This is a genomic window from Rhodoferax sp. WC2427 (assembly GCF_040822085.1).
In the GTDB taxonomy this organism is placed as follows: Bacteria; Pseudomonadota; Gammaproteobacteria; order Burkholderiales; family Burkholderiaceae_C; genus Rhodoferax_B.
The window spans coordinates 2,930,795-3,043,913 of record NZ_CP162006.1; the positions used below are offsets into that span (position 1 = coordinate 2,930,795).

Sequence of the window (113,119 nt, forward strand, 5' to 3'; positions counted from 1 at the left end):
CACACCGCCAAGCAACTGCGCGAAATCGGTATCCAGGCCGACGTGCTGCTGTGCCGCGCCGACCGCCCGATTCCGCAGGAAGAGCGCTCCAAGATCTCGCTGTTTTCCAACGTGCCCGAGTGGGGCGTGATCTCCATGTGGGACGTGGACACCATCTACAAAGTGCCACGCATGCTGCACGAGCAAGGGCTGGACGGCCTGATCTGCGACAAGCTGCGCCTGAACACCCCGCCCGCCAACTTGAAGCGCTGGGACGACCTGGTCTATGAAACCGCCAACCCGCGCGGCGATGTCAACATCGCCATGGTCGGCAAGTACGTGGACCTGAGCGACAGCTACAAATCGCTGAACGAAGCCCTGCGCCACGCCGGCATGAAGAACCATGTGCGGGTGAAGATCAGCTACGTCGATTCCGAAACCATCGTCCCTGACACCGTGGACTCCCTGGCCGCATTCGATGCCATCCTGGTGCCCGGCGGCTTTGGCAAACGCGGCATCGAAGGCAAGATCTGCGCCGCCCAGTTTGCCCGCGAGCACAAGGTCCCCTACCTGGGCATCTGCCTGGGCATGCAGGTGGCCACCATCGAATTTGCGCGCCACGTGGCGGGCCTGGCAGATGCCAACAGCACCGAATTCGAGCCCCTCACCCCGCACCCGGTGATCGCGCTGATCACCGAGTGGAAAGACACCGACGGCACCATCAAGACCCGCAACGAAAACTCCGACCTGGGCGGCACCATGCGCCTGGGCGCGCAGAGCTCCGACGTGGCCCCCGGCACGCTGGCGCACAGCATCTACGGCGACGTGGTCACCGAACGCCACCGCCACCGCTATGAAGCCAACGTGCACTACCTGGACCGCCTGCGCAACGCCGGGCTGGTGATCTCGGCCCTGACGCAGCGCGAGCAACTCACCGAAATGGTCGAGCTGCCGCAAAGCGTCCATCCCTGGTTTGTGGGCGTGCAGTTCCACCCCGAGTTCAAGTCCACACCCTGGGACGGCCACCCGCTGTTCAATGCTTTTGTGAAGGCGGCGGTAGAGCACACCCCCGCGTCCAAAAAAACCAAGTCTGCCAAGTAAGGACCGGGGAGCACCGCCTTGGGACCCGGAAAAAAGCATTCCTGACACCGGGTCTGAAAACGGCTGCTGCCCCACCCCAACCACGAGATACACCATGCAACTCTGTAACTTCACCATTGGCCTGGACCAGCCCTTCTTCCTCATCGCAGGCCCCTGCGTCATCGAGTCCGAGCAGTTGCAGATGGACACCGCGGGCACCTTGAAGGAAATCACCACCGCTTTAGGCATTCCGTTCATCTTCAAGAGCAGCTTCGACAAGGCTAACCGCAGCAGCGGCAGCACCTTCCGCGGCCCCGGCATTGACAAGGGGCTGGAGATTCTGGCCAAGGTCAAGCGCGAGCTGGGCGTGCCGGTGCTGACCGACATCCACGACGAATCGCAGATCGCCCAGGTCTGTAGCGTGGTCGACGTGCTGCAAACGCCCGCCTTCCTGTGCCGCCAGACCGATTTCATCCGCGCCGTGGCCCAAAGCGGCAAGCCGGTGAACATCAAGAAGGGCCAGTTCCTGGCGCCGGGCGACATGAAGAACGTGATCGACAAGGCCCGCGCCGCCGCCAAAGAGGCCGGCCTGGAAACCGATAACTTCATGGCCTGCGAACGCGGTGCCAGCTTTGGCTACAACAACCTGGTCAGCGACATGCGCAGCCTGGCCATCATGCGTGAGACCCTGGCGCCGGTGGTGTTCGATGCCACCCACTCGGTGCAGCTGCCCGGCGGCAACGGCACCAGCAGCGGCGGCATGCGCGAGATGGTGCCGGTGCTGGCACGTGCGGCGGTAGCCGTGGGCGTGGCCGGTGTGTTCATGGAAACCCACCCCGACCCCAGCAAAGCCATGAGCGACGGCCCCAATGCCGTGCCCTTGAAGCACATGCGCGCCCTGCTGGAAACCCTGGTGGCTTTGGACCGCGTGACCAAGAAAAACGGTTATCTGGAAAACAGCTTCTCCGCGTAACTGCGGTTCTGCAACAGTTACAACCCGCGAACAATCGGCGCATTGACGCGTGCGCGACACCAAAGCCATGCAAGAATTCAGGGCTGCGTCAATGGCTTGCCGCCGGCCCAATTTTTAACCATCCAAGGAAGACAAAAAATGAGTGCAATTGTTGATATCGTCGCCCGCGAAATTCTGGATTCGCGCGGCAACCCCACCGTCGAATGCGATGTGCTGCTGGAATCCGGCACCATGGGCCGTGCGGCCGTGCCGTCGGGTGCTTCCACCGGTTCGCGCGAAGCCATTGAACTGCGCGATGGCGACAAAAAGCGCTACCTGGGCAAGGGCGTGCTCAAGGCCGTCGAGCACATCAACACCGAAATTTCCGAGGCCATCCTGGGCCTGGACGCTTCCGAGCAAGCCTTCCTGGACCAGACCCTGATCGACCTGGACGGCACCGAAAACAAATCCCGCCTGGGCGCCAACGCCATGCTGGCCGTGTCGATGGCCGTGGCCCGCGCTGCCGCCGAGGAATCCGGACTGCCTCTGTACCGCTATTTCGGCGGCATGGGCGGCATGCAAATGCCCGTGCCCATGATGAACGTGGTCAACGGCGGCGCGCACGCCAACAACAACCTCGACCTGCAAGAGCTGATGATCATCCCCGTGGGGGCCCCATCGTTTCGCGAAGCTCTGCGCTACGGCGCCGAAGTGTTCCACGCGCTGAAGAAAATCCTGCACGACAAGGGCATGAGCATTGCGGTCGGCGACGAAGGCGGCTTTGCCCCCAACGTGCCCAGCCACGAAGCCGCCATCCAGATGATTCTGGAAGCCATCACCAACGCCGGCTATGTGCCCGGCGAGCAGATCGCCCTGGGCCTGGACTGCGCCGCGTCCGAGTTCTACAAGAACGGCAAGTACGAGCTGGCCGGTGAAGGCTGGTCGCTGACCAGCCAGGAATGGACCGACATCATGGCTTCGTGGGTCGACAAATACCCCATCATCAGCATCGAAGACGGCATGGCCGAAGGCGACTGGGATGGCTGGAAGATCCTGACCGACCGCCTGGGCAAGAACGTGCAGATCGTGGGCGACGACCTGTTCGTCACCAACACCAAGATCCTGCAAGAAGGCATCGACAAGGGCATCGCCAACTCGATCCTGATCAAGATCAACCAGATCGGCACCCTGACCGAGACCTTCGCCGCCATCGAGATGGCCAAGCGCGCCGGTTACACCGCCGTGATCAGCCACCGCTCGGGCGAAACCGAAGACTCCACCATCGCCGACATCGCCGTGGGCACCAATGCGGGCCAGATCAAGACCGGCTCGCTGAGCCGTTCGGACCGCATGGCCAAGTACAACCAGCTCTTGCGCATCGAAGAAGACCTGGGCGACGTGGCCACCTACCCCGGCCGTAAAGCCTTTTACAACCTGAAGTAAGGTCACCCTGCCATGGCTTCCCGTGTAGTCCCCATCGTCTTGCTGGCCTTGCTGGCAGTACTGCACGGGCAGCTGTGGTTTGGGCGGGGCAGTATTTCCGAGGTCACGCGTCTGCAGCAAAAGCTGGAGACGCTCAAAGAGCACAACGCCCAGGCGCAGCGGGTCAACGACCAGCTCAGCGCCGAGGTGCGGGACCTGAAAGAAGGCCTGGAAATGGTCGAAGAGCGTGCCCGCTTTGAGCTGGGCATGGTCAAGTCCAACGAAATCTTCGTGCACATTTCGCCAAAGTAAGTTGATCAAAATAGCTTTGCTGGGTGCCGAGAGCACCGGCAAGACCCAGCTGGCCACGGCCATCACCGCCACCCTGCGCAGCCAGGGCCACAGCGTTTCCCCTGTTTCAGAAACTTTGCGCCAGTGGTGCGACCAGGCAGGCCGTACGCCGCGGGCCGACGAGCAACAGGCCATTGCCCAGGCGCACACCGAGCGCATCGCCCAAGCCCCCGACGCCACCTATTTGCTAGCTGACACCACGGCACTGATGACGGCCGTTTACAGCGATGTGCTGTTTGGCGACCATAGCCTGTACGCCGCCGCCCTGGAGCAGCAACGGCATTTCGACCTGACCCTGGTGATGGGCCTGGACCTGCCCTGGGCCGCCGACCCGCAACGCGATGGTCCGCACAGCCGCGCCCCGGTCGACGCCGCCCTGCGCGCTGCCTTGGCGTGCGCCAACCTGCCCTACCAGGTGGTCTACGGCAAAGACTCAGCCCGCACCCGCAATGCGCTGCATGCTATTGAAAAAGTAGCTTCTCATGCTTATGGAATAAGCGCTGGAGGCCGATTTTCTTCAAAAAATGCTGCCTGGACCTGGAACTGCGAAAAGTGCAGCGACCCGGAATGCGAGCACCGGCTGTTTACCGCCCTACTGCACCACTGACGGCCCGGGCAAGCTGGCATCCGGCGTGGTGAACAGCTGGGCCGCGTCCACCGCGTCAAAGCGGTACTGCTTGCCGCAGAACTCGCAGGCCACCTCCACCTCGTCGCGCTCGGCCAAGATGCCCTCTACCTCGTCGGTGCCCAGGCTGCGGATCATGGCGCCCACGCGGTCGCGGCTGCAGGTGCAGGCAAATTTGGGCGCGGTGGGGCCGATGTGCGGGCTGAACATCAGCACCTGCTCTTCCCAGAACAGGCGGCGCAGGATGGTGTCCACGTCCAGCGTCAGCAGCTCTTCGCGCTTCAGCGTACCGGCCAGGGTGGCGAGGCGGTTGTAGTGCTCATTGAGGCCAATCTCGTTCTCGTTGGCTTCACTGGTCACGCTGCCCGCCAGGTTCTTCTCGCCCTGGATGGGCAGACGCTGGATCAGCAACCCGGCGGCCACGTTCTCGTCGGCGGCCAGCACCAGCAGGGTGTCGAGCTGTTCGCTTTGCAGCATGTAGTGCTGCAGCACGTCGCTGAACTTCTCCAGCTTTTCCTTGTTGTCGCCAAACAGCGGCACCACACCCTGGTAGGGCTGCTGGCCGGGGAAACGGTCCTTCGGGTCCAGCGTGATGGCGCAGCGGCCCTGGTTGTCCAGGTTGACCATCTGGCTCAGGCTGGCATCTACCGGCACCTCGCCCATCACACTGGCGGTGGTGCGCAGGCTGAGGTCGGGCTGCACCTCCACCACGGCCAGCTTGACCGGGCCGTCGCCAAAAATCTGCAGCACCACCGCGCCATTGAACTTGATGTTGGACTGCATCAGCACGCCCGCAGCGGTCATCTCGCCCAACAGCTCGGCTACCGGCGCGGGGTAAGCCCCGGTGGTGGAGTTGGAAGCACGGCGGCGCAGAATTTCTTGCCAGGCGTCGGTCAGGCGCACGATGCAGCCACGCACAGGCAGGCCATCGAAAATAAATTTATGGAGTTCAGACACAGTGGATTCCTAATGGGGTACGGGCGGGGGTAGAAGCCGATATGGGGTTCAGGCCAGCTTTTGCAAGCCGCTCTTGAAGCGCCGGGCATTGGCCACATAGCCCTGGGCGCTGCGCTGCAGGCCTTCAATTTGCACCGGCGTGAGGGCGCGCGCCACCTTGGCCGGGCTGCCGATGATGAGGCTGCCATCGGGGAACTCCTTGCCCTCGGTGACCAGCGCGCCCGCGCCGACCAGGCAGTTCTTGCCGATGCGGGCCCCGTTGAGCACCACCGCGCCAATGCCGATCAGCGAGCCGTCGCCCACAGTACAACCGTGCAGCGTTACCTGGTGGCCGATGGTGACATTCTCGCCAATCGCCAGCGGCACGCCATGGTCGGTGTGCAGCACGCTCAGGTCTTGCACGTTGGAGCCCCGGCCGATGGTGATGCGGTGGTTGTCGCCGCGCACCACCACGCCAAACCAGACGCTGCTGTCTTCGCCCAGCACCACATCGCCCACCACCTCGGCGCTATCCGCCACCCAGGCCGTGGCCGCCACCTGCGGTGCCACCCCGTCCAATGCATACAGAGCCATACCGGTTCTCCTAATTTTTTACAATTGTAGGTATGGAACTCCGTACCCGCGCCTTACACACCCTGTGCCTGACCGATCCGGCACAAAAAGTGGCCTCTGCGCTGATGCTTCAAGCGCAGGCAGCTACGCTTTCAATAGCAAAGACCGATTTTGAGCCTTTCGGTGACCCACCCGGCCGCCCGACCCGGCCGGTGCTGGTGGAGCGCGTGGTCAAGCCGCAGCGCTCGCCCTTCACCCCCGACGGCCTGGCCACGCTGCTGCACACCGTGGCGCACATCGAATTCAACGCCATCAACCTGGCGCTGGACGCCGCCTGGCGCTTTGACGGCATGCCCGATGCCTACTACCGCGACTGGGTGCGCGTGGCCGCCGAGGAGGCCCAGCATTTCAGCCTGCTGCGCGCCCATTTGCAATGCCTGGTGGGAGACCAGGGCCAGCGCTGGGATTACGGCGACTTCCCCGCCCATGACGGCCTGTGGACCGTGTGCGCCGCCACCGCGGGCGACGTGGTGGCCCGCATGGCCCTGGTGCCGCGCACCCTGGAAGCCCGCGGCCTGGACGCCACGCCCCTGATCCAGGCCAAGCTGCGCCGGGTGGCCACACCGCAGACGCTGCGGGCGGTGGAGATTCTGGACATTATTTTGCATGACGAGGTCGGCCACGTGGCCATTGGCAACCGCTGGTACCGCTGGCTGTGCCAACGCGACGGGCTGGACCCGATAGCACACTACCGCGTGCTGGCCCAGCGCTACGATGCGCCCACACCCAAGCCGCCGTTCAACACCCAGGCGCGTTTGCAGGCCGGCTTCACCGACGAAGAACTGGCCATTTTGCTGGCATAGTCGGCTATCCGAGCACCTGCTTCCAAGTTACGATACGTAACAAATCCATACGTCCCCATGCCTTCCTCCGATCCCTCTGCCGTCCCCGCCACGCCGGTTGATACCGGCACCGTCATCATCGCCCGCCAGCCCATCATGGACGCCCAGCGGGAAGTGGTGGCCTACGAGCTGTTTGACCGCTCCACCGTATCGCACAACGCAGCCAGCGATGTAGCCTTGGTGTTCAATGCCATGACCCACACTGGCAACGAGTCGCTGGTGGGCAAAAAGACCATCTTCGTGAACTGCACGCACGAGAGCCTGTCCGGTGGCCACCTGGACCTGATCCAGCCCGAAAAGGTGGTGCTGGAAGTCGGCCCCGTGCCCGGCCATGCGCCCGCCGACATCGCGGCGCGCCAACAAACCCTGCAGGAACTGCACCAGCGTGGTTTTCGGCTGGCGTTCAACCACACCGTGCTGGCCCCGGTGTACGCCCCGTGGCAACCGCTGGCCGCGTTTGTAAAGCTGGACCTGATGGCGCTGCGACCCGAGCAACTGCAGGTGATTGTGGCGGCCGTGAAGGCCCGCACACCGGCCGCGGTGGTGGCTGAAAAAGTGGAAACCATGGAGCAGTTCAGCGCCCTGCTGTCCTACGGGGCCACGCTGTTCCAGGGCTACTGGTTTGCCCGTCCCGACGTGATCAAGACCAAGGTCGTCAGCCCCGGCCAGGCCCACGTGCTGCAGTTGATCAACCTGGTGCGCAACCAGGCCAGCACCGACGAGATCGAGAGCGTGCTGAAAAAAGACGCGGTACTGGGCTTCAACCTGCTGCGGCTGATCAACTCGGCAGGCTTTGGCGTGGACCGCGAGATCACCTCGTTCCGCCAGGCGGTGATGCTGATGGGCCTGAAAAAGCTGTTCCGCTGGGCCGCCCTGCTGCTCACCTCCAAGGCCAACGGCTCGCCCGCGGCCGTGGGCACCACGGCGGTGGTGCGCGGGCGCATGATGGAGCTGCTGGCTACCGGCACCTTGAGCCCCGAAGAATGCGACGGCGCCTTCGTAGTGGGCATCTTTTCGTTGCTGGACGTGATGCTGGGCATGCCGCTGGACCAGGCGCTGGCCCTGCTGTCGCTGCCCCCGGCGGTGGCCGAGGCGCTGCAGCACGGCACCGGCCTGTACGGCCCCATGCTGGCCCTGACCAAGGCCTGCGAGAACGACGACGACACCGCCTTCGGTGCCGCCGCCCAAGCCTTGCAGTTCAGCAGCCACCGCATCAACATGGCCCACATGGAGGCACTGGTCTGGGCCGACACCATGGGTATGTAGGCGGGAATGTGTCCATGGGCCATCTGGGGCTGCAGATAACCCACGGACAAACCCTTCAAGCGGCAACATCTGGTAAATACCCTGACATCGCCGCTCCTTTGCCGGTAGTTCTTCTCTAGAATGGAAAAAAGGCCTCCGTGGCCCTCAGAACTGCCCATGCCATGTCCACCATACCCGACCAACTTCACAGCCTAAGGCACCCTCTGGAACCCGATGCTTCCCCCGATAGCCAGGTATTGATTGCCCGCCAAGCCATCGTGGACGAAAACCGTGCGGTATTCGGCTATGAGCTGTTTGACCGCTCCACCCCCGGCCAAACCTACACCGCCGACAGCGATGCCGCCCTGCTGGTCAACGCCCTGTCCTTCACCGACATCGAAACCCTGGTCGGCAAGAAGCTGGTCTTCATCAACTGCACGCTGGAGAGCCTGGCCGGCGGCCACCTGGAACTGGTCCACCCCGACAAAGTGGTGCTTGAAGTACCGCCCGTACCCGGCAGCACCCCCGAAGACATCGCCAGCCACGCCCTGGTACTGGAAGACCTGCGCAAACGCGGCTTCCGGTTTGCCTTCAACCACACGGTGCTGACACGCGGCTACGCCTCCTGGCGCGCACTGGCCTCGTTTGTGAAGCTGGACCTGATGGCCCTCAAGCCCGAGCTGGTGCTGCCCTTCGTCAAGTTCGCCACCGCCAATACCACCGCCCAGATCATTGCCGAAAAGGTAGAAAGCGCCGAACAGCACCAACTGCTCACCAGCTACGGCATCAAGCTTTTCCAGGGCTACTGGTTTGCCAAGCCCGCACTGGTCAAGGCGCAAACCGTACGCCCCTCGCAGGCCACCATCCTGCAGCTGATCAACCTGGTGCGCAAACAGGCCACCACCACCGAAATCGAAGAACTGCTCAAGCGCGATCCCACGCTGTCGTTCAACCTGCTGCGCTTCATCAACTCCTCCGGCTTCGGGCTGAACTGCGAAATCACCTCGTTTCGCCACGCGGTGATGATCCTGGGGCTGCAAAAGCTGTTCCGCTGGGCCGCCCTGCTGATGACCACCTCGCGTGGCGACAAAGACGGCCCCGGCCCGGTGGTCGGCCAGACCGCCGTGGTGCGCGGCAAGCTGATGGAGCTGCTGGCCGCCGAAATGCTGGCCCCCGAAGACTGCGACAACGCCTTTGTGGTGGGCGTGTTTTCCATGCTGGATGTGATGCTGGGCGTGCCGCTGGCCAAGGCCCTGGAATCCGTCGCCCTGCCCCAGCCGGTACTGGATGCCCTGCTGCACCGCACCGGCGTGCTGGCGCCTTTCCTGGCGCTCACCGAAGCCTGCGAAAGCGGTAACGACGAGGTCTTCGCCCGCACCGCCGAAGCCCTGCACCTGTCCAACAAGCAGGTCAACTGGGCGCACCTGCAGGCCCTGGCCTGGGCCGAAACGCTGGGCGCGTAAACAGGTTTCAAGCGCTCCTGTTTTTAAGTTCAATATCCATAGCTGCCCATGCTGGTACCACCAGCATGGGCAGCTTTTTTTTACCTGTAATTTAGCCCCCCAAAACCTAAACATTGCAGGCCACGGGACCCGTGCGCCCCGCGCCAGCAGGGTTGGCAGCCAATTTGCTTTTTTCCGCTTGCATTTTGTAACTTTTAAACACACCATACGGATTTTCTGCCCGCTGCAATTGCAACCCGGAAGCCCCCATGAACCTGGCCACGCCCACTTTGTCCCAAGCCCCGTCCCGTCTCGGGTTCCACCTATCCCTCAACGCCAAGATCTGCGCCGCCGCCAGCCTGCTGGTGGTGCTGTCTTTGGGGATCACCTCGGCCGCGATCGGGATCAAAAGCAGCACCAGCGCCGAGGTCGCCACCATGAATCTGGCGCGCACCTCGGCCCGCGAGGCTGCAGGCACCTTGCACACCCGCATCGCCGCCAATATGGCCACGGTCGCCAGCCTGGCGGCATCCATGCGCGCCACCCGGCAAGCCAACCTGCCCATCGCGCGCGAACAAATCGACGAGATGGCGCAGGCGGCGCTGTTCAGCTCCAGCGACTTCATCGGCTCGGCCGTGACCTGGGAGCCCAACGCGCTGGACGGTAAAGATGCCGAGTACGCAGGCAAAAAGCCTGGCTACGACGACACCGGCCGCTACATGCCCTACTGGACCCGGGCTCCGGGCGGCGGCGTGCACGTGGAACCCATCGTGTTTGGCACGGGAGCCGGTGCCAACGACTGGTACGACATCCCCAAGGCCAGCGGCAAGCCCTTCTTCACCGAGCCCTATGTCTACCCGATCGACGGCAAGGACGTGCTCATGGCCTCGCTGGTCGCGCCCATCCTGGTGGATGGCAAGTTCCAGGGTGTTGCCAGTGCCGACTTCACGCTGACCCGCTTTGGCCAGATCCTGGCCGAACTCAAACCCCTGGAGGGCAGCAAGCTGGCCCTGGTATCCAACGGCGGCCTGTATGCCAGCAACCCGGATGTGCAGCGCATCGGCAAAAAAGCCGACGACATCCCCGCCGAGGGGCTGGAACGCATCCGCCAGGGCCAGCCCTTTGAGTACCGGGACGCGCAAAACATAGTGCACCTGCTGCAGCCGCTGGCCGTGACCGCCGACACCGCACCCTGGAGCGTGCGGGTGAGCTTTCCGCACAGCGTGGCCACGGCCACCGCCCGCGACCTGCTGGGCTACACCCTGATGGTGGCGCTCATCTGCGCCGTGGCCACCGCGCTGATCCTGGTGGCCGTGGTGTACCGGCTGACCCGGCCACTGCGCTCGCTGAGCCAGGCCATGGCCGGCCTGGCCAGCGCCGATGCCGACCTGGGCATCAAGCTGGAGGTGCAGGGCCACGACGAGCTGGCCACCATCGGTACCGGCTTCAACCAGTTCGTGGCCAAGATCCACACCGTGCTGCGGCGGGTGCACCTCAGCGCCGACAGCGTTGCGGACTCGAGTGCCGAAATCGCCCAGGGCAACCACGACCTGTCGGCCCGCACCGAGCAACAGGCCAGCGCCCTGGAACAGACCGCCGCCTCGATGGAAGAACTCAGCGCCACCGTGCGCCAAAACGCCAGCAGCGCCCAGCAGGCCAACCAGCTGGCGCTGACCGCCTCCACCGTCGCCGCACAGGGCGGCGCGGTGGTCGGCCAGGTGGTGGAGACCATGAAGGGCATCAACGACGCCTCGCGCAAGATCGCCGACATCATTGGCGTGATCGACGGCATTGCCTTCCAGACCAACATCCTGGCGCTCAATGCCGCGGTGGAAGCCGCCCGCGCTGGCGAGCAAGGCCGCGGTTTTGCGGTGGTGGCCAGCGAGGTGCGCAGCCTGGCCGGTCGCTCGGCCGAGGCCGCCAAAGAGATCAAGACCCTGATCAGCGCCAGCGTGGCGCGGGTCGAACAAGGCACGGCCCTGGTAGACCGGGCGGGCACCACCATGACCGAAGTGGCCGACAGCATCCGCCGCGTGACCCACATCATGGGCGAGATCAGCGCCGCCAGCCAGGACCAGGCCCTGGGCGTCACCCAGGTGGGCGAGGCCATTCGGCAAATGGACCAGACCACCCAGCAAAACGCCGCCTTGGTAGAGGAAATGGCCGCTGCCGCCAGCGGCCTGAAAAGCCAGGCGCAAGACCTGGTGCAGACGGTCGCCGTGTTCAAGCTTGGCGGCGACCAAACCCCCGTCCCACGGGTTGCCGCCCGCCCACTTGCCGTCCCCAAGCCCACTGCCCAGCCCCTGCCGGCCCCACCCATCCGCCCTGCCAGCGCCCCGCGCAAAGCAGCGCCCGCCCCGCCCCGCATCGCCGCCGCGCCCGCCAAGGCCCCCACCCGCCAGGCCACGGACGAGAGCGACTGGGAAACCTTTTAATACATTTGCGCAGGCACAGGCAAGCTGAAATCGGGCCGTTTTTTGCTACCATAAAAATAGCTGCTACCGCTTATTGAATCAGCGGTAGCAGCACTTTTTATCGATACTGCCGCCCCGGAGGCCACGGCCATGCATTCCGCTTCAACGCACACCCGCCGCAGCCTGCTGCGCAACCGCCAGGACGGCGGCAAGGTCGAAAACATCGAACTGTTTTTTGACCTGGTTTTCGCATTCGCCATCACCCAGCTCTCGCACGGCCTGCTGGCCGATCTGGGCTGGGACAACAGCCTGCGCATCGGCCTGCTGCTGCTGGCCGTGTGGTGGGTGTGGATCTACACCTCCTGGGTAACCAACTGGCTGGACCCGAACCGCCCGCCGGTGCGCATCGCCCTGTTCGCGCTGATGCTGGCCGGGCTGGTGCTGTCGGCCTCCATCCCGCAGGCGTTTGGCGACAAGGGCTGGGCCTTTGCGCTGGCCTACGTGGTGATGCAGGTGGGCCGCACGCTGTTCTTTTTGTGGGCTGTGCGGGGCGAGCGCGTGGCCATGGTGCGCAACTTCCAGCGCATTGTGGTGTGGATGATGTTGGCCGGCGTGTGCTGGCTGGCGGGTGGCTGGAGCGAAGGGTCGGTCCGCCTGGCCTGGTGGGTGCTGGCCCTGGCGCTGGACACCGGCGGGCCCTGGATGTACTTCTGGGTGCCCGGCCTGGGCCGCTCCAGCCTGCAGGACTGGGACGTGGACGGCAGCCACATGGCCGAGCGCTGCGCCCTGTTTGTGATCATCGCGCTGGGCGAGTCGCTGCTGGTCAGCGGTGCCACCTTTGCCACCCATGCCTGGGACGGCACCAGCCTGGCGGCCTTCATCACCACCTTTGCGGGTACGGTGGCCATGTGGTGGCTGTACTTTGCCATCGGTGCCGAGCAGGGCCACCACAGCATCGTGCATTCCGCGCACACCGGCCGCCAGGCCCGCGTGGCCTATACCTACATGCACATCCTGATCGTGGCCGGCATCATCGTCTGCGCCGTGGCCGACGAGCTGGTGCTGGCCCACCCCGCCCATGCCGACAACCCGGCCATGGTCGCCATCCTGGGCGGCCCGGTGCTGTACCTGCTGGGTACGGCGTTGTTCAAGTGGGTGACCGCTACGCGGGCTTACCCGCCGCTGTCGCACGCCGTGGGGCTGGTGCTGCTGGGCCTGCTGTGCATTCCGGCCAGCCAGCATGCGCTGGACGCGATGGCGCTGTCGGCGGCCACCGCGGGGGTGCTGTGGATCGTGGCCATCTGGGAATCGCGCTCGTTGCGCAAAAAATAAACTAAATAGCCTTCCCGCGCTTATTCCTTCAGCGTGGGAAGCTACTTAAATAATAGCAATCAAAGGGCCTGGCCCAGGCGGGCAATGCCCTCTTCGATCTTCTCTACCCCCACCGTGGCGAAGCTCAGGCGCAGGGTGGACAGGTCGGGGTCGTGGGCAAAAAACGGCGCGCCGGGCACAAAGGCCACCAGCTTCTCGATGGCGCGCTTGGCAAACGCGCCCGCGTCGCGCCCTTCGGTCAGGCGGGCCCAGAAGAACATGCCGCCCTGCGGCGCGTTGAAGGTGATGGCGCCGCCCAACTCGCGTTGCAGGCTGGCGGCCATGACCCGGGCGCGCTCGGCGTAGGTTTTGCGCACCACGGCCAGCGTGCTGTCCAGGCGGTTCAGCGTCAGGTAGTGGGCGGCGGTGGCCTGGGTCAGGTTGCTGGTGTGGGCATCGCTGAACTGCTTGCACATGGTGGCGGCGGCCAGCAGCGCGGGCGGGGCAATCATCCAGCCCACGCGCAGACCGGGGCTCAAAATCTTGCTCATCGAGCCGCAGTGCACCAGCCATTCGCGGCTGCCGGGCACGCCGTCGCTCAGGGCCAGCATGCTGGGCGGCGGCGGCTGGTCAAAGTACAGCTCGCCGTAGGGGTCGTCTTCGACCACCAGCGTCTGGGTGCGCACCGCAATTTCCAGAATGCGTTTGCGCCGCTCCAGGCTCAGCGTGGCACCGCTGGGGTTGCCGAAGGTGGGGATCAGGTAGACCAGCTTCGGCTGGTGTTCGTCGATAAGCTTTTCCAGCGCGTCCACGTCCACGCCGTTGGCGTCGATGGGTGCGCTGATGATGTGCGCGCCGTACAGGCGAAAGCACTGGATGGTGGCCAGAAAGGTGGGCCCTTCGACGATGACTTTGTCGCCGGGGTTGATCATGGTCTTGCCCACCAGGTCCAGCGCCTGCTGGCTACCGGTGGTGACGATCAGGCCGTCCGGGGCCACGGTGGCACCCTTGTTCGCCATGAAGCGGCTGAGCTGCTCGCGCAGCGGGTTGAAGCCCTCTGTGGCACCGTATTGCAGCACCGGGCCGGGGTTGGTGGCCAGCACGGCGGCGGTGGAGGCGGCAATGCCCTCCACATCGAACAGCGCCGGGTCGGGGAAGCCGCCCGCAAAACTGATGATGCCGGGCGTGCCCAGCAGCTTGAAGAGTTCGCGGATGGCGGAGGTTTCGACGTTTTGGAGGCGGTCGGCAAACGGCAGGGAAACAGGCAAGGACATAGGGATTTACTCGCTTTCGGGGGTGCATTGTCGCCAATCTGCGCGCCGCCGCTCCAGACGGTTGAAATGCGGGGTTTACATACCCAAAATCGCCCCATAAATCGTTCAGAATGGGGTTCGATGTAACCAATTAATTCAAACCCAAACCACAGGACGCTCCATGCCCGACATCGCCGTATTTTTCCAAACGGTCAAGTTGCCCGTCATGTCCGAGGTCGGCCATGCGCTGATCCGCACGCTGAACGACGAGGACGCCACCGGAGCGCAGGTGGCGGCCATCATCGCCAAGGACTCCACGCTCACCGCCAAGCTGCTGCGGCTGGCCAATAGCGCCAGTTTTGGCCTGAGCCGCAGCGTGAGCTCGGTGGGCGATGCCATCAGCCTGGTGGGCATGGGCCGGGTGCGCACGCTGGGCCTGGCCGCGTCCATGGACGGTGCGTTTCCGGTGGTCGATGGCTTGAGCCGTACCGACTTCTGGCACAGCTGCATGGTCAGCGCGGGCTATGCGCAGTGGCTGGCGGCCCACCTGGGGCTGGACGGCAGCGAAGCCTGGCTGGCCAGCATGATGGTGCGCCTGGGCGAGCTGATGATTGCCCAGGTGCAGCCCGCCAGCCTGGCCGAGATTGAAAAACTGCCGCACCAGCCCGGTGGCCGCTGGGAGCGCGAAACCAAGCTCACCGGCTTCAGCGAAGGCCAGATCACCGCCGAGCTGGCACGCCGCTGGAACTTCCCCGCCGAGATCGTGCGGGCACTTGACACCAGCTCCGAGCCCCTGGAAGCCAAGCCCTTCAACCGCCTGGGCGGCATCGTCCACCTGGCCATGCTGCTGGCCGACATGCCCCCCGGCGGCCCCGAAATGCTGGACGCACTGCCCGAAGAGGTGGTGAAGAAGCTGCAACTCAACCCCGAGTGGATGCGCGCCAAGTTCCCGCTTCCCGACTCATTCATCCAAGTCAATTGATCTGGGGCATCATCCCGGCATGAAACGCGACGCTATTGCCGGATTTTTTGCCACCCTCCAGGCCGCCAACCCGATGCCGGTGACCGAGCTGGAGTACACCAGTGTGTTCGAGCTTCTCACCGCCGTGCTGCTGTCGGCCCAGGCCACCGACGTGGGGGTCAACAAGGCCACCCGCCGTCTGTTCCCCGTGGCCCACACGCCCCAGGCCATTCTGGACCTGGGACTGGACGGGCTGGAGGGCTATATCAAGACCATCGGCCTGTACCACAGCAAGGCCAAACACCTGCTGCAAACCTGCCAGATGCTGGTGCAACTGCACGGCGGCCAGGTGCCACGCACCCGCGAGGCGCTGGAGGCCCTGCCCGGCGTGGGCCGCAAGACCGCCAACGTGGTGCTCAACGTGGCTTTTGGCGAGCCCACCATGGCGGTGGATACGCACATCTTTCGCCTGGGCAACCGCACCGGGCTGGCCCCGGGCAAGACCCCGGCGGAGGTGGAAAAAGGCTTGTTGAAGCGCATTCCACCTGAATACCTGGTGGACGCACACCATTGGCTGATCCTGCATGGCCGCTACATATGCCAGGCCCGCAAGCCGCTGTGTTGGCAGTGCGGCGTGGCCCAGTTCTGCGACTTTCAGCCCAAGACGGCGGCGGAGGCGGGTACGGCGGCGGGCTGAGTTTCAAACAGCAGCAGCATCAGCCAGCCGTCGCTGTACGAGGTTTCAAATACCTGGAACCAGCGGCCATCGCACATGTCCACCAAAAAATTGCGCTGCGGCTGGCTGCGCCGCTTGCCGTCTGCCGCCCGCAGCCAGGCTTCGATGTCGTCGGTGGCAATGCGCGGACCGACCCGGTGGGTATAGCTATGGCGGACTACGTCGGCAAAACTCATGGCATCGGGTGGCACGGCAAACATCTGTAGAAAAGCCTTGTTGGCCACTGCCAGCCGGTCCGACGGGTCAAACAAGGCAAACGGGGCTTCGGATATTTCCAGGCCGGCCAGCAGCTGCGTCACCCGCAGCGGGTCGCCCAAGGCCGCCGGGGTGCTATAGCTGGGACGGGTGGGTACCGGCAATAACGCACCGGGCTGGCTGGGGGTGTCTTCGCCCAACGCCACCACGCAGTCGCGCCCCCGGTGTTTGGCGCGGTACAGCATTTGGTCGGCCAGGCGCAGCCAGGCCTCCACGGTGGGCACGTCGGCGGTGAGCTCGGCCACGCCAAAGCTGGCAGTGACCAGCACGCCGTCCAGCAGCGGCTGGTCGTGCAGATTGCGGCGCAGGCGGTCCAGCACCTCGCGGGCGTCGCTGGCCGAGGTCATGGACAGCAGCAGACCAAACTCTTCTCCACCGTAGCGGCCACAGACATCGGTTTCCCGCAGCACGCGTTGCAGGGCGGCGGCAAAGCGGCTGATGGCCTGGTCGCCCGCAGCGTGGCCGTACAGGTCGTTGATGCGCTTGAAGTGGTCCAGGTCAGCCATCACCAGCACGGCCGGCTGGTTCTGGCGGCGAAACCGGGCAAACTCGGCGCGCACCAGCAGTTCCCAATGGCTGCGGTTGTACAGGCCCGACAAGCCGTCGTGCTGGCTCTGGTGTTCCAGTGCCCGGCTTTGTTGCTTCAGCCGGTGGATAGCCCTGCGCGCTATCAGGCTGATCAAAATCGGCTGGCACACCAGCAGCGGCAGGCAGGCCAGCAGGGTCCAGCGGGTGGCGTCCAGCTGCAGGTGCAGGCCCAAAAAGGCCACGCCCAGAGCCACCCCCAAGGCCTGCAAGACCAGGCCGCGCACCACCAGGCGCACCCCGCCCCCGGCCATGGAGTCCATGCTCAACAAGCTGACCGCCAGCACGCTGGGCAGCAGGTTGAACTGCATCAGCACCATCCACACGCCGCCCAGAAAGTGGTCGACCAACAGGTTGCAGCGCTCGGCCTCGCGCGGGTTGGGCGAACGCCGCGCCAGCCACCACGCCACATGCGGCCCCACAAAGCAGTGCAGGGCCGGGCCCAGCCACATCCACGCAGGCGCAGCGATCTGGACCAGGACCGCAGCGATCATCACAAACCCCAATGCCAGCCCGACCATGCGCGAGTAATAGCTGCGGCGTGCGAAACCCAGGTGGTTTTGCAATGCCTCCTGCGCCGGTTCACGGGTCACGGTGGGCATGGTCTGGGCTACCTCAGGGCCCGGTATCGGCACGCCGGCCGACCAACCATTGCTCCAGCCCATCGGCGGGCAGCGGGCGGGCGTACAAATATCCCTGCTGCACCCGGCAACCGCGGGCGGTCAGAAATTCGGCCTGCATGGCGGTTTCCACCCCTTCGGCCACCACCGTCAGGTCCAGGCCGTCGCCGATGCGCAGCACGGTGTTGGTCAGCGCGCGGGCGGCGGCGTTGTCGGCCAGGTCCTGCACAAAGCTCTTGTCCAGCTTGAGCTCATGGATCGGCAGGCGGTGCAGATAGCCCAGCGAAGAATAGCCGGTGCCAAAGTCGTCCAGCGACAGGTGCACGCCCAGGGCATGTACCGCGTCGATGGTGGCGGGCACACCGGCGGTGGTGTCCATGACCACGCTTTCGGTCATCTCCAGCGTCAAATCTTGCGGGCACAGGCCGTGCTGGCGCAGCAAGTCGGCCACCAGCGCGGGAAGACCGGGGTTTTGGAAGTTGCGGGCCGACAGGTTGACCGCCACCCGGGGCACGGCCACGCCACGGGCGCGCCAGTCGGCCATCTGGCGGCAGGCTTCCCCCAGGCCCCAGCGGCTGAGTTCGTCGATCAGCCCGCATTCTTCGGCCAGCGGGATGAACTGGTCGGGCGGCACCGCGCCGCGGCGCGGATGCTGCCAGCGCGCCAAAGCCTCCACCCCGTAGAGCACCGAGCCCGCCGGGCCGCTGACCTGCGGCTGGTAGTGCAGCTGCAACTGCCCCAGGCGCAATGCTTCGCGCAGATCGGCCTCCAGCGACAGGCGCTCCAGCGTGCGGCGGTTCATGGCGTCGTTGAAAAAGCGCAGGCAGCCGCGCCCATCGTGCTTGGCCTGGTGCATGGCCAGATCGGCCTGGCGCAGCAAGGTGTCGAAGTCGTGCCCGTCTTCGGGGAACATGGCCACGCCCACGCTGGCATTGGGGTGCACGGTGACACCCGAGGGCAGCACCAGCGGCGCGGCAATGGCGGCCAACAGGCGCTCGGCGGCCAGGGCGGCTTCCTCGGTGCTGCACCCGGTCAGTACCGCCACAAACTCGTCGCCCGCCTGGCGGCCCACCAGGTCGCGGCCCCGCACCTCCAGGCTGAGCCGGTTGGCAATTTCGCTCAACAGCACGTCGCCTGCGCCATGGCCCTGCTCTTCGTTGACGTGTTTGAAGCGGTCGATATTGATAAACAACAGGGCCAGCGGCTCTTGGGAGCGCAGGGCCTCGGCGACCGCCCGCTCGGCCTTGGTGCGCAGCATCTTGCGGTTGGGCAGACTGGTCAGCGCATCGAAAAAAGCCAGGTGGTGGATGTGCGCGCGTGCCTCTTCGCGCTCCATGGCCAACGCGCACAGGTGCAGGCTCACATCCACCAGCCGCTGGTGAAATGCGTCGGGGCCACGCCGGGTGCGGTAGTAAAACGCAAAGGTTCCCAGCACCCGGCCATCGTGGGCCTTGATGGGGCTGGACCAGCAGGCCAACAGGCCATACGGCAGGATCAAATGGGTGAACGGGGCCCACAGCGGATCGGTGGCAATGTCGGTCACCGTCACCGGATCGCCCCGCCAGGCGGCGGTCCCGCACGAGCCCACGGCAGGGCCGATGCAGAGACCGGCAATCGCATTGGATAGTTCGACCGGCAGGCTGGGGCCAGCCAAGGGCTGTAGCTGCCCCTGGGCGTCCACCGCCAGAATGGAGGCCACCACCTCGGGGGCGATGCGCTCCACCTCGCGGCAGACCAGGGCCATCAATTGCGCCAAGGGCAGCTCTTCGGCCATGGCGTGCAGCAGCTTGTACTGCAACACCTCGTGCATTTTGGTCAGGGTGATGTCGGCCAGCACGCCCACCACGCCGTTGAAGCGGCCCTCGGCATCGAACAGCGGATTGGCCACCACCGACACCCACAGCGGCCGCCCGGCCTTGGTGTAGAGCAGGATGTCGGCGCGCCCCCCGCCGGGCTGCTTCAATTCGCGCTTGATGCGCTCCACAACCTGCATATCGGTATGCGGCCCCGACAAGGAGGCGCTGACGGTGCGGCCCAGTACCTCGTCCAAGGTGTAGCCAAACATGCTGGTGAAGCCCGCATTGGCATAGGTGATGCGGGTGTCGGGTCCACCCACGATGAAAGCGTTGTGGCTTTGGCTGACCACCTCCAGCAACTGGCGCACGGAGTCTTGTGGCACCAGCCCATAGACACCGCCTGCCGGGTTGGCCTCTGGATCGATCAGCGCGAGCAGACGTGAAATGGGCATGGCCGCATTGTGAAAGTATTCAATCCAGTTTACCAACCAGCATGCGCGATAGCGGACAAGTTTGGGCGGCTACTCACCACGCAAACCCTTGGCATGCCGCGGGCCACCCGGCCACCACACACGCCAATAGTTAAGCATCAAATTAGCCTCTCACGACCATCCCATCAGCACAAGAAGCTATAAATTAAATAGCATCCACGCCGGCGGACGCAAAACTTGCCATCTCGGCCAGCACCAGGCAGGCCGACTGCAGCAGCGGCCAGGCCAGTGCCGCGCCCGAGCCCTCGCCCAGCCGCAGCCCGATGTCGAGCAGGGGTTGCGCACCCAGGTGGTGCAGCAGTTGGCTGTGGCCGCGCTCGCCCGAGCGGTGGGCAAACACGCAGCGTTGCAGCACCAGCGGCTGCAGGGCATGCGCCACCATCACTACGGCGGTGGTGATGAAGCCGTCCACCACCACCACCCGCCGCTCCTGGGCCGCCTGCAGCACCGCGCCCAGCATGGTGGCCATCTCGAAGCCGCCAAACACCTCCATCGCGTGCAACGGGTCTTTGACCGCCGCATGGCGCTCCAGCACCCGGGTCAGCACCGCCACTTTGCGCTCCAGGCCCGCCGTGTCCAGCCCGGTGCCCGCGCCGGTGCACTCGGCAACGGACAAGCCGGTCAGCCGCGCCATTAGCAGCGACGCGGCCGAGGTATTGCCAATGCCCATTTCGCCCAGCAACAGCACATTGCCGGGCAAACCCTTGACGATGGCACGGCCCTGGGCAACCGCGCGCTCGCAATCCAGCGCATCCATGGCCGGCCCGTCGAGGCTGTCGGCCGTGCCGTAGGCGATCTTGTAGTCCAACAGGCCCGGGCGTGGCGTGAAGTCGTGGCGCACGCCGCAGTCGACCACCGTCAGGGCCAAGCCGTGCTGGCGCGCCAGCACACTCACGCAGGCACCGCCCGCCAGAAAGTTCTCTACCATCTGCCAGGTCACATCGCTGGGATACGCCGAGACGCCGCGCGCCGCCAGGCCATGGTCGCCCGCAAACACCACCAGCTGCGGCTGCACCAATTGGGGGGCCTCTGTGCCCAAAATTTCACCCAACTGCAGGGCCAATGCCTCCAGGCCGCCAAGCGATCCGACGGGCTTGGTCTTTTGGTCCAACTTGGTTTGCAGGGCCTGGCGCAGGGCGGGATGGGACAGATCGGACAAGGTCATACAAGGGGCTCGTGGTTCGGCATAAAAGTCCCGGACGTTACATGAAAAAACAGGTATTACCCCGCCTAATAGTGCCGCTGGTATAAGAATTGCATCTGCTTCCAAAGCGCTATTAAGGGCAAACACCAGCAAGCATGCACCATTCTGGAACCTAGAATTTGTAGGTTATTGTGTACAGGCTCCGCCACTTTTCGTAACTGAATTACCAGGAAATATCGATGAAAAAAATTGTTCTGACCTTCGCACTGACCGCACTGGCTGCCGCCGCATTCGCCCAGGGCAAAGACCTGAAAGTGGCCATCGACCCGACCTACGAACCCTTCACCTTCAAGACCGCCGATGGCAAGCCCACCGGTTTTGACGTGGACATCGCCAACGCCCTGTGCGAGCAGATCAAACGCAAATGCGTGTTTGTCGAACAGGTGTGGGACAGCATGATCCCCGGCCTGCAGGCCAAAAAATACGACGCCATCATCAGCTCGATGTCCATCACCGAAGACCGCCTCAAAGTGGTGGACTTCACCAACAAGTACTACAACACCCCCAGCAAGATCGTCGTCAAGAACGACATCAAGTTCACCGATCTGGCTTCGCTCAAGGGCAAGAAAATCGGCGTGCTCAAAGGCAGCACCCAAGAAAAATACGCCAATGGCGAGCTGAAAAAGGTGGGCGTGGTCGTCACCCCTTACGAAGCCCAGGACCAGGTCTACCTGGACATCAAATCGGGCCGCCTGGACGGTACCGTGGCCGACATCGTGGAAGTCACCGGTGGCTTCTTGAGCAAGCCCGAAGGCAAGGACTACAAGTCGGTGGGCGAAGAGCTGTACATCCCCAAATACTTCGGCGGTGGTGCCGGTGTGGCGATCCGCAAGGGCGACAAGGCCCTGAAGGACGAGCTGAACACGGCAATCGCCGCCATCCGCGCCAACGGCACCTACAAAACCCTGAACGACAAGTACTTCAAATTTGACGTTTACGGTGCCAAGTAAGCCTTAGCCTCAGTACCAGGCTCAGCGCCGTGGTCAGGTTGTACCGCAACCGCCACGGCTTGTTTTTTTCTTCCCGGGATACTCCACTTGAACGATTACTACTGGTCCATTTTGAACGGCGCGGTGCTGACCGTCGGGGTGTCCCTGGCCGCCTTGGCGGTATCTGTTGTGCTGGGCCTGATCGGGGCTGCGGCCAAGTTGTCGGGCCGCCCGCTGCTGGTGATTCCCGCCACCGTCTACACCACCATCATCCGCGGCATTCCAGACCTGGTGCTGATGCTGCTGGTGTTCTACGGGGGCACGATCGGCGTGAATGCGCTGCTGGAGATGGCGGGCAGCGAAGCCACCCTCGACCTGAACCCATTTTTTGCCGGTGTCTTTACGCTCGGCTTCATCTACGGTGCCTACATGACCGAGACGTTTCGCGGCGCCATCATGGCCATTCCACGCGGCCAGTTTGAAGCCGCCGCCGCCTTTGGCATGGCCCCCCGGCAAACGTTCATGCGCATCACCGCACCGCAAATGGTGCGCTACGCCCTGCCCGGCTTCACCAACAACTGGCTGGTGCTGATCAAGTCCACCGCGCTGGTCAGCCTGATCGGCCTGCAGGAAATGACCTACCTGGCCAAGCAGGCCAGTGCCGCCACCCGGTCGCCCTTTGCCTACCTGCTGTTTGCGGGCGGGCTGTTTCTCATCTTCACCTGGGCCTCGCTGGCCGTGCTGCGCAAGCTCAACGCACGCTACAGCCTGGGCACCAAACGGATCGCGTTTTAACCATGAACTGGGAAGTCATATTCAGTGCCGACAGCCTGGCCATGTTTGGCGAGGGCATTGTCACCACGCTAACCCTGCTGTTTGCGTCCGTGGCCATCGGGGCCGTGCTGGCCGTGGCGTTTGCCCTGGCACTCACCAGCAACAACAAGGTTCTGGCTGGCATCGTGGGGGCCTACACCTTCGTGGTGCGCGGCACGCCGCTGCTGATCCAGGTGTACCTGATCTACTACGGCCTGGCCCAGCTCGAGTGGGTCCAGGCCCATTGGGACACCGTCTGGCCCTTGGTGTACTTCAAGAACGCCTTCTTCTGCGCCCTGCTGGCGTTTGCACTCAACACCGCAGGCTACACCGCCGAGATGCTGGCCGGGTCGATCCGCGAGACCAACGCAGGCGAGATCGAAGCCGCCCAGTCGCTGGGCATGAGCCGCTTCAAGATCCTGCTGCGCGTGGTGTTGCCCAGCGCCATGCGCCGCACCCTGCCCGCCTACAGCAACGAGGTGGTGATGATGCTGCAAAGCACCAGCCTGGCCAGCGCCGTGCCGGGCCTGCTGGACATCACCGCTGCCGCCAGCCGCATCTACTCCGACTTCTACCTGCCGTTTGAAGCCTATCTGTTTGCCGCCGCCCTGTACCTCATTGGCACCTTCGCCCTGATCGCCCTGTTCCGGCTGGCCGAAAAGCACTTTCTGGCCTACCTGGCTCCGCGCAAACACTGACCATCTATGTACCGTACCGACCACCTCCTGCGCAGCCAAAGCATTGGCAGCCAGAAGACCCTGAGCAGCTTCCATTTCGGCACCCCGGGTGCCCGCCCCAAGGTCTACATCCAGGCCAGCCTGCATGCCGAAGAGCTGCCCGGCATGCTGGCCGCCTACCACCTGCGCCGCCTGCTGGAGCAGGCCGAGGCACTCGGCCAGATCCAGGGCGAAATCATCCTGGTGCCGATGGCCAACCCCATCGGGCAGGCGCAGCGGGTGGACCACAAGCCCATGGGCCGCTTCGACCTGAACACCTCCGAAAACTTCAACCGCCACTTCCCCGACCTGTGCGCCGCTGTACTGCCACTGGTCGAAGGTAAGCTGGGTTCGGATGCTGCCGCCAACGTGGCCACCATCCGCGCGGCCATGGCCGCGCATCTGGATGCATGGCAGCCCGAGACCGAACTGGCCAGCCAGCGCAAGCATCTGGTCGGCATGGCTTTTGATGCGGACGTGGTACTCGACCTGCACTGCGACTGCGAAGCCGTGATGCACCTCTACACCGAAACACCCTGCTGGCCCGCCATGGAGCCGCTGGCCCGCCTGCTGGGCGCGCAGGCCGTGCTGCTGGCCAAAAACTCGGGCGGCCTGTCGTTTGACGAAAGCATGTCCGGCCCCTGGTGGCAACTGGCCGAAAAGCTGCCCTACCCCATTCCCCAGGCCTGTGCCAGCACCACGGTGGAACTGCGCGGCGAAGGCGATGTCAGCCACGCCCTGGGCCGCGCCGATGCCAATGCGATTTTTGGCTATCTGCAGCACCTGGGCGCAGTGGCTGGCGAGCCACCGGCCCTGCCCGAACTGGCCTGTGCCGCCACGCCCCTGGCCGGTGCGCAGTTTGTGAAATCGCCGGTGCCCGGCCTGCTGGTGTTTGCCGCGAAGCCGGGCGACCGCCTGGCCCTGGGCGAACTGGTGGCCGAAATCATCGACCCCGTCAGCGGCACGGTGCACGCCTTGCGCGCCGAAGTACCCGGCGTGGTGTACGCCCGTACCACCGAGCGCTACGCCACGCCTGGCGACGACCTGGCCAATATCGCGGGCAGCGTGCCCTTTCGCACCGGCAACCTGCTGGGCGCTTGAACTTTTTTGAATGCAGAACCTATGACCACCCAGCCCCTCAAACTCCAGGCCATCGACATCCACAAAAAGTTTGGCTCCAACGAAGTGCTCAAGGGTGTCTCGCTGGAAGCCCGTGCGGGCGATGTGATCAGCATCATCGGCAGCTCCGGCTCCGGCAAGAGCACGTTTTTGCGCTGCATGAACCTGCTGGAAAAGCCCAATGCGGGCCGCATCATCGTGGCCGGTGAAGAGCTCAAGCTGGTGGCCGACAAAAACGGCGAGCTGGTCGCTGCCGAGGCCAAGCAGCTGCAGCGCATGCGCACCAAGCTGGCCATGGTGTTCCAGCACTTCAACCTGTGGGCCCACATGACGGTGCTGCAAAACATCATCGAAGCCCCCATCCACGTGCTGGGCGTGCCCCGGGACGAGGCCATCGCCCGCGCCCGCAAGTACCTCAAGCTGGTCGATCTGGGCCAGAAAGAAGACGCCTACCCCGCCCACATGAGCGGCGGCCAGCAGCAGCGCGTGGCCATCGCCCGCTCGCTGGCCATCGAGCCCGAGGTCATGCTGTTCGATGAGCCCACCAGCGCCCTGGACCCCGAGCTGGTGTCCGAAGTGCTGCGCGTGATGCAGACCCTGGCCCAGGAAGGCCGCACCATGGTGGTGGTGACCCACGAAATGGGCTTCGCCCGCGAGGTGGCCAACCACCTGATCTTCCTGCACAAGGGCTGCATCGAAGAACAAGGCGTGCCCCGCGAGGTGCTGACCCAGCCCAAGAGCGAGCGCTTGCAGCAGTTTTTGTCGGGCAGTTTGAAGTAACCGCTATTCGGTGCCAAATCAGCCTCTAGCGCTTATGTATTGGGCATGAGAAGCTATCAATAATATAGCGATTTCGCAGACCATCCGGTCATGAAGCGCCGGGCCTGCGCCGCGTCCATGGGCTGGGCAATCCAGTAACCCTGGGCCTGGGCGCAGCCCATGCGGCGCAGCAGGTCAAACTGGGCGGCGGTTTCCACCCCTTCGGCGGTGGTTTCCAGGTGCAGCGCCTGGGCCAGCTGGACGATGGTTTGCACGATGGCCGCAGCACTGGTGTCGCCGCCAGCGCGGTCCAGAATGCTGACAAACGAGCGGTCGATCTTGAGCTTGTCCAGCGGAAAGCTGCGCAGGTAGGCCAGGCTGGAATAGCCAGTGCCGAAATCGTCCAGCGCCACCCGCACCCCCTTGCCGCGCAGCGCGTGCAACACCTCCAACACGGCCTGGCTGTCGTGCATCAGGGTGGATTCGGTGATCTCCAGCTCCAGCCGGGCGCTGGGCAGGCCGCTGTGCTGCAAGGCGCTGTCCACCACCGCCAGCACATCGGCATTGCCAAACTGCACGGCCGACAAGTTGACCGCCACCCGCAGATGGGTGGGCCAGCCCGCCGCGTCCATGCAGGCCTGGCGCAGCACCCACGCCCCCAGCGGCACGATCAGCCCGCTTTCTTCGGCCACGGCAATGAATTCCAGCGGCGACACCAGGCCGCGCAACGGGTGCTGCCAGCGCACCAGCGCCTCAAAGCCCAGCAGCGCACCGCTGGCCAGGTCCGCCTGCGGCTGGTAGTGCAGCACAAACTCGCCACGCTGCAAGGCCAGACCCAGGTCGCTCAGCAGCGCCAAATGCTGCTGGGCGTGCAGGGCCAGGGCGGGCTCGAAAAACCGCAGCCGGTGGCGACCGGCGGCCTTGGCGGCATACAAGGCCATGTCGCAGACCTTCAGCAACTGCTCGGCGGTGTCGGCATCGGTGGGCGCAAAACCTACGCCGATACTGGCCTGCACCGCAATGCGGTGGCCGTCGGCCACCCACGGCTGGGCCAGCGCGGCTTGAAGTTGACTCCCCAGACGCTCTGCCTGGGCGCGCTCCAGCAGGCCCGGCACCAGCACGGCAAATTCATCGCCGCCCAGCCGGGCCAGCAAGGCCAGCGGGTCCGCTACCGCCTGCAGGCGCAGGGCCACGGTTTGCAGCAACTGGTCGCCCACGGCATGGCCCAGCGAGTCGTTGACGGTCTTGAAGTTGTCCAGGTCCAGCAGCAGCAAGGTGCATGCCCCCCCGGTGAGGGCGGGTGCGAAATAGTCCGCCAGCCGTTTGCCGAACTGGTAGCGGTTGGCCAGCCCGGTCAGGGTGTCGATATGCGCCAGGCGGGCCATTTCCAGCTCGCGCTGGCGGGTGGCGGTGACATCGGAGCCCACGCCACGCCAGCCCTGCCAGCGGCCCGCACTGTCGTGCAAGGGTTTGGCGGTCAGCGACCACCACTGCAGCTGCCCGCCGACCCGCGCGGGCACCAATATGCCGCGAAACGGCTGCTGCTGCGCCAGGCATTTCTCCAGCGCCAGGAACATCGCTGCATGCGCGGGCACCATCTGCGGCGACAGGGACGCCATGCGTTGCACCAAATGCTGGCCTTGCAGCTCGCTGGGGGACACGCCCATGGCCTGCGCCAGGCGCTGGGACACATGGCGCAGACTGCCCTGGTGGTCGGTCTCCCACAGCCAGTCGCTGGCGTGCTCTTCGAAGTCGTTCAGCAGCAGGCCGACGAGCTGGTTCTGGCGCTCGATCTCGGCTTCGAACTTCAGGCCGTTGAGGAACATGCGCGAGGTCAGCAAAGTGGTGCTCCAGACCACCAGCGCGTAAAACGCCAGCAAGCCCGTGAGGTAGGTGTAGACCGCTTCCGCGCGGCTGGAAAACAGCACCGCCAGGCCCGCGCACAAAATACAGGACCACAAAATGGAAGCCTGTGGCAGGCAGCTGTACATCCAGCTCCCCATGCCGATGAAAGCCGCCAACACCGACGTGAGCAGCAAGCGGCCATCGCCATCGGCCGCGGTGTACAAATAGCCCGCCATCGACACAAACGCCAGCGCCGAAGCTGCAATGCCCGTCACCAGCAGCCGCACCGCGCGCAGGGACACGGGGGTCGACGGCAGCACCGCCCGGCGCGCCCACCACAGCCCGGCATTGCCCAGCGCGATGGCCGACACCAGCAGTGTCCAGCCCGCCACCACCCAGGAGTCCAACAGGCCCCAGAACACCGAGGCCAGCACCAGGGCACTGATGGTGTTGCCGATGCTGCTCAAGGGCAGTTGCCGCACCACGGCGTGGAACTGGCGGCCCCGATGGATAGCCGCCTGCTCGGCAGATGCAGCAGGGTCGCGCCAACAGCTCATCAGCCAGTCGGCGAACGGGAAACTAGGCATACACGTAAATCATGATGGCCCAGTGTAAACAGCTAAAGGCGAATTAATCCATCTAAAAAATGCGCTTGAAAATGTATACCAACATAGTCCGCCAAGCCGTCAAACACCGTGTCCAGCGTGGGCACCGTGGCCCCGAACAGGGCCTGCAGCGCGGCCGGGTCTTCCAGCAGGCCGTGCAGGTACAGGCCCAGCACATTGCCCGCCGCGTTCTGCCAGGCCAGGCCGTCGGGTAGCACCGCCCGCGCCACGTCCCCGCCCCGGGCCATGGCCGCGTGCTGCTGGGTCTGGCCATGGTGGATTTCATAGCCCGCCACCGCCACCCCGGCCAGCGCGGCCCACGGACCGGTCATCTCGGGGGCGAAGCGGGTGTGCCGGTGCTGCACGGTCTTTTGCACTTCAAACTGGGTGACCAGCGGCAGCAGGCCCAGGCCGGGCGCGTTGCCATCGATGCCGTGCAGGTCGATCAGCGCCTCACCCAGCATCTGCAGGCCGCCGCAGATGCCCAGCACTGTGCCGCCGCGCGCCGCGTGCGCGGTGATGGCGGCATCCAGCCCCTGCTGGCGCAGCCAGGCCAGGTCGCCACTGGTGTGCTTGGAGCCGGGCAGGATGACCCAGTCGGCCCCCGCCAGATCTGCCGGGCTGCGCGCCCAGACCAGGCGCACGCCGGGCACGTTTTTCAGTGGCTGGAACTCGTCCAGGTTGCTGATGCGCGGGTAGGCCACCACGGCGATAGTGCGGGTGACGGTGCCCGTCGCGCGGCTGCGGTCATCGAACACGCCGTCTTCCTCGGGCAGGCCATGCTGCCACCACATCGGCAGCGTGGCCACGGTGGGCACGCCGGTCAGGTCTTGCAGCATCTGCGGGCCGGGGGCCAGCAGGGCTGCATCGCCGCGGAACTTGTTCAGCACAAAGCCGTGCAGCAGCGCCCGGTCCTCGGGCGGCAGCAGCGCCCAGGTGCCATACAGATGGGCGAACGCGCCGCCCCGGTCGATATCGGTGACCAGCAGGCAGCGGGCATCGGCATGCCGGGCCACGCGCATGTTGACGATGTCGCTGCTGCTGAGGTTAATCTCGGCGGGCGAGCCCGCGCCCTCGATCACCACCACGTCGTATTCGGCGCGCAAATCATCCAGCGCCTGGGCCACCACCGGCCAGACCCGGGCGCTGCGGCTGCGCCAGTCCATGCCGGTCAGCTCTGCATTGACTTCGCCCAGCAGCACCACCTGGCTGTGCGTGTCGCGCTCGGGCTTGAGTAGCAGCGGATTCATGCGCACCTCGGGCACGGCGCGCGCCGCCAGCGCCTGGAAATACTGGGCGCTGCCGATCTCGCCACCGCCAAAAAAGGCCCCCACGCTTGTCACTTCGTGTACTGCGCTGCCCCCCGATGGGGGCGTGCCTTGCTTGGGGCGGCCCTGCGCGGCGGCAACCACCCTGGCGTTGTTGCTCATGTTCTGCGCCTTGAACGGCGCAACCTTCAGGCCCTGGCGGGCGTAGTAGCGGCACAGCGCGGTGGTCAGCCAGCTTTTGCCAGCGCCGCTGGTGGTGCCCAGCACCATGGTGCAAGCAGCGAGGGTCATGCCAAGGGGTGGTTCATACACGCATCCAAAAAATAAAAAGATTTATAAAAAATAGCGGCCTTGTGCTGTCTGGACAAGCACGAGAAGCTACTAATTCAATAGCAAAAAACCCGATGGTACCGGCAGGCATCTCCCGCTTTGCCCACTGACACAGGCTTGCCACATCAAAAGAACAGAATTTTCACCTACCCCACCCCTCCTCCAAGACAAGGACTCCCCATGACCGCCATCGACCGCCGCTCTCTTCTCCGTGGGGCCGCCGGAGTGGGGCTGACCGCCGTCTTCCCCGACAGCATCCAGAAGGCCCTGGCCATCCCTGCCAACGCGGTGACCGGCACCCTCCAGGACGTGCAGCACATTGTGGTGCTGATGCAGGAGAACCGCTCTTTTGACCACTACTTCGGCACGCTGCGCGGCGTGCGCGGTTTCAGCGACCCGCGCGCGGTGCGCCTGTACGGCTCGGGCAATTCGGTGTTCGAGCAGCCCAACCAGAACGGTGCGGGTGTGACGCAAACGCCCGCCACCGTGCTGCCCTTCCGCCCCGCCGGTGCCGACCTGGGCCTGGCGTTTCTGGCCGACCTGGCCCATTCCTGGAAAGACGCGCACGGGGCCTGGAACGGCGGCCGCTACGACAAATGGGTGCAGAACAAAACCAGCAAAACCATGGGCTACCTGCAGCGCAGCGACATCCCCTACTACTTTGCGCTGGCCGATGCCTTCACCGTGTGCGATGCCTACCACTGCTCCATCATGGCCTCCACCGACCCGAACCGCTACTACCTGTGGAGCGGCTGGTCGGGCCAGAACGGCACGCTGAGCGCCGATGGCGCGGCCACCGGCAGCACCCCCGGCAAGGTGGTGCTGGGCAGCAACGGCAACGGTGCTGCGCCCTACGGCCCGGTGGTCACCAATGCCGAGGCGGGCTACAACTGGCGCACCTACCCCGAACGGCTGCAAAGCGCCGGGGTGAGCTGGAAGATCTACCAGGACATCGGCGTGGGCCTGACCGCCGCGGGCTACTGGGGCTGGACCGGCCAGCCCTACATCGGCAACTACGGCGACAACTCGCTGCTGTACTTCCAGCAGTACCAGAACGCCCAGCCCGGCGAGCCGCTGTACGAGCGCGCCCGCACCGGCACCAACATCTACAACAACGGCGCATTCAACAACGGCGCGCTGTTCGACCAGCTGCGCAGCGACGTGCTGAACAACACCCTGCCCCAGGTGTCGTGGATTGCCGCGCCCGAGGCCTATACCGAGCACCCCAATTGGCCCACCAACTACGGCGCCTGGTACGTCAACAACGTGCTGGCTGCGCTGACCGCCAACCCCGCCGTCTGGGCCAGCACCGTGCTGATCATTTGCTACGACGAAAACGACGGCTTCTTCGACCACGTGGTGCCGCCCACCCCGCCGATGACGGCCGCACAGGGCCTGTCCACCGTCAGCACCGCCAATGAAATCTACCCCGGCAACGGCAGCGCCACCTACCCCGCCGGGCCTTACGGCCTGGGCGCGCGGGTGCCGATGCTGGTGGTGTCGCCCTGGAGCAAGGGCGGCTGGGTCAACTCCCAGGTGTTTGACCACACCTCCATCGTCCAATTCATCGAAAAGCGCTTTGGCGTGACCGAGCCCAACATCACCCCGTGGCGGCGTACCGTCTGCGGCGACCTGAGCTCGACCCTGGACTTCTCGATCGCCAGCGCCACCGCCTCGCGCCTGCCCAGCACCGCCGCCTATGTGCCACCCGCCGCCGACATCACCGGCAGCAAGACCTACCCCAACCTGCCGGTCGCCCCGCCTGCCAACCAGAGCATGCCGGTGCAGGAGCCCGGTGCCCGCCTGGCCCGCGCCCTGCCCTACCAGCTGCAAGCCACCAGCGTGGTGAACCCGGTGAACCAAAGCATCGGTATCAGCTTCGGCAACGCCGGAACGGTGGGCGCGTGGTTCCATGTGCGCACCGCCAACGGCACGCTGGCCGGTGGCTCGACCGGCCCCTGGGGCTACACGGTAGAGGCAGGCAAGTCGCTGTCCGATACCTGGGCCCCGCCCGCTGGCTCCAGCGCCTACGACCTGGCGGTGTACGGGCCGAATGGCTTTTTGCGCAAGTTTGCAGGCAACCTGGGTGCCACGGCAGCCAAGCTCAATGTCCAAAGCCTGTACGACACGGCCAGCGGCGGCATCTCGCTGGTGGTGACCAACGTGGGCACCACCGCCACTACCGTAACCGTGACCGACCAGTACCAGCACACCAGCTCGCACCAGACGGTGGCCCCCGGTGCCAGCTTCCGATCGGACTGGACGCTGCAAACCAGCGCCCGCTGGTACGACCTGCTGGTCACCGCCAGCAGCGATGCCAGCTTCGTCTGCCAGTGCGCAGGCCATGTGGAAACCGGCAAGCACGGCGTGAGCGATCCGCTGCTGTGAACGCCGCATCCCCTTTACTTCAAACAGGAACCCCCATGCTTTCCCAACTCCCCACCCTGCTGCGCAAAGCCAGCCTGTGCCTGGCTTTCACCACCCTGTTCGCCAGCGCCCATGCCGGGCTGGTCTACAACAACCTGGGCGCGGCCCCCAGCGGCTCCGACGCGGTCTATGGCTACGGCCCGCTGGCCAATTCCTTTACCACCGGGGCCGAAGGCGGCACGCTCAAAGGCGTGCAGGCTCTGCTGGTGAACCTGGGTCCGGATGTGGTGGGCAACGTCCAGGTGAACCTGTTGGCCAGCAACGGCGCGGCCCCGGGCAACACCCTGCTGTCGCTGGGCAGCCTGTCGAGTGCGGAGATTGCATCCAGCGGCTTCCAGGCCTACCGCTTCGCGCCCACCTCGGCCTTCAACCTGGCGGCCAACACCACCTACTGGCTGGAGATCCTGGCGGCGGACGTGAACGCCATCCAGTGGGCGTTCGCCTCCGACCTGGCATTTCCCGGCGTGGCGGGCGAATCGTCGTACAGCGCGGCCTTCGGCGTGAGCCCCAACGCCAGCGCCGCCCTGGACGGCTACGGCCCCTACCAGATGGCGGTGGAAGTGCCCGAACCCGGATCGCTGGCCCTGGTGAGCCTGGGGCTGATCGCGGTGGTGTTCGTGCGCCGGCGCACCGCAAGCCTGCGCTAAAAAATAGAAGAAATTGGGCTCCTGCGCCATATACACCAGCATGAGCAGCTATCAATAACAGAGCAATCTGTTACCAGGCTGCCCACACGCACTGGCCGCGCCCGGCCGCCTTGGCGGGGTACCGGGCGATGTCCAGGCGGTTGTACGGGCTGCGCAAGCTTTTGTTGGGCGGCAAGCGGGCGGTAGCGGCCAAGCCGGTGGTACCGGACTGACGGGCAGGCCCGGCATCAGGCATTCGGCAATAGGCCGTCTGCGCGCCCGCGGGTTCCGGCCACGGTGTCGGCATTCAGCCGGTCGTTCAGGGCCAGCCGGGCCTCGGCCTGCGCCACGGTAAAGCCCCAGGCGGCCTGGTGGCGCGCCACCAGCCGCTGCATCGCCACCTCCATGGGCACGTCCAGGTACCAGCAGGCGTCAAGCAGGCCGTCCAGGTTCCAGCCGTGGTCGTGGTGCAGCAGGTACAGGCCCTCGACCAGCACCAGCCGGGTGGCCGGGCCGACGGCGACTGCATCTTCTTGCGGGTCGCCCACGCCGTGGTCGAACGCGGGCCACAGCACCGGCGCGGCACCGGGCTCCAGAGAGGCCAGGCGCAGCGCTGCGATCCGGGCGGCCAGCCCGGCGGGGTCGAAGGTCCAGGGCGCGCCACGCCGGGCCAGGGCCGCAGCCGGGTCAGGCATCTGGGCCAGGGCGGCACGGCTCAGGTGGAAGCCGTCCATGCCCAGCGCCTGCGCCGTGCCCGGCCCGGCCTGGGCGTTGACTTCGGCGGCCAGCTGGGCGGCAATGGTGCTTTTGCCGGAACCCGGCAGGCCGACGATGCCGACGATCGTGCGCCGGGTGGGGTGGGCGGCCAGCAGGGCCAGGAGTTCGGCGGCGGGTTGCAGCAGGGTGGGGGCAGTCATGGCGCCTATTTTCGCCGCTGTTCCAGGTCCCGCAGTGCGGCTTCGAAGGTGTCGAAACGGAAGCGAAAGCCCTCGGCCAGCAGGCGCTGGGGCACCACGCGCTGGCCGTCGGTGAGCAGCGTGGCCTGCTCGCCCAACAGCAGCCTGAGCACCACGGCGGGCACCGGCACGGCCAGCGGGCGGTGCAGCACTTTGCAGGCAATGCGGGTGAATTCGCGCTGGGTCACAGGTTGCGGCGCGGTGAGGTTGTAGGCCCCGGTGGCGGGCACGCTGTCAAGCTTGGCCAGCAAAAACGCCACGGCCCCCAGGACATCGTCCAGATGCACCCAGCTCAGCACCTGGTCGCCACTGCCCATCTGCGTGCCCAGGCCGAAGCGGAATGGCTGCAGCATCTGCGGCAGCGCGCCCTTGGGGCCCAACACCACACCCAGCCGCACGGTGGCCACGGCCACGCCATGGGCGGCCATGCCCTGGGCGGTGCGCTCCCAACGCTGGCACAGCTCGGACATGAAAATCGGCTGCGGCGGGGAGCCCTCGCCCAGCGCACCGGGGTCGTCCACCGCCTGCACGCCGTAAAAACCGATGGCCGAGGCCGACAGCAGCCAGCGCGGCCTGTGCGCCAGCTGCGCCACCCAGTCCACCAGGGCCTGCGTGACCCCGCTGCGGCTGGCGTGCAGTACCTGCTGGCGCGCGGGCGACCAGCGCGGGCCCAGCACGGGCTCACCCGAGAAGTTCAAAATCGCGTCCACCGGCGTATCCTGCAGCTCCGCCAGCTGGGTGATGCAGCGCACAGCCTCGCCGTACATCTTGCGGCCCTTGTTCAGGTTGCGCACCCACAGCGTGAGCTGGTGCCCCTGGGCCAATAGCATGCGACACAGCGCCTGGCCGAGAAAACCGGTGCCGCCGGTGACGAGAATGTGGTGGTGTGGCATTTGCACTGTAGGAATAACCCGTTTTGGAATCTCTGGATGGAAATTACATTCTCTAACAATTACCAGCTCCTCGCCCGCTATAACCACGCAATCAACTTGCGTTTGTACGCGGCTTGCGACGGCCTGGGCGACGCCAACCGCAAGCAAGACCGTGGCGCGTTCTTCGGCTCCATCCACCGCACGCTGAACCACTTGGTGGTGGCCGACCAAATCTGGTTGCTGCGCTTCATGGAGTGCGGGGCCGCACACGGCGTGGTCTGGCCGGTGCTGGCCGATGCCATCCGCATGCCGCCCCAGCACCCGCTGGACCAGCCGCTGCACGCCGACTGGAGCGCCCTGTGCGCCCACCGCGAGGCGCTGGACTTGGCCATCGAAGCCTGGCTGGCCGACGCGCCCGTCGAAATGCCAGGTTGGCCCATGGCCTACGCCAACTCCAAAGGCACGCTGCGCCAGCATCCGCTGTGGCAGGCGCTGACCCATTTTTTCAACCACCAGACCCACCACCGGGGCCAGGTGACCACCTTGCTGTCGCAACAGGGGGTGGACATGGGGGTGACCGACCTGATCGCGATGGTGTGAACCCGCACGTGGCTTTACACAAACGCTCATATTTTTATAGCTGCTTACGCCCACTGCACCAGCACAAGAGCCGCTTTTGCATACACAACTGAATGTAAAGACCCTGCGGCAGCGCGTTACATTGGGAGACCCCAACGCCGTTGTCCACCATGACCGAACCGCACTTCGCCGACACGCTTCCCATGGCCCTGCCAGCGGCCAAACCCACCGCCGTCACCACCACTGACACCACCACCGTCACCGCCCCCGCACCACCCGCTGCAGCGGCTGACCCCGTGGCAACCGCTCACCCGCTGGACATCGTCTTCACCGGCTCGGGCAGCGAATACTTTCGCATCTGGATCGTCAACCTGCTGCTGACCCTGGTGACTTTCGGCATTTACTACCCCTGGGCCAAGGTGCGGCGGCTGCGCTACTTTTACGGCAACACCCTGGTGGATGGCGCGGCGCTGGACTTCCATGGCAACCCCAGGAAGATGCTCAAGGGCTCGGCGCTGGTGGCCGTGCTGTTTGGCCTGTATTCGCTGGCGGGCCAGTTCTCGCCGGTGGCGGGGCTGGTCGCGCTGGTGCTGGTGGCGCTGATTGCCCCGGCGCTGGTACGTGCGTCCATGCAATTCCGGCTGGCCCACACCAGCTGGCGCGGCCTGCGGTTTCGGTTCACCGGGAGCATGCCCGAGGTGTACCGCGCGGTACTGCCGCTGTACGTGCCTGCGGTGCTGATCGTGGGCTTTATGGCATTTGCCGCACCGGAACCCGGCAAGGCCCCCAACACCACGGCATTTGTCGTGGCCCTGCTGGGCCTGCTGGTACTGACCATGGCCATGCAGCCCTGGACCTTCTGGAAACTCAAGCAGTACCAGCACGACCACTACGCCTTTGCCACGGTACAAGCACGCTTTACCGCCACGCCCTGGGGCTTTTACAAGCTGACACTCAAGGTCTGCGGCTTTGCATTGCTGGCCATTGCCCTGCCGGTGGCCGCCATCGCCGTGATGGTGTTCACCGCCCCCAGTCCCCAGCAGGGTCTGCGCGGGCTGGCACCCGTAGCGGCCCTGCTGCCGTTTTTGCTGATGCTGCTGGTGCTGGTGGCCGTCAAGCCCTATGCCGTGTCGCGCACGCAAAACCTGGTGTGGGACCACACCCGCAACCACGACCTGCAGTTCCACAGCGCCCTGCGCTTTGTGCCCCTGCTCTGGCTGACCCTGAAAAACTGGCTGCTGGTACTGCTCACGCTGGGTCTGTACTGGCCGTTCGCCGCCATTGCCATGGCGCGCATCCGCCTGCAGGCCGTGTCCATCGCCACCCGCGTTGCCCCCGACACCCTGGTCGGCCAGCGCCCCCATGGCAGCAACGAGGCCGCAGGCGATGCCGCGGGCGACATGCTGGGCTTTGACCTGGGCCTATGACCTTACCCACCCTGCCGCTGTCGGCCACCTACTTTGACGGCCTGCAGGCCCGTGCCCAAATGGTCTCGCTGCAGGTGGCCGACGGCGCGCTGCACATCACCGGCGATGGCATAAACCGCCGCGTCGCCCTGCCCGACGTGCGCTGGCCCGAGCGCACCCGCCACGGCGTGCGCGTGACCCACCTGGCCGACGGCGGCGAACTGCACTGCGCCGACAGCGCCGCCTGGGATGCCTGGAGCCAGCACAGCGGCCTGGTGGAGTCCTGGGTGGTGCGCCTGCAGCAAAGCTGGCGCGGCGTGCTGGCCAGCGCCCTGGCCCTGGTGGCCGTGCTGGCGGCGCTGCACGCCTGGGGTCTGCCGCTGGCCGCCCAGGCCGCCCTGTACCTGCTGCCCGAGAGCGTCGATACCTCGCTCGGCGATGCAACATTGGAGGCGGTGGACGAAGACCTGATGCGCCCCAGCCAGTTGCCACGCGCCGAACAAGCCCGCGTGCAGGCCGCCTTTGCCCAGGCCGTGGCCCAGGCCCGGCCTCGGCTGCCAACCGCCAGCCTGCCCGAGTGGCAACTGGTGTTCCGCGCCAGCCGCATCGGCCCCAACGCCCTGGCCCTGCCCGGCGGCACCATCCTCATGACCGACGAACTGGTCTACCTGGTCGGGCGCGACACCGACGTACTCACCGCCGTGCTGGCCCACGAACTCGGCCATGTGCAGCACCGCGACGGCCTGCGCATGCTGGTGCAGGTCACCCTGCTGGGCACCGTGGGCTCGCTGGTGCTGGGCGACTTCAGCACCCTGCTGGCGGGCACCACCGCCCTGCTCGGCCAGGCCCACTACTCCCGCGAAGCCGAGCACGCCGCCGACGTAGCCGCCGTGCAGTTCCTGCAAGCGGCCCGCATCGACCCTGCGGTCATGGTCACGTTGTTTGACAGACTGGCCGAGGCGCGCAAAGACAAACGGGACGCAACCGCCGATCAAGACAACTGGCTGGGGATTGCGTTTGCGTCCCACCCCACCGATGCGGAGCGGGTGCGGTTTTTTCGGGAGGCGGGGAAGGGGAATTAGGTGTGCGAAGTTTTCAGAGGGTTTGTGCTGACGGCATGGGCGTGTGCAGCTCTCAAAAACGAAGCAGCCTCAAGACAGGTAGTGGCTGGTCTTGTAGCGCGAGGGCGAGACCCCGTGCTGGTCGGAGAAGAAGCGGGAGAAGGCCGAGGGCGACGAAAACCCCAGCATGTCGCTCACGTCCGATATGGCGGCATCGCTTTGCAGCAGCAGGCGTTTGGCTTCGGCCATTTTGACGCGCGACAAGATGTGCTGGAAGTTGATGCTTTCTTTTTGCAGGCGGCGGTGGATGCCCCAGCGGGTCATGGCAAATTTGTCGCAGACCTGCTCCAGGGCGTTGTGGCCGACCGGGAATGCCTGCTGCGCCTGCACCCACTGGACCAGAAACCCCTCCACCCGCAGCGCAAACGAGTATTTCTGGTTCAAAGCCTGCAGGTCGTTGTGGGCTTGTCTGCCAATGATGCCGTGGGTGGTGGCGTTGAACCGGGAATAGGGCCGGTCGGGCGCCTGCGTGCGGATGCGGATGCAGTTGCGCTCTTGCCCAAAACGTATCTCACAGGGGTCGATGTGGCGCAGTTGCCCCACCGGGGCAAAGGCCGGGCCGGTGAGCTCCATGGCAATGGAGCACGGGCTGCCTTCCGCATATTGGCGCGCCAGCCGGGCCAGCATGACGAGATTGCCAAAGGCGCTGACCGCGGTGCGGCCCTCTCCGTCCAGGCAGTATTCAAATTCAAAGTCAGCGCCATCGCGCCGCAGGGCGAGCCCATCCACATCGCCCACCAACACCCGGTACTCCAGGAAACCGGCGTAGGCCGCGGTCAAGCTGGGGGCATTCGTCACCATGCCCAGCAGGGTGGAGATGGAGGCGCACAGCGGGATGTGCGCGCTGCTTTCCAGCAGGCCGAGAGGTTTGAAATCGCGCTCCATGAGGTTGAGCATGGCGATGTGCTTGGCGGCGGGTATGCGCCCCCCGGCTTCGCGGGCCTCGGATTCGGATATGCCGGTGAGGCGCTGGAATTCCTGGGGGCCGACACCGCTGTGCTTGGCGGCCTCCAGGGCCATCTGGGCCAAGCCGCTGGAGACCGATTTTGAATACGTGTGCATACCACCCCACTGCCTCGTAAATTTTTTGTCATTGAACGCCTGGTGCGTCTTTGACACCGACTTTAATTACAAAATAATTACGAAGATATAGGGAAAATCCCAGCCACTATCACCCATACGCTACATATTCAGTAGCTGCCCATGCTGATGGAATAAGCGTGGGCAGCCTGAATCGTATACAGCCACGGCGGCGACACCCGGGCGGGTGTCTTGCCGTTACAGCAGCTTTCCAGCGATGGTCTGGGTGCTGGTCAGCGCCTGGGCATCGCGGGACGATCCGCCCACGGTAAAGCCGAAGCTACCGCCCGGCAGGCGCCATTGGTGCGCGGTGGTGTCCCAGATGGCCAGCCGCTCGGCTTTCACGGCCACGCTCACGGTTTTGCTTTCCCCCGCAGCCAGCGAGACCTTTTGCCAGCCCACCAGGCGTTGGGGCGGCTCGCCGACCGCACTGGGCAGGGCGGCATACACCTGCGCCACCTCGGCACCGGCCACTGTGCCGGTGTTGGTGAGCGTGAAGCTGAGGGTCACGCCGCCGTCGGCGTTGGTGCTGCTGCGCACGCCGGCATAGCGGAAGCGGGTATACGACAGGCCGTGGCCAAACGGGAACAGGGGCTCGATGTTCTCCGCGTCGTACCAGCGGTAGCCCATCTGCAGGCCTTCGCTGTAGACCACCTGGGTGTCGGTGGCGGAGATGCGCTTTTGCGGCATGTCGCTTTCGCTCTTGGGAAAGGTCAGCGGCAGCTTGCCAGAGGGGTTGACCGTGCCAAACAGCACGTTGGCGATGGCCGCCCCGCCCTGCACGCCCGGGTACCAGGCTTCCAGCACCGAATGCACACCCGACAGCCAGGGCATGGTGACGGCAGTGCCACTCTGCAACACCACCACGCTGCGTTTGGCCGTGGCGGCCACGGCGGCCATCAAGGCGTTCTGGTCGTAGGCCTGGTTGGCCGGGTCGGCCACGGCATCGGGCAGGCTGAGCGAGGGCAGATCGCCGCCTTCGGTTTGCCATTGGGTGCCGAAGACGATGGTCACATCGGCCAGCGCAGCCGCATTGGCGGCGGCGGCGGCATCGGTTCCGTCCAGGTAGGTGACGGTGGCATGGGGGGCCTTGGCCCGGATCGCATCCAGCGGCGACGATTTGTACCAGACCGCGCAGCCCGACACCTGGCCGCCAACCATGTAAGCCGGGCTCAGGCAGGCCACGGCGTTGCCGTCGCGCGGGGGCGTACCGGCCGAGCCGCCGCCCGACATCACGCCCGCATCCGCATGCCCGCCGACCACCAGGATCTTGGTGGCGGCCGTGGCATCCAATGGCAAGGCGGCCGTGGTGTACCCGGCGGGCACCGCGTTTTTCAGCAGCACCATGGACTGCTCGGCCACCTGCCGGGCCGCGGTGTTGCCCGCCGCCTGGTCGATGGTGCCGTTCAAGGGAGCGGGCGCATCCATCACACCCACCTTCACCATGGTCCGCAGTTTGCGTTGCACCATGTCATTCAAGCGCGCCACGGACACCGTGCCCGCCTCCACCGCCGCCTTCAGCTTCTGGTTGAAATAGGTCTTGATGCCGAAGAAGCCGACGCTGTCGTCGGTGGAGCCCGCCTGCTCTTCGTCCAGCCCGGCATTGGCCGCGCTGACCGTGTTGGTCACGGCCATGAACCAGTCGGACTGCACCTTGCCCTGGAAGCCCCACTCGGTCTTCAGCACGTCGGTGAGCAGGGTCTTGTTCTCGCAGGACTTGGCGCCGTTGACCAGGTTGTAGGCACACATCACGTTGCCGGGCTGGCCGTCTTTGACGCCGATCTCGAAGGGCAACAAATGCAGTTCGCGCAGGGTGCGCTCGTCCACCACCGAGTTGGAGGTGAAGCGGTTGGTTTCCTGGTCGTTGGCGGCGTAGTGCTTGATGGTGGCCACCACTTTCTGGCTCTGGGTGCCCTTGGTGCGCTCGGCGATCATGTGGCCGGCCAGCACCGGGTCTTCGCCCATGTACTCAAAAGTGCGCCCGTTGCGCAGTTCGCGCGCCAGGTTCACGCCACCGCCCAGGCCTTCGGAGAAGCCCACGGTGCGCAGCTCGGTCGCAATCTGGGCGCCGTAGGCATGGGCCAGGCTGGTGTCCCAGCTGGCGGCCAGGCCAATCGGCGCGGGCATCGGCGTGGTGCCGTTGTCCACATTGGCCAGGCCGGTGGCACCCAGCTTGACCTGCGCCACGCCGGTGGCCGAATCGGCGATGTAGTAATCGGGGATGCCCAGGCGCGCAATGCCGGGTATGTAGCCCGCCCCGCCCAGGGGGCCCACACCCAAACCGATGCCATGGACCATCTGGATTTTTTCGTCCAGCGTCATTTGCGCCACCAGGGCTGCAGCCCGTTGGTCGGCCACCGTGTCGGCCGAAGGCGCGGTGGGGCCATCGTCCCCGCCGCAGCCCGCCAAGAGCCCCACAAAAAGGCCCGAATAGGCCGCCGTCATCAGCCGCACACGTTGTCTCTTTTCCATTTTGTCTCCGGATGTTTGCCCGCACACCGCTCGGGGGGAGCGGCTGCGCAGGGGGTTTATGGAGCCAAAACGATACCGTTGGGGCCACAACGGTGCTGTGCATTGGGTTGCGCAAATTACCTTTGCGGCAGGTAAATTGCCTGGCTGTGCGGCGGGTCTGCCACCCGGCGCGCCGCCCTACCCGCCCACCACCTGCGCCCCCACCGCATTGCGGGTGAACCCCAGGTCGTGCAAGGCCATCGCCGTGGCCTGTACCAGGGGCCGGTGCGGCTCCGCCCCCAAGAGGGCTACCAGCTTGCGGTTGTCCAGGGCGTGCGGGGTGGTCCACAGGTAGCGCAGGTCCAGCGACGCCGCAAAGGTGGGCGAAAACAGCGCACCGATGCGGATGAAGGGCCACGGCAGGCGGCTGTACTGCAGCGCTGCACCGGGCTCCACCCAGCGCTGGGCCAGGGCCACGGGGTCGATCGCGTCCAGCCAGTGCTGGCCGGTGATGCTGTAGCCCGCAAAGTGGAAGACCTCGAACGGCGGCAGCGCATCGCGGCGCAACGCCACTTCGACAAAAGTACGGGCCAGGTCGGGCAGATAGGCCCAGGCCTTGGCCACGCCGGCGCGGCCCGGGTCCACGAACTTGCCCTTTTGGATGTCTTTGACCATGGCCTGGTCGAACCAGGTGCCAGTGCCACTGCCAAAAAAGTCTCCGGCCCGGATGACGATGGCGCGCACGCCGCTGCGGCGGATTTGCGCCTCCACGGCAATGCGCACCTGGCCCATGGCGGTCCGGGCCCGCTGCGGCGTGTCCTCGGCCAACAACGCGGGCATGTCCGCACCAAAGTTGTAGACGTTGCCGATGAACATCAAAGTGGCACCCAGGGCGCGGGTGATGCCGATGGCCGCTTCCGCCATGGGCTGGGCCTGGGTTTTCCAGGCCTTGCGGGTGTACAGAGGGTTCAGCGCATGCACCACCACGCAGGCACCATGGGCCGCGCGGACCACGGCGGCGCTGTCCTGCAGGTCCACCACCAACCATTCAATGCGCTGGTCCGTAGCGGCTTCGGGGGGCAGCTGCGCACCGGGGCGCACCAAGCCCAGCACACGCCAGCCCGCATCGGCAAACGCACGGGCCGCCGCCAGGCCAAAACGCCCGCGTGCGCCCAAAATCAAAACGGTAGGTTGCATGCTGAAAATCCCTTTTTTTCGGTTCGGTACGGTTCGGGGTGGATTGTGAAAACAAAGTGATCAATTCACAATTGCATATATGTCCATACCTGAAATGCAAATACGCATACCGCACCATGATCCCCCGCCCCCGCCCCGCGTTTGACTGGCACCTGGTGCGCTCCTTCCTGGCGGCCCTGGACCATGGCAGCCTGCTGGGCGCGGCCAAGGTGCTGCAAACCAGCCAACCCACCTTGGGACGGCACATCGCAGAGCTGGAAAGCCAGTGGGGCGTGGTGCTGTTTGAGCGCACCGGGCGCGGCCTGGTACCCACCGCCACCGCCCTGCAGTTGGCCGATGCGGCACGCGGCATGGCCGACGGCGCAGACCAGCTGGCGCGCACCCTCACCGGCAGCCAGGCGCAGAAAATGGGCACTGTCCGGATTACCGCCAGTACCCCGGTGGCGGTACACCTGCTGCCGCCCATCCTGTGGCAGATGCGCCAGGCCCTGCCCGACATCCAGGTGGAGCTGGTCGCCAGCAACACCGTGAGCAACCTGCTGCGGCGGGAGGCGGATATTGCGGTGCGCATGGTCCGCCCCGAACAGGGCAGCCTGGTGGCCCAGAAGATCGGCGATGTGGCCATGGGTGCCTTCGCCCACCGCGCCTACCTGGCGCAGCGCAGCGCCATCGTTCAGCCGCTGGACCTGCTGGACCACGCGCTGATCGGCTTTGATACCGACCCCGCCATCCGCGATGGCTTCAAGGCGATGGGTTTTGAGGTGGGCAAAGAAGCGTTTGCGCTGCGCTCGGACGACCTGCTGGTGCAATGGCACGCCGTGCGCGCAGGCCTGGGTATTGGCTTTGTGGCCCACTTCACCGCCCGCCTGGATGCCGAGGTGCTGCCCGTGCTGCCCGATGTGCTACGCATTCCCCCCCTGCCGATGTGGCTGGCCGTGCACCGCGAAATCCGCACCAGCCAGCGGATTCGGTCGGTCTATGACTTTTTAGTGGCGGCGTTGCCGGGGGTAATTTGAGGCATTAAAACAGTCTTTTGTGCTTATTCCATGGGCGTAAGAAGCTACAACAATCAGAGCACTCACCACGCCGTAGCCGCAGGGCAAAAAACCAGCATCGGGTCCGGCGCCCTTTCAGAGCCGCTTGCGCCCATCCCACCAGCGCTTGCGGCACTGTCTTGCCTCCAAAGGCACGGGTCAGGTTAGCCGGGGCTGGCCCAGGTTGAACACGGCCACGGTGTTCACCAGGTCCTGGGCCTGGTTGCGCATGCTGCTGGCGGCCGCTGCCATCTGTTCGACCAGGGCGGCGTTTTGCTGAGTGGCGTGGTCCATTTGGGTGAGCGCCTGGCCCACCTGGGTCACACCGGCACTTTGCTCGCTGCTGGCGGCACTGATCTCGCCCATGATGTCGGTGACCTGGCGGATGGCACCCACCACCTCGGTCATGGTGACCCCGGCTTTGTCCACCAGGGTGGTGCCCTGCGCGACCCGCTCCACGCTGGCCGAGATCAGCAGCTTGATCTCCTTGGCGGCCTCGGCCGAGCGCCCGGCCAGCGACCGCACCTCGCTGGCCACCACCGCAAAACCCCGGCCCTGCTCGCCCGCGCGGGCGGCTTCCACCGCAGCGTTCAGGGCCAGGATGTTGGTCTGGAAGGCGATGCCGTCGATCACGCCGATGATGTCGGCGATCTTTTTCGAGCTGTCGTTGATGCCCTTCATGGTGGTGACCACCTGGGCCACCACCTCGCCGCCCTGTACCGCCACCGTGCTGGCACGCAGCGCCAGCTGGTTGGCCTGCACCGCGTTGTCGGCGTTTTGCCGGACGGTGGAGCCCAGTTGCTCCATCGAGGCCGCGGTTTGCTGCAGCGCGCTGGCCTGCTGCTCGGTGCGGGTACTGAGGTCGTGGTTGCCCTGGGCAATCTCGGCGCTGGCCGTGGCCACGTTTTCCGAACCCTGGCGCACATCGGTGACCACGCGGGCCAGGCCTTCCTGCATTACCTTGAGCTGGGCCATCAGGCTGCTGCGGTCCCCGGGCCTGAGCGCGATGGCCTGGCTCAGGTCACCCTGGGCCGCCGCGCGGGCCAGGTCGGCCGCGGCGCCGGGCTCGCCCCCCAGGGCCCCCACCAGGCTGCGGGTCAGCAGAAAACCCATCGCCACCGCCACCACCACCGCGAGGGCGCTCACCGCCAACAACAGCCAGCGTGCCTCGGCGTATTCGGCCACCGAAGCCGCCACGTTGTCGTCACCGTTCTGGCTGCTGGCCACCAGAAAGTCCGCCGTAGCCTTGAGCAAAGCCACCAGCAGGGGGCGGCATTCCACATTGATCTTGCCGATGGCATCGTCTCTATTGCCCTCCAGCGCCAGCTTCACGATCCCCAGCGCCACCGGCCCGTAACGGGATTCGACTTGGTTGATGTCCTGCAGCATGCGCTGGATGTCCGGCATGGCGTCAGCGGTGTTCTTGACGCTGGCATTGAGCTTTTCCAGTGCCTCCTGGGTATCGTGGTGCGCCTGGATGACCGCCTGCTTCTCCAAGTCGGCATCGGCTGGCGTGGCCGCCAGGACCAGATTGCGCGCCGCAATCGCCCGGCGGTTGACCGCATCGCGCAAGGCCACGGTCAACTGGTACTGGTGCACATCCACACCATGAAAACGGTGCAGATTGGCATTCACCTCCCCCAGGGAATGGTGCGCCGCGGTGCTGACCAACAGCACCAAGGCCGCCAATACCCCAAAGGCCCAAATCAGCCGACTTTTGACGGTAGTAGTTTTCATGGTAATTGTATACCTCCATGTTTACATTGTTCAAACAGCAACAATTAACTCATTCTGTTTCAATCGCATGCATGTAATTGAAATAATTTGTAACCAGCCGATGGCACCACGGCTGGCGCAGGCTCTGGCGGGCGGACAGCCCCCTGGCGCCGTGGCGTAGCGCCGGGGTTGGCGCCGGTTGGGGGCATGGCCCCACCCCTCGGCAAGGGCTGGGAGCAGCGTGCACCGCCTGGGTGCACGCTATCTAAAGAATAGCTGCCTACGCTGTATGAATGGGCGCTAGAGGCCCTTTTGGCTCAAGCTGCGTCAGCGCTTGTCCATGAACAACTCGGCGCACACACCGCGCAGCCAACGGCTGGCGGCATCAAAGTGGTAGCGGGCGTACCAGTACTGCTTTACGGTAAATGGGGGTATCGGCAACGGGCACACCAGCACCCGCAGGCCCGCGGTGTGGGCCAGGGTTTCGCCAATGTGGCGGGGCAAAGTGGCGACCAGGTCGCTGTCCGACAGGATCGCCGACAGGCCCAAAAAACCCGGCAGTTCCAGCAACACGCGACGCTCCACGCCCAGGGCTTTGAGGGTGGTGTCCAGCAGCTGGTAGCCGGTGCCCGAGACGATGCCGACGTGCGATTCGGCCAGGTAGTCCTGCAGGGTAAAGGTGGTGCCGATGCGCGGGTGGCGGGCGTTGCACAGGCAGATCCAGTCCTGGCCGAACAGGCTTTGCTGGTAGAAGCCCGCCTCTTGCCCGGCCTCCAGGCCGCGCACCAGGCCCAGGGCCAGATCGGCCTCGCCCGACTGCAGGGCGGGCACCAGGCGGGCATCGATGGTGGCGGCCTCCAGGCGCACCTGCGGGGCCAGGGCGCGCACGTGCGAGAACAGGCGCGGCAGCAGGGTGACGTGGCTGGCATCGGTCATGAAGATGCGGAACCGGCGCTGCGCACTGGCGGGGTCGAACACGGCCTCGGACTCGGACAGGCGGCGCAGGCCCTCCAGCACCTCGCGCACGGTGGGTATCAGGCCGTCGGTGCGGGGCGTGGGCTGCATGCCGGTAGGGGTGCGCACAAACAGCGGGTCGTTGAACTGGGCGCGCAAGCGCCCCAACCAGATGCTGACGGTGGGCTGGCTCTGGCCCAGCAGCTCGGCCGACCGGGTGACGCTGCGGGTGGTGTAGAGCAGGTCCAGCAGGCGCAGCAGCTTGGGCTCCAGCAGGGTGGGGTCGGGATCGGCCATAAAAAATCTAAATGCTGGTTATTGCAGGCATTGCCTATCTAGTATAGGCAGGCCCGCCTACGATGCGGGCACCAACCGAGGAGACTTTATGCAAAACACCATCCGATGGGGCGTGCTGGGCGCGGCATCCATCGCCATTGAACGCACCATGCCTGCCATCCAGTCAGCACCCAGCGCCACCCTGCGGGCCCTGGCCTCGCGCGATGCCGCCAAGGGCCAGGCGGTGGCGCAGACGCTGGGCATTCCGCGGGTCTACGCCGGTGAGGGCGGCTACCAGGCGCTGCTGGCCGACCCGGAGCTCGACGCGGTCTACATCCCGTTGCCCAACCAGCTGCACTTCGACTGGTCGGTGCGGGCGCTGGAGGCGGGCAAGCATGTGCTGTGCGAGAAGCCGCTGTGCCTCACCGCGGCGCAGGTGCAGCAGCTCTGCGCGGTGCGCGACCGCACGGGCAAGCACGTCGAGGAAGGCTTTGGCTTTCGCAACCACCCGCAATGGGCCAAGCTGGATGGGCTGCTGACCGGCAACGCTATCGGCCCGGTGCGGGCGGTGCATGCCACGCTGGCCAAGCAGTTCTACCACCCACAGGACGTGCGCAACAACCTGGCCGCGGGCGGCGGCGCGCTGTACGACATGGGTTCGTACACCATCAGCGCCTGCAATCTGGTGTTCAAACGCCCGCCCGAGCGGGTGGTGGCCACGCTGGAGCGCGACCCGGTGTTTGGCACCGACCGCCTGAGCAGCGCGCTGCTGGACTACGGCGACAGCCACGCCGCCATTACCGTGGCCACCCAGGCCGGGCCCAACGGCTGGGGCTCGCACCAGCAGATGTCGGTGCTGGGCGGCACCGGCTGGCTGCGGCTGGACTTTCCGTTTGCCCAGGCCCGGCCCAGCGCCTGCGAAATTGCCCTGGGCGACAGCCACAGCGTGGGCTACCAGCCCAGCCAGCGCTTCTCCTTTGAGCCGGTCAACCAGTACCAGCTGCAGGTGGAACGCTTCTCGCGCTACCTGCTGGGCGAGCAAGTGCCGAGCTGGCCGATCGAGGACGCGCTGGGCACGCTACGCACCATCGAGGCGCTGTTTGCGTCGGCCCGCACCGGCACGTGGCAAGCCCTGCCAAAATGACGGACCAACCCACCCCATCCAGCATGTACAACCCCTTCAATCGCGCCACCGAAGACGTCGGCAACATCATCGAATTCGGCCATGTCAATCTGCGCGTGGCCCAGCAGCAGCAGGCCATCGTCTTCTACGCCATGGGACTGGGCCTGACCCGCGACCCCTACCAGCGCACCGGCATCGACAACGCCTGGATGAATATCGGCAGCAGCCAGTTCCACCTGCCCACGGGCCGCGCCGAAGTGCTGCGCGGCGTGGTGGGGCTGGTCATGCCCGACCTGGACGGGCTGCTGGCGCGGCTGGGCCAGATCGCGCCGCTACTCAGTGGCACCCAGTTTGGCTTTGAGCGCCATGGCGACATGGTGCTGGCCACCTGCCCCTGGGGCAACCGCATCCGCGTGCATGCCCCGGATGCGGCGCAGTTTGGCCCCTTGCGCTTAGGCATGCCCTATGTGGAGGTGGACTGCGCGCCCGGCACGGTGGTGGGCATTGCGCGGTTTTATACCGAGATTTTGGGTGCCTTGGGCAGCGTGGGCGAGGACGGGCGCGGGGCGTTTGCGCGGATTGCGGCGGGGCTGTATGGCAGCCTGGTGTTCCGCGAAACCGCCCGCCCCCTGCCCGCGTACGACGGCCACCACGTGCAGATCAGCGTGGCCGATTTCTCCGGCCCGCACCAGCGGCTGCGGGAGCGCGGCCTGGTTACCGAAGAAAGCAGCCAAAGCCAGTACCGCTTCCAGGACATCCTGGATCTGGACACCGGCCGCGTGCTGGCCACGCTGGAGCACGAGGTGCGTAGCATGCGGCACCCCGCGTTTGCCCGGCCTTTGGTGAACCGCAACCTGGCCAATGGCGGCGATGCGTTTGTGCCGGGCTGGGAGGATGCGGCCTGGTTGGCAGGGCCGGGGGTGTAAAAGCCTACCCGGCAAATCCAAACAACCGCCGCGGCGTGTCCCACAGCATGGCTCGCCGCGCCGCCGCATCCGGCACCAGGCGTCCAAACAGCGCCAGCAGCGGCCCGTAGTCGATGCGCGCCGGGGCGCGCAGAAACGGCCAATCAGAAGCCCATACCAGCGACTGCGGCGTGTACGCCTCCACCAGCGCCTGCACAAACGGCCAGGCATCGGCGTGCGGAAACGGCTGCACCGAGGTTTTCACCAGGCTGGAAATCTTCACCACCGCCCGGCCCGTCTCGGCCAGGCCCAGCAGCGCCTGAAAGCCCGGCTGGCCCAGGCCCTTGGTGGGGTCGGGGCGGCCGCAGTGGTCGAACAGCAGGCGCGCACCGCTATCCACCAGCAGGGGCTTCAGGGGCACCAGTTCGTCCGACTGCACCTGCACCTGGGCCCAAAGGCCAAGCTGGCGCAGGCGCTCCAGCAGCGGCCCGGCGGCGCGGTAGTAGTCCACGCCCAGCAGGGCCACGTTCAGCGCCACGCCCACCACACCGGCGGCCTGCAGGTCTTGCAATTCGGCCAGGCTGGCATCCAGCGGCACCACGGCCACCCCCTTGTAGCGACCCGCGCTGTGGGCGATGGCGTCGAGCATGCAGCGGTTGTCCAGGCCGTAACCTGAGTTGGGGCCGACCAGCAGCGCGTGGCGCACGCCATGGGCATCCAGCGTGTGGCCAAGCTGGGCGGCGGTGCCGATTTCGTGGCCAGCGGGCTTGTAGAAATTGTCTTCGGGGTATGGGAAACGGGCGGGGTCGAAGATGTGTACGTGGCAGTCGATCTTGGGGGTGTCCATAGGGGCTCCTGGGGTTCTGGTGCAGATTGTCCCTCCGCATATCCATTGCGTAAAACAATGGAATGTATTGCCCGCATTGCATTTACAGCATAGCCAAGCAAACCTACGATCCGCCTCCATCGCTACAGGAGACGGTTGTGAAAATTTGCATTGTGGGCGCGGGTGCCCTGGGCTGTGCCATCGGCGGCGTGCTGGCGGAAGCCGGGCACACGGTGTGGCTGGTCAACCGGGGCCAGGCGCAGGTGGATGCGCTGCGCCAGCACGGGCTTACGCTGCGCGAGAACGGCGTGGACCGCCAAGTCGCCGTGCACGCCGCCACCCGCTGCGCGGAGATCAACGGCTTCGTGGACCTGGTCATCGTGCTGGTCAAGTCCTTCCATACCTTTGAGGCCATAGCCTCCGCCCGCTGCATCGTCGGCCCCGACACCGTGGTGCTGTCGCTGCAAAACGGCCTGGGCCATGAGGATGTACTGGCCGAGGCCGTGGGCCGCGAACACGTCCTGGCAGGCAAAACCTACGCCGGTGGCGTGGTGCTGGCCCCCGGCCATGTGCTGATCGGCACCCAGGGCAAAGAAACTCTGATCGGCGAGCTGGACGGTCAGGTAACCGACCGGGTGGCCACCATTGCCGCCGCCTTCAACCACGCCGGGCTCACCACCACCGTCAGCGACAACATCTTGGGCACCATGTGGGACAAGCTGCTGGTCAACGTGGCCACCGGTGCCTTGAGCGGCATCACCCGCCTCCCCTACGGCGACCTGTACGCCGTGCCCGAAGTCGAAGCCTGCGCCGTGGCCGCCGTGGCCGAGGCGATGGCGGTGGCCCAGGCCGCAGGCATCCGCCTGACCAGCACCGAGCCCCGCCAGGCCTGGGTGAAAGCCGCCGACGGCCTGCCCGCCGCGTTCAAGGCCTCGATGCTGCAAAGCCTGGAAAAGGGCTCCATCACCGAGATCGACTTTGTGAACGGCGCGGTGGTGCGCTGGGGCGCGAAGTACGGCGTGCCCACCCCCGTCAACCAGGCGCTGGTGGCCTGCATCAAGGGCATCGAACGCGCCAAAACTTAGTGAAACACCCCCAGGCTGCGCCAACCCCCTTGCAGGGGGCAACACCAGTGGCCCGGCAAAGCCGGTTCCACGGTGTTCCTGGGAAAGACAGTTCTTCTTAAACACATCACTTATGACCACCCCCCAAAAATCCTACGTAGAGCACGTGGCCGTGCGCGTCCAAGACATCCAGTGGCACATCCACTTCTTCTATGAAGTGCTCGGCATGGACGTGCGCGAGATCGACGGCCCCACCGATGCCCCGAACCAGTACTGGACCCTGGGCGGCCTGCAACTGATGCACACGCCCGGCTTCACTGCCCCGCCCAGCAACGACGCGGGCTGGCTGGCCCACCTGGGCATCATGGTGCAAGACCTGCCCGCCGCCCTGCAGGCCGCGCAGGCCTGGGGCGTGAAACCCCTGCCCCAGGGCAGCAACTGGCTGCAATTGCCCGACGGCCTGGCGATCGAGCTGATCCAGGCCAGCGGCACGTCCGTCGCCGACATCCTGGCCATCAACCCCCGCGAAAAACCCTGAGGCCCACCATGATCATCCCCACATTCCACTTCCAGACCCCCGAAAAATACTGGGACGATGCCCAGGTGGGCGACAGCTGCACCAGCCCCACCTACCTGGTCACCGGCGAGCGCATCGATGCCTATGCCGAGATCACTGGCGACTACACCCCCGTGCACGTGGACGAGGAATATGCCAATGCCTCCCACTTCGGCTGCCGCGTGGCGCATGGGCTGATGGGTCAGTCGGTGGCCGACGGCCTGAAGACGCAGAGCGAATACCGCTTCCTGCCCGGCATGTCGCTGGGCTGGACCTGGGACTTCTTGCTGCCCATCAAGATTGGCGACGTGCTGCGCGTGCGCTTCACGGTGGGCAGCATGCGCGCCAGCCAAAGCAAACCCGGCTGGGGCATCGTGGTGCTGCCGTCCGAGCTGCTGAACCAGCACGACCAGGTGGTGCAAAAAGGCGAACACCGCCTCATGGTGCCGCGCCGCCCTGGCACGTTTTAAAACTACAAAATTCATAGCTGCTCACGCTTATCCAATAAGCACAAGAAGGTCATTTCATGCCTAAAAATTCCCAAGCCCTGCCACTCGCCGGTTTCCGCGTGGTCGACTACAGCCACTTTCTGGCCGGGCCCTACCTGGGCCGCTGCCTGGCCGCCCTGGGCGCGGACGTGATCAAGGTGGAGCGGCCCAAGGCGGGCGATGCCGGGCGTGCCCACGCTTATTTCATCCAGGGCCAGAGCGGCTACTTTTTGCAGCAGAACATGGGCAAGCAAGGCCTGTGCATCAACCTCAAAGACCCGCGCGGCCTGGCGCTGATGCACAAGCTCACCGACAGCGCCGACGTGTTTGTCGAAAACTACCGCCCCGGCGCGCTCACCAAGCTGGGCCTGGGCTATGAGGAACTGTCCAGTCGCAACCCCGGCCTGGTGTACTGCTCCATCTCGGCCTACGGCCACACCGGGCCGGACGCGCACCGCGCAGGCTTTGGCCTGATCGCCGAGGCCAAGAGCGGCATCATGGCCATGGTCGGCTCGCCCGGCGAGGCACCGCCGCTGCTGCGCGTGTCGCTGGGCGATATGTACACCGGCATCCACGGCGTGGCGGCGGTGTGCGCAGCGCTGCTGGGGCGGGTGAAGTCGGGCCGCGGCCAGCATATCGACCTGTCGCTGTACGACTGCCTGGTGTCCATGCACGACTACGCGGTGCAGTGCTACACCTTGTCGGGCGGCAAAGACATCCCCGTGCAAACCGGCCACGACATGCCACAAAGCACCCTGTACGGCGTGTTCACCGCCAGCGACGGCTACCTGGTGATCGCCGCCCAGGTGGACGATGCCTGGAAGCGCTTTGCGCAGCTGATCGGTGGCGATGCGCTGGCAGGCGACGCGCGCTTTCACACCTCAGCCGGGCGCAATGCGAACCGGGTGGAAATCCTGGCCCTGGCCAAGGCCTGGGTGGCCGCCCGTACGGTGGCCGAGGTGCTGGCCGCGTTGGATGCCATCGACGTGCCCAGCGCCAAGGTACAGAACATCGAAGAGGTCTTGAACGACCCACAGATCGTCGCCCGCAACATGGTCATCGAACAAGACCACCCGGTGCTGGGCAAGATCCGCCTGCCCAACCTGCCGTTTCGCTTCTCGGACTGCGACACCTCGCCCCAAAGCGTGGCCCCCCGCATGGGCCAGCACAACCGCGAGATCGCTGCGGGCCTGGGCTACAGCGCGGAAGAGATTGATGCGCTGCAGGCGGCGGGTGTGTTGTACGCGTCTGAAGACTGAGGCCATGGCGACACCACGGGGCGTAGGCAATAAGGGTCAGATCCCAATTGCGCGCCGGAGTTTTGCGGAGCGAGAGCAGTGCTTCAAGCATTTGGGCTCTGACCCTTATTGGCGGGTTGGCGTTAATCGGCATCCCTGGCCGGGATGTGCGCCCGGCGGCGCAGTAACTTTCTTTTGCGTGGCCAAAAGAAAGTCACCAAAGAAAAGGCCACCCCCACTACCTGCGCCCTTCGCTGGCGCTGCGGGAACCTGCGGTGTTCGCTTTGGGCGGGGTCTGGCTAAACTCGCTGCGCTCAAACAGACGCCAGCCCTGATCCGCCCAAAGCTGTGCTCCTCGGCGCATGTAGAGGGGGACCCCGAATACGGGATCGGCGGCGCAAAGCGCCGCATCGCGCCTAAGGCGCGAAACCGGGTCTGTGCGCCAGCCCTGTGCGGTTTGGATTCAACACCTCTCACCACCACCCCCAGTTCGCGACCGGCGCGATGCCCGGCTGCGCCAGGCCGATCCCGCATGTGGGGTCCCCCTCTGTGTGCGCCGAGGAGCGCAGTCCAACGGGGATCAGCAGGACGCGTGTTTGAGCGCAGCGAGTTTGCGTCATGCCCCCGTTGGGCGAGCACCGCAGGTTCCCGTAGCGCGAGCGAAGGGCGCAGACAGTGGGGGCGCCTTTCTTTTGGTGACTTTTCTTTTGCGCAAAAGAAAAGTTACTGCGCCGCCGGGCGCATCACCCGGCCGACGATGCCCATAAAAACCCCCTAACCAAACGCACAAACCCCACCATGACAGACACTTACGCCGTCATAGGCAACCCCATCAGCCACACCAAATCCCCATTCATCCACGGAAGCTTCGCTGCCACCACGGCGCAGGATCTGGTCTACACCGCCATCGAAGGCCCGCTGGACGGCTTTGCGGTGGCCGCGGATGCCTTCCGCGCTGGGGGCGGCCTGGGCCTGAACATCACTGCGCCGTTCAAACTGGATGCGTTTCGCTACGCTACCGACCTGACCGAGCGGGCCCGCCGCGCCGGGGCGGTCAACGCGATGAAGTTTGTGGGCAAGCGCGCCTATGCCGACAACTTCGATGGCGTGGGCCTGGTGCGCGACATCACCCACAACCTGGGCTGCGCCTTGCAGGGCCAGCGGGTGCTGCTGCTGGGTGCGGGTGGCGCGGCACGCGGGGCGCTGCTGCCGTTTCTGGAACAGAACCCGGCGCAACTGGTGGTGGCCAACCGCACCCTGGCCACGGCGCAGGCCATGGCGCTAGGCACGGCGGCCCGCGTCTGCGGCTATGGCGAGCTGGTGGGCCAAAGCTTTGACATCGTCGTCAACGCCACCTCGGCCAGCCTGCGCGCCGAGCTGCCACCCGTGCCCGCCAGCGTGTTCGCCCAGGCCCGGCTGGCCTATGAACTGGCCTACGGCAAGGGACTGACCCCGTTTTTGCGGTTGGCGCAGACCGCCGGGGTGGTGCTGCTGGCCGACGGCGTAGGCATGCTGGCCGAGCAGGCGGCCGAGGCCTTTGCCTGGTGGCGCGGCGTGCGGCCCGACACGGCCGGAGTGATTGCCAAATTGACGGTTCCATTGGTGTAATAGCATGTTACAAGGCGGGTACCTGGGCAAACTGTCGGTACAGGCCGTCCCCAGGTATTCAATTCGGGCATATCAGATAGCCCGTTTTCCATTAATTGCACCAGGGTTAGCCCTTGATGGTTAAAACTAACCAGTCGGTACATTAACCAGCAGAAACTTCCGGAGACAGATCCATGTTGAAAAAATTTATCAATGGCTACTGCACTGTGCTTAGCTACCTGATCGCGCTGGCCTTGGCGGTGATGGTGGTGCTGGTGTTTGGCAATGTGTTCATGCGCTACGCCTTCAACTCCGGCTTTGCGGTGTCGGAAGAGCTGTCGCGCTGGCTGTTTGTGTGGCTGACCTTTCTGGGTGCCGTGGTCGCCATGCGCGACAACGCCCACCTGGGCACCGACATGCTGATCGGCAAACTCGGCCCGGCCGGTAAAAAGTTCTGCATGGGCTTGTCGCTGGTGCTGATCATGTTTTGCCTGTGGCTGCTGTTCAAGGGCTCGTACGACCAGACCCTGATCAACTGGGACACCACCAGCGCGGTGATGGAGGTCTCGGTGAGTTACTTCTATGCCTCGGGCATGGTGTTTTCGGTACTGGCCGCGGTGATCGTGCTGAGCAATCTGTGGCTGCTGCTGACCGGCCAGCTGGGCGATGAACAGCTGGTGATGATGCAAGAGTCCGAAGAAGCCCCCCACGGCGACAACCACTGAGCCGCATGGCGACCACCATTAAATACAAGAGCAGAGACACACCATGACCATTCTCATTTTTCTGGGCTCCATGCTGGGCGCCATGGCACTGGGCGTGCCGATTGCCTTCTCGCTGCTGCTGTGCGGTGCCGCGCTGATGGTGCACCTGCAGATGTTCGACGCGCAGATCCTGGCGCAAAACGTCATCAACGGTGCCGACAGCTTCCCGCTGCTGGCCGTGCCCTTCTTCATGCTGGCGGGCGAGATCATGAATGCGGGCGGCCTGTCCAAGCGCATCGTCAACTTTGCGATGGCGCTGGTGGGCCACATCAAGGGCGGCCTGGGCTATGTGACCATCGTTGCGGCGGTGATCCTGGCCTCGCTGTCAGGCTCGGCCGTGGCCGATGCCGCGGCCCTCACCGCCCTGCTGCTGCCGATGATGGTGGCCGCCGGGCACGACCGGGCGCGCTCGGCGGGCCTGATTGCCTCGGCCGGCATCATCGCCCCCATCATTCCGCCCAGCATCGGCTTTGTGATTTTCGGGGTGGCGGCCAATGTGTCGATCACCAAGCTGTTCATGGCCGGTATCTTCCCCGGCATCTGGCTGGCCGTGTCGCTGTGGTTCACCTGGTGGTACCTGGTGCGCAAAGAGGCCGTCATGCCACCGCCCCAAAAGAACAAGGCCGAGGTGTTTGCCGCCCTGCGCGATGCCACCTGGGCGCTGGTACTGCCTTTCATCATCGTGTTCGGGCTGAAGTTCGGCGTGTTTACGCCTACCGAGGCCGCGGTGGTGGCCGCGGTGTACGCCCTGGTGGTGTCGGTGTTTGTCTATAAAGAACTGAACTTTGCCAAGCTGGTGCCGCTGTTTGTGTCGGCCGCCAAAACCTGCTCGGTGGTGATGTTCCTGGTGGCTGCGGCCATGGTGTCGGCCTGGCTGATCACGGTGGCGAATCTGCCAGCCCAGGTGGTGGCCCTGCTGGAGCCGCTGCTGGGCAGCCCCAAGCTGCTGATGCTGGCCATCATGGTGCTGACCATGGTGGTGGGCACCGCGCTGGACATGACCCCCACCATCCTGCTGCTGACCCCGGTGCTGATGCCGGTGGTGAAGGCCGCCGGTATCGACCCGGTGTACTTTGGCGTGCTGTTCATCATCAACAACGCCATCGGCCTGATCACGCCGCCCGTGGGCACGGTGCTCAACGCCGTGGCCGGGGTGGGCAAGATCAGCATGGACGAAGTCACCAAGGGCGTGGTGCCCTTCATGATTGCCCAGTTTGCGCTCATGTTCCTGATGATTGCGTTCCCGCAGCTCGTCATGGTGCCCGCCCATTGGTTCTATTGATTTCCCCCGTTCTTATTTTTTCTCCAGGAGACACCCCATGAAACGCCTCGTTCTCAAAACCATCGCCGCCGCCATCGCCCTTGCCGCGTTTGGATCTGCCAGCGCGCAGGACCGCACCATCAAGTTCACCACCACCAACCCCGAAGGCCACCCGCTGGTGATGGGCATGCACAAGTTTGCCGACATCGTGGCGGCCAAGTCGGGCGGCAAGATCAAGGTCAACCTGTTCCCCGGCGGCGTGCTGGGCGGCGACGGCCCGGTGCTGTCGGCCATGCAGGGCGGCACCATCGAGATGGCGTCCATGAACTCCAGCTACCTGGCGGGCCAAGTCAAGGAATTCGCGATCTACGACTTCCCCTTCATGTTCAGCAGCTCCAAGCAGGCCGATGCCGTGGTGGACGGCCCCTTCGGCAAGCAGATGCACGCCAAGCTGGATGCCAAGGGCCTGGTCGGCCTGACCTACTGGGAGCTGGGCTTTCGCAACATCACCAACAACAAGCGCCCCATCACCAAGGTGGAAGACATTGCCGGCCTGAAGCTGCGCGTCATCCCCACGGCCATCAATGTGGACTGGGTCAAGGCCCTGGGTGCCAACCCCACGCCCATGACCTTTGGTGAGGTGTATGCCGCGCTGGAGCAAGGTGCCATCGACGGCCAGGAAAACCCCATGACCGTGATTGCCGCCAACAAGCTGTTCGAGGTGCAAAAGTACGGCACGCTGACCAACCACCAGTACAACCCCCAGTCGGTGCTGATCAGCAAGAAGTTCTGGGACAGCCTGAACGCCGGTGAGAAGAAAATCATCTCCGACGCGGCCGTGGAATCCACCGCGTACCAGCGCCAGCAGGCCCGCCTGCAGGCCAGCACGGCGCTGGAAGCCGCGAAAAAAGGCGGCATGCAAATCAACGAACTGTCCCCCGCCGAGCTGGACAAAATGCGCGACAAGATGCGCCCCGTGGTCGCCAAGTTTGGCGTGACCGTCGGCCAGGACACGGTCAAGGGCCTGCAAGACGCACTGGCTGCTGCACCGAAATAAGCTGTTCGGGCCGCCCTCCGCGGCGGCCCTCCATCCACACACCTGAGGACCACCATGAAAATCGTCATGCTCCACGGCATCAACCACAACATGTTTGGCAAGCGCGACCCCAAGCAGTACGGCACCATCACGCTGGATGAAATCAACGCCAGCCTGTCGGCCCTGGGCAAAGAGCTGGGTGCCACGGTGGATGCCTTCCAGACCAACAGCGAAGCCGCCATGTGCGAGCGCATCCACCAGGCCTACACGGAAGGCGCAGATGCCGTGCTGATCAACGCCGGGGCCTGGACGCACTATAGCTACGGCATCCGCGATGCGCTGGCCATCCTGACCTGCCCCATCGTCGAGCTGCATATGTCCAACATCCACGCCCGTGAGGCCTTCCGCCACGTCTCGGTGTTTGCCGAAATCGTCAAGGGCCAGATCTGCGGCTTTGGCGTGGACAGCTACCTGCTCGGTCTGCGGGCAGGCGTGTCGGCCGCCCAGGCAGCCAAAGCCGCTTAAGGAAATACTATCAATTCAATAGCTTCTTACGCCCATCCCATGGGCGCTAGCAGCCTTTTTTATAGATAAAACCCTCTACACCCCGGAGCACCCCGTGATTACTGGCAACACCGAAATCATCGCCCACATCGGCTTCCCCACCCATGCCTTCAAGGCGCCGATGATCTACAACCCCTACTTCGACCAAGCCGGTATCGACGCGGTGGTGGTGCCGATGGGTTGCAAGACCGAGGACTACCCAGCCTTCCTCAAAGCCGTTTTCAGCCTGCAGAACATCCGCGGCGCGCTCATCACCATGCCGCACAAGGTCACCACCGTGGGCCTGCTGGACGAGGTGTCGCCCACCGCCCGCATTGCCGGTGCCTGCAACGCCGTGCGGCGCAATGAGGCGGGCAAGCTGATCGGCGACATGTTCGACGGCGAAGGTTTCGTGCGCGGCGTGCAGCGCAAGGGCTTGCAGATCAGCGGCATCCGCGCGCTGGTGGTGGGCTGCGGCGGCGTGGGCTCGGCCATTGCCGCGTCGCTGGCGGCCGCGGGTGTCAGCGCCCTGCAGCTGTTTGATGCCCACGCCCCGTCCATGGAAGGCCTGGCCACCCGCCTGCGCGAACACTATCCCTCGCTGCTGGTCGAAACCGGCAGCAACGACCCCGCAGGCTGCGACCTGGTGGTCAACGGCACGCCCATGGGCATGAACGACGGCGACCCCCTGCCCATGGACGTGGAGCGCATCGCGCCCACCACCTTCGTGGGCGAAGTGGTGATGAAGTCCGAGATGACCGCCTTTTTGCGTGCTGTGGTGGCCCGGGGCTGCCCGGTGCAGGTGGGCACCGACATGCTGTTCGAGCAGATTCCGGCCTACCTGGAATTTTTCGGCCTGCCCACCACCACGCCCGAAGTGCTGCGCGCCGTGGCCACACTGAAATACTGATCGACCAGCACCTCCTCGCTCTCCCCGGCATGGGAAAAGGTCGGGGAAGGGGCTGAACCCCATCCCATGCTCCAGATCCTCGCCATCACCGCGCCCATCTACCTGATCATTGCGGCGGGTTTTCTCTCGGTACGCTACGGCCTGTTTGGCAAACCCGACATGCGGGTGCTGGGCCGCTTTGTCGTCAACTTCTGTCTGCCCGCACTGATTTTCAACGCGCTGTCCAAGCGCCCGCTGGGCGAGATCCTCAACGGCCCGTACCTGCTGGCCTATGCAGGCGGCTCGCTGGCGGTGGTCACGTTGGCCATGCTGGTAGGGCGGCGGCTGCGCGGGCACAGCGTGCCCATGGCCACCATACAAAGCCTGGGCATGGCGGCCTCCAACAGCGGCTTTGTGGGCTACCCCATCGTGCTGCAACTGCTGGGCCCCACCGCCGGGGTGGCCCTGGCGCTGACCATGCTGGTCGAGAACCTGCTGGTGCTGCCCCTGTGCTTTGCCATGGCCGACAACGACGGCCAGGATGCCTCCCGCCGCTGGCACCACACGCTGTGGATCAGCCTGCGCAATCTGCTGAAGAACCCGCTGGTGCTGGCCATCCTGGCCGGTTTCACTTTCTCCATGCTCAATCTGCACCTGCCCGCGGTGCTGGCGCACACCGTGCAGATCGTGGCCACCGCCTCCAGCCCGGTGGCGCTGTTCGTCATTGGCGGCAGCCTGGTAGGCCTGAAGCTGGCCGGGGTGCGCCGCGACCTGGCCTGGGTGGCCACGGGCAAGCTCATCCTGCACCCACTGGCCGTATTCACCCTGCTGTGGCTGCTTCCGCCCATCGCGCCCGAGCTGCGCGTGGCCGCCGTGCTGTTCGCCGCCATGCCCATGCTGAGCATCTACCCGGTGGTGGCCCAGAAGTACGGCCTGGAAGGCTTTACCGCCGCCGCCCTGCTGGTGACCACCGTGGCCTCGTTCGCCAGCATCAGCGCCCTGCTGTGGGCCCTGCACAATCTGCTGGGCTGGACGGCTTGAGGATTTAAACGAAATGGGCCGCCAGCGCTTATTCCATAAGCGCAAGCAGCTCTTTAATTTATAGCATGCAGCTATTCGGCCGCATCGTGCTGCCAGCGCGGCAGCCGGGCGCCGCAGTCGCTGCAAAAGCGGGCGCCGGGGGCATGGCCTTCGCTCAGGCATTCATGGCAGGTGCGGGTGGTGGGCACGCGGGCTGGCATGTGCTGCAGGGTGAACTCTGCGCTGACAATGCCCGTGGGCACGGCCAGCGTGCCCCAGCCCAGCAGCATCATCAGCGAGGCGATCACCCGGCCCAGGTCCGACTTGGGCGTGATGTCGCCAAAGCCCACCGTGGTCATGGTGGTAATGGCCCAGTACACGCCCACCGGGATGCTGGTGTAGCCGTTGGCCGGCCCCTCCACCACATACATCAGCGTGCCCATCACCACCACCACCACCATCACAAAGCTCATGAACACCAAAATCTTGCGCCGCGAGGCCGACAGCGCCTGCCCCAGGGCACGAAACTCCGCCACGTAGGCGGTGAGCTTCAAAATACGGAAGATCCGCAGCAGGCGCAGCACCCGCACGTCGATCAGCGCATGCAGCCCCGGCACCATCACCGCCAGGTAGGTGGGCAGCAGGGCCAGCAAATCGATGATGCCAAACCCGCTTTGCGCATAGCGCAGGGGGCGGCGCACACAGGCGAGCCGGGCGATGTATTCCACGGTGAACGCAATCGTAAAAAACCATTCCAGCACGTTGAACACGGCGCTGTAGCGGGCGTGCACCTCGGCCATGCTGTCGAGCACCACCACGCCCACGCTGGCCAGAATCATGCCGATCAGCCCCAGGTCGAATAACCGGCCCGCGCGCGTGTCGGCCTCGAAAATCACCGTGTACACCTGCAGCCGCCAGCCCGTATCGGGCCGCCCAAACCGTTGTCCATCCACAGGCTGCGCAGTCGTTTTTTTCGTCATGGCGGGATCTTATGCGGATAGCATGCGTCTGGGATCAACGCACTTTTCCAGGAGGCCCCATGGCGATCCAACGAGACACCCCCTACAGCGGCATGAACTTCAGCGTAGACCTGGGCGATGGCCAGGAAGATGGCACCGGCGCGGGCCTGCTCGAAGTGGTCTTGCCGCACGCCGCCTTGACGGTGCTGAAGTACCGCAACGGCAACGACCGCGACAACGCCGTCAAGAAGCTGCAAACCACCACCCAGTACAGCAACCTGGTCCTCAAACGCGGCGCGCTGGGGGCGCTCAACTGGTACAGCTGGTGGAACGCCATGCGCAACGGCGAGCAAGGCATCCAGCGCAACATCACCGTGCGGCTGCTCAGCGAAGACCAGGGCAACGTGGTGATGGTCTGGAAGTTTCGCAACGCCCGGCCGGTGAACTACCACTTCTCGCCCCTCAACGCCCTGGGCACCGAGGCGCTGGTCGAGACGCTGGACCTGGTGGTGGAGCGGATGGAGATGGAGTAGCTATCCAGCCCCCTCGCGCGCCCCTCACGGCCTACTTCTACAGCGCCGACACCCTGCGCAGCCGCAGCGTGGGCGGCACGGTGCTGCACGGCACGGTGGATGTGCCCGCGCCCCCGGCCCGGCTGCAGGCCGACTGGGAGCGCGACATCGCCACCCAGCTGGGCCTGGAGCCCGGCGATGTAGACACCCTGCCCTTGGCCCGCGCCCGCATGCGCTGGCCCGACTACCCGCGCTGCGTGCAGGCGGTGGAGGATTGGCTAGGCACCCTGGGCCTGCCCGGCCTGCTGCCCGGCTGCGACACCGCCCTCATGGCCTGCCGCGGCGCCCGCTACCACCACGACGGCGCGCAGTACGCCGGTGCTGCCTTTTGCAACCTGTTCCTGAGCGAAGACAAGGGCCTGGACGTGCACTTCCCCGGCACCGGCCAGCGCATCCCCCTGGCCCGGGGCACGGTGCTGGTCTTCGACACCGGCCAGCCCCACGCCGTCATTCCGCGCGGCAGCGGCGGCTTCGACCCCGCCGACTTCCTGCCGGAGCTCGACTGCAGCCAGGTGTTTCTGACCTGGGAGCTGCCCATCACCCACCCCGGCGTGGCGCGCGTGCTGGGGGTGGAAATGGATACCGACCCGGCCACGGCGCTGGGGCTGGAGGGGGAGCAGGTGTGGTGCGATGGGGTGCCGAGCCGGGTGTATGCGGAAACAGGACAGTGGTGCAATTTGGACGAACCGCCATGCGCATAACGATCACCATCGACGACCAGCTCTACGCGCAAGCCATGGCGCTGCTGCCGAGTCCGATACAACCGTCGGAGCTGGTGAGCCAGGCGCTTAGGGCGTGGATACGTACTGAAAACACCAAGCACCTGGTTGCCATGGGCGGCCAGGTGCCGAATATGTCGGACATTCCCCGCAGGGTACCAAGTTAAGGGGCGGTATCGAAGCTGCGGGAAAACATCCCGGTTTCCCCTCACACCCCAAAGGCCGCCAACGCAAAATCCCCCCGCTGCAGTTCCTGCACCAGGTAGTCCACACACACCTTGAGCTTGGCCGAATTGCCCAGCCGCGTGGCCGTGACGGCCCACACATTCGCCTGCTGGTAGTAGGCGGGCAGCACGCGTTCCATGCTGCCGTCTTGCAGGCGGGCAGCCACGTCCCAGCTCGACAGCAGCACGATGCCGTGGCCGTCCACCGCCCAGTTCTGCACCGCGTCGCTGTGGTTGGAGCCCAGGGTGCTAGTAACCTTGACCGACTCCACGCCCTGCGGCCCTTGCAGCCGCCACACGCCGTAGGCCTGGTCGCGGTCGCGGAACAACAGGCAGTCGTGCTGGGCCAGCTCGGCCAGGGTCTTGGGTGCGCCGCGGCGGGCCAGGTAGGCCGGGGCGGCGCACAGCACGCGCACACTCTGGGCCACGGGGTGGGCCACCAGATACGGCTCTTGCACGTCGCCCACGCGGATGTCGATGTCGAAACCCTCGCCCAGCACGTCCACCCGGCGGTCTACCAGCTCCAGCCAGATGTCCAGCGCGGGGTACTGCAGCTTGAGCCGCGCCAGGATGTGCGCCACGTGGTTGCGGCCCAGGCGCAGGCTGGTGCTGATGCGCAGCGCCCCCGAGGGCGTGGCCCGGGTGCGGCCCACCTCTTGGGTCAGGCTGTCGGCAGTGTCCAGCACCTTGCGGGCCCACAGCAAGGCGGTTTCGCCCTCGTCGGTAATGGAAACCCGCCGCGTGGTGCGGTGGAACAGCGCCAGCCCCAGCGCCTTTTCCAGCCCGGCCACGCGTTTGCTCACATACGCGGGCGAGATGCCCAGCTCCACCGCCGCCGCGTTGAAGCTGCTGCGCCGCGCCACGCAGCAGAAGACCCGCAGGTCGATCAATTCCCACTGCGTATTCACCATTGATTGTTCACCATCAGCTCATTGTGAATCAGCTTCAAGGCTAATTACAAATCGATTGCTTATGAATACGATGCCGCACTGCAACCTAAAGAGACAACATGACCCAGCTAAATATCGCCGTGGCAGGCGCAGGCATGATTGGCCAGGCGCACATCGCGGTTCTGTCCCAAAGCGACCGCTGCACCCTGTCGGCCATCGTCGACCCGTCCCCCGCCGCCGTGGCCACCGCCGCGCAGGCGGGGGTGCCGCTGTACCCCTCGCTGGCAGCACTCTTTGCTGCGGGCAAGCCCGACGGCATCGTGCTGGCCACGCCCAACCACCTGCACCTGCCGCAGGCGCTGGAATGCATGGCGGCGGGCGTGCCCATGCTGCTGGAAAAGCCCATCGCCGCCACCCTGGCCGAGGGCCTGCAGCTGCAAAAGGTGGCGGAGGAAACACAAGCCCGCGTGCTCATCGGCCACCACCGCGCCCACAGCCCCATCATGGCCAAGGCCCGGGAAGTGGTGGACAGCGGCAAGCTCGGCCAACTGGTCAGCGTGATGGGCAGCGCCCAGTTCTTCAAGCCCGACGGCTACTTTGCCAGCGGCCCCTGGCGCACCCAGCCCGGCGGTGGCCCCATCCTGATCAACCTGATCCACGAAGTGCACAACCTGCGCATGCTGTGCGGCGACATCAGCGCGGTGCAGGCCTTTGCCAGTAACGCCACGCGCGGCTTCGCGGTGGAAGACACGGTGGCCATCAACCTGCGCTTTGCCAGCGGCGTGTTGGGCAGCTTCATGCTGAGCGACACCGCCGCCAGCGCCCGCAGCTGGGAGCAGACCAGCCAGGAGAACCCGGCCTACACCACCTACCCAGACGAAGATTGCTACCTGCTCGCAGGCACCTTCGGCAGCCTGGCCCTGCCCACCATGCGCCTCAAAACCTACCCCCGCGCAGAAGACCGCTCGTGGTGGAAAGCGTTTGAGGTGGGCGTGGTCGGCATGGTGCGCGACGACCCGCTCAAGCGCCAGATGGCGCACTTCGCGGATGTGATCCAAGGCCGGGCCGCGCCGCTGGTGAGCGCGCGCGACGGGGTGCAAAACCTGCGGGTGACCGAGGCCATTGCCCAGGCAGCGAAGACGGGGCTGGTGGTCTCCATCTAGCCGGGCCTTGGAACCTGTTGTTAAGCGCCGGGCAGCGCCTTGTCCAGCGGCAACTGCATGCTGGACTTCAGCCAGCCCAGCGTGACCGAGGTACGAAAACGGCGGATGTTGTCGTCGCCCTCGAACAGCCGCCGGGTCAGCGCCTCGTAGTCGGCCATGGAGGCCACGGTCACGATCAGCAGGTAGTCGGCCTCGCCGGTGACGCTGTAGCACTGCTGCACCGCAGGCTCGGCGGCGATGCGAGCGCGCAAGGGGGCGGTGCGGTCGGGCCGTTCGTTCTCGATGTGCACCTCGGTGATGATGGTCAGCGGCAGGCCGACCTTGGCCGCGTCCAGCACCGCCACGTTGGCGCGGATCACGCCGCTGTCTTGCAACTTGCGGATACGGCGCTGCACCGCCGGGGCCGACAAATGCACCGCCTCGGCAATCGCGCGCTGGGGCACGCTGTTGTCCTTTTGCAGAATTTCCAGAATCGCAAGGTCAAAGCTGTCAAGGGTCATGGTGGCGGGCTTGGGGATGAAGGTGAGCGAATCTTGCGTTTGCACCCCGTTTTTGCAGCGAAAACCTGGCGCTCCACAATTTATATTTTCACCCATGGCGACAACACATTTCCAACGGGCAATTCCTTTTTTGGCAGTTCTGGGCGCGGTGACCGCGCTGGGCATCGGCACCTCCTGGGCAAAACAGCTGTTTCCGCTGGTGGGCGCGCAGGGCACGACGGCCGTGCGCGTGGGGTTTTCGGCGCTGCTGTTGCTGGCGCTGTGGAGGCCCTGGCGCTGGCATCTGTCGCGTGCCGACGCCATCTCCATCGCCTGCTATGGTGCCACGCTGGGCGCGATGAACCTGATGTTCTACATGTCTTTGCGCACGCTGCCGTTTGGCCTGGCCGTGGCGATCGAATTTGCCGGACCACTGACGGTGGCCATCGCTGCGTCCCGCCGCAGGGTGGACTTTGCCTGGCTGGCGCTGGCCGGTTTCGGCCTGCTCATGCTGCTGCCGCTGGGCCTGGGGGACCGCGAGCTGGACCCGGTGGGCGTGCTGTACGCGCTGGGGGCGGCGGTGCTGTGGGGCCTGTATATCGTTTATGGCAAGCGCGTGGGCCATCTGCACGCGGGGCATTCGGTGTCGCTGGGCCTGCTGGTGGCGGCCATCGTGGTGGTGCCGGTGGGCATTGCACACGCCGGTGCCGCACTGCTGTCGCCCACGGTGCTCCTGGTGGGGGTGTGCGTGGCGGCCATCTCCAGCGCCATCCCGATCTCGCTGGAGATGGTGGCCATGCAGCGGCTGCCCAAAGAAGCTTTCGGCATCATGATCAGCATGGAGCCCGCAGTGGCCGCGCTGCTGGCCATGGGCCTGCTGGACGAGCACCTGGATGCACGACAGTGGCTGGCCATCGCCTGCACCATGGCGGCCTCGATGGGCAGCGCCGCCACCGCGCGGCGGCCGCAGGCTGCGGTACCGCTGGCGGCCTGCTCTGCGGCCTGAGGCGGGGAATCAGTCCAGCGGCTTCTCTTCGGTAGGCACCGGCGAGGCCTCGTCGGGCACCTTGGGGGTGTCGGACGCATGGTGTTCCATGTGGGTCTTTTTGCCGGGCTGTGGCGTCTCGTCGGCACCGGGTGCCACCTCTTCGCCGCGGTGCTTCTTCTCTTGCTGGACTTTCTTGTCGTGCGCAACATTTCTGGGATCGGTCATAGGTCTTTCAGTAGTGATGCCTGTATCTTGACCGCAGAATTTTTTACACGGGTAGGACAAGCCGCCGTTGCGCTACGGAGCATGGCGCGGATGCAGGCGGCGTATCTTGGTTGGGATGGGTGTGCGCCATAGGCATCGCTGGCCGGGTCTCGCCCCGGCGGGCGACTAACTTCTTTTGCTTCGCCAAAAGAAGTCAGCAAGAAAAGGCGAGCCGAAGTCGTCGCCCGGCTGCGCCGGTACGCTGCGTTGCTCGGCCTGTGCGGGATCCCGCTCGAACTCGGCCTGCGGCCTCAAACAATCGCGGGCCCTGATCCGCCCAGCCCTGCGCTACTCGCCGACGCCACACGGCGGGGGGAACCAACAGCCGAACAGCCAACCCCAGCCCGGCGCAGCCGGGCTCGCGCCCTAGGCGCGATGGGGCGCTGCGCGCCCCCGATCCCGCTCCCCGGGGTCCCCCTCTGCAATGCGCCGAGGAGCACAGCTTTGGGCGAATCAGGGCTGGCGTTGTTTGAGCGCCAGCGAGTTTAGCCAGACCCCGCCCAAAGCGCGCACCGCAGGTTCCCCGACGCGGTAGCGATGGGGCGCTGGCAGTGGGGACGCCTTTCTTTTGGTAACTTTTCTTTTGCGCAAAAGAAAAGTTACTGCGCCGCCGGGCGCATCACCCGGCCAGCAGCGACTGTTGCATCCAGTGCTCCACAGGTCACCACAAACCTAGACAGAAAAATCTTAGCGGAAAGTGCCTCTAACGCTTATTCCCAGAGCGTGAGAAGCTACTAAAAGAAGAGCGTTGTCAGCGCCATTTTGGCGCTCAACCTCAATGGCGGTTCTGCCATCGGGCATAGCGAGCCATCAGCGATCATTCACAACCCGAATGCGCTCAACCCAGTGCCATTTGGCTTCCTACCGGCAGATCACGAATACGCCGCCACTCCAGTTGGCGACGATCTTGTTCTCTCCAAGGTAGCGGGCTAGGTGGCAGCGATGGCTAACTCAAACGTTCCCCCGCCCCAACGCATCCTGCCCCCCCGGCGCCAGCACCCCCAACCTTACATACCCCCCCAACCCAAACGACGCCGCATCCCGCAACTTCACCCCCCGCGCCCGCAGCCGCTGCAGCCGCAACGGCACATCCTCCCCCGGCGGCCGGGCGCAGAAGAAGTTCGCTTCGCTGGGCACACACTCCCACCCCAGCGTGCGGCACAGGATGAGCTGCCGCGCCTTCCACGCCCGCAAAGTCTCCAGGCTCTGCGCCAACCACGCCTGGGTGGCAGGCTGGCACCAGGCCTGCAGCATCGCCACGCCGTGCGCGCCCACCGGCCAGGACGGGCACAGGGCCTGTAGCGGCGCGGAGTCCACACCCAGTGGCGCAATCACGTAGGCGGCGCGGATGCCTGTGAGGCCCAGGGCTTTGTTGGGGGTCCACATGTGCCACACCCGGTCCATCTGCGCGGCGTTCAGGCTGGGCGTGCCTTCCAGGCGCAGGGGGGCGTAGGCGCAGTCGAGCACCAGGGTCTGGGTGGGCTGCAGGCCGTCTACCAGAGCCGCCAGACCGGGATGCGCCTGCCCCAGCGGGCTGGACGGCTCGCAGGCCCACAGCAATTGGGCTTGGACCGCATCGGCAGGCACCAAACCCCAGGCCTGCGCCGCCTGTGCGTAGTCGCCATAGTGGTGCTGTGGCAGGCATACGCCCTGCCCGCGGTGCAGCGCGCTGATGCGGTGGATGAACTCACTGGCGCTGGCCGCCAGCAGCACCCGGGCGGCATCCACGCCATGGAAGTCGGCCAATTGCGCCCGCAGCGCCGTGTACTGCGGGTCGGGGTAGCGGGTGGCATCGGCTTGTTGCACGGCGGCCAGGGCGTGGAGGCACGGGCCGCAGGCGTTGCTATTGGTGGAAAAGTCAAACAGCGGCACGCCCAGCGCGTCCGGGCCGCCGTGGAGGCAATCGTTCATATTGCTATTAAATAAAGAGCTGCCCACGCCATTGGAATAAGCGCTAGCACTGTATTTCTTGCTAAAACTACGGCCCGCTGCGTGTCGGCGACCAGGGGCACGCGGCCCGTGGCGTTCAAGGTGTACACGCCCGGTTTTCCCAGGCGCACGCCCAGACACAGGGCCATCGCCGCCATAGGCCAGCCACTGTTGGGGGATGGAGTGAGCTGCGCCTGCTGGCGCAGCGTGGGAGTGCGGCGCGCCTGCTCCGGCAAGGTTCGCCATGCGTTGCAGCTGGCCACGGCCATCAGCAGCACGGCGGTAATGCGCGCGGGCAGCCAGCTCAGCACATCGTCGGCCCAGGCAGCCCACTTGCCTGCCCATTCCCACTCTCGGCCATTGCGCATGCCCCGGTAGCCCCACATCGCGTCGGCGGTATTGGCAAAGCGGTACAGCGCCGCGCCGGGCAGGCCCAGCAGCACAAACCAGAAAATGGGTGCGACGACCGAGTCGTTCAGGTTCTCGGCCAGCGACTCGATGGCGCTCTCGCGCACCTGGCCCTCGGTGAGCGCAGCCACGTCGCGGCTGACCAGCCAGGCCAGGCGCTGGCGGCCGGCCATCAGCGATTCGCCCAAGGCGGCCTCCACTGCCAGCACTTCACTGCGCAACATGGCCCAGGCCAGCAGGGGTTTGAGCAGCAGGCCCAGCAGCAGCGCCGCCAGCAACCCACCGGGCCACGCGCCCAGGGCCTGGGGGAGCTGCAAGAGGGTTTTCTGCAAAAACCATGCTGCTACATAAACCGTAGCTGCTCCCGCCCACCACATCAGCGCTGCAAGGCCAAAAGACTTGTAATCTGGCCCGGTGGTGGGCGAGACAGGTGCCACCCGCCGCCCGGCCCAGCCCAGGTAGTTACCGATCCATACCACCGGGTGCCAGCGCACCGGCGGCTCGCCCAGCCGCCAGTCGACCAGCAAGGCCAGCACCAATGCGGCTGCCCACAGCACGCGCCGCTTACACCGGCCGCAGCTGGTCGGCCAGCGAGCGGGTCTTGTCGGTGGCCACGTCGCCGGTGTGCAGGGTGGACTTGCGCTCGATCAGCAGGATGTGGCATTCCTCCTCGGCCACCGGGTTGTGGCGCACGCCTTTGGGCACGACGAACATTTCCCCCTCGGACAGCTCGGCCACGCCGGTTTCCATCTCGATGCGCAAATGGCCTTTGAGCACCAGAAACATCTCGTCCTCATGCGCATGGCTGTGCCAGGCCAGGGAGCCCAGCACCTTGGCCACCTTGATGTAGGAGTCGTCCAGCTCGGCGATCACGCGGGGCGACCAGTGTTCGGTGAGCGATGCAGCGATCTGTGCGGGGGAGGAAATGGGGGACATGGGGTTCCTAAAGGGTCAAACACGGCTCACGGGCCATCGGGGATCAGGCGCTTGCCCAGGCTCACCGCCTCGTCTTGCGCGTAGCCCAGGTGGCGGTAGAAATCCAGCACGGCGGTGTTGCTGCTGCGCACCTGCAGGTTCAGCTTGGGGCAGCCCAGCGCCAGCAGTTGCTGCTCAATGTGCCGCATCAGGGCCGCACCCAGGCCCTGGCCGCGCTGGCTGGGCTCTACCGCCAGGTAGTTGACCCAGCCGCGGTGCCCGTCGTACCCGGCCATGGCCGTAGCCAGCACCTGGCCCTCCCGCTCGCCCACCAGGAACAGCTCACGCTGCACCTGCAGCTTGCGGGCGATGTCCTTGTGCGGGTCGTTCCACGGGCGGGTCAGGCCGCAAGCCTGCCACAGGGCGACCACGGCAGCTTCGTCGGTTTCTTGGTAGGGGCGGATGTGCATGGTGGGACTATTTTCCAAGGGATTGGTGGGGCATCAATCCTCAATCCCCCGCTGCGCGGGCACCCCCGCCTTGAATGCGTGCTTGACCATGGCCATCTCGGTCACGGTGTCGGCCAGGTCGATGATCTCGGGGGGGCAACGGCGGCCGGTGAGGACCACGTGGACGTGGGCGGGGCGCGTGCGCAGGGTATGCAGCACGTCGTCCAGCGGCAGCCAGCCGTAAATCAGCGGGTAGGTAACCTCGTCCAGCGTGACCATGAAGAACTCGCCGCCGAGGATGGCGGCCTTGGCCTTTTGCCAGCCGTCGCGGGCGAGCTGGGCGGAGTGCTCCAGGTCCTGGCTTTTCCAGCTGAAGCCGTCGCCCAGGCCCTCGATGGGGATGCCCAGCTGCTCAAACATGCGGTGCTCGCCAAAGCGGGCGCTGGGCACTTTCATGAACTGGTAGATCTTGACGGCTTTGCCGCGGCCATGGGCGCGCAGGGCCAGGCCGAAGGCCGCCGTGCTTTTACCCTTGCCGTCGCCGGTGTTGACGATGACCAGGCCGCGGCGCTCGCCCTCGGGCTTGTCGTAGGGCTTGTCGGTGGGGGGGGCTTCGATCTGCATGGTTTACTCTAGTTTTGGTAGCGCAATGTACTGGTCGGACAAGCGCTGGATGGTGATTCGGTCGTCAAACACCTGCTCCACCGCGCGGTGGGTGGCGGCATCGGTGCAGGCCCCGGCGTGGCGCACGCGGCCCTGGGCCAGCACCAGCAGGTCGTCGGCCTGCAGCGCCATCGACACCTCGTGCAGCACGCTGACCACGGTGTGCCCGCGCGCCACCAGGTCGCGCACCAGCAGCAGCCAGTCGGTCTGGTGCGGCGGGTCCAGATTGGCCAGGGGTTCGTCCATCAGCAGCACCGGGGCCTGCACCGCCAGGGCCCGGGCCAGCAGCACGCGCTGGCGTTCGCCGCCCGAGAGCTGGCCCAAGGACCGGGCGCGCCAGTCCCAGGCCTGGGTGGCGCGCAGGGCCTGCTCCACCGCGGCCAGGTCGGCGGCGCTGGGCGCGGCCAGCCAGGGGCGGTGCGGGATGCGGCCCAGCAGCGCCACGTCCCACACGCTCAGGTCGTCGGCACTGCCACCGTCGGTACTGCCCTGCCCCAGCCAGGCCAGGGTCTGGGCGCGCTGGCGGGCGGGCATGGTGGCAAGGTTCTGGCCCAGCAGCGTGACGCTGCCGGTGTGCGGCAGCAGGCCCGCCAGCACCTTGAGCAGGGTGGACTTGCCCGCGCCGTTGGGGCCGACGATGCTGGTCCAGCGGTTTGCACGCACCTCCAGGCTGATGCTGTGCAATACAGGTACTTTTGAGAGGCTGGCGCTGATGGAATGGGCGTTAACAGCTATGTTTTTCATAGTACACCGCCGCTGCGTTTGTGCATGCGCCACAGCAGGTAGCTGCCGCCCAGCACCGCGGTGAGCACGCCCACCGGCAGCTCCTGCGGGGCGGTGAGCCAGCGCGCCAGGATGTCGGCGGCCAGCAGCAGCACGCCGCCGGTCAGGCTGGCCAGCAGCATCAGGCGGCTGTGCGTGGTGCGCGCCAGCGAGCGCGCCAGGTGCGGCGCGGCCAGGCCTACAAAGGCAATCATGCCGGTCTGGGCCACGGCGGTGCCGGTGGCCAGCGCCAGCACCACAATCAGCGCGGCGCGCATGCGCGGCAACGGCAGGCCCAGGCTGGCGGCCGTGGCCTCGCCCAGGGTGAGGCCGTCGAGCACCGGGCCGAGTAGCCAGGCCACGGCGGTGCACACCGCCCATACCGCCAGCATCAACAGGCAGGCAGTCCAGCCCACAAAGCCGGTGCTGCCCAGGTTGAAGCCCTGCATGGCGCTGAGGATGTCGGGGATGGCCAGCGTGACCAGGTCCTTGCCCGCGCCCAGCACTACGCCCACGATCACGCCCGCCAGCAGCAGGCGCAGGGTGTGCTGCACGCCCCGGGCCAGCGCCAGCGTCAGCAGCACGCCGCCCACCGCCCCGGCAAAGGCCGCACCCGTCAACCCCACACGCACCAGCCAGGCGGTGGCAAACGGCGACACGCCCAGCACGGCCAGCGCCAAAGCCATGGCCAGCGAAGCCCCCGAGGCGCTGCCCAGCAGGTACGGGTCGGCCAGCGGATTGCGAAACAGGCCCTGCGCCACCGCGCCCGCCAGCCCCAGCAGGGCCCCGGCCACCCAGGCGCCCAGAGTGCGCGGCAGGCGGATGTCCCAGACGATTTGCAGGGCGATGGGGTCGTGGCGCGCGGCCAGCACGCTGTCAAAGCCGGTGCTGCCGATGCTGGTGCCCAGCAGCAATAAAACCAGGGCCAGGGCCAGGAGGATGAGGGTGAGGGCCTTTGGGTTTTTCACGGGGCCTTCTCCCGCAGGCAGGCGGCCATGGCCTGCGCGGCCTCGGCCATGCGCGGGCCGGGGCGCACCAGCACGTCGCCCAGTTCGGGCGGGAAGCTGCACACCCGCTGCTCGCGGATGGCACGGATGCCGCTCCAGCCCGGGCGCTGCGCCATGCCGGTGCTGCCCCGGTCGCCGACCATGATCAGGTCGGGGTTGGCGCGTACCACAAATTCGGGATTCAGCTTGGGAAATGGCCCCAGCGCGGCGGGCACCACGTTCTGCACACCCAGGCGCGCCAGCGTCTCGCCGATGAACGAGCTGGTGCCGGCGGCGTACGGCGCGGCGTTCACTTCGAAATAGACCCGGGTGGTTTTGACCCGCGCGGGCAACGACTGGGCGGCGGCGGCCACGCTGGCGTCGATGCCGCGCCAGATGCGCCCGGCATCCGGCACCGCCAGCAGCTGGCCCAGAGTGCCCAGCACGCGCTGCACATCGGCATAGGTTTTGGGCTCCAGCGCCACCACTTTCAGGCCCAGGGCCTCCAGCCGGGCGCTGGCGCGCGAGGCGGTGGCCAGCAGCACCACGTCGGGGCGCAGGGCCACGATGGCCTCGAGGTTCGGGTCCATCCCGCCGCCCAGTTGCGGCAAGGCGCGCACGCTGGCGGGGAAGTTGGAGTAGCGGTCTACCCCCACCAGCCGCGCGCACTGCTCCAGGGCGCACACGCTTTCGGTCAGCGACGGCAGCAGGCTGACGATGCGCTGCGGGCTCTGGGCAAACTGCACGGTGCTGCCCCGGTCATCGGTGACCTGCAGGGCGTGCGCCGACGAAGCAACCCAAAGCAGCAATGCCCAAAACTTCATGCCAGGTCTTTCAAGGTCAGCGGCAAACCGGCGACCATCAGCGTGACGCGCTGGCAGCGCTGCGCCACCTGCTGGTTCAATGTGCCCAGGGCGTCCACAAAGGCCCGCACCTCGCGGCCCATGGGGATCACGCCCAGGCCGATCTCGTTGCCCACCAGCACCAGCGGGCCGGGGGCCGCGCTGATTGCTTCCAAAAATGTAGCTACTCTCGCCGATGGAATAAGCGCTGGAGGCTGATTTTCTTTAAATTCTGCGGGCATGAGCAGGTTGGTCAGCCACAGGGTCAAACAGTCCACCACCACCAGCGTGTCGGGGCGGCTGTGCCGGGCCATCGCCTCGGCCAGCAGCAGCGGCTCCTCCACCGTCAGCATGCCCGGCAGGCGCTCGGCCCGGTCGCGCTGGTGGCGGGCGATGCGCTCGGCCATCTCCGCATCCCAGGGCTGGGCGGTGGCGATAAACACGGCGCGCGCACCCGCCCCCGCCAGCCACGCCGCAGCCAACTGCTCGGCGCGGCGGGACTTGCCGCTTTTTTGGCCGCCGAGGATGAACTCGCTGCGGGCCGGGCGGAGCGGATGCGTCATGTCGGCTGCGTCATTTCGGTTGGTACCGCAAGCTCACAAACAGCTCGCGACCCGGCTGGTTGTAGCCCAGGGCCGTGGCGTACTGGCGGTTGGTCAGGTTGTTGAGCTTGGTTTGCACCGTCCAGTCCTTGTCCACGGTGTAGGCCAGGCTCACGTCGGCGGTGGCGTAAGCCCCCAGCCGGGTGGTGTTGGCCGCATCCTCGAAGCGCTGGCCCACGTAGAGTGCCGAACCGCCCAGGCGCCAGGCACCCAGGGTGTAGTCGCCGCCCAGGCTCAGCTGCGACTTGGCACGGCGGCGCAGTTGCAGCTGGTTGGCGGTGTTGCGCGGGTCCAGCGCCTCGGCGGTGGCCCACAGGTTGAGCGCGTCGAAGTGGCCGTCGTAGCCCAGCGTCCAGCCGTCGATGCGCACACGGGGCACGTTGACCGTGCTGGTGCCGCCGCTGATGAAGCCGCGGATGCGGTTATCAAACCGCACCAGCTTCACGTGGTGGTCACCCTGGGTCCAGTCCAGGCCGAGCTCGGCATTTTTGCCCTGCTCGGGTTGCAGCAGCGGGTTGCCGTTGTAGTAGCTGGATTTCCAGTACAGGTCGTTGAAATTGGGGGCCACAAACGAGGTGCCGTAGCCCGCGTGGGCGCGCCATGCGGGGTTGATCTGGTAGCTGTAGCCCGCGTAGCCGGTGCTGTGCGCGCCAAACTGCGAGTTGTCGTCGCGCCGCGCATTGAGCTGCCAGCCGTGGGCCCCGGCCTTGCCGGTCAGCCCGGCAAACGCCGCGTTGATGCGGCGGGAGTTGACCGAATAGGCCTGCGAACTGTTCACCTTTTGCTCCAGGGTTTCCAGCCCGGCCACCACGGTGCCTACGCCGGTCTGGATGTCGTTTTGCCAGGTCCACTTGTTTTGCGTGGTTTCAAACAGGCCGGGCAGGTTGAAGCTGCTGGCCGACACCAGGGCTTCGCTGCGGTCCACGCCCTGGGCGAAGTTGAAGCGCGTGGTCCAGGTGGGGCTGATCTTGCCGCTGAGCCCGGCGCGCAGCACGCTGCTGCGCAGGGCGCTGGCGGTGTCGGCACCCAGGCCGTCGTCGAAGTGCTGCGTGCCTTCGGAATACAGCACACCGGCATTCAGCGTCCAGTCGGGCGCCAGGGTCCAGTCCACCGAGCCGTTCAGGGCCTTTTGGTCAAAGCCGTCGCGGTCGGGGTTGTAGCTGCCAAACGGCACCGACGGGTTGGTGGCCGAAAAGCCGCGGTCGCGCGTGACCGAGCCGCCCAGGGAATAGCGCACCGTATCGGTGCCCGCCTGCACACCGGCCGACACCGCCCGGTAGCCATGGCTGCCCAGCGTCACCTCGGCCGTGGGGTGCAGGCCGGGGGCGCCGCGCACGGTAAAAATCTGCACCACGCCGCCCACGGCATCGGCACCGTACAGGGCCGACGCGGGGCCCTTGAGCACTTCGATGCGCTCGATCTGGTCCAGCGGCAGGTTGTCCCACACCGGGGTGCCCGCCGTGGCCGAGCCGTAGCGCACGCCGTCGATCAGCAGCAGGGTGTGGCGCGCCTCGGTGCCACGGATGAAGATGTTGCTGTTGTTGCCACGCCCGCCGTTGGAGCTCAGCTGCACCGACGCCAACCGCGCCAGCACCTCGGTCAGGGTGCGCCCGGCAGAGCGTTCAATGTCTTCCCGGTCGATGACGAGGACTTCGCTGGACAGGGCATCGGCGCGGGTGGCCACGCGGGTGGCGGTGACCACCACCTCCTTGAGTTGCGTCTGTGCCAAAGACGGAAATGCAGCGGCCAGGGCCAGGGGCAGCACGGCCAGGCGCGCGGAGGAGAACACAGTTTTCATGGAAAGAAGTCGATCAGCAATAGGCTCACCCCGGCGTCCCCGCCAGGGCATCAGCATCAAGACGGCGCGCCGCACCAAAAGCAGACGCACCACCACCTTGTTGGCCGGTATCCGGGCTGGCGGAAGGCTCGTACCGTCTTCCCAGGCAGACTCAAGCCCAGTGACTGTGTGGTACGAGTGGAATCGGGTGATTCATCCGCTTTACCGTTGCGGGGGCAGCGCAGGCTTCGCGGTGGTGGGCACCGCTTCCTGCTTCCCGTTGAACTGCGGCACATGAACTGCGCCGCGAGCACCAACAGCGGCATTTTAAGCGGGGAATGGCAACCACTAGAATGTGAAAGCTTATGGCCACCCCCACCCAAATTGAACAAGTTGCTGAACGTACCGAGCGCCTGCTGGTACGTTACCGCGAGTTGCAGCGCGCCAACGTGTTGCTGGCCGAACAGGTCGCCACGCTGACCCACGAGCGCGACTCGCTGAAATCCCGCCTGGGTGCTGCCCGCGCCCGTATCGACGCGCTGCTGGAGCGCCTGCCCCAGATCGGCAACCCACCGGCCATCCGCCCCGCCCCCCGCAAGGACGCAGAATGAAGCAGCTCGACGTGCAAATCCTCGGCCAAAGCTATTTGCTGGGCTGCCCGGAAGGGGGCGAAGCGCGCCTGCTGGAGGCCGTGAAGATGGTCGACACCGCCATGTGCGCCATCCGCGACGGCGGCAAGATCAAGGCCCGCGACCGCATCGCCGTGCTGGCCGCCCTGAACCTGGCCTTCGACCTGACCGACCGGGGCCGGGCCCCCACGCGCCCTGCCCCCGCGCCGACCGAGGCCGCCAGCAACGACGATCCGGTGCTGTCCACGCTGATCGAGCAGCTCGACCTGGCATTGGGCGACGACGGAAAACTTCTGTAGAACTTGCCCCCCGGGGTCTGCGGGGTGGGTTATTGGCCTAGAATCACAGCGTCTGCGGTGCATGCCGGGCTTTATATTTCCTTGAACCAATGCTCCATGAGCCCGGGCCTGGAATATCCCCTGGGGAGCGTGATCATCTCGCGTTAGATGAACCCAACTCCAGGGTGACCTAGCCCACCTGAACCCCGGTTCAGGATGCCGGTCCGGTGGCTTCCGCAGACACCTTATTCCCCACTCTCCACGACTTCTTCGCACACCCCGGCCAGCCGGTCCCGGGCTGCGTTGATCACCCGCTCCAGGTCGTCGCTGGGCACGCCGGGCGCACACAAAAACCCCTGGTACTGGTCGCACAGCAGACTCTGCAACAGGTCGCGCTGGGCCAGGGTTTCCACCCCTTCGGCAATCACCGTGAGCTTGAGCGCGCGGCCCATCTGGACGATGGCGCTGACGATGGCCTGGTCGCTCTCGTCATCCGGCAGACCGCTGATGAAGGAGCGGTCGATCTTCAGCTTGTGGATGGGAAACTTCTTCAAATACGCCAGGCTGGAATAGCCGGTGCCAAAGTCGTCGATCGACAAGAACACCCCCAGCCCGGCCAGCGCCCGCAGCCGGGCCAGCGCCTCGTCGGCGTCCTGCACCAGGATGGATTCGGTCAGCTCCAGGTCGAGCAGTGCGGGGTTCAGGCCGGAGTCGGCCAGGGCCTGGGCCACGCGGTCGACAAAATCGCTTTGCTGGAACTGCAGGGCCGACACGTTGACCGACACGGCGCGGGCCAGGCCTTGGCGTTGCCACACTGCCGCCTGCCGCACCGCCTCGTTCAGCACCCAGGTGCCGATGGTGACGATAAACCCCGATTCTTCGGCCACCGGGATGAACTGCCCGGGCGACACCCAGCCCCGCTCCGGGTCTTGCCAGCGGATCAGCGCCTCCACCCCCAGCACCGCGCCGGTGGCCAGGCTGACCTGGGGCTGGTAGTGCAGCCGAAAATGCCCGGCGTCCATGGCCTGGCGCAGGCTGTGCTCCATCTTCATGCGCGACAGCAAGGCCACATTCATCTGCGGCTGGTAGAAGCGGAAAGTGCCCCGGCCCCGTTCCTTGACGCGGTTCATGGCCGTGTCGGCCGACTTGATCATGTCGTCCAGTGTGTGCCCATCCACCGGGTACATGGCCACGCCGATACTGCAGCCCACCGAAAAATCCATCCCATCCATGTGGAACGGCTGGGCCAGGCTCTCCAGAACGCGCTGCGCCACCAGCTTGGCCCCTTCGGCATCGGCGTGGTGCAGGTACATCACAAATTCGTCACCCCCCAGGCGGCACAGCGTATCGACATGGCGCAGGCAATTGAGCATGCGCTGGCCCACTTCGACCAGTACGCGGTCGCCAAACAGATGGCCCAGGGAATCGTTGATGTTTTTGAACCGGTCCAGGTCCAGGAACAGAATGGCAAACTCGCCCCCGTCCCGCTCGGCCAGGCGCAGCGCAAAGTCCACCCGCTGCGACAGCAACAGGCGGTTGGGCAAGCCCGTCAGCACATCGGAATAGGCCAGCTGCTCGATGCGTTCGGAACTGGCTTTCTTCTCGGTCAGGTCCTTGAAGAAGCCAATGCTTTGCGTCACCAGCCCCTGGGCATCGCGCAGGGCCACCCACGACAACTGCACCACGCAGGTGCTGCCGTCCCCACGCTGGTGCAATGCCTCGCCATCCCAATGGCCTTCGCGGTGCCAGCCGCGCTGGACGCGGCCAAACAGCTCGCCACCAGTGCTGTCCCGGAACAGGCCGGGGGCCAGTTGCCCCAGGCATTGCGCCTCGCTGGTGCGGCTCAAGCGCTCGCAACCGGGGTTGATGGCCACAATCTGGTGCTGCGCATCGGCAATGAAAATCGCGTCCAGACTGGACTCGAACACCTTGCCCGCCAGTTGCAGCTGCGCCTCGGATTCCAGGCGCTCGGTGATGTCGCGAAACGAATACACCCGGCCAATCGAGCGCCCCAGGCTGATCTGGGGTCGGGTGACGCGCTCCAGAATCCGCCCACTGCGCAGCAGCAGTGTGTCGGTGCCCTGGTACAGGGGCGTGTTGACGATGAATTCCATGCGCCGTTGGTAGGCTGCAATATTGACCACCACCCGGGCCATGTGGGCGTATAGCGCGGCATCGTTATGCGGGTCCAGCAGTGCTTCGGGCAGGTCCCAGAGCAAGGCAAACTGGCGATTGCGCACTGTGACCACGCCGTCCAGGCTGCACACCAGAATGCCATCCGCCGTAGATTCCAGCGTGGCCTGCATCTCGGCCAGCACCAGTTCCAGGCGGTCTTCCATCCGGCGCAGCGGGCCCAGGTCGCGCAGCGCCACCACGTAGACCCGGTTGCCGTCGCCCAGGTCCAGGGGGCTGACGCGGCGCTCGACCAACAGACTGCGGCCATCCGCATGCGACACCAGGGTTTCAGAATGGATGTGCGCATCCTCGGGGGCCAGGCCAGCGGCCACGTCGGCCCAGAAATACAGGTCTTCCGGGGCCGGGCTGAAGTCGGTGACCCACTGGCCCTGCATCGCCTCGCATGACCGCCCCAGCAACGCGGCCGCCGCCGCATTGGCCATCAGAATGCGGCATTCGCCGGGTGCAACGATCCATACTGCGTCGGGCAGGCTGTCGATCAAGGCCCCCAGCACACCTTGCACCCTAAGACCCTGGCCGGTCAGACGCGACCACCCGCTCAAAGAAGTACGACACCCGCTGTCGCGGCGACAGGTAGTCTTGCACCGCCCGCGGCAATTGCGAGGGCTTGAGGCTGCGCCGGATGCCCAGCTCGGGGGCATGCTCCAGGTCCACCATCAACGCCTCGTCACGCGGCACGCTGGCATCGAACACGATCACGTAGGGCTTCAGGGGCCGGGTCGAGTTGACCGACACCACCATCGCATAGCCGTCGTTCAACAGCTGCACCACCGAGCCCGGCGGGTACACGCCCATCATGCGGATGAACGCGCCCAGCGTGGCGGTGTCAAAGCGGGCTTTCATCTGGGCAAAGATCAGCGACAAGGCTTCGTGCGGGGTCATGGCGTTCACCAGCCGGGGTGGATTGCACAGGTTGTCGTAGCGGTTCACCAGCGCCAGGATCTTGCCGCTGGCCGACAAATTGGAGCCCATCAGGCCCGAGGGAAAGCCGCTGCCATCGGCCAGTTCATGGTGCTGGGCCATGGAGCGCAGGATGTCGTCCGACAGCCCCATGCGCCGCCCCATCACTAGGCTGTGCTCCACGTGCTCCTGGTAGACCAACTGCTCGGAGGCGGAAAAGCTGGGGTCCTGGTAGCGCATGCGCTCGGCCATCTGGACCTTGCCCAGGTCGTGCAGCAGCGCCGCTACACCCAGGTCGGTCAGTGCGGCGGCAGGCAACCCCAGGGCCTTGCCTAGCAGCAGCGACACCACCATCACATTCACCGGGTGCACTGCGCTGCGCTCGCCCATGGCCTCGGACAGCAGGCGGATGGCCGACTCGCCCTCGGCCAGGATGTCGTCGACACAGCTGGCCACCATGGCCGTGCTTTCCTCGCGCATCTGCGCCGCCCGGCTACTGGCCTGCTCGACTACGCGCCGGTACTGCTGGGTGGCCTCGCCAAACCGGCGTTCGCATACCGCCAGACTGCGCCGCTGCTCCGCCAGGCGCTGCACGCGCTGCAAACGCAGCAGCTCGGCCTCGGTCAGGCCCGAAGGGGTTGGGCTTACAGGGTGCGACGGGCTGGTCGCGGCGGGCCGGTGTACCGGGGCTACCGGCTCGGCCAACGGCGCGGGGCCGCTGTCGGCAGGGGGATCACTTTGGTCCGGAAAGTACCGTACCTGGCTCACGCCCAAGGACATGATCGTCTTGATCTGGTCGCTTGAGGTGATCTTGAAGCTGCCTTTGGGGAATGGATGGTCCATCCAGCCCAGGTCCAACTGGATGAAAAGTCCCCGCCGCAATTGGGCAACATCGATCCACCGAGAGGACGTTTCTCCCATGTTCAGACGTAAGCAGCTAGTAATTGCATTTTTTGATTATGCCGTCGGCGAGTGACATTTTGTTACCTAGCGTGAAATAGTTCACAGTAAGTACATTTACTTTGGAGAAAAAACAGTTGCAAAACCGAAAATTCCGCGGGCAGAAGTAACCACTTCTGTAACTTCATGTAATCCAGTTATCGTCCAAAGGACCCCGAACTTAAATCAACTTGTCACATTTTGTGCATTGTGCGCGCAAGATATTTTTCTGCACTTTGCCCATGGCATTGCGGGGCAAATCGGCCAGCACGTAGCAATGCTTGGGGACCTTGAAGTTCGCCATGCGGCCTTTCAGCGTGGCCAGCAGCTGCGCCGGGTCAAGCACCGCCCCCGCCTGCGCCACCACCCACGCCACGCCCACCTCGCCAAAGTCGGCATGCGGCATGCCCACCACAGCGCTCTCGGCCACGCCGGGCAGTTCATTGAGAGCGGCCTCGATCTCGGCGGGGTAGACGTTGTAGCCGCCGCTGATGATCAGGTCTTTGCTGCGGCCCACGATGTGCACATAGCCCAGCGCGTCGATCTGGCCGACGTCACCGGTTTTGAAGAAGCCATCGGGCGTGAACTCTTCGGCCGTCTTCTCGGGCATGCGCCAGTAGCCCTGGAACACGTTGGGCCCGCGCACCTGGATGCCGCCGATCTCGCCAGTGGGCAGCGGCTGGTTGGCATCATCCACCACGCGCAACTGCACGCCCGGCAGCGGAAAGCCCACGGTGCCACCCCGGCGCGCACCGTCTTCCGGGCGGTAGGGGTTGGAGGTCAGCATCGCGGTTTCGCTCATGCCGTAGCGTTCCAGAATGGTGTGGCCCGTACGGGTTTGCCATTCGTTGAAGGTGTCGATCAGCAGCGGGGCCGACCCGGCGATGAACAGCCGCATGTGGCGGGCCGCCTCCGGCGTGAGCCCCGGCTCCTGCAGCAGCCGCACGTACAGCGTGGGCACGCCCATGAACACGGTGGCGCGGGGCAGCCACTCCAGCACTTTGCGCGGGTCGAACCGGGCACACCACAGCATCTTGCTGCCGCTGAGCAGCGCACCGTGGATGGCCACGAACAGGCCGTGTACATGGAAGATGGGCAAGGCGTGGATGAGCACATCGCTGGGCTGCCAGCCCCAGTAGTCTTTCAGCGTGGCGGCATTGCTGTGCAGATTGCCGTGCGACAGCATGGCGCCCTTGCTGCGCCCGGTGGTGCCGCTGGTGTACAGAATGGCGGCCAGGTCGTCGGCGTTTTTGTGCGCCACGGTGTGCTGGTCGCTGTGGTGGGCGGCGCGCTCCAGCAGGGAGCCGGTGCGGTCGGCATTCAGGGTGAACACATACGCGGTGCCCGCCGTGAAGGCGATCTTGCTGACCCAGCCAAAGTTGGGCGCGCTGCACACCACCACGGCAGGCTCGGCGTTGCCAATGAAGTAGCGGATTTCATCGGCCTGGTAGGCGCTGTTGAGCGGCAAAAACACATAGCCCGCCCGCAGCGTGGCCAGGTACAGCAGCATGGCCTCCACCGATTTGTCGACCTGCACCGCAATCCGGGCCCCGGCGGGCAGGCCCAGCGAGGCCAGCAGATTCGCCAGCATGGCGGTGCTGCGGTCCAGGTCGCGCCAGGAGTAGCGCAGGCCGTCGTCGGTCTCTACCGCCACCGCCTCCAGATCGGACGGAAAACCGGCCCGCAGCGCCGTGAACAGGTTGTGGTTGCGCTCGGACATGGCGGCAGTCTCCCCGGATGAAATACTATCTATTTTATAGCTGCTTACGCTGATGGAATAAGCGTAGGGGCCAGTTTTTATACTGAACTTTTACGCTGCCCCAGCCACCACCATGCCAGCGCTCCGCCCAGGATCATGGGCACGCACAGCCACTGGCCCATGCTCATACCCAGCGACAGCAGGCCCAGGAAGGCATCTGGCTCACGGAAGAACTCGGCAATGAAGCGGAACACGCCGTAGCCAAACAGGAACACGGCGGCCACCTGGCCCTGGGCCCGTTCCTTGCGGGCATACAGCCACAGCAGCACAAACAGCAACAGCCCTTCCATCAGAAACTGGTAGACCTGCGAGGGGTGCCGCGGCAGCGGCCCGCCGTCGCGGAATACCATGCCCCAGGGCAGATCGGGTGGGCTCAGCCGCCCCCAGAGTTCACCGTTGATGAAGTTACCCACCCGCCCTGCCGCCAGGCCGGTGGGCACGCAGGGCGCCACAAAGTCGGCCACCTGCCAGAACGGCTTTTTGCGCGAATGCGCAAACCACACCATGGACGCAATCACGCCCAGCAGCCCGCCGTGGAACGACATGCCGCCCTGCCACACGTAAAACACCTCCAGCGGGTGGCTGAGGTAGTAGCCGGGCTTGTAGAACAGGCAGTAGCCGATGCGCCCGCCCAGCACCACGCCCATCACCCCCAGAAACAGAATGTCTTCCACATCCTTGGCCCCCCAGGCCTGGCTGCCGGTCAAGCGGGCAAACGGCGGATGCCGCAAGCGGCGCATGCCCAGAAACATGAACAGCGCAAACGCGGCCAGATAGGTCAGGCCGTACCAGTGCACGGCCAGGGGGCCGACTTGCAGGGCAATGGGGTTGATTTGGGGGTGGATCAGCATGGCGGGTATTGTGCCCGCAGCGAACGGTGGCCTTTTTAGCGCGGCACCAGAGACAGCACAGTGCCCACACCGTCACGCACGGGCCCTTCCCGCACCGCGATCAGAACATGGAGAAAACCGGCATCTGCGCTTATGGGGTGGGCGTAAGCAGCTATATTTTAGATAGCAACCTGGTTTTCGTTGGGGCGGCGCACCGTCACTGCCGGGTCAACACCACGTGCGTGGCCAGTGGCGAGCGCTCGCACCGGGTGCAGGCATAGCCCAGGGCGGGAAGGTTCACCCCTTCAAAGAGCCGCTCGCCGGAGCCGAGCAGCACCGGGGAGATGGCAAAGTGCATCTCGTCGACCAGGCGCTGGCGCAGGTACTGCTGGATGGTGTGGACGCCGCCGCCCACCCGCACGTCCTTGCCCCCGGCCGCTGCGCGGGCCCGCTCCAGCGCTACCGCTATGCCTTCCGTCACGAAATGGAAGGTGGTGCCGCCTTCCATGGCCAGCGATGCGCGGGCGTGGTGGGTCAGCACGAACACCGGCACGTGGTAGACCGGGTTCTCGCCCCACCACCCGCGCCAGCTCTCGTCCGGCCACGGCCCGCGCACCGGCCCGAACATGTTGCGGCCCAGAATCCAGGCCCCGATGTTCTGAAAGCCCCGCGCGGCAAATTCCTCGTCAATCCCCTGCGTAGCCCCGCCTTCGCCACCGAACACGTGCTTCTGGAAGGTGCGCGTGGACATCGCCCAGCCATGCAGCGCAGTGCCGCCCACGCCCAGCGGGTTGTCCAGGTCCTGGTCCGGGCCTGCGCCGAAGCCGTCGAGGGAGATGGTGAAACTTTCTACGCGGAGTTTGGACATGGGGGTTCTCCTGGGTGCGAGCGGCTGCGGCATGGGTTTGCACGGCTGCCGGATGCCAAAACTATAGTCCGGCAAAGGCGCGCCAGCCAGCCCGCCTTGCACCCAGGGAATCCCCCAAAGGCATACTCCTGCCATGGCCTTCGGTTCACCACGCAATACCTCACCCCTCCACCCCACCACCCGCCGCTGGCTGCGCTGGCCGCTGCGCCTGCTGGGCCTGGTGCTGGTGCTGCTGCTCGGCCCCATGGGCGTGCTGGCTTCGGGCACGCTCGATATGGACACCCCGTGGAGCCAGGCCCGCAGCGACAGCACCGACCAGACGCCCGACCCGGCGGTGGAGCGGCGCGCGGTGGTGCAGGTGTTTGGGGCGCGCACCGTGCGCTGGCGCGGCGCGTTTGCCACCCACCCGTGGATAGCGGTCAAGCGCGCGGGCGCAGACCACTACACCACCTACCAGGTGGTGGGTTGGCGCGCCCAAAACGGCGAGGAGGCACTGGTCACCGGCAGCAGCAGCCACCCCGATGCCCGCTGGTACGGGGCCTATCCGCAGCTGCTGGCGGACCACCGCGGGGCGGACGCAGACGGGATGATCGATGCCATCGAGGCGGCAGTAGCCGACTATCCCTGGGGGCATGCATACCGGCTCTGGCCCGGCCCCAACAGCAATACCTTCGTCGCCTGGGTCGCCCGCCGCGTACCGGCGCTGCACCTGGACCTGCCGCCTACCGCCATCGGCAAGGACTATCTGGGCCCCAAGACCTTCGTCGACCACGCCCCCAGTGGCACCGGCTGGCAGCTGTCGCTGCTGGGCCTGGCGGGGATAACGGTGGCGCGGGAAGAAGGCCTGGAGTTGAACCTGCTGGGGCTGGGCTTCGGCATCGATGTGAACGACCTGCAGCTGCGGCTGCCAGGCTTCGGCAAACTACCGTCGCAGTAGCCGCCAGGCTCCGTGCCCAATATGCCTCCAGCGCTTATTCCATCAGCGTAAGCAGCTATTAAAAACAGAGCTATTGCGCCACAAAGGCAACGAAGCGCTCCAGTGCCGGGCTGGTGTGGGCGGCAGACCAGACCAGGCTGGTTTCGCACCCCGGCAGCGCCACTGCACTTTTGCCCTTTTTGCCCGGCTCCACACTGCGGTACACCACCCCCGGCCGCTGGAACTGCGTCACGCTGTGCGGCACCCAGGCGCAGCCCAGCCCGGCGGACACCAGGTTGACGATGGTCTGCATCTGGATGGCCTCTTGCGCGACCGTGGGCAGGTGCCCGGCGGCGTGGTAGGCGGCAAAGATCGCGTCATACAGCGAGGGCACGCTGCGGCGCGGAAAGATCACCAGCGGCGCGTCCAGCACGGCCGCCAGCGTCAGCCGGGGCCGTGCCCCCAGGGCGTGCTGCTCGGGCACGGCCAGCACCAGCGGCTCCTGGTGCACGGTGTGGCGCTCCAGCCCGACCGGGGCGAAACCCGGGGCGTGCAGCATGAAGCCTGCATCCAGTTCACCCCGGGCAAAGGCCTGTAGCTGCACGTCGCCAGTGGCCTCCACCAGCTCCATCTGCACCTGCGGGTACAGGGCCCGAAAGCCGCGCACCCACTGCGGCAGCAACGCAAATCCCACGGTAGACACAAAGGCCAGCCGCAGGCGGCCCAGCTCGCCCGCCGCTGCCGCCCGGGCGTGTTCGGGCAAGGCCTGGGCGCGGGCCAGCAGGTCCAGCACTTCGGGCAGCAGCGCCCGCCCGGTGGCGGTGAGCTGCACGCTGCGCTTGGTACGGTCGAACAGGCGCACGGCCAGGCGCTTTTCCAGCAGGGCGATGGCCTGCGTCAGCGGCGGCTGGGTCATGTGCAGGCGCTGGGCGGCGCGGCCAAAGTGCAGCGCGTCGGCGAGCACGGCAAACTGGTTCCACAGCCTTAGTTCGATGTCATTCATATGCACAGCATATTAATACGCACTGAAAAATAGATTGGACCCGATTTTTCGCCCGTAGCATACTCAGCGCTGCCAAAAAAATACCTCCCCACGACACAAAGAGACCCTCCATGGAAACCAAACCCATCGTTTTGAACCCCCGCTCCAAGAACATCACCGAAGGCAAGTCGCGCGCGCCCAACCGCTCGATGTACTACGCCATGGGCTACGAAGAGGCGGATTTCAAGAAGCCCATGGTCGGCGTGGCCAATGGCCACAGCACCATCACGCCCTGCAACAGCGGTCTGCAAAAGCTCACCGACGCGGCCATCGCGGCGATTGAAGCCGCCGGTGCCAACGCCCAGGTGTTCGGCACGCCCACCATCTCCGACGGCATGGCCATGGGCACCGAAGGCATGAAGTACAGCCTGGTCAGCCGCGAAGTCATCAGCGACTGCATCGAGACCTGCGTGCAGGGCCAGTGGATGGACGGCGTGCTGGTGGTCGGCGGCTGCGACAAGAACATGCCCGGCGGCCTGATGGGCATGCTGCGCGCCAACGTACCCGCCATCTATGTGTACGGCGGCACCATCCTGCCCGGCCACTACAAGGGCAAAGACCTGAACATCGTCAGCGTGTTCGAAGCCGTGGGCGAAAACGCCGCCGGCCGCATGAGCGACGAAGACCTGCTGCAAATCGAGCGCCGCGCCATCCCCGGCACGGGCTCCTGCGGCGGCATGTACACGGCCAACACCATGTCCAGCGCGTTCGAGGCTTTGGGCATCAGCCTGATCTACTCGTCCACCATGGCGAACCCGCACGACGAGAAGCTGAACTCGGCGCAGGAATCGGCCCGCGTGCTGGTCGAGGCCATCAAAAAAGACCTGAAACCCCGCGACATCGTGACCCGCAAGTCCATCGAAAATGCCGTGGCCGTGATCATGGCCACCGGTGGCTCGACCAACGCGGTGCTGCACTTTTTGGCCATCGCCCATGCAGCCGAAGTGGAATGGACGATTGACGACTTCGAGCGCGTGCGCGTCAAGACCCCCGTGCTGTGCGACCTGAAGCCCAGCGGCAAATACCTGGCCGTGGACCTGCACCGCGCAGGCGGCATCCCCCAGGTCATGAAGACGCTGCTGGCCGCCGGACTGCTGCACGGCGACTGCATCACCATCACCGGCCAGACCGTGGCCGAAGTGCTGGCCGACATCCCGGACGTGCCGCGTGCCGACCAGGACGTGATCCGCCCCATCACCAACCCCATGTACGCCCAGGGCCACCTGGCCATCCTCAAGGGCAACCTGTCGCCCGAAGGCGCAGTGGCCAAGATCACCGGCCTGAAGCGCCCGGTGATGACCGGCCCGGCCCGCGTGTTTGACGACGAGCAGTCGGCCCTGAAAGCCATTCTGGACAACAAGATCGTGGCGGGCGACGTGATGGTGCTGCGCTACCTGGGCCCCAAGGGCGGCCCCGGCATGCCCGAAATGCTGGCCCCCACCGGCGCGCTGGTCGGCCAAGGCCTGGGCGAGTCGGTCGGCCTGATCACCGACGGCCGCTTCTCCGGCGGCACCTGGGGCATGGTGGTCGGCCATGTGGCCCCCGAGGCTGCGGTGGGTGGCACCATTGCCTTCATCGAGGAAGGCGACTCCATCACCATCGACGCGCACCAGTTGCTGCTGCAACTCAACGTGAGCGACGCAGTGATCGCCCAGCGCCGCGCCGCCTGGACCGCCCCCAAGCCCCGCTACACCCGTGGCGTGCAGGCCAAGTTTGCGTTCAACGCCTCCACCGCCAGCAAGGGCGCGGTGCTCGACGCGTATTGATCTGGTGTCGCGTCATGCATGATCTGTCGGTGTGCACTCGCTCTCGACGCGCATTGCGTCGTTGCTGTCCTTGCCCAGGCTTCAGGATGGGCTGCGGCCCGCGCCTAGCACTGCACGCCGATAGCCTTGCGCAAACACGACACACCACGCATGACGCGACACTAGGCCATTGAAAAAGCCCAGGGCAGCAATGCCCTGGGCTTTTTTTGTGGCCGAGACCTCAGCGCGGGGTTTTGCGCTTGGTGCCCATGGCTTCCTTGTTTTTGTCGATGCGCGCCTGCTTGCGCGCTTCCTCGCGCTGCATCACTTTGCGCTTGGTGTAGCCTGTGGTGTCGGCCCACCACCACCACAGCACGGCCGCCATGAACGGCGACAGCACCACCGTCCAGCTCCAGCCCACCACGGGCGCGATGGCCAGGTACTTCAGCACCACCAGCAGCAATCCAATTCCCAAAAACAACATGTCGCACTCCTGCTGGGCTTAGCTTTTGCACAACTGCAAGCAGCGGCACCGCCCGATAAAATTATTCACTGTACCCCACACCCGAAAGAAAAAAATGAGACAAGCCCTGTTTACTTTGGCGCTGGTTGCCGCCTGCTGCAGCCCGGCTCTGGCCAACATGGAGCTGGCCAAGGCGAAGAACTGCCTGGGCTGCCACGCGGTGGACAGCAAACTGGTCGGTCCGGCCTTCAAGGACGTAGCCGAAAAGTACCGGGGCGACAAGGCCGCCGCCGCGCAACTGGCGCTGAAAATCCGCCAGGGCGGCTCTGGCGTGTGGGGGCCCATGGCCATGCCCGCCAATGCCCAGGTGAACGAGGCCGATGCCAAGAAGCTGGCTGCGTGGGTGCTTTCGCTGAAGTAAATCTGCCCCTCCAGAATATGGGTCTTTCAGGCCCCTAGCGCTTATGAGACAAGCGCAAGCAGCTCCTAAAAATAGAGCATCAGCCCGCCATCTGAAAATGGAACAATTGCACCAGCCGCCCGTTCTCCGGCTGGTTGCCAAACAGCTCGCTCACCGCGTGGAAGTAGTCGCTGCGAAAGACGACCAGCCGGTTGAAGCGCATCGGCACCTCGAATAACCATTCCCAGCGGCCATCGCGCTGCGCCCGCCACTGGGCAAACGGCTGGAGCTTGTTGGGCGGCAGGTGGCGTTTCTGGAAGTCCAGCAGGCTGGCAAATCCGCCCGCCTGCACGTCCGCCGCTTCCGGGCGGCGCGCCAGGCCGGTGGCGCGGTGGCGGTAAAAGCTGGTGCCACCCTGGCAGTCTTCTGGCAGGCTCAGGTACAGCACGCCGCCAAAAATATGCGGCAGCGTGGGGCTGTCCACATGCACATCGGCACGGGCCTCATCGGTAGCCAGGCTGACGCGCAAAGCCCCGTGGTCGGGCGAGTCCCATTTGACAGTGCGGCCCAGCGCGTCGGCAATGCGCTGCATGGTGGCACCGCAGGGCTGGGCGGCGGTTTGCACGCCGGGGAACACGCCGTTGGCCAGCAGCTGGGTGCGCTGGCGGCACAGGGCCAGGGCCTGCGCCCGAAAGGCCAGCGGGTCGTCCAGAAAATCGTCGATCACCAGCAGGTCGCGCTCCTGGCAGGCGGCGGCCAGGTCGACACCGGGCGCGGCGCGCAGTGCCTCCAGCGGCGGCGGCACGGGATGGGACGCGCGGGGTTCGGCATAGCCCAGGTTCAGGCGCTGCGCCACCTGGGCATCGCCCAGCGCCAGGGCGTGCTGGCGGCTGGCCTGGGCCTCGGGCAGGGCCCAGCGCTGGTGTTGCAACTGGGCCAGCGCCTCGTGCCAGACGGCCTGCTGGCCATCCAGCGCCACGGCGGCGGCATAGCAACGTTCGGCCTCGGCGTACCGGCTTAGCTGGATCTGCAAAGCGCCCAGCTGGGCCAGCGCCTGCGGGTCCACCGGCTCCACAGCGCAGGCGGCTTCCAGCTCCGCGCAGGCCTGGTCGGTTTGCCCCTGCTGTGCCAGCACCTGTGCCAGTTCCAGGCGGAAGGCGACGGCGGCAGGCGCCAGGGCGATGGCCTGGCGCACCAGCGGCACACCCAGCGCGGCCATGCCCATGGCCACGTAGGCCATGCCCATCAAGTGCAGGGCCTCGGGGTGCCGGGGCTGCTCTTGCAGCGCCTGCTGGTAGCAGGCAAACGCCTGGTTGGTGCGACCCTGCGCCTGGTGCGCGCGGCCCTGGTGCAACAGTTTGGACATCCTCATGCCGCCTCCGCCATGGCTTGCTTGTAGACCGGACCCACCCCCGAACCCCTCATGCTGGACTCCTTTGTGCGCCGCCACTGTACCGCAGCGCGGGCTGGCGATAATCGGCACCCACCATGATCGACCTCCCCTCTCTTGTACAGCTTCCCCCGGGCCTCGTCGCCATCACTGGCGCGGAAGGCAGCGGTAAAACCCATTACTTACGCCACCTGGGTGCAGGCGGTGCGCAGGGGCTGGACCTGGCCTTGCCCGGCCAGGATGGCCAGACGCCGCAAGCAATCTGGGACGCGCTGCAACACCGCAGCCCGCAATGGGATGCCGCGCTGCACCAGCAGTTGGTAGAGAGCTTGCTGCTGCAGCCCCACCTGGGCAAGCAGCTGTACATGCTGTCCGCAGGCAGCCGGCGCAAGGTCGCGCTGGCGGGTTTACTGGCCTGCGGGGCGGTGGTGACCTGCCTGGACCAGCCCTACGCCGCGCTGGACGGGGCTTCGATCCGGGTCGTCAACGACTATCTGGCAAGGGGTGCCGACCACCCCACCCGCACCTGGGTGGTGGCCGACTACGAGGCCCACCCGCAGCTGCCTTGGCGGCAGGTGGTTTTACTGGATGGCAGCCGCTGAACGGGTCGCTATTATTTCAGTAGCTGCTCACGCCCATGGAATAAGCGTGAACAGCCTGAAAGGCTTATAAACCTCAATACGCGTGACCCAGCTGGCCCAGGATGGCCGGGTTCTCCAGCGTGGAGGTGTCTTGCGTCACCGCCTCGCCCTTGGCCAGGTTGCGCAGCAGGCGGCGCATGATCTTGCCGCTGCGGGTCTTGGGCAGGTTTTCGCCGAAGCGGATGTCCTTGGGCTTGGCGATGGGGCCAATTTCCTTGGCCACCCAGGCACGCAGCTCGTTGGCGATCTTCTTGGCTTCGTCGCCGGTGGGGCAGCCGCGCTTCAAGACCACAAAGGCGCAGATGGCCTCGCCGGTCAGGTCGTCGGGACGGCCCACCACGGCGGCTTCGGCCACCAGGGAGGTGTGCGATACCAGGGCGGATTCAATCTCCATGGTGCCCATGCGGTGGCCGGACACGTTCAGCACATCGTCGATACGGCCGGTGATACGGAAGTAGCCACGGTCTTCGCTGCGCACCGCGCCGTCGCCGGCCAGGTAGATGGTGCCGCCCATTTCTTCGGGGAAGTAGCTCTTCTTGAAGCGGTCGGGGTCGTTCCAGATGGTGCGGATCATGCTGGGCCAGGGGCGCTTGACCACCAGCAAACCGCCGGTGCCGTTGGGCAGATCGTTGCCGACCTCGTCGACGATGGCGGCCATGATGCCGGGCAGCGGCAGCGTGCAGCTACCGGGCACCAGCGGCGTGGCACCGGGCATGGGCGACATCATGTGGCCGCCGGTTTCGGTCTGCCAGAAGGTGTCCACGATGGGGCAACGCTCGTGGCCGACGTTCTTGTAGTACCACATCCAGGCTTCGGGATTGATGGGCTCGCCCACCGAACCCAGGATGCGCAGGCTGTCCAGGTTCGAGCGGTCGGGGTGGACCTTTTCGTCGGCCTCGGCGGCCTTGATCAGCGAACGGATGGCGGTGGGCGCGGTGTAGAAAATCGTGCACTTGTGGCGCTCGATCATCTGCCAGAAGCGCCCGGCGTTCGGGTAGGTGGGGATGCCTTCAAAGATGATTTGCGTGGCACCTGCTGCCAGCGGGCCGTAGGCCACGTAGGTGTGGCCGGTGATCCAGCCGATGTCGGCGGTGCACCAGAACACATCGTCTGGCTTCAGATCGAAGGTCCAGTCCATCGTCAGCTTGGCCCACAGCAGATAGCCGCCGGTGCTGTGCTGCACACCCTTGGGTTTGCCGGTGGAGCCGGAGGTATAGAGGATGAACAGCGGGTGTTCGGCACCCACGGGCACCGGCGGGCAGTCGGTGCTTTGGCCGGCGGTGGCCTGGGCAAAGGTCTGGTCGCGACCGGCGACCATGGCGCAGGCGGTGGCGGTGCGCTCGTACACAAACACGTTCTTGATCGACTCGCAGCCGCCCATGGCGATGCCTTCATCGACGATGGCTTTGAGTGGCAGCTCTTTGCCACCGCGCATCTGGTAGTTGGCGGTGACCACGGCCACGGCACCGGCATCGATGATGCGTTCGTTCAGGGCCTTGGACGAGAAGCCGCCGAACACCACGCTGTGGGTGGCACCGATGCGGGCGCAGGCCTGCATGGCGATCACGCCTTCGAGCGTCATGGGCATGTAGACCAGCACGCGGTCGCCCTTTTGGATGCCTGCGGCCTTGAGGGCGTTGGCAAACTGGCTGACCTGTGTGAGTAACTCTTTGTAAGTGGTCTTTTTGACCGTGCCGTCGTCGGCTTCGAAGATCACCGCCGTCTTGTTTTCGGTCGGCGTGCCCATGTGCTTGTCCAGGCAGTTGGCCGAGGCATTGAGCTCGCCGTCGGCAAACCACTGGTAGAACGGCGCATTGGACTCGTCCAGGGTCTGGGTGAAGGGCTTGTTCCACAGCACGTTTTCGCGTGCCAGACGGGCCCAGAAGCCTTCGAAGTCGCTGGCCGCCTCGGCGCACAGGGCGTTGTAGCCGTCCATGCCACTGATGCGGGCCGATTTTTGCATCGCCTCGCTGGGGGGGAACACGCGGTTTTCAATCAACACGGACTCGATGGCAGAACTCATGGGTTTGTCTCCTCAATGGGTGGATTAGTGAACGGTATTAATGTCGGCCCTGGCTCTTACGTATTGCTGACTTAGAAAAACAGTACAAACCCTGATCCTACAATCCTGCTTTGCAATTAACGCCCCCAAACCCCAAAAATGTCCGAATCCAGCCCGCCAAAATCCAAGCCGCTCAGCCCCTTGCCCCGTTTCATTTTTGCGAGCCGTTGGCTGCAGTTGCCGCTGTATCTGGGCCTGATTGCGGCCCAGGCGGTGTATGTGGTGCACTTTCTGGTGGAGCTGCTGCATTTGGTGGAGGCGGCTTTTGGCAGCCAGACGGCGCTGGAGGCCCTGGTCCACAGCATTGGCTACAAAGACGCGGTGGTGCCCAGCGCGCTCAATGAGACCATCATCATGCTGGTGGTGCTGGCGCTGATCGACGTGGTGATGATCTCCAACCTGCTGATCATGGTGATCGTGGGCGGCTACGAGACCTTTGTGAGCCGCATGGACCTGGAAGGCCACCCCGACCAGCCCGAATGGCTGAGCCATGTGAACGCCTCGGTGCTGAAGGTCAAGCTGGCCATGGCCATCATCGGCATCTCGTCCATCCACCTGCTGAAGACCTTCATCAACGCGGCCAACTACGATGCCAAGGTGCTGATCGCGCAGACCGGCATCCACGTGGTGTTCCTGCTCAGCGCACTGGCCATCGCCTACACCGACAAGCTGCTGACCGCCACCTACAACGCAGCGCGGCACGACTAGTCACACAGCGCCGGGCGCCGGGTGGATGCGCCGCCGCTCGGGCCGCGGCTTGCGGTCTTGCAGCCATGGCACAAAGGCCTCGGCCGGCATCGGACGCGCAAAGTAGTAGCCTTGCAGCTCGTCGCAGGCCAGGGCCTTGAGCTGGCCCGCCTCCTCGGCCAGTTCCACCCCTTCGGCCACCACCTTCAGGCCCAGCGTGTGGCCCAGGGCGATGATGGCGCGGATGATGGCCAGGTCGGTCGGGTCGGTCAGCATGTCGCGCACAAACGACTGGTCGATTTTCAGCTTATCGATGGCAAACCGCTTGAGGTAGGCCAGGCTGGAATAGCCCGTACCAAAGTCGTCGATCGACAGCGCCACACCCAGGGCTTTGAGCGCCGCCAGTTGCTCCACCGCCAGGCTGGTGTTGTCCATCAGCACCGATTCGGTGATCTCCAGCTCCAGCGCGGCCGGTGCGATGCCATGGTCTTGCAGGCACTGCCGGATCTGCGCCACCAAAGTGGCATCGGCCAACTGCAGGGCCGACAGGTTTACCGATACCGTCAACGCGGCAAAACCCTGTGCCTGCCACTGCGCCAGTTGCCCGCAGGCCTGTTGCAGCACCCAGGCGCCGATGGGACGGATCAGCCCGGTTTCCTCGGCCACCGGGATGAACCGGGCGGGCGACACCGAACCCAGCACAGGATTGTCCCAGCGCAGCAAGGCTTCGGCCCCCACCACGTCAAGGGTCTGGGCGTGGACCTTGGGCTGGAAGTGCAGGCTGAACTCGCCGCGCTCCAGGGCGTGGCGCAGTTGTTGCTCCAACGCCTGCCGCCGCAGGGCCAGCTGCTCGATCTCGGGCTCGTAAAAGCGGGCCATGTCGCGCCCGGCCGTTTTGGCCGCGTACATGGCGGCGTCGGCGCGGCGCATCAGCAGGGGCAGGTCCAGGCCGTCGTCCGGGTACAGCGCAATGCCCACGCTGCACGACACCTGCAGGTCGTGGCCATCGACATGGTGGGTTTGGCGGATCAGCGGAATCAGGCGGCGCTCGACCGTGTGCCGCACCTCGTCGGGCCCGGCCACGCCGCGCAGGATCACCACGTATTCATCACCCCCCAGGCGGCTCACGGTGTCGATGCTGCGCACCGCCTGGCTTAGACGGCTGGCCACCGAGCGCAGCACGCCGTCCCCAATGTGGTGGCCCAGGGTGTCGTTGATGTTCTTGAACCGGTCCAGGTCGATGAACAGCACGGCCACCTGTTCGCCGCTGCGCTGCGCGGCATCGATCGCGGCCTCCAGCCGGACCACGCACAGCGCCCGGTTGGGCAGCTCGGTCAAGACATCGTGCTGGGCCAGAAACTGCACCCGCGCCTCGGTGCGCTTGCGGTCGGTGATGTCCACCGAGATGCCGATGTACTGCGACACCGCACCAAAATGCGAGCCGTCGCGTACCGCCGAAATCATCAGCCAGGCCGGGTAGGTTTCGCCCGAGCGTTTGCGGAAATGCACCTCGCCCTGCCAGGCATCGCGGTCCTGCGACAGGTTATTGAGGCTCTGCGCCATGGTCGCTGCCTGGGTGCCGTCCAACAGCACGCTCAACGGCTCGCCAATCACCTCGTAGAAGTCGTAGGAGGTGCTGCGGCAAAACGCCCGGTTGACGCTCAGGATCTTTTGCTGCCCGTCCATGATGATGATGCTCTCGCTGGAGGCCTCGAACACCTTGGCCCAGAGCTCCAGGCGGCGCTCCATCACCTTGAGCACATTGATTGGCGTAAAGGCGGTGAGCACCGCGTCGCGGCCCTGGAACTGCAGCCTGCGCGCCGACAGCACGGCCCACGAGGGCTCGGCCCCGCCCAGCCAGCGCACCTCGAATTCATCCACCTTGCCCTGGTCCGACAGCTGCTGGAAGAACCGCGCGCGCACGCCCGGCTCCAGCCCGGTGCGCCAGGGGTCGCGGGTCTGCGCGGCCAGCCACGGCAGGGCCGGGGCGTTGGCGTGCAGCACCTCGTGGTCGGGCACCGAGGTGACCACCAATGCAATCGGAATCGCCTCTACCAGCGCCTGCTGGGCCTGGGCGGCGCGGCTGCGGGCGGCCGCCTCTTGCCCGGCCAGGCGCTGCTGGTCCAGCTGGGCCAGCATGCCATTGAAGGCGGTGACCAGCTGGCCGATTTCGTCGCGGCTGTGCCACACGGCCCGGCGCGAATGGTCGCCGGTCTGGCGCACCGCATCGGCCACCGCGGCCAGATTGGTCAAGGGGCGGGCAATCTGGCGGGCCACGGCATACACCAGGCTCAAGATGCAGCTCAGCAGCAGGAAGGCCGTGCCCAGGTGCAGCCACATGCGCTCGAATAGCGCGTCCACCCGTTCGTGCAGCAAGCGGTCCAGATCGGCAGCGGTGCGGACCCAGGCCTCGGTCAGCGCCAGCAGCGAATCGCCGTAGTGTTGTTGCAGCAGCTCCAGGTTGTGGGGGTTGGCATCGCCATCGGCCAGCAGCTGCACCGCCGCCAAAAACCCGCCCAGCCGGGCCTCCAGCACGGTGCGGCTGGCCTGCAGCGCGGCGCGTTGCGCCGGGGTGCCTGCGGCAAAGGCCTGGTTGTAGTCGGAGCGGATGCCCAGGACCACGGCATCCAACCGCCCGGCCAAAATCAGCAGCTCGGTGCGCCGGTCTTGCACGCCCGACGGAATGGCCACCGCCGAAGGCGCCGTGGGCAGGATGCGGATGGTGTCGTTGAGCACCTCCAGCAGCTCGGGAAAGCGCAGCACCACCAGCGACATGGCGTAGTAGCTGTCCAGGTCCGGGTCGAGGATCAGGTTGGACTGGTTGCCCACGGTGGTCAGCAGCTCGCGGGCTTGGCGCAGCATGAATTTGAGAGCGTTTTGGTGCTCGGGCGGGCGGGTCTCGGCGTTGAGCTGCTGCCAGCTATCGACAAAGGCCTTGCTGGCCTGGGCGGTCTGCAGGCTGTCGTCGTGGCTGACGCGCAAGCGGTCCAGCCGCAGCAAGGCCACCGATGCCGGTAATGCACCACTTTGGGGCGATAGAAAGGGCTGCATGAGCACGTCGCGCACCGCCACGCTGTAGGCCGTGCCGACGATCTCTTTGCGGGTGAAATCGATGGACTGGAATTTCTCGTGGATCAGGATGCTCGACACGTAGATGACCGCAGTCAGGTCGAGCAGGTAAATCAGCGTGAGCTTGCGCCCCACGCTCAGGCGACCCAGCCAGCGGGTAAAGATATGGGCGGGGTTAAGGCCTAGCGGCACAACTTGCGCACACGCGGTTTCCCGACAACATGGGCACGGCACCGCACAGCCCCGTGGGGCTGTGCGGTGCGTGTTTGTGTTTCACAGATACGGGTGCCGCACCATCGCATCTCAGGTGGTCACCGGCACCAGGAATTCGCGGCTGATGTGCGCGCCCAGTTCATTGACACGGTCCAGAAACTGCGTCAGATAGGCGTGCAGTCCGGTGGCCAGGATTTCGTCGATGCGGGCAAACTGCAGGTCGGCGCGCAGCTTGCCAGCGCGGCGCAGGGTTTCGCTGTTCGGGTTGTTGGACACCAGCGACAGGTTGCTCAGCACTTCATTCAGGCTGCCATGCAAGGAGCGCGGCATGTCGGCACGCAGGATCAGCAGCTCGGCCACGCGCTCGGGTTTGATCACGTCGCGGTAGACCTTGCGGTACACCTCGAAGCCCGAGACGCTGCGCAAAATAGCGCTCCAGTGGTAGAAGTCGTACTCTTGGTCCTTCTCGCTGGCGGCACCGAAAAAGTCGCTTTGCACGGCGTGGAACTTCACGTCCACCAGGCGCGCGGTGTTGTCGGCCCGCTCCAGAAAGGTGCCCAGGCGGGTGAAGTGGAAAGCCTCGTCCTGCAGCATGGTGCCCAGCGTGACACCGCGCGACAGGTGCGAGCGGAACTTGACCCACTCGAAGAATTGCGCCGGGTCGGTCTCGAACTCACCTGCCTTGAGCATGCGGTTCACATCCAGCCAGGTGGTGTTGAGCGTTTCCCAGACTTCGGTGGTCAGGGTACCGCGTACCGCACGGGCGTTTTCCCGGGCGGCCCGCAGGCAGGAGATGATGGAAGACGGGTTTTCTTCGTCCTTGACCATGAACTCCATCACCGCCTTGGAGGTGATTTCGCCATGCTTGGCCAGGTAGGGTTGCAGCAGTTCGCTAATCGATAGCAGGCCTTGCAAGCCCACCTGGGCGACGGCGGCCGACTGGGGCAGGAGCGCGGTTTGGTAATTGATGTCGAGCATACGGGCGGTGTTCTCCGCGCGCTCGGTGTAACGGGACATCCAGAAGAGATGGTCGGCGGTGCGTGACAGCATGTTTATTGTTCCTGTGGTCTGTTGTCTACGATTGGGACTGGATTTGGGTTTCTGCGGGAATCACCGGCACCGTGGCGGGCACGGCATCGTCTTCCAGAATCCAGGTGTCCTTGGTGCCGCCGCCTTGCGATGAGTTGACCACCAGAGAGCCTTCTTTCAGCGCCACGCGGGTCAGGCCGCCGGGCACGGTTTGCACGGTCTTGGCCGACAGCACGTAGGGGCGCAGGTCGATGTGGCGCGGGGCGATGCCGCTTTCCACAAAGGTGGGGCAACTGGACAGGCTGAGCGTGGGCTGGGCAATGTAGCCGCTGGGGTTGGCCAGCAGCGCCGCGCGGAACTCCTCGATCTCGGCCTTGGTGGAGGCCGGGCCGACCAGCATGCCGTAACCACCCGCGCCGTGCACTTCCTTGACCACGAGGTCCTTGAGGTTGGCCAGGGTGTACTTCAGGTCGTCCGGGTTGCGGCACATGAAGGTGGGCACGTTGTTCAGAATGGGTTTTTCACCCAGGTAGAACTCGATCATCTTGGGCACGTAGGGGTAGATCGACTTGTCGTCGGCCACGCCGGTGCCCACGCCGTTGCAGATGGTCACATTGCCTGCGGTGTAGGCGGCCATCAGGCCGTCGCAGCCCAGGGTGGAAGTGGGGCGGAACACCTGTGGATCGAGGTAGTCGTCGTCCACGCGGCGGTAGATCACGTCTACGCGCTTCGGGCCGCGGGTGGTGCGCATGTAGCAGAACTTGTCTTTGACAAAAAGGTCTTGCCCTTCAACCAGCTCGACACCCATTTGCTGGGCCAGGAAGGCGTGTTCGAAGTAGGCGCTGTTGTACATGCCGGGGGTCAGCACCACCACCGTGGGGTCGGACGTGGCAGCCGGGGCCGAGGCGCGCAGGGTCTCCAGCAGCAAATCGGGGTAGTGGGCCACGGGCGCCACGCGGTGGCTGTTGAACAGGTCGGGGAAAAGCCGCATCATCATCTTGCGGTCTTCCAGCATGTAGCTCACACCGCTGGGCACGCGCAGGTTGTCTTCGAGCACGTAGTACTCGCCGTTGCCCTGGGCATCGGGGGCACGCACGATGTCGACGCCGGAGATGTGCGAGTAGACGTTATTGGGCACGTCCACGCCCATCATTTCGGGGCGGAACTGGGCGTTGTTGATGACCTGGTCGCGCGGGATGATGCCGGCTTTCAGAATCTCCTGGTCGTGGTACACGTCGTGGATGAACCGGTTCAAGGCGGTGACGCGCTGCACCAGGCCCTTTTCCATGCTGCCCCACTCGTGGGCGGGGATGATGCGGGGGATCAGGTCGAAGGGAATCAGTCGCTCGGTGCCCGAGCCGTCTTCGTCTTTGGCGCCGTACACCGCAAAGGTGATGCCGACGCGGCGGAAGATCATCTCGGCTTCTTCTCGGCGCTTGGCCATCATGTCGCCGGGTTGCTTGGCGAGCCAGGCATCGTAGATTTTGTAGTGGTCCCGGATCTGCTTGCCCTCTGAGAAAAACTCGTACGGCAGCCCTGTGTACATCTCGTCAAATTTTTGCATAAATAAGTCCATCTCCTGATACATAAGCATAGCAAGTAGCGCGCCAGGTTGGTGCAAAAACAAGCGGTCGGTGGGGTGTGCGGGCCAGTCCGAGCCTCTGTGCAACCTCCACGGCACCCATCGTAGCGCTGTTTACCGGCGGGTCTTACGGCGGATGGTGCTGCCAGTAGCGCGGATCGTCCTGGCGATCGCAATGCATCTGCGCGGGTGCCGTGGTTTGCCAGCTGGCGGCCCCGCAGTGGCTGCTGTCCACCACCGGAATTCCCCGTGCCTGGTAGCGCTCCAGCACCAGCGGCGCAGGGTGGCCAAACCGGTTGCGGTAACCGGCCTGCACCAGCGCAAAGTGCGGTTGCACCGCGTCGAGAAATGCCGGGCTGCTGGAGGTTTTGCTGCCGTGGTGCGGTACCAGCAAAACGTCGGCCCGCAATGGAACCCGTTGGGCAAGGAGCGCGGCCTCTTGGGGTTGCTCGATATCGGCCACGAGTAACGCCGTGTAAGTGCCGTTGGTGATGCGCAACACGCAGCTCAAAGCGTTGGGTTTTTGCACATTGCCGTAGTCCGTGGCTTGGGGATGCAACACATCGAACTGCACGCCATCCCACGCCCAGCTTTGCCCCGCCATGCAAGGCTGTACCGCCCGCACGGCCTGCAGCGGGTTTCCGGCCTCCACGGAACTCAGCAGCCGGGCCTGCGGCTGGGTGGCCAACAGACTCGCCGCGCCACCACTGTGGTCGCTGTCGCGGTGGCTGACCACCACCGTGTCCACGCGCTCGCCCAGGGCCCGCAGCAACGGCACCAGCACCCGCTGGCCCGCGTCACTGTCCAGCCCGAAGCGCGGGCCGGTGTCGTACACCAGGGTGTGCCCGGCGGTGCGCACCAGTACGGCATTGCCTTGCCCGATGTCGGCGGCCAGCAGCCCAAAATGCCCCATGGGAGGGCGCGGCGTTTGCCACAGCAGCACCGGCAGCAGCAGCGGCACACCCAAAGCCCGCCAGGCCCAGGGCAGGCGCAGCACCAGCAATACCCCGCCTACTATGGCGCTTACGCTCATCCATAAAGCAGGAGCAGCTACGGAAAACGTAGCAAACGGCACAAGCGCCAGCATCTGCAACACCCAGCCCAGTGCGTCGATGGCCAGTGCTGCCGCCTGCCACAGCGGCGGCACCACCATGCCCAGCATGCACAGCGGTGTGACCACCAGCGTCACCCACGGGATCGCCAGCAGATTGGCCAGGAGCCCCACCACCGACACCTGCTGGAACAGCAGCAGCGTCAACGGGGCCAAAGCCAGGGTGATGGTCCACTGCTCTCGCAGCATCAAGCCAAATCGGCCTCCTGTGCTGATGGAATGGGCGTGAGAAGCTCCTGAATCTGTAGCAAAGAGTACGGCCACCGCCACAAAGCTCAGCCAGAACCCGGCCTGCAGCAAGGCATAGGGGTCGACGGCCAGCACCACCGCGCAAGCCAGCAGGCACACCGACGGCCAGGGCCATTGCCGCCCGCCCACCCGCAGCAGGCCCATGGTCGCCAGCATCCAGACGGTGCGCTGCGAGGGCACGCCCCAGCCGCTGAACACCGCGTAGCCCGTGGCCAGCAGCACGCCACCCACCAGCGCCACCTGCGGCACCGGCCAGGCTTCGCCGGCGCGCCAACCTAGTGAATCGCTGCGCCGCCAGAGCCAGCCCACGGCAGCGGCGGCCAGCCAGGCAAACATGGTCACGTGAAGGCCCGAGATGCTCATCAGATGCGCCACACCCGTGGCCCGGAACAGGTCCCAATCGGCCCGTTCGATGGCGTTCTGGTCGCCCACCACCAGCGCGGCGATGACCCCGGCCAGGTGCCGATCCGCCACATGCAGATAAATGCTGTCACGCACCGCCTGCCGGGCGCGCTCCACCGGGTGCTGCCAGGTGTCGGCCAGGCGCTGTGGGGCCACGTCCTTGGGCCCGGCACGCACGCTGCCGGTGGCCTGCACGCCCTGCTCCCACAGCCACAGCTCGTAGTCAAAACCGTGCGGATTGCGCCCGCCGTGCGGCGCCTTCAGGCGCACCGTCATCTGCCAACGCTCCCCGGCGCGCAGGCCATCGGGCTGGCGCTGCAGTTCCCATTGGGTGGCACTGCCGCCCATGCCAAAAGCCAGCATGCCGCTGTACCAGGCCAGGTCGACCACCGGCGGCACAGGCGCAGGTGCGCCATCCAAGCGTGCCGATTCAACTTGCAGACGAAACCGCAGACCTGCCTCGCTGCGCTGTGGCATAGCCACCACAACACCGACCAATTGGACGTCGCGCCCTTCCAGATTCGCGTCCAGCGAGGTGTAAGAAAATGCCACAGCCCGCACGCCGCACAATCCGAACGACAGCACCAGCCCACCCAGCAGTGCCGCCAGCCAACGCAAGGCGCCCGATCCGGCCGCCAGCCAAATTGCTATTTTATTGATAGCTGCCAGCGCAATCAGAATAAGCGCCAGCAGCACAAACAATCCATAGACCCAGCCGGGCCACAGCGCTGCCTGGCCCAATTGCAGGGCTGTGCCGAGCGCCCAGCCCAGCAAACCCGGGGCGACGAGCGCCACGCGTTTGATCTCCGAAGGCCACGGCTTTTGCATAAGGTCATACCCCAATCGCAACAGGTCTGGGCCAGGCAATGGCTCAGGACTTGCTAGTATGGGGGTAGGTCACGGCATTGCCGCAACCACCAGGACTTTCGCGAGACCCTCTGTGCGCCCAGAGGGCGACGCAAAAGGCGCTGCGCAAGTCCCTCCTTATTTTGAAGCCTCTAAGAGACGCATACATGTCCATCCATGCCGCACTGAACCACGTTACGCACTACAAGTACGACCGCCCGGTCAACCTCGGCCCCCAAGTGATTCGGCTGCGCCCAGCGCCCCACTGCCGCAGCAACGTCATCTCTTACTCGCTCAAGATAGAACCCGCTGAGCACTTCATCAATTGGCAGCAAGACCCGTTTGCCAACTACCAGGCCCGCCTGGTCTTCCCCGCCAAAACCACCGAATTCAAGGTCACCGTCGACCTGGTCGTCGAGATGGCGGTGTACAACCCCTTCGACTACTTCCTGGAGCCCGAGGCGCAGCACTTCCCCTTCAAGTACAGCCCCACGCTGCAGGAAGAGCTCTCGCCCTACCTGGTCACCGAGCCCGCCACGCCGCTGGTGCAGGCCTACCTGGACAAGCTGGACTTGAAAAAGCAGCCCACCAACGACTTTCTGGTCGCCATCAACCAGCAAATCCAGAGCGACATCAAGTACCTGATCCGCATGGAGCCCGGCGTGCAAACCCCGGAAGAAACCCTGGAAAAAGCCAGCGGCTCCTGCCGCGACTCCGGCTGGCTGCTGGTGCAACTGCTGCGCCACTGCGGCCTGGCGGCGCGCTTCGTGTCGGGCTACCTGATCCAGCTCACCCCCGACGTCAAGGCCCTGGACGGCCCCAGCGGCACCACGGTCGATTTCACCGACCTGCACGCCTGGTGCGAAGTGTTCCTGCCCGGCGCAGGCTGGGTCGGCCTGGATGCCACCTCCGGCCTGTTCGCAGGCGAAGGCCACATCCCGCTGGCCTGCACGCCCCAGCCGTCCAGCGCTGCGCCCATCGAAGGCGGCGTGGACGAAGCCGAGGTCGAATTTGCCCACCACATGGTGATCACGCGCCTGTACGAATCCCCCCGCGTCACCAAGCCCTACACCGATGAGCAATGGGCCGACATCCTGGCCCTGGGCGAAAAGGTCGATGAAAAGCTGGCCGCGGGCGACGTGCGTCTGACCATGGGCGGCGAGCCCACCTTTGTGGCGGTGAGCGACCGCGACGCCGCCGAATGGAACACCGATGCCCTGGGCCCTACAAAGCGCGCCTTCGCCACCGGCCTGACCCACAAGCTGCGCGACCAGTACGGCCAAGGCGGTTTCCTGCACTTCGGCCAGGGCAAGTGGTACCCCGGCGAGCAACTGCCGCGCTGGGCGCTCAACATCTTCTGGCGTGCGGACGGCCAGCCCGTGTGGCGCAACCCCGACCTGTTTGCCGACGAGCGCGTGCCCTCGCACTACACCAGCGAAGATGCCCGCCGCTTCACCGAGAAGCTGGCCACCAACCTAGGCATCACGCCCAAGTTCATCGTCCCCGCACATGAAGACACCTGGTACTACCTGTGGCGCGAACGCCGCCTGCCGGTGAATGTGGACCCGTTCAACTCCAAGCTCGGCGACGAGATGGAGCGCGCCCGCCTGCGCCGCGTGTTCGAGCAGAAGCTCGATGCCGTCATCGGCTACGTGCTGCCCGTCAAGCCCGCCGATACCAGCCGTGTCGCCGGTCCGGTCTGGACCACCGGCCCCTGGTTCGTGCGCGACGAGCGCATGTACCTGATGCCCGGCGACTCGCCCATGGGCCTGCGCCTGCCCCTGGACTCCCTGCCCTGGGTCAGCGAAGCCGAGTTCCCCTATATGGTGGAGCAAGACCCGTCCATCCCGCGCGAGCCGCTGCCCGAATCCAGCAGCATGTACGCCCGCTATGCGCAGCGCTCGGCCGCCAAACCCGGCGTGTTCACCACGAACATGACCGCCGTTGGCGGACCCGCCCGCCCCGGTGCTGCCACGGCCAGCCCCACCAGCATCCCCACGCTGACCGAACGCGCCACCCTGCCCTTCCAGGCCGGAGTGAACCCGGTGGCCGAAGCCACCCGCCAGCGCCAGGACCAGGTGGCCAGCGCCTACACCGCCGTGCCCCCCCTGGCCAGCGCCCACAGCCCGCTGCAAACCGAGCCCGCCAGCTTCTCCACCCGCGTGCCCGGCAAGAACGAATCGGCCCACTGGCTGACCCGCACCGCGCTGTGCGTGGAAGTGCGCGACCCGCGCCGCGCCAGTGGCCCCAAGGCCGAAGCCGTGGGCGAAAAGTCCGGTGTGCTGTACATCTTCATGCCGCCGCTGGAGATGCTGGAGGACTACCTGGAACTGCTGGCCGCGATTGAAAACACCGCCGAGCAACTGGGCGTGAAGCTGGTGCTGGAAGGCTACCCCCCTCCGCGCGACCCGCGCCTGAAGCTGCTGGCCGTGACCCCCGATCCGGGCGTGATCGAGGTCAACGTGCACCCCGTCGCCACCTGGGGCGAGCTGGTGGCCAACACCGAGTTCCTGTACGAGGCGGCGTTCGAATCGCGCCTGAGCGCCGAGAAGTTCATGACCGACGGCCGCCACATCGGCACCGGTGGTGGCAACCACTTTGTGATGGGCGGCGCCACGCCGGCCGACAGTCCGTTCCTGCGCAAGCCCGAACTGCTGACCAGCATGCTGCTGTACTGGCACAACCACCCGTCTTTAAGCTATTTGTTCAGCGGCATGTTTGTCGGCCCCACCAGCCAGTCACCGCGCGTGGACGAAGCCCGCAACGACCAGCTGTACGAGCTGGAAATCGCCATCGAACAGGTGGCCAAGAACCGCGAAAAATACGGCCAGGACATGCCGCCGTGGATCGTCGACCGCACGCTGCGCAACATCTTGATCGATGCCACCGGCAACACGCACCGCAGCGAGTTCTCCATCGACAAGATGTACTCGCCCGACAGCGCCACCGGCCGCCTGGGCCTGCTGGAACTGCGCGCCTTTGAAATGCCGCCGCACGCCCGCATGAGCATTTCGCAACAGCTGCTGCTGCGCGCCCTGGTGGCCCGCTTCTGGGACAACCCGTACAAGGCACCGGCCACCCGCTGGGGCACCGAGCTGCACGACCGCTTCATGCTGCCGACCTTCATCCAGATGGACTTCCACGATGTGATCGACGAAATGGTGGCCGCCGGCTTTGCCTTCGACCGCAGCTGGTTCGCGCCGCACCTGGAATTCCGTTTCCCGCTGGTGGGCGACGTCAAGAGCAGCGGCATCGAGATGACAGTGCGTAACGCACTGGAACCCTGGCACGTGCTGGGCGAAGAAAACGGCTCCACCGGCACCGCCCGGTATGTCGATTCCTCGCTGGAACGCATCGAGGTGAAGGTCACCGGCATGAACCAAAGCCGCTACGTCATCACCTGCAATGGCCGCGCCATGCCGATGCAGTCCACCGGCACCAACGGTGAGTTTGTGGCCGGTGTGCGCTACCGCGCCTGGAACCCGCCGTCGGCCCTGCACCCCACCATTGGCATCCACGCCCCGTTGACCTTCGACATCGTGGACACCTGGATGAAGCATTCCATCGGCGGCTGCCAGTACTTCGTGAACCACCCCGGTGGCCTGAGCTACGACACCTTCCCGGTCAATGCCTACACCGCCGAGAGCCGCCGCCTGTCGCGTTTCAGCCGCATGGGCCACACGCCCGGCGTGATGCATATCCCGCCCGCGACCATCAACGTGCCGGCCAGCAAAGAGTTCCCGTTCACACTCGATTTGCGCCGGTAAACAGCGCCTGGTAGCACAGAAGCTGCTCCGCACGGGGCGGCTTCTGTGCTTATGTTTTTATCACATACTTCCCTCCATTATTGACGTCCTTCAGCGCTCCGTAAGTCCCATTTCTGGTGTGACAATCGGGTGACACGTGGAAAACAAGACCCCCCCCCTTTTTCAAATGCCGATGTCAGAAGACCCCCGCGCACTGGCGTCGGCACTGGCACGTCCAGCACTGGCCGGGCACTTCGACGAACTGCGCGGCAGGTCGCGTCCCGCCGATGCACCGGCCCCCAAAAACCCCGAAGAAGAAGGGCCACTCACCACCGAATGGGGGGAGTTCTTTGAACAGCTCGGCTCCAGCGGCTTTGCCGACCTGAACCACCGCACCGAACAACTCCAGCGCCAGATCCACGACAACGGCGTGACCTACAACGTCTACGCCGACCCCGACAACCCGCAGCGGCCCTGGTCGCTCGATCTGTTCCCGATGATCGTCTCGCCCGAGAGCTGGAAACGGATCGAAGCCGGCGTGCTGCAGCGCGTGCGCGTGCTCGACCGCGTGTTGGCCGACATCTACGGCCCGCAACAGCTGCTGGCACGCGGCCTGCTGCCACCCGCGTTGGTGCAAGGCCACCCTGGCTATCTGCGCCCCATGCATGGCGTGCAACCCCTGGGCGGCACCCACCTGCACATCACCGCGTTTGACCTGGCGCGTGGCCCCGACGGCAACTGGTGGGTGGTGTCGCAGCGCACCCAGGCCCCCAGCGGGCTGGGCTATCTGCTGGAGAACCGCCTGTCGATCTCGCGGCTGTTTCCGCAGGCCTTTGAATCCATGCACATCCAGCGGCTGGCCTCCACCTACCGCAGCCTGGTCGATGGCCTCAAACGCATGAGTCCGGCGGGCAAGGACGCGCATATCGCCCTGCTGACCCCCGGCCCGTACAACGAAACCTATTTCGAACACGCCTATCTGGCCCGCTACCTGGGCCTGACCCTGGTGGAAGGGAGCGACCTGACGGTGCGCGACCAGCGCCTTTACCTCAAAACGCTCAAAGGCCTGGAGCCGGTGCACGGCCTGGTCAAGCGCCTGGACGACCAGTATCTGGACCCGCTGGAGCTGCGCCCCGACTCGCGCCTGGGTGTGCCCGGCCTGATGCAGGTGGTGCGCGCCGGCAACTTGGTAATGGCCAACCCGCCGGGCTCGGCGTTTCTGGAGTCGCCCGCATTGCTGGGCTTTTTGCCAGCCCTGTCGCGCCATGTGCTGGGCCAGGAGTTGCTGCTGCCCGCCCTGCCCACCTGGTGGTGCGGCGAACGTGCGGCGTCCGATGCCGCCCTGCCCGAGCTGGCCAACAGCGTCATCAAGCCGACCTACCAGGGCGCGGCGAGCCGCCGGGCCTTTGATGCCGTGCTGGGCCGCACGCTGTCGCGCCGCGAGCTCGACGAATGGGCCGGCCGCATTGCCCGCCAGGGCGACGAATACACAGTACAGGCCTACCTGCCGCTGTCGCAAATGCCGACCTGGAACGCCCACCCCAACCACCCGGCACGCATTGCACCGCGCTCCATGATGCTGCGTGTGTTTGCCGTGTCGGACGGGCCACAGTCCTGGCGCGTCCTGCCCGGTGGGCTGGCACGCATGGTCAATTCGCGCGATAGCGTGGCCTCCATGCAGCGCGGCGGCAGCAGTGCCGACGTGTGGGTCAAAACTACCGGCGCGGTAGACCGCACCACCCTGCTGCAGGCCAGCCTGTCGCCCGAGGTCGTCACTCGGCGCAGCCACCGCGTGACCAGCCGCGCCGCCGAAAACCTGTTCTGGCTGGGCCGCTACGCCGAGCGCACCGAGAACAGCCTGCGCCTGGCCCGCGTGACGCTGGAAGGCCTGGGCGGCGAGGACCAGACCGCCACCCCGCTGCTGGTGTGGCTGCACGACATGGCGACCCGCCACGGCCTGGTGCTGGCGGCGGTGCCGTCCCCCCTGCAGGCCCGCCGGGTGTTTGAACGCTCACTGATCGCCGGGCTGGCCGACCCCAGCGCCGTGCCCAGCGTGGGCTACAACCTGCGTTCCATCAAACAGGTGGCCTCCAAGCTGCGCGAACGTCTGTCGCAAGAGCACTGGAACGTGATCGTGCGCGCTGAAGACAAGTTCTTCAGCCGTTGCGCCAAGAACGCCAAGGATGGCGACTTCTCCCCCATGGAAGCGCTGCGCGTGCTGGAAGCCACCAGCACCCACCTGGCCGCCATGACCGGTGCCCAAACCGACCGCATGACCCGCGACGACGGCTGGCGCCTGCTCAGCATTGGCCGCCACATCGAGCGCCTGGGCTTTTTGTCCACCGCCCTGGCGCGGGGTTTCAAGGCTGGTTCGCTGGCCAACACCGGTGGCTTCGAAGCCATGGTGGCGCTGTTTGACAGCACCATCACCTTCCATTCGCAGTACCAGCAAAGCCGTGATGTGGCCGCACTGGTCGATTTGCTGGTGCTGGACCGCGACAACCCGCGCTCCCTGGCCTGGGTGGCGCACACCTTGCGGGGCCGTCTGGCCAAGCTGGCAGGCAGCCCGGCAGGCGTACTCAGTCCCATGTCGAACAAAGTACTGTCGCCCGACGCATGGGACCTGGCCGAGCTCTGCAGCGTCGATGCCCAGGGCCACTACACGGTGCTGACCGACCTGCTGGCCCAATGCAGCCAATGCGCATTTGATATTTCAGACGAAATCAGCGCCACCTACTTCACCCATTCACGGGACGCAAAAACCAGTCTGGGGGCGTGAGCCATGCAACTTGAGATCACCCACGAAACCCACTACTCCTACCAGCCCGCGGTAGAGACGGCGCAGCACGTGGCGCATTTGCGCCCGCCCAGCACGCCCCACCAGCAACTGCTGAGCCACACCCTGACCATCACCCCCACGCCCAGCCAGCTCACCCAGTCATTGGACGTATACGGCAACCTGTGCTCGTTCTTTGCACTGCAGGCCGTGCACGACGAACTCAGCGTGGTGGCCCGCAGCCTGGTGCGCACCAGCATGCCGGTGTGGCCCAGCAGCGCCCTGACCTGGGAGCAGGTGCGCGAGCGCTTTCGCTACCGGGCCGGGGCCCAGTTCAGTGCGGCTTCGGAATTTGTCTTTGCCTCGCCCTACGTGCCGCGGCATCCGGATTTTCTGGCCTATGCCAAGCCCAGCTTCGGCCCCGGCGTGCCCCTGCTGGCCGCCGCGCAGAACCTGATGGAGCGCATCTACGACGACTTCACCTACTCGTCGGAGAGCACCGAGGTCAACACCCCCGCGGTCGAGGCGCTGGCGCTGCGCAAAGGCGTGTGCCAGGACTTTGCCCACATCATGGTGGCCTGCTGCCGCGCCATGGGCCTGCCTGCGCGCTACGTCAGCGGCTACCTGCTGACCCACCCCGCCCCGGGCCAGCCCCGGCTGATCGGCAGCGACGCCTCGCATGCCTGGGCCTCGGTGTATGTGCCCGACCAGTCGGGCGACCTGGGCTGGTGCGACTTCGACCCCACCAATAACCGCGCCCCCGGCGACGACTACGTTACCCTGGCCACCGGCCGCGACTATTCCGACGTATCACCCATGCGCGGCGTGATCCACGGCGGTGCCAGCCACATCCTCAGTGTGGCCGTCACGGTGATGCCTCTGGAGCCCGTGAGCCCGCCGCCGCCGCGCCCGGCGCGGGCCAGCCAGAACAGCGATGGATCGTCGCAGTCCCAATCGCAGAGCCAAAGCAGCAGCTGGCAGCCTCCCACCCAGCAGTGGCAGTAAATTGCCCATACTACATAATTCATAGCTGCTCGTGCTTATAGGATAAGCACGAAAGGCCCATTTAACCCCTAAAGGAAGATCCATGGACATTTACGCCAAGTTGCAAGAGCTCAACATCACCCTGCCCCCCATCGCCATTCCGGCCGCAGCCTACGTGCCATTTGTGCAAACCGGCAAGCTGGTGTTCCTCAGCGGCCATATCGCCAAGAAAGACGGTGCGGTGTGGGTCGGTCAATTGGGCAAGAACATCGCCACCGCCGAGGGCAAAGATTCCGCACGGGCGATTGCCATCGACCTGCTGGGTACGCTCCACGCCGCCGTGGGCGACCTGAACAAGGTCACGCGCATCGTCAAGCTGATGTCGCTGGTCAACTCCACCCCCGACTTCACCGAGCAGCACCTGGTCACCAACGGTGCCAGTGAGCTGCTGGGCGCGGTGTTTGGTCCGGTCATCGGTGCCCATGCCCGCAGCGCTTTCGGCGTGGCGCAGATCCCCATGGGGGCCTGCGTCGAGATCGAGCTGATCGCTGAAGTAGCCTGATCGGCTAGAAGCTTTCCCAGTCGCCTTCGCCGCCTGCAGCAGCAGGGGCGGCAGCGGGCCTGGCCTTCGGCGCCGCCAGGGAGCGGGCTGCAGGGGCGGCTTTGGGGGCGGTGCGCACAGGGGCTGCCACCGCAGCGGGCTTGGCGGGCGCGGGTTTCGCGGCCAGCGGCTTGTTCGGCAACCGGGCAGCCGGGGCCCGTGGTGCTGGCGCGGCCAGCGGGGTGTGCCGTGCGGGGGCGGCCACGGACCGACCGCCGTGCACCGACGCATTCACCTTGAACACCGCCACGGCCGTGGCCAGTTGGTCGGCCTGCTCGCGCATGCTGGTGGCGGCCGCGGCGCTTTCCTCGACCAGGGCCGAGTTTTGCTGCGTCATCTGGTCCAGATTGACCACGGCACGGTTGATCTCGTTGATGCCGGTGCTTTGCTCGGTGGCCGCGGCGGTGATTTCGCCGACGATGTCGGTCACGCGTTTGACCGACTGCACGATATCGCTCATGGTGCTGCCCGCCTCGGCCACCAGCCGCGCGCCAGACTCGACCTTTTCCACCGAGCTGCCGATCAGGCCCTTGATCTCCTTGGCCGCCTGGGCGCTGCGCTGCGCCAGGCTGCGCACTTCGCTGGCCACCACCGCAAAGCCCCGTCCCTGCTCACCCGCACGGGCGGCTTCCACGGCGGCATTCAACGCCAAAATATTGGTCTGGAAGGCAATGCCGTCGATCACACCGATGATGTCGGAAATCTTCTTGCTGCTGGCGTTGATCTCCTCCATCGTCACCACCACCTGCTTGACCACTTCTCCGCCCTTTTTCGCCACGCTGGACGCGCTGGCTGCCAGCGAGCTGGCCTGGTTGGCGTTGTCGCTGCTCTGGCGCACGGTCTGGGTCAGGTGGTCCATGGAGGCCGCGGTTTGCTGCAGGTTGCTGGCGGTCTGCTCGGTACGGGCCGCCAGGTCGTTGTTGCCGCTGGCGATTTCGGAACTGGCAGTGGCAATGCTGTCGGTGCTTTGGCGCACCTGGTGAACCATGCGGCCCAGGGACAGGCTCATCGTGCTCAAGGACCGCAGCAGATCGCCAAACTCGTCCTTGCGCGCCGAATCCAGCGGCATGCTGAGATCGCCCTCGGCGATACGGGCCGCGGCCTCGTTGGCCAGGCCCAGTGGCTGCTGGATGCTTCGGATCAGCCAGACGGCCCCGGCCAGCAAGCCCATCACCAGCAACGCCAGGCACACACCGATAATTTTGTACAGCAGCGCGCGTTCGGCGTTGGACTCGGCATCTGTCTGCGCCAGGGCCTGTTCCTGCATTTCCACAAACTTGCGCTGGTGCCCCAAATAGGTACTGACCGCGGCTTTGACTTCGCCTTGCAGCAGCGCCAGCGCTTCCTCGGTTTTGCCGTCCTTTTTGAGCTGCTGGGCGCGGGCCCGGCTGTCGAGCACCTTGGTCCGGGCGCTGGCGATGGTGTCGAGCTGGGCTTTGTCGCCCGGGCTCAGATCCATCGCGGAAATGCTCTTCTGGATCTCGGTAATCTGCGCGCTGGTGGCGGTAGTAGGCTCCTTGAAAGCCGCCGCCACGGCGGGATCGGAGCTCAACAGGGAAGCCTCGGCACGCAAGGCATTCAGGCTGGTCAGACCCGCCCAGCGGGTGGACTGGAGCACGCGCTGGTCCATGGCAGCCTGGGAGGTCTGGGTGCGGGCCTGCAATGCCATGGAGCGGTAACCGGCCACCCCGGCCAACACCAGCAGTGCGACCACGATGGCTCCCACGGCCAGCCAAAGTTTCGCGGCTACGCGCAAGTTGCTGAAGTTCATGGTATTTCCTAGTTATGCAAGATTTGTCTGCCACACAAATTGTGACAGATTCACCCACCAGGAAATAGCCTGAACACCCTTAGAAAGACCTATTCGACCCGCGTTACGCTGCCCGGTTTAAAGCCCAGGTCGGCCAGCTTGCCCTTGCGCCCGCGCACCGCCCGGGCATTGTTCAAACTGCGGATCTCCAGCGTCTCGGAGCGGGGCTTGGCACCACGCCCCACGCCGTCGATGCGGATGCTGCGGGTGTAGGCCGCGGCACCGGCCAGGGTGTCGGCATCTTCCAGCGCAATCAGCATCAGGCCGCGCCCGCCCTTGGGCTGCAGTTTCAGCTCAGAAATCTCAAAAGTGAGAATCCGCCCGCCGGTGGAGGCACAGGCCACGTGGGTGGCAGGCAGCACCGGCTGGCTGCCGCTGGAGCCGCTGGCGTGGGACGGCGGGTTCACCGTCTCGCCCTCGCCCACGGTGATGAAGGCCTTACCGCTCTTGTTGCGGGCTTGCATGTCGTCCACGGTGGCCAAAAAGCCGTAGCCGCCCGAGCTGGACAACAGCAGCGTGGCGCTGCCCGGCCCGGCAAAGTAGTGCGCCACCTGGGTGCCACTTTCCAGCTCGATCAGGGTGGTGACCGGTTGGCCATCGCCGCGCGCGCCAGGCAGCGAGGCCACGGGCACGGTGTAGACACGGCCCACCTTGTCCTTGGCCGTGCCAAACACCAGCAGGGTGTCCACGCTGCGGCATTCAAAAGTGCCGTACAGCGCGTCGCCGGATTTGAAGCTGTATTCGGCCCCGCCCTCCTTGGCCCAGCCCTTTTGAGCCCGGACCCAGCCTTTTTGCGAAACTACCACGGTCACAGGCTCATCGACCACCTTGACTTCGACCACGGCGCGCTTCTCGGCCTGGATCAGGGTGCGGCGCGGGTCGGCAAAAATCTTGGCATCGGCCTCGATTTCCTTGACCATCAAACGGCGCAGCACGGTGGGGTTGGCCAGCAGCTCTTCCAGCTTGGCCTGCTCTTCGCGCAGGGTTTTCAGCTCCTGCTCAATCTTGATGGCTTCTAGCCGGGCCAGTTGGCGCAGGCGGATTTCCAGGATGTCCTCGGCCTGCCGGTCGCTCAGGTTGAAGCGCGCAATCAGCGCCGCCTTGGGCTCGTCGGCCTGGCGGATGATGGCAATCACCTCGTCGATGTTGAGCAGCACAAGCTGCCGCCCCTCCAGGATGTGGATGCGCTCCAGCACCTTGTCCAGCCGGTGCTGGCTGCGCCGCTGCAGCGTGGTCTGGCGAAAGGCGATCCATTCCTGCAGCATCTGCCGCAGCGACTTCTGCATCGGCCGCCCGTCCAGCCCGATCATGGTCAGGTTGACCGGCGAGGAGGTTTCCAGGCTGGTGTGGGCCAGCAGCGCGGTGATCAGCTCCTGCTGCTGGGTGCGGCTGGTCTTGGGCTCGAACACCAGGCGCACCGCTGCATCCTTGTTCGATTCGTCGCGTACCACGTCCAGCACCGACAGCACCGAGGCTTTGAGCTGGGTTTGCTCCAGGCTCAGGGCCTTTTTACCGGACTTGATGCGCGGGTTGGTGAGTTCTTCGATTTCTTCCAGCACCCGCTGGGTGCTGACACCGGGTGGCAGCTCGTTGACCACCAGCTGCCACTGGCCGCGCGCCAGTTCTTCGATCTTCCAGCGGGCCCGCACCTTGAGCGAGCCGCGCCCCGTACGGTAGGCGTCGGCAATGTCGACGCTGCTGCTGATGATCTGGCCGCCACCGGGGTAGTCCGGGCCGGGCACGATGGCAAACAGTTCTTCTTCGCTCAGCTGCGGGGTCTTGATCAGCGCCACGCAGGCATCGGCAATCTCGCGCAGGTTGTGGCTGGGGATTTCGGTGGCCAGGCCCACGGC

General features: G+C 65.6%; 98 protein-coding genes and 1 riboswitch (2 of these 99 cut by a window edge). Of the genes, 52 read left to right on the top strand and 46 right to left on the bottom strand.

Annotated elements, in window-relative coordinates; translation table 11 throughout:
- The 5 genes from AB3G31_RS13870 to AB3G31_RS13890 all read left to right on the top strand — a co-directional run.
- On the top strand, window positions 1–1,080 hold the 3' portion of the coding sequence (locus tag AB3G31_RS13870; RefSeq protein ID WP_367846667.1) for a CTP synthase. The gene continues 588 nt to the left of window position 1, outside the view; 1,080 of the gene's 1,668 nt are visible here — the last part of the coding sequence; the start codon falls outside the window, past its left edge; the stop codon is at window positions 1,078–1,080.
- Window positions 1,081–1,174: 94 nt separating this feature from the next.
- The gene (gene kdsA / locus AB3G31_RS13875) at window positions 1,175–2,032 is read left to right on the top strand and encodes a 3-deoxy-8-phosphooctulonate synthase (RefSeq protein ID WP_367846668.1); all 858 of its coding nucleotides are present in this window, start codon (window positions 1,175–1,177) and stop codon (window positions 2,030–2,032) included.
- 138 nt (window positions 2,033–2,170) lie between these two features.
- Entirely contained in the window at window positions 2,171–3,454 is a 1,284-nt protein-coding gene (gene eno, locus AB3G31_RS13880) for a phosphopyruvate hydratase (RefSeq protein WP_367846669.1), read from the top strand.
- Between the two features lie 12 nt (window positions 3,455–3,466).
- Complete coding sequence (locus AB3G31_RS13885; RefSeq protein WP_367846670.1) at window positions 3,467–3,745, top strand: septum formation initiator family protein; 279 nt, start codon at window positions 3,467–3,469, stop codon at window positions 3,743–3,745.
- 1 nt (window position 3,746) lies between these two features.
- The gene (locus AB3G31_RS13890) at window positions 3,747–4,391 is read left to right on the top strand and encodes an AAA family ATPase (RefSeq protein WP_367846671.1); all 645 of its coding nucleotides are present in this window, start codon (window positions 3,747–3,749) and stop codon (window positions 4,389–4,391) included.
- Here AB3G31_RS13890 and AB3G31_RS13895 read toward each other — a convergent pair.
- Together AB3G31_RS13895 and AB3G31_RS13900 are read right to left on the bottom strand one after the other, a co-directional pair.
- Entirely contained in the window at window positions 4,377–5,366 is a 990-nt protein-coding gene (locus AB3G31_RS13895; RefSeq protein ID WP_367846672.1) for an Hsp33 family molecular chaperone HslO, read from the bottom strand. The genes AB3G31_RS13890 and AB3G31_RS13895 overlap by 15 nt on opposite strands.
- 48 nt (window positions 5,367–5,414) lie before the next feature.
- Complete coding sequence (locus AB3G31_RS13900) at window positions 5,415–5,939, bottom strand: gamma carbonic anhydrase family protein (RefSeq protein ID WP_367846673.1); 525 nt, start codon at window positions 5,937–5,939, stop codon at window positions 5,415–5,417.
- A gap of 32 nt (window positions 5,940–5,971) precedes the next feature.
- Here AB3G31_RS13900 and AB3G31_RS13905 point away from each other — a divergent pair, with 32 nt between their 5' ends.
- From AB3G31_RS13905 to AB3G31_RS13925, 5 genes are all read left to right on the top strand, one after another.
- A complete protein-coding gene (locus AB3G31_RS13905) occupies window positions 5,972–6,781 on the top strand; it encodes a ferritin-like domain-containing protein (RefSeq protein WP_367846674.1) in 810 nt (269 codons plus the stop codon).
- Between the two features lie 57 nt (window positions 6,782–6,838).
- Window positions 6,839–8,086, top strand: a complete 1,248-nt coding sequence (locus AB3G31_RS13910; RefSeq protein ID WP_367846675.1) for an EAL and HDOD domain-containing protein — start codon at window positions 6,839–6,841, stop codon at window positions 8,084–8,086.
- A gap of 161 nt (window positions 8,087–8,247) precedes the next feature.
- The gene (locus tag AB3G31_RS13915; RefSeq protein WP_367846676.1) at window positions 8,248–9,528 is read left to right on the top strand and encodes an EAL and HDOD domain-containing protein; all 1,281 of its coding nucleotides are present in this window, start codon (window positions 8,248–8,250) and stop codon (window positions 9,526–9,528) included.
- 248 nt (window positions 9,529–9,776) lie between these two features.
- The gene (locus AB3G31_RS13920; protein WP_367846677.1) at window positions 9,777–11,942 is read left to right on the top strand and encodes a methyl-accepting chemotaxis protein; all 2,166 of its coding nucleotides are present in this window, start codon (window positions 9,777–9,779) and stop codon (window positions 11,940–11,942) included.
- Between the two features lie 129 nt (window positions 11,943–12,071).
- Entirely contained in the window at window positions 12,072–13,253 is a 1,182-nt protein-coding gene (locus AB3G31_RS13925) for a low temperature requirement protein A (RefSeq protein WP_367846678.1), read from the top strand.
- 59 nt (window positions 13,254–13,312) lie between these two features.
- On the opposite strand, the gene AB3G31_RS13930 is transcribed toward AB3G31_RS13925, so the two are convergent.
- Window positions 13,313–14,488 (bottom strand): PLP-dependent aminotransferase family protein, encoded by a 1,176-nt coding sequence (locus AB3G31_RS13930; RefSeq protein ID WP_367850352.1) that lies wholly within the window; start codon window positions 14,486–14,488, stop codon window positions 13,313–13,315.
- Between the two features lie 178 nt (window positions 14,489–14,666).
- On the opposite strand from AB3G31_RS13930, the gene AB3G31_RS13935 reads away from it, so the two are divergent.
- Together AB3G31_RS13935 and nth are read left to right on the top strand one after the other, a co-directional pair.
- Window positions 14,667–15,467: an HDOD domain-containing protein gene (locus AB3G31_RS13935; protein ID WP_367846679.1), complete on the top strand. Its 801-nt coding sequence runs from the start codon at window positions 14,667–14,669 to the stop codon at window positions 15,465–15,467.
- 19 nt (window positions 15,468–15,486) lie between these two features.
- The gene (nth, locus tag AB3G31_RS13940) at window positions 15,487–16,143 is read left to right on the top strand and encodes an endonuclease III (RefSeq protein ID WP_367846680.1); all 657 of its coding nucleotides are present in this window, start codon (window positions 15,487–15,489) and stop codon (window positions 16,141–16,143) included.
- Here nth and AB3G31_RS13945 read toward each other — a convergent pair.
- From AB3G31_RS13945 to cobT, 3 genes are all read right to left on the bottom strand, one after another.
- Window positions 16,101–17,624 (bottom strand): diguanylate cyclase, encoded by a 1,524-nt coding sequence (locus AB3G31_RS13945; RefSeq protein WP_367846681.1) that lies wholly within the window; start codon window positions 17,622–17,624, stop codon window positions 16,101–16,103. The genes nth and AB3G31_RS13945 overlap by 43 nt on opposite strands.
- Window positions 17,625–17,637: 13 nt before the next feature.
- Window positions 17,638–19,890 carry an EAL domain-containing protein gene (locus AB3G31_RS13950; RefSeq protein ID WP_367846682.1) on the bottom strand — a complete coding sequence of 751 codons (2,253 nt, stop codon included), beginning with the start codon at window positions 19,888–19,890 and terminating at the stop codon, window positions 17,638–17,640.
- 184 nt (window positions 19,891–20,074) lie between these two features.
- Window positions 20,075–21,094: a nicotinate-nucleotide--dimethylbenzimidazole phosphoribosyltransferase gene (gene cobT / locus AB3G31_RS13955; RefSeq protein ID WP_367846683.1), complete on the bottom strand. Its 1,020-nt coding sequence runs from the start codon at window positions 21,092–21,094 to the stop codon at window positions 20,075–20,077.
- A gap of 218 nt (window positions 21,095–21,312) precedes the next feature.
- Between cobT and AB3G31_RS13960 the strand changes: the two genes are divergently transcribed.
- From AB3G31_RS13960 to AB3G31_RS13980, 5 genes are all read left to right on the top strand, one after another.
- A complete protein-coding gene (locus AB3G31_RS13960) occupies window positions 21,313–22,083 on the top strand; it encodes a lysine/arginine/ornithine ABC transporter substrate-binding protein (protein WP_367846684.1) in 771 nt (256 codons plus the stop codon).
- Between the two features lie 87 nt (window positions 22,084–22,170).
- Window positions 22,171–22,857 carry an ABC transporter permease gene (locus AB3G31_RS13965; protein WP_367846685.1) on the top strand — a complete coding sequence of 229 codons (687 nt, stop codon included), beginning with the start codon at window positions 22,171–22,173 and terminating at the stop codon, window positions 22,855–22,857.
- Window positions 22,858–22,859: 2 nt separating this feature from the next.
- The gene (locus AB3G31_RS13970) at window positions 22,860–23,573 is read left to right on the top strand and encodes an ABC transporter permease (RefSeq protein ID WP_367846686.1); all 714 of its coding nucleotides are present in this window, start codon (window positions 22,860–22,862) and stop codon (window positions 23,571–23,573) included.
- A gap of 6 nt (window positions 23,574–23,579) precedes the next feature.
- Entirely contained in the window at window positions 23,580–24,692 is a 1,113-nt protein-coding gene (locus AB3G31_RS13975; RefSeq protein WP_367846687.1) for a succinylglutamate desuccinylase/aspartoacylase family protein, read from the top strand.
- Window positions 24,693–24,713: 21 nt separating this feature from the next.
- A complete protein-coding gene (locus tag AB3G31_RS13980) occupies window positions 24,714–25,490 on the top strand; it encodes an ABC transporter ATP-binding protein (RefSeq protein ID WP_367846688.1) in 777 nt (258 codons plus the stop codon).
- 56 nt (window positions 25,491–25,546) lie between these two features.
- Here AB3G31_RS13980 and AB3G31_RS13985 read toward each other — a convergent pair whose 3' ends face one another.
- Window positions 25,547–27,901: a putative bifunctional diguanylate cyclase/phosphodiesterase gene (locus AB3G31_RS13985; RefSeq protein ID WP_367846689.1), complete on the bottom strand. Its 2,355-nt coding sequence runs from the start codon at window positions 27,899–27,901 to the stop codon at window positions 25,547–25,549.
- 32 nt (window positions 27,902–27,933) lie between these two features.
- The gene (locus AB3G31_RS13990) at window positions 27,934–29,478 is read right to left on the bottom strand and encodes a cobyric acid synthase (RefSeq protein WP_367846690.1); all 1,545 of its coding nucleotides are present in this window, start codon (window positions 29,476–29,478) and stop codon (window positions 27,934–27,936) included.
- A 219-nt stretch (window positions 29,479–29,697) separates the two neighbouring features.
- Between AB3G31_RS13990 and AB3G31_RS13995 the strand changes: the two genes are divergently transcribed.
- Together AB3G31_RS13995 and AB3G31_RS14000 are read left to right on the top strand one after the other, a co-directional pair.
- Window positions 29,698–31,905 (top strand): phosphocholine-specific phospholipase C, encoded by a 2,208-nt coding sequence (locus tag AB3G31_RS13995; RefSeq protein ID WP_367846691.1) that lies wholly within the window; start codon window positions 29,698–29,700, stop codon window positions 31,903–31,905.
- 35 nt (window positions 31,906–31,940) lie between these two features.
- Window positions 31,941–32,591 (top strand): choice-of-anchor R domain-containing protein, encoded by a 651-nt coding sequence (locus AB3G31_RS14000; RefSeq protein ID WP_367846692.1) that lies wholly within the window; start codon window positions 31,941–31,943, stop codon window positions 32,589–32,591.
- A 70-nt stretch (window positions 32,592–32,661) separates the two neighbouring features.
- Here the strand turns inward: AB3G31_RS14000 and AB3G31_RS14005 are convergent, their stop codons facing one another.
- The 3 genes from AB3G31_RS14005 to AB3G31_RS14015 are packed head-to-tail and all read right to left on the bottom strand — an operon-like array spanning window position 32,662 to window position 34,419.
- Complete coding sequence (locus AB3G31_RS14005; protein WP_367846693.1) at window positions 32,662–32,784, bottom strand: hypothetical protein; 123 nt, start codon at window positions 32,782–32,784, stop codon at window positions 32,662–32,664.
- Window positions 32,785–32,818: 34 nt separating this feature from the next.
- A complete protein-coding gene (locus tag AB3G31_RS14010) occupies window positions 32,819–33,487 on the bottom strand; it encodes a hypothetical protein (RefSeq protein ID WP_367846694.1) in 669 nt (222 codons plus the stop codon).
- 5 nt (window positions 33,488–33,492) lie between these two features.
- Window positions 33,493–34,419, bottom strand: a complete 927-nt coding sequence (locus AB3G31_RS14015) for a TIGR01777 family oxidoreductase (RefSeq protein ID WP_367846695.1) — start codon at window positions 34,417–34,419, stop codon at window positions 33,493–33,495.
- A 36-nt stretch (window positions 34,420–34,455) separates the two neighbouring features.
- Here AB3G31_RS14015 and AB3G31_RS14020 point away from each other — a divergent pair, with 36 nt between their 5' ends.
- The 3 genes from AB3G31_RS14020 to AB3G31_RS14030 all read left to right on the top strand — a co-directional run bounded on the left by AB3G31_RS14020 (window position 34,456) and on the right by AB3G31_RS14030 (window position 37,465).
- Window positions 34,456–34,998 (top strand): DinB family protein, encoded by a 543-nt coding sequence (locus AB3G31_RS14020; RefSeq protein WP_367846696.1) that lies wholly within the window; start codon window positions 34,456–34,458, stop codon window positions 34,996–34,998.
- Between the two features lie 149 nt (window positions 34,999–35,147).
- Entirely contained in the window at window positions 35,148–36,404 is a 1,257-nt protein-coding gene (locus AB3G31_RS14025) for a YjgN family protein (RefSeq protein WP_367846697.1), read from the top strand.
- On the top strand, window positions 36,401–37,465 hold the full coding sequence (locus AB3G31_RS14030; RefSeq protein ID WP_367846698.1) for a M48 family metallopeptidase: 1,065 nt from the start codon (window positions 36,401–36,403) through the stop codon (window positions 37,463–37,465). The genes AB3G31_RS14025 and AB3G31_RS14030 overlap by 4 nt, the downstream gene beginning before the upstream one ends.
- A gap of 69 nt (window positions 37,466–37,534) precedes the next feature.
- On the opposite strand, the gene AB3G31_RS14035 is transcribed toward AB3G31_RS14030, so the two are convergent.
- The 3 genes from AB3G31_RS14035 to AB3G31_RS14045 form a co-directional block, all read right to left on the bottom strand.
- Window positions 37,535–38,566, bottom strand: a complete 1,032-nt coding sequence (locus AB3G31_RS14035; RefSeq protein WP_367846699.1) for a helix-turn-helix domain-containing protein — start codon at window positions 38,564–38,566, stop codon at window positions 37,535–37,537.
- Window positions 38,567–38,782: 216 nt separating this feature from the next.
- Window positions 38,783–41,056: a beta-glucosidase gene (locus AB3G31_RS14040; protein WP_367846700.1), complete on the bottom strand. Its 2,274-nt coding sequence runs from the start codon at window positions 41,054–41,056 to the stop codon at window positions 38,783–38,785.
- Window positions 41,057–41,233: 177 nt separating this feature from the next.
- Window positions 41,234–42,232 carry a sugar nucleotide-binding protein gene (locus AB3G31_RS14045; protein WP_367846701.1) on the bottom strand — a complete coding sequence of 333 codons (999 nt, stop codon included), beginning with the start codon at window positions 42,230–42,232 and terminating at the stop codon, window positions 41,234–41,236.
- Between the two features lie 116 nt (window positions 42,233–42,348).
- Between AB3G31_RS14045 and AB3G31_RS14050 the strand changes: the two genes are divergently transcribed.
- Window positions 42,349–43,248 carry a LysR family transcriptional regulator gene (locus AB3G31_RS14050; RefSeq protein WP_367846702.1) on the top strand — a complete coding sequence of 300 codons (900 nt, stop codon included), beginning with the start codon at window positions 42,349–42,351 and terminating at the stop codon, window positions 43,246–43,248.
- A 177-nt stretch (window positions 43,249–43,425) separates the two neighbouring features.
- On the opposite strand, the gene AB3G31_RS14055 is transcribed toward AB3G31_RS14050, so the two are convergent.
- Window positions 43,426–45,003 (bottom strand): methyl-accepting chemotaxis protein, encoded by a 1,578-nt coding sequence (locus AB3G31_RS14055; RefSeq protein ID WP_367846703.1) that lies wholly within the window; start codon window positions 45,001–45,003, stop codon window positions 43,426–43,428.
- A 306-nt stretch (window positions 45,004–45,309) separates the two neighbouring features.
- Entirely contained in the window at window positions 45,310–46,233 is a 924-nt protein-coding gene (locus AB3G31_RS14060) for a LysR family transcriptional regulator (protein ID WP_367846704.1), read from the bottom strand.
- Between the two features lie 88 nt (window positions 46,234–46,321).
- Here AB3G31_RS14060 and AB3G31_RS14065 point away from each other — a divergent pair, with 88 nt between their 5' ends.
- A complete protein-coding gene (locus AB3G31_RS14065; protein WP_367846705.1) occupies window positions 46,322–47,356 on the top strand; it encodes a Gfo/Idh/MocA family protein in 1,035 nt (344 codons plus the stop codon).
- Window positions 47,353–48,261 (top strand): hypothetical protein, encoded by a 909-nt coding sequence (locus tag AB3G31_RS14070; RefSeq protein ID WP_367846706.1) that lies wholly within the window; start codon window positions 47,353–47,355, stop codon window positions 48,259–48,261. Before AB3G31_RS14065 ends, AB3G31_RS14070 begins: the two co-directional genes overlap by 4 nt.
- A gap of 4 nt (window positions 48,262–48,265) precedes the next feature.
- Here the strand turns inward: AB3G31_RS14070 and AB3G31_RS14075 are convergent, their stop codons facing one another.
- The gene (locus tag AB3G31_RS14075; RefSeq protein WP_367846707.1) at window positions 48,266–49,087 is read right to left on the bottom strand and encodes an amidohydrolase; all 822 of its coding nucleotides are present in this window, start codon (window positions 49,085–49,087) and stop codon (window positions 48,266–48,268) included.
- A 137-nt stretch (window positions 49,088–49,224) separates the two neighbouring features.
- Here AB3G31_RS14075 and AB3G31_RS14080 point away from each other — a divergent pair, with 137 nt between their 5' ends.
- From AB3G31_RS14080 to AB3G31_RS14130, 11 genes are all read left to right on the top strand, one after another.
- A complete protein-coding gene (locus AB3G31_RS14080) occupies window positions 49,225–50,151 on the top strand; it encodes a ketopantoate reductase family protein (RefSeq protein ID WP_367846708.1) in 927 nt (308 codons plus the stop codon).
- 112 nt (window positions 50,152–50,263) lie between these two features.
- A complete protein-coding gene (locus tag AB3G31_RS14085; RefSeq protein WP_367846709.1) occupies window positions 50,264–50,668 on the top strand; it encodes a VOC family protein in 405 nt (134 codons plus the stop codon).
- 8 nt (window positions 50,669–50,676) lie between these two features.
- Window positions 50,677–51,156, top strand: a complete 480-nt coding sequence (locus tag AB3G31_RS14090) for a MaoC family dehydratase (protein ID WP_367846710.1) — start codon at window positions 50,677–50,679, stop codon at window positions 51,154–51,156.
- 56 nt (window positions 51,157–51,212) lie between these two features.
- Window positions 51,213–52,433 (top strand): CaiB/BaiF CoA transferase family protein, encoded by a 1,221-nt coding sequence (locus tag AB3G31_RS14095; protein ID WP_367846711.1) that lies wholly within the window; start codon window positions 51,213–51,215, stop codon window positions 52,431–52,433.
- 777 nt (window positions 52,434–53,210) lie between these two features.
- Window positions 53,211–54,020: a shikimate dehydrogenase gene (gene aroE, locus AB3G31_RS14100; protein WP_367846712.1), complete on the top strand. Its 810-nt coding sequence runs from the start codon at window positions 53,211–53,213 to the stop codon at window positions 54,018–54,020.
- A gap of 173 nt (window positions 54,021–54,193) precedes the next feature.
- Complete coding sequence (locus AB3G31_RS14105; protein ID WP_367846713.1) at window positions 54,194–54,724, top strand: TRAP transporter small permease; 531 nt, start codon at window positions 54,194–54,196, stop codon at window positions 54,722–54,724.
- 43 nt (window positions 54,725–54,767) lie between these two features.
- Window positions 54,768–56,045 (top strand): TRAP transporter large permease subunit, encoded by a 1,278-nt coding sequence (locus tag AB3G31_RS14110; RefSeq protein WP_367846714.1) that lies wholly within the window; start codon window positions 54,768–54,770, stop codon window positions 56,043–56,045.
- Between the two features lie 37 nt (window positions 56,046–56,082).
- Complete coding sequence (locus tag AB3G31_RS14115) at window positions 56,083–57,081, top strand: TRAP transporter substrate-binding protein (protein ID WP_367846715.1); 999 nt, start codon at window positions 56,083–56,085, stop codon at window positions 57,079–57,081.
- A gap of 54 nt (window positions 57,082–57,135) precedes the next feature.
- The gene (locus AB3G31_RS14120; RefSeq protein ID WP_367846716.1) at window positions 57,136–57,585 is read left to right on the top strand and encodes a type II 3-dehydroquinate dehydratase; all 450 of its coding nucleotides are present in this window, start codon (window positions 57,136–57,138) and stop codon (window positions 57,583–57,585) included.
- A 94-nt stretch (window positions 57,586–57,679) separates the two neighbouring features.
- Window positions 57,680–58,513 carry a shikimate dehydrogenase gene (locus AB3G31_RS14125; RefSeq protein WP_367846717.1) on the top strand — a complete coding sequence of 278 codons (834 nt, stop codon included), beginning with the start codon at window positions 57,680–57,682 and terminating at the stop codon, window positions 58,511–58,513.
- 66 nt (window positions 58,514–58,579) lie between these two features.
- A complete protein-coding gene (locus AB3G31_RS14130) occupies window positions 58,580–59,533 on the top strand; it encodes an AEC family transporter (protein ID WP_367846718.1) in 954 nt (317 codons plus the stop codon).
- A 71-nt stretch (window positions 59,534–59,604) separates the two neighbouring features.
- Here AB3G31_RS14130 and AB3G31_RS14135 read toward each other — a convergent pair whose 3' ends face one another.
- Complete coding sequence (locus tag AB3G31_RS14135) at window positions 59,605–60,492, bottom strand: ion transporter (RefSeq protein WP_367846719.1); 888 nt, start codon at window positions 60,490–60,492, stop codon at window positions 59,605–59,607.
- A 59-nt stretch (window positions 60,493–60,551) separates the two neighbouring features.
- On the opposite strand from AB3G31_RS14135, the gene AB3G31_RS14140 reads away from it, so the two are divergent.
- From AB3G31_RS14140 to AB3G31_RS14150, 3 genes are all read left to right on the top strand, one after another.
- Window positions 60,552–61,004, top strand: a complete 453-nt coding sequence (locus tag AB3G31_RS14140; RefSeq protein ID WP_367846720.1) for a phage tail protein — start codon at window positions 60,552–60,554, stop codon at window positions 61,002–61,004.
- 68 nt (window positions 61,005–61,072) lie between these two features.
- Window positions 61,073–61,744 (top strand): hypothetical protein, encoded by a 672-nt coding sequence (locus AB3G31_RS14145; RefSeq protein ID WP_367846721.1) that lies wholly within the window; start codon window positions 61,073–61,075, stop codon window positions 61,742–61,744.
- Window positions 61,735–61,929, top strand: a complete 195-nt coding sequence (locus AB3G31_RS14150) for a type II toxin-antitoxin system VapB family antitoxin (protein ID WP_367846722.1) — start codon at window positions 61,735–61,737, stop codon at window positions 61,927–61,929. Before AB3G31_RS14145 ends, AB3G31_RS14150 begins: the two co-directional genes overlap by 10 nt.
- Before the next feature lie 41 nt (window positions 61,930–61,970).
- Here AB3G31_RS14150 and AB3G31_RS14155 read toward each other — a convergent pair whose 3' ends face one another.
- Window positions 61,971–62,894, bottom strand: a complete 924-nt coding sequence (locus AB3G31_RS14155) for a LysR substrate-binding domain-containing protein (RefSeq protein WP_367846723.1) — start codon at window positions 62,892–62,894, stop codon at window positions 61,971–61,973.
- Window positions 62,895–62,995: 101 nt separating this feature from the next.
- On the opposite strand from AB3G31_RS14155, the gene AB3G31_RS14160 reads away from it, so the two are divergent.
- Window positions 62,996–64,039, top strand: coding sequence for a Gfo/Idh/MocA family protein (locus AB3G31_RS14160; RefSeq protein WP_367846724.1), 1,044 nt, complete (start codon window positions 62,996–62,998; stop codon window positions 64,037–64,039).
- 20 nt (window positions 64,040–64,059) lie between these two features.
- On the opposite strand, the gene AB3G31_RS14165 is transcribed toward AB3G31_RS14160, so the two are convergent.
- Window positions 64,060–64,539 carry an Lrp/AsnC family transcriptional regulator gene (locus AB3G31_RS14165; protein ID WP_367850353.1) on the bottom strand — a complete coding sequence of 160 codons (480 nt, stop codon included), beginning with the start codon at window positions 64,537–64,539 and terminating at the stop codon, window positions 64,060–64,062.
- Window positions 64,540–64,633: 94 nt separating this feature from the next.
- Here AB3G31_RS14165 and AB3G31_RS14170 point away from each other — a divergent pair, with 94 nt between their 5' ends.
- Window positions 64,634–65,524 carry an EamA family transporter gene (locus AB3G31_RS14170; protein ID WP_367846725.1) on the top strand — a complete coding sequence of 297 codons (891 nt, stop codon included), beginning with the start codon at window positions 64,634–64,636 and terminating at the stop codon, window positions 65,522–65,524.
- Window positions 65,525–65,533: 9 nt separating this feature from the next.
- Here the strand turns inward: AB3G31_RS14170 and AB3G31_RS14175 are convergent, their stop codons facing one another.
- The 11 genes from AB3G31_RS14175 to AB3G31_RS14225 all read right to left on the bottom strand — a co-directional run bounded on the left by AB3G31_RS14175 (window position 65,534) and on the right by AB3G31_RS14225 (window position 75,124).
- The gene (locus AB3G31_RS14175) at window positions 65,534–65,731 is read right to left on the bottom strand and encodes a hypothetical protein (protein ID WP_367846726.1); all 198 of its coding nucleotides are present in this window, start codon (window positions 65,729–65,731) and stop codon (window positions 65,534–65,536) included.
- 990 nt (window positions 65,732–66,721) lie between these two features.
- A complete protein-coding gene (locus AB3G31_RS14180; RefSeq protein WP_367846727.1) occupies window positions 66,722–67,681 on the bottom strand; it encodes an aminotransferase class I/II-fold pyridoxal phosphate-dependent enzyme in 960 nt (319 codons plus the stop codon).
- Window positions 67,678–68,664, bottom strand: a complete 987-nt coding sequence (cbiB, locus tag AB3G31_RS14185) for an adenosylcobinamide-phosphate synthase CbiB (protein WP_367846728.1) — start codon at window positions 68,662–68,664, stop codon at window positions 67,678–67,680. Before cbiB ends, AB3G31_RS14180 begins: the two co-directional genes overlap by 4 nt.
- Before the next feature lie 7 nt (window positions 68,665–68,671).
- Complete coding sequence (locus AB3G31_RS14190; RefSeq protein ID WP_367846729.1) at window positions 68,672–69,043, bottom strand: cupin domain-containing protein; 372 nt, start codon at window positions 69,041–69,043, stop codon at window positions 68,672–68,674.
- A gap of 26 nt (window positions 69,044–69,069) precedes the next feature.
- The gene (locus AB3G31_RS14195) at window positions 69,070–69,492 is read right to left on the bottom strand and encodes a GNAT family acetyltransferase (RefSeq protein ID WP_367846730.1); all 423 of its coding nucleotides are present in this window, start codon (window positions 69,490–69,492) and stop codon (window positions 69,070–69,072) included.
- Window positions 69,493–69,525: 33 nt separating this feature from the next.
- On the bottom strand, window positions 69,526–70,095 hold the full coding sequence (gene cobO, locus AB3G31_RS14200) for a cob(I)yrinic acid a,c-diamide adenosyltransferase (RefSeq protein ID WP_367846731.1): 570 nt from the start codon (window positions 70,093–70,095) through the stop codon (window positions 69,526–69,528).
- 3 nt (window positions 70,096–70,098) lie between these two features.
- Window positions 70,099–70,878: an ABC transporter ATP-binding protein gene (locus tag AB3G31_RS14205; protein WP_367846732.1), complete on the bottom strand. Its 780-nt coding sequence runs from the start codon at window positions 70,876–70,878 to the stop codon at window positions 70,099–70,101.
- A complete protein-coding gene (locus AB3G31_RS14210; RefSeq protein ID WP_367846733.1) occupies window positions 70,875–71,864 on the bottom strand; it encodes a FecCD family ABC transporter permease in 990 nt (329 codons plus the stop codon). Before AB3G31_RS14210 ends, AB3G31_RS14205 begins: the two co-directional genes overlap by 4 nt.
- Window positions 71,861–72,706, bottom strand: coding sequence for an ABC transporter substrate-binding protein (locus AB3G31_RS14215; RefSeq protein WP_367846734.1), 846 nt, complete (start codon window positions 72,704–72,706; stop codon window positions 71,861–71,863). The genes AB3G31_RS14210 and AB3G31_RS14215 overlap by 4 nt, the downstream gene beginning before the upstream one ends.
- Window positions 72,703–73,287 carry a bifunctional adenosylcobinamide kinase/adenosylcobinamide-phosphate guanylyltransferase gene (locus tag AB3G31_RS14220; protein WP_367846735.1) on the bottom strand — a complete coding sequence of 195 codons (585 nt, stop codon included), beginning with the start codon at window positions 73,285–73,287 and terminating at the stop codon, window positions 72,703–72,705. The genes AB3G31_RS14215 and AB3G31_RS14220 overlap by 4 nt, the downstream gene beginning before the upstream one ends.
- 10 nt (window positions 73,288–73,297) lie before the next feature.
- On the bottom strand, window positions 73,298–75,124 hold the full coding sequence (locus AB3G31_RS14225; protein ID WP_367846736.1) for a TonB-dependent receptor: 1,827 nt from the start codon (window positions 75,122–75,124) through the stop codon (window positions 73,298–73,300).
- Between the two features lie 84 nt (window positions 75,125–75,208).
- Window positions 75,209–75,436: riboswitch (cobalamin riboswitch) on the bottom strand.
- A 32-nt stretch (window positions 75,437–75,468) separates the two neighbouring features.
- On the opposite strand from AB3G31_RS14225, the gene AB3G31_RS14230 reads away from it, so the two are divergent.
- Window positions 75,469–75,714, top strand: coding sequence for a DUF904 domain-containing protein (locus AB3G31_RS14230; protein ID WP_367846737.1), 246 nt, complete (start codon window positions 75,469–75,471; stop codon window positions 75,712–75,714).
- The gene (locus AB3G31_RS14235) at window positions 75,711–76,031 is read left to right on the top strand and encodes a cell division protein ZapA (RefSeq protein WP_367846738.1); all 321 of its coding nucleotides are present in this window, start codon (window positions 75,711–75,713) and stop codon (window positions 76,029–76,031) included. Before AB3G31_RS14230 ends, AB3G31_RS14235 begins: the two co-directional genes overlap by 4 nt.
- A 224-nt stretch (window positions 76,032–76,255) precedes the next feature.
- Here the strand turns inward: AB3G31_RS14235 and AB3G31_RS14240 are convergent, their stop codons facing one another.
- The 5 genes from AB3G31_RS14240 to AB3G31_RS14260 form a co-directional block, all read right to left on the bottom strand.
- Window positions 76,256–78,709 (bottom strand): EAL domain-containing protein, encoded by a 2,454-nt coding sequence (locus AB3G31_RS14240; protein WP_367846739.1) that lies wholly within the window; start codon window positions 78,707–78,709, stop codon window positions 76,256–76,258.
- Between the two features lies 1 nt (window position 78,710).
- The gene (locus AB3G31_RS14245) at window positions 78,711–79,949 is read right to left on the bottom strand and encodes an HD-GYP domain-containing protein (RefSeq protein ID WP_367846740.1); all 1,239 of its coding nucleotides are present in this window, start codon (window positions 79,947–79,949) and stop codon (window positions 78,711–78,713) included.
- Between the two features lie 277 nt (window positions 79,950–80,226).
- Window positions 80,227–81,765, bottom strand: coding sequence for a malonyl-CoA synthase (locus AB3G31_RS14250; protein ID WP_367846741.1), 1,539 nt, complete (start codon window positions 81,763–81,765; stop codon window positions 80,227–80,229).
- Between the two features lie 77 nt (window positions 81,766–81,842).
- The gene (lgt, locus tag AB3G31_RS14255) at window positions 81,843–82,655 is read right to left on the bottom strand and encodes a prolipoprotein diacylglyceryl transferase (RefSeq protein WP_367846742.1); all 813 of its coding nucleotides are present in this window, start codon (window positions 82,653–82,655) and stop codon (window positions 81,843–81,845) included.
- 196 nt (window positions 82,656–82,851) lie between these two features.
- The gene (locus AB3G31_RS14260; RefSeq protein ID WP_367846743.1) at window positions 82,852–83,502 is read right to left on the bottom strand and encodes a dihydrofolate reductase family protein; all 651 of its coding nucleotides are present in this window, start codon (window positions 83,500–83,502) and stop codon (window positions 82,852–82,854) included.
- Window positions 83,503–83,635: 133 nt separating this feature from the next.
- Between AB3G31_RS14260 and AB3G31_RS14265 the strand changes: the two genes are divergently transcribed.
- The gene (locus tag AB3G31_RS14265) at window positions 83,636–84,439 is read left to right on the top strand and encodes a DUF3750 domain-containing protein (protein ID WP_367846744.1); all 804 of its coding nucleotides are present in this window, start codon (window positions 83,636–83,638) and stop codon (window positions 84,437–84,439) included.
- A gap of 70 nt (window positions 84,440–84,509) precedes the next feature.
- Here the strand turns inward: AB3G31_RS14265 and AB3G31_RS14270 are convergent, their stop codons facing one another.
- Window positions 84,510–85,421: a LysR substrate-binding domain-containing protein gene (locus AB3G31_RS14270; RefSeq protein WP_367846745.1), complete on the bottom strand. Its 912-nt coding sequence runs from the start codon at window positions 85,419–85,421 to the stop codon at window positions 84,510–84,512.
- A gap of 110 nt (window positions 85,422–85,531) precedes the next feature.
- Here AB3G31_RS14270 and ilvD point away from each other — a divergent pair, with 110 nt between their 5' ends.
- Window positions 85,532–87,226, top strand: coding sequence for a dihydroxy-acid dehydratase (gene ilvD, locus AB3G31_RS14275; RefSeq protein ID WP_367846746.1), 1,695 nt, complete (start codon window positions 85,532–85,534; stop codon window positions 87,224–87,226).
- Between the two features lie 220 nt (window positions 87,227–87,446).
- Here ilvD and AB3G31_RS14280 read toward each other — a convergent pair whose 3' ends face one another.
- Complete coding sequence (locus tag AB3G31_RS14280; RefSeq protein ID WP_367846747.1) at window positions 87,447–87,689, bottom strand: TIGR04438 family Trp-rich protein; 243 nt, start codon at window positions 87,687–87,689, stop codon at window positions 87,447–87,449.
- Between the two features lie 94 nt (window positions 87,690–87,783).
- On the opposite strand from AB3G31_RS14280, the gene AB3G31_RS14285 reads away from it, so the two are divergent.
- Window positions 87,784–88,089, top strand: a complete 306-nt coding sequence (locus AB3G31_RS14285) for a c-type cytochrome (protein ID WP_367846748.1) — start codon at window positions 87,784–87,786, stop codon at window positions 88,087–88,089.
- Between the two features lie 79 nt (window positions 88,090–88,168).
- Here the strand turns inward: AB3G31_RS14285 and AB3G31_RS14290 are convergent, their stop codons facing one another.
- Window positions 88,169–89,434, bottom strand: coding sequence for a DUF6445 family protein (locus tag AB3G31_RS14290; RefSeq protein WP_367846749.1), 1,266 nt, complete (start codon window positions 89,432–89,434; stop codon window positions 88,169–88,171).
- Between the two features lie 122 nt (window positions 89,435–89,556).
- Between AB3G31_RS14290 and AB3G31_RS14295 the strand changes: the two genes are divergently transcribed.
- Window positions 89,557–90,060, top strand: a complete 504-nt coding sequence (locus tag AB3G31_RS14295; RefSeq protein ID WP_367846750.1) for a hypothetical protein — start codon at window positions 89,557–89,559, stop codon at window positions 90,058–90,060.
- A 73-nt stretch (window positions 90,061–90,133) separates the two neighbouring features.
- Here the strand turns inward: AB3G31_RS14295 and acs are convergent, their stop codons facing one another.
- On the bottom strand, window positions 90,134–92,122 hold the full coding sequence (gene acs, locus AB3G31_RS14300) for an acetate--CoA ligase (RefSeq protein WP_367846751.1): 1,989 nt from the start codon (window positions 92,120–92,122) through the stop codon (window positions 90,134–90,136).
- Between the two features lie 138 nt (window positions 92,123–92,260).
- On the opposite strand from acs, the gene AB3G31_RS14305 reads away from it, so the two are divergent.
- Entirely contained in the window at window positions 92,261–92,869 is a 609-nt protein-coding gene (locus tag AB3G31_RS14305) for a YqhA family protein (protein ID WP_367846752.1), read from the top strand.
- Here the strand turns inward: AB3G31_RS14305 and AB3G31_RS14310 are convergent, their stop codons facing one another.
- The 4 genes from AB3G31_RS14310 to AB3G31_RS14325 form a co-directional block, all read right to left on the bottom strand.
- Window positions 92,870–96,109 carry an EAL domain-containing protein gene (locus AB3G31_RS14310; RefSeq protein WP_367846753.1) on the bottom strand — a complete coding sequence of 1,080 codons (3,240 nt, stop codon included), beginning with the start codon at window positions 96,107–96,109 and terminating at the stop codon, window positions 92,870–92,872.
- Window positions 96,110–96,220: 111 nt separating this feature from the next.
- Entirely contained in the window at window positions 96,221–97,180 is a 960-nt protein-coding gene (locus AB3G31_RS14315) for an alpha-E domain-containing protein (protein WP_367846754.1), read from the bottom strand.
- Between the two features lie 25 nt (window positions 97,181–97,205).
- Window positions 97,206–98,723, bottom strand: coding sequence for a circularly permuted type 2 ATP-grasp protein (locus AB3G31_RS14320; protein ID WP_367846755.1), 1,518 nt, complete (start codon window positions 98,721–98,723; stop codon window positions 97,206–97,208).
- Window positions 98,724–98,868: 145 nt separating this feature from the next.
- Complete coding sequence (locus tag AB3G31_RS14325) at window positions 98,869–101,298, bottom strand: DNA internalization-related competence protein ComEC/Rec2 (RefSeq protein WP_367846756.1); 2,430 nt, start codon at window positions 101,296–101,298, stop codon at window positions 98,869–98,871.
- 218 nt (window positions 101,299–101,516) lie between these two features.
- On the opposite strand from AB3G31_RS14325, the gene AB3G31_RS14330 reads away from it, so the two are divergent.
- The 4 genes from AB3G31_RS14330 to AB3G31_RS14345 all read left to right on the top strand — a co-directional run bounded on the left by AB3G31_RS14330 (window position 101,517) and on the right by AB3G31_RS14345 (window position 109,417).
- Entirely contained in the window at window positions 101,517–105,116 is a 3,600-nt protein-coding gene (locus AB3G31_RS14330; protein WP_367846757.1) for a DUF2126 domain-containing protein, read from the top strand.
- A 172-nt stretch (window positions 105,117–105,288) separates the two neighbouring features.
- Window positions 105,289–107,874: a circularly permuted type 2 ATP-grasp protein gene (locus AB3G31_RS14335; protein WP_367846758.1), complete on the top strand. Its 2,586-nt coding sequence runs from the start codon at window positions 105,289–105,291 to the stop codon at window positions 107,872–107,874.
- Between the two features lie 3 nt (window positions 107,875–107,877).
- Window positions 107,878–108,876, top strand: coding sequence for a transglutaminase domain-containing protein (locus AB3G31_RS14340; protein ID WP_367846759.1), 999 nt, complete (start codon window positions 107,878–107,880; stop codon window positions 108,874–108,876).
- An 82-nt stretch (window positions 108,877–108,958) separates the two neighbouring features.
- Window positions 108,959–109,417 carry a RidA family protein gene (locus tag AB3G31_RS14345; RefSeq protein WP_367846760.1) on the top strand — a complete coding sequence of 153 codons (459 nt, stop codon included), beginning with the start codon at window positions 108,959–108,961 and terminating at the stop codon, window positions 109,415–109,417.
- 4 nt (window positions 109,418–109,421) lie between these two features.
- On the opposite strand, the gene AB3G31_RS14350 is transcribed toward AB3G31_RS14345, so the two are convergent.
- Both AB3G31_RS14350 and parC read right to left on the bottom strand, forming a co-directional pair.
- Window positions 109,422–111,227 carry a methyl-accepting chemotaxis protein gene (locus AB3G31_RS14350; protein WP_367846761.1) on the bottom strand — a complete coding sequence of 602 codons (1,806 nt, stop codon included), beginning with the start codon at window positions 111,225–111,227 and terminating at the stop codon, window positions 109,422–109,424.
- A gap of 89 nt (window positions 111,228–111,316) precedes the next feature.
- Window positions 111,317–113,119: the 3' portion of a DNA topoisomerase IV subunit A gene (gene parC / locus AB3G31_RS14355; protein ID WP_367850354.1), read on the bottom strand. 528 nt of this gene lie beyond the right edge of the window; the window shows 1,803 of its 2,331 coding nt (coding positions 529–2,331); its start codon lies beyond the right edge, outside the window — the gene reads right to left on this strand; it ends in the stop codon at window positions 111,317–111,319.

What these genes read in the sequence shown, in the direction of transcription:
- AB3G31_RS14230 (WP_367846737.1), top strand. Translation starts at nt 75,469, where the DNA reads ATGGCCACCCCCACCCAAATTGAACAAGTTGCTGAACGTACCGAGCGC.
- AB3G31_RS14040 (WP_367846700.1), bottom strand. Translation starts at nt 41,056, where the DNA reads ATGGAAAAGAGACAACGTGTGCGGCTGATGACGGCGGCCTATTCGGGC.
- AB3G31_RS14060 (WP_367846704.1), bottom strand. Translation starts at nt 46,233, where the DNA reads ATGGCCGATCCCGACCCCACCCTGCTGGAGCCCAAGCTGCTGCGCCTG.
- AB3G31_RS14135 (WP_367846719.1), bottom strand. Translation starts at nt 60,492, where the DNA reads ATGACGAAAAAAACGACTGCGCAGCCTGTGGATGGACAACGGTTTGGG.
- AB3G31_RS14245 (WP_367846740.1), bottom strand. Translation starts at nt 79,949, where the DNA reads ATGGACCATCCATTCCCCAAAGGCAGCTTCAAGATCACCTCAAGCGAC.
- AB3G31_RS14175 (WP_367846726.1), bottom strand. Translation starts at nt 65,731, where the DNA reads ATGACCGATCCCAGAAATGTTGCGCACGACAAGAAAGTCCAGCAAGAG.
- AB3G31_RS14000 (WP_367846692.1), top strand. Translation starts at nt 31,941, where the DNA reads ATGCTTTCCCAACTCCCCACCCTGCTGCGCAAAGCCAGCCTGTGCCTG.
- AB3G31_RS14180 (WP_367846727.1), bottom strand. Translation starts at nt 67,681, where the DNA reads ATGAACGATTGCCTCCACGGCGGCCCGGACGCGCTGGGCGTGCCGCTG.
- AB3G31_RS14020 (WP_367846696.1), top strand. Translation starts at nt 34,456, where the DNA reads ATGGAAATTACATTCTCTAACAATTACCAGCTCCTCGCCCGCTATAAC.
- AB3G31_RS14150 (WP_367846722.1), top strand. Translation starts at nt 61,735, where the DNA reads ATGCGCATAACGATCACCATCGACGACCAGCTCTACGCGCAAGCCATG.
- AB3G31_RS14345 (WP_367846760.1), top strand. Translation starts at nt 108,959, where the DNA reads ATGGACATTTACGCCAAGTTGCAAGAGCTCAACATCACCCTGCCCCCC.
- AB3G31_RS14295 (WP_367846750.1), top strand. Translation starts at nt 89,557, where the DNA reads ATGATCGACCTCCCCTCTCTTGTACAGCTTCCCCCGGGCCTCGTCGCC.
- AB3G31_RS14105 (WP_367846713.1), top strand. Translation starts at nt 54,194, where the DNA reads ATGTTGAAAAAATTTATCAATGGCTACTGCACTGTGCTTAGCTACCTG.
- AB3G31_RS14250 (WP_367846741.1), bottom strand. Translation starts at nt 81,765, where the DNA reads ATGTCCGAGCGCAACCACAACCTGTTCACGGCGCTGCGGGCCGGTTTT.
- AB3G31_RS14045 (WP_367846701.1), bottom strand. Translation starts at nt 42,232, where the DNA reads ATGCAACCTACCGTTTTGATTTTGGGCGCACGCGGGCGTTTTGGCCTG.
- AB3G31_RS14160 (WP_367846724.1), top strand. Translation starts at nt 62,996, where the DNA reads ATGACCCAGCTAAATATCGCCGTGGCAGGCGCAGGCATGATTGGCCAG.
- AB3G31_RS14220 (WP_367846735.1), bottom strand. Translation starts at nt 73,287, where the DNA reads ATGACGCATCCGCTCCGCCCGGCCCGCAGCGAGTTCATCCTCGGCGGC.
- AB3G31_RS14270 (WP_367846745.1), bottom strand. Translation starts at nt 85,421, where the DNA reads ATGAATGACATCGAACTAAGGCTGTGGAACCAGTTTGCCGTGCTCGCC.
- AB3G31_RS14010 (WP_367846694.1), bottom strand. Translation starts at nt 33,487, where the DNA reads ATGACTGCCCCCACCCTGCTGCAACCCGCCGCCGAACTCCTGGCCCTG.
- AB3G31_RS14280 (WP_367846747.1), bottom strand. Translation starts at nt 87,689, where the DNA reads ATGTTGTTTTTGGGAATTGGATTGCTGCTGGTGGTGCTGAAGTACCTG.
- cobO (WP_367846731.1), bottom strand. Translation starts at nt 70,095, where the DNA reads ATGCAGATCGAAGCCCCCCCCACCGACAAGCCCTACGACAAGCCCGAG.
- AB3G31_RS14015 (WP_367846695.1), bottom strand. Translation starts at nt 34,419, where the DNA reads ATGCCACACCACCACATTCTCGTCACCGGCGGCACCGGTTTTCTCGGC.
- AB3G31_RS14320 (WP_367846755.1), bottom strand. Translation starts at nt 98,723, where the DNA reads ATGCAAAAATTTGACGAGATGTACACAGGGCTGCCGTACGAGTTTTTC.
- AB3G31_RS14340 (WP_367846759.1), top strand. Translation starts at nt 107,878, where the DNA reads ATGCAACTTGAGATCACCCACGAAACCCACTACTCCTACCAGCCCGCG.
- AB3G31_RS14350 (WP_367846761.1), bottom strand. Translation starts at nt 111,227, where the DNA reads ATGAACTTCAGCAACTTGCGCGTAGCCGCGAAACTTTGGCTGGCCGTG.
- AB3G31_RS14170 (WP_367846725.1), top strand. Translation starts at nt 64,634, where the DNA reads ATGGCGACAACACATTTCCAACGGGCAATTCCTTTTTTGGCAGTTCTG.
- AB3G31_RS14070 (WP_367846706.1), top strand. Translation starts at nt 47,353, where the DNA reads ATGACGGACCAACCCACCCCATCCAGCATGTACAACCCCTTCAATCGC.
- AB3G31_RS13910 (WP_367846675.1), top strand. Translation starts at nt 6,839, where the DNA reads ATGCCTTCCTCCGATCCCTCTGCCGTCCCCGCCACGCCGGTTGATACC.
- nth (WP_367846680.1), top strand. Translation starts at nt 15,487, where the DNA reads ATGAAACGCGACGCTATTGCCGGATTTTTTGCCACCCTCCAGGCCGCC.
- AB3G31_RS14205 (WP_367846732.1), bottom strand. Translation starts at nt 70,878, where the DNA reads ATGAAAAACATAGCTGTTAACGCCCATTCCATCAGCGCCAGCCTCTCA.
- AB3G31_RS14165 (WP_367850353.1), bottom strand. Translation starts at nt 64,539, where the DNA reads ATGACCCTTGACAGCTTTGACCTTGCGATTCTGGAAATTCTGCAAAAG.
- AB3G31_RS13900 (WP_367846673.1), bottom strand. Translation starts at nt 5,939, where the DNA reads ATGGCTCTGTATGCATTGGACGGGGTGGCACCGCAGGTGGCGGCCACG.
- AB3G31_RS14095 (WP_367846711.1), top strand. Translation starts at nt 51,213, where the DNA reads ATGCCTAAAAATTCCCAAGCCCTGCCACTCGCCGGTTTCCGCGTGGTC.
- lgt (WP_367846742.1), bottom strand. Translation starts at nt 82,655, where the DNA reads ATGCTGATCCACCCCCAAATCAACCCCATTGCCCTGCAAGTCGGCCCC.
- kdsA (WP_367846668.1), top strand. Translation starts at nt 1,175, where the DNA reads ATGCAACTCTGTAACTTCACCATTGGCCTGGACCAGCCCTTCTTCCTC.
- AB3G31_RS14195 (WP_367846730.1), bottom strand. Translation starts at nt 69,492, where the DNA reads ATGCACATCCGCCCCTACCAAGAAACCGACGAAGCTGCCGTGGTCGCC.
- aroE (WP_367846712.1), top strand. Translation starts at nt 53,211, where the DNA reads ATGACAGACACTTACGCCGTCATAGGCAACCCCATCAGCCACACCAAA.
- AB3G31_RS14225 (WP_367846736.1), bottom strand. Translation starts at nt 75,124, where the DNA reads ATGAAAACTGTGTTCTCCTCCGCGCGCCTGGCCGTGCTGCCCCTGGCC.
- AB3G31_RS14305 (WP_367846752.1), top strand. Translation starts at nt 92,261, where the DNA reads ATGTCCGAATCCAGCCCGCCAAAATCCAAGCCGCTCAGCCCCTTGCCC.
- eno (WP_367846669.1), top strand. Translation starts at nt 2,171, where the DNA reads ATGAGTGCAATTGTTGATATCGTCGCCCGCGAAATTCTGGATTCGCGC.
- AB3G31_RS14190 (WP_367846729.1), bottom strand. Translation starts at nt 69,043, where the DNA reads ATGTCCCCCATTTCCTCCCCCGCACAGATCGCTGCATCGCTCACCGAA.
- AB3G31_RS14330 (WP_367846757.1), top strand. Translation starts at nt 101,517, where the DNA reads ATGTCCATCCATGCCGCACTGAACCACGTTACGCACTACAAGTACGAC.
- AB3G31_RS13980 (WP_367846688.1), top strand. Translation starts at nt 24,714, where the DNA reads ATGACCACCCAGCCCCTCAAACTCCAGGCCATCGACATCCACAAAAAG.
- AB3G31_RS14265 (WP_367846744.1), top strand. Translation starts at nt 83,636, where the DNA reads ATGGCCTTCGGTTCACCACGCAATACCTCACCCCTCCACCCCACCACC.
- AB3G31_RS14030 (WP_367846698.1), top strand. Translation starts at nt 36,401, where the DNA reads ATGACCTTACCCACCCTGCCGCTGTCGGCCACCTACTTTGACGGCCTG.
- cobT (WP_367846683.1), bottom strand. Translation starts at nt 21,094, where the DNA reads ATGACCTTGTCCGATCTGTCCCATCCCGCCCTGCGCCAGGCCCTGCAA.
- AB3G31_RS13975 (WP_367846687.1), top strand. Translation starts at nt 23,580, where the DNA reads ATGTACCGTACCGACCACCTCCTGCGCAGCCAAAGCATTGGCAGCCAG.
- AB3G31_RS14085 (WP_367846709.1), top strand. Translation starts at nt 50,264, where the DNA reads ATGACCACCCCCCAAAAATCCTACGTAGAGCACGTGGCCGTGCGCGTC.
- AB3G31_RS13960 (WP_367846684.1), top strand. Translation starts at nt 21,313, where the DNA reads ATGAAAAAAATTGTTCTGACCTTCGCACTGACCGCACTGGCTGCCGCC.
- AB3G31_RS14335 (WP_367846758.1), top strand. Translation starts at nt 105,289, where the DNA reads ATGTCAGAAGACCCCCGCGCACTGGCGTCGGCACTGGCACGTCCAGCA.
- acs (WP_367846751.1), bottom strand. Translation starts at nt 92,122, where the DNA reads ATGAGTTCTGCCATCGAGTCCGTGTTGATTGAAAACCGCGTGTTCCCC.
- AB3G31_RS14115 (WP_367846715.1), top strand. Translation starts at nt 56,083, where the DNA reads ATGAAACGCCTCGTTCTCAAAACCATCGCCGCCGCCATCGCCCTTGCC.
- AB3G31_RS13950 (WP_367846682.1), bottom strand. Translation starts at nt 19,890, where the DNA reads ATGCCCATTTCACGTCTGCTCGCGCTGATCGATCCAGAGGCCAACCCG.
- AB3G31_RS14130 (WP_367846718.1), top strand. Translation starts at nt 58,580, where the DNA reads ATGCTCCAGATCCTCGCCATCACCGCGCCCATCTACCTGATCATTGCG.
- AB3G31_RS13995 (WP_367846691.1), top strand. Translation starts at nt 29,698, where the DNA reads ATGACCGCCATCGACCGCCGCTCTCTTCTCCGTGGGGCCGCCGGAGTG.
- AB3G31_RS13905 (WP_367846674.1), top strand. Translation starts at nt 5,972, where the DNA reads ATGGAACTCCGTACCCGCGCCTTACACACCCTGTGCCTGACCGATCCG.
- AB3G31_RS14065 (WP_367846705.1), top strand. Translation starts at nt 46,322, where the DNA reads ATGCAAAACACCATCCGATGGGGCGTGCTGGGCGCGGCATCCATCGCC.
- AB3G31_RS14090 (WP_367846710.1), top strand. Translation starts at nt 50,677, where the DNA reads ATGATCATCCCCACATTCCACTTCCAGACCCCCGAAAAATACTGGGAC.
- AB3G31_RS14260 (WP_367846743.1), bottom strand. Translation starts at nt 83,502, where the DNA reads ATGTCCAAACTCCGCGTAGAAAGTTTCACCATCTCCCTCGACGGCTTC.
- AB3G31_RS14035 (WP_367846699.1), bottom strand. Translation starts at nt 38,566, where the DNA reads ATGCACACGTATTCAAAATCGGTCTCCAGCGGCTTGGCCCAGATGGCC.
- AB3G31_RS13920 (WP_367846677.1), top strand. Translation starts at nt 9,777, where the DNA reads ATGAACCTGGCCACGCCCACTTTGTCCCAAGCCCCGTCCCGTCTCGGG.
- ilvD (WP_367846746.1), top strand. Translation starts at nt 85,532, where the DNA reads ATGGAAACCAAACCCATCGTTTTGAACCCCCGCTCCAAGAACATCACC.
- AB3G31_RS14140 (WP_367846720.1), top strand. Translation starts at nt 60,552, where the DNA reads ATGGCGATCCAACGAGACACCCCCTACAGCGGCATGAACTTCAGCGTA.
- AB3G31_RS14055 (WP_367846703.1), bottom strand. Translation starts at nt 45,003, where the DNA reads ATGAAAACTACTACCGTCAAAAGTCGGCTGATTTGGGCCTTTGGGGTA.
- AB3G31_RS14285 (WP_367846748.1), top strand. Translation starts at nt 87,784, where the DNA reads ATGAGACAAGCCCTGTTTACTTTGGCGCTGGTTGCCGCCTGCTGCAGC.
- AB3G31_RS13945 (WP_367846681.1), bottom strand. Translation starts at nt 17,624, where the DNA reads ATGCCCACCGTGACCCGTGAACCGGCGCAGGAGGCATTGCAAAACCAC.
- AB3G31_RS13915 (WP_367846676.1), top strand. Translation starts at nt 8,248, where the DNA reads ATGTCCACCATACCCGACCAACTTCACAGCCTAAGGCACCCTCTGGAA.
- AB3G31_RS14290 (WP_367846749.1), bottom strand. Translation starts at nt 89,434, where the DNA reads ATGTCCAAACTGTTGCACCAGGGCCGCGCGCACCAGGCGCAGGGTCGC.
- AB3G31_RS13935 (WP_367846679.1), top strand. Translation starts at nt 14,667, where the DNA reads ATGCCCGACATCGCCGTATTTTTCCAAACGGTCAAGTTGCCCGTCATG.
- AB3G31_RS13970 (WP_367846686.1), top strand. Translation starts at nt 22,860, where the DNA reads ATGAACTGGGAAGTCATATTCAGTGCCGACAGCCTGGCCATGTTTGGC.
- AB3G31_RS13885 (WP_367846670.1), top strand. Translation starts at nt 3,467, where the DNA reads ATGGCTTCCCGTGTAGTCCCCATCGTCTTGCTGGCCTTGCTGGCAGTA.
- AB3G31_RS13985 (WP_367846689.1), bottom strand. Translation starts at nt 27,901, where the DNA reads ATGCCTAGTTTCCCGTTCGCCGACTGGCTGATGAGCTGTTGGCGCGAC.
- AB3G31_RS14120 (WP_367846716.1), top strand. Translation starts at nt 57,136, where the DNA reads ATGAAAATCGTCATGCTCCACGGCATCAACCACAACATGTTTGGCAAG.
- AB3G31_RS14110 (WP_367846714.1), top strand. Translation starts at nt 54,768, where the DNA reads ATGACCATTCTCATTTTTCTGGGCTCCATGCTGGGCGCCATGGCACTG.
- AB3G31_RS14215 (WP_367846734.1), bottom strand. Translation starts at nt 72,706, where the DNA reads ATGAAGTTTTGGGCATTGCTGCTTTGGGTTGCTTCGTCGGCGCACGCC.
- AB3G31_RS14075 (WP_367846707.1), bottom strand. Translation starts at nt 49,087, where the DNA reads ATGGACACCCCCAAGATCGACTGCCACGTACACATCTTCGACCCCGCC.
- AB3G31_RS13990 (WP_367846690.1), bottom strand. Translation starts at nt 29,478, where the DNA reads ATGACCCTCGCTGCTTGCACCATGGTGCTGGGCACCACCAGCGGCGCT.
- AB3G31_RS14235 (WP_367846738.1), top strand. Translation starts at nt 75,711, where the DNA reads ATGAAGCAGCTCGACGTGCAAATCCTCGGCCAAAGCTATTTGCTGGGC.
- AB3G31_RS13925 (WP_367846678.1), top strand. Translation starts at nt 12,072, where the DNA reads ATGCATTCCGCTTCAACGCACACCCGCCGCAGCCTGCTGCGCAACCGC.
- AB3G31_RS14025 (WP_367846697.1), top strand. Translation starts at nt 35,148, where the DNA reads ATGACCGAACCGCACTTCGCCGACACGCTTCCCATGGCCCTGCCAGCG.
- AB3G31_RS14315 (WP_367846754.1), bottom strand. Translation starts at nt 97,180, where the DNA reads ATGCTGTCACGCACCGCCGACCATCTCTTCTGGATGTCCCGTTACACC.
- AB3G31_RS14050 (WP_367846702.1), top strand. Translation starts at nt 42,349, where the DNA reads ATGATCCCCCGCCCCCGCCCCGCGTTTGACTGGCACCTGGTGCGCTCC.